Origin of the sequence: Legionella dresdenensis, assembly GCF_042649825.1 — a bacterium.
GTDB classification, from domain to species: domain Bacteria; phylum Pseudomonadota; class Gammaproteobacteria; order Legionellales; family Legionellaceae; genus Legionella_C; species Legionella_C dresdenensis.
Genome location: NZ_JBHSAB010000001.1, coordinates 57,672 through 173,014 on the forward strand (window position 1 = coordinate 57,672; position 115,343 = coordinate 173,014).

The window sequence follows — 115,343 nt, forward strand, 5'->3', positions numbered from 1 at the left end:
TCGGCAAGGCTTGTCATGCCAAGATCCGGCAGGCCATAAGAGGCATTAGCAACCCCTGCACCTGAAAGATAAATGGCCTGACAGCCGGCTCTTTCAGCCAGCATCGCACAGTAGGCATTTATTGTGCCTGTAACCTGTAGCGGCGCCTGTTGTTTTACAAGTGCGCGGAACCGTTTTCCCATGGAGTCAGACATGATTTCTCCCTTTTTCATGTGAAAAGACTTTTTAACATGCACTAGCTGGATGCGCAAGTTTATTGACCGTATATTGCTATATTTTACAGCACGATGCATACTCTGTCGTCCATCTTGTTGCATGAAGACCATTAATGCGGTTATATAAAACAATCAGCGCTTATTTTTTTCCTGCTCTATTGGTTTTATCCATCCTGGCAGGCGGTTTGGCAGGTATTTTGCTGGGACCATCGGTAAAACTGCTGAAACCATTTGGCGATATTTTTCTAAACCTGATATTTACGGCTATCGTTCCCCTGGTCTTTTTCAGTGTTTCCTCTGCAGTTGCAAAAGCAGGCAAGCTTGGCAAGCTCGGTAAAATTACCGCTGCCATGGCAATGGTAATTTTATTTACCAATACTGTAGCTGCCGGTTATGCGATTTTTGTTGTGAAAATGTTTTCCCCCGCTCCTGAAACATTTTTACCGGTTGAGCAGGTCACAAGCCTCGATTCTGCTAACATTGGCAAGCAGATTGTTTCTATTTTTACTGTGTCGGATTTTTCCAGATTATTATCGCATCAGAATATGATGGCCTTGATTCTGTTTTCAATCCTGGTAGGACTGGCAACACTTGGCATTGGAAATAAAAGTAAGGCATTTAATGATTTTCTGGAATCAGGGGAAGAAGTGTTCATGCGTCTTTTTGCCTTAATCATGTATTATGCACCGATTGGGTTTTTCTCATACTTTGCCGTACTGGTTAACGAACTGGGACCGCAATTGATTAATGGTTATGCAAAAATTGCGCTTGTTTATTATCTCTCAGGGCTTTTCTATTTTGGCGCTATCTTATCCTTTTTTTGTTATCTCGCAGGCAAAATTCCTGCTGTCAGGACATTTTGGAAACACAATTTGTTACCGATTGTGACTTCACTGGCTACCTGCAGCAGCGCAGCCTCAATTCCCGCAAATCTTGCTGCAGCCAAAAGCATGGATATCAGCCGGGAAATTGCTGAAACGGTGATTCCGTTGGGAACGGTAATTAATAAAAATGGCTCGGTTATGGGCGGCATTTTTAAAATTGTCTTTCTGTTTGGGATATACCATTTTGATTTTAGCGGTACAACTGTTCTGTTAACTGCATTAGGCGTTTCACTATTAGTCGGCACTGTCATGGGTGCCATTCCCGGCGGCGGCATGTTAGGCGAGTTACTGATTCTTCATGTTTATGGTTTTCCGTCTTCGGTATTAATTGCAGTCGCCGCAATCAGCATTATTATTGACCCCTTGGCAACTATGATTAATGTTTTGGGTAATACAGTTGCTGCGCTGATGACAGCACGGCTTGTTGACGGCAGAATTCAGCCGTCATAATTGACTCGCTCAACCTTTTTAAAATAGAATGGAAAGAAAAAAGCGCCGGTCATGAAGTTTCAAAAACTGCTTATATCTATTGTAGTGTTGATCAGTTTTCTACCCTGCTCTCAGCTATCGTCAGCCAATTCATCTCTATTAGATGATGTAAATCGAAGCTATATTCATCCTTACAAAGCAACCTATAGCAATGCCATTTTTAATCCATTTCTGGTTAATGCCGGGCTGGGCTATCAATTTACCCCAAAAGCGGACTGTGCCAATGCACAGTCGCTAATCAGAACAGCGAAACATGAAGCCCGGCTATGGCAACAGTTAATTTATGCCGCGCCTCCCAAGCCATTAACAGCAACCATGCATTCACAGCTGGAGGAGAGAAAGCGGCAAAATAGCTTATGGGGTTATCGAGTGAGGAATCGCCTGACCATATCAAAATCGGTAACCGACTCGATTTCGCTGGTAAGTTTTGATGAACTCTCGATTAATCTGAACCAGCCGAACTGGGTTATGACCAAAGTCTTTGAGCAAAATCGCCTGTTTTTGGGATTAAATCAGCAAACTTCAGATACACTGGTTGTAGGGGCGGGTTATATTTATCAGTTAATCTTTGCGAAACCGAAGCAAGGTGCTAATGTTTTGGCTTTGTCGGCCCGGTTGAATTTTATGTGAGCGTCATTCCCGCGAAGGCGGGAATCTATTTCTCAAATTGTCAGATGCCCTTTAGAAAAAGAGCGGCAATATCCTGACATTTTAACTCTGTTATCAGCTAATTCGCAGAAAATTTCGCCTTTTCTAAACGAACCTTGAATTGCTTTCATAGAGGTTTTATTAAGCCGCTCAGCCCAAAAAGGTATTAGCATGCAGTGCGCTGATCCAGTAACCGGATCTTCCGGAATAGTATGTTTGGGATAAAAGCAACGAGAATAAAAATCGGCATCCGTCGCGGCGGCAGTTAAAACTAATCCTCGTTTATCAAGCAGAACTAATTGTTTTTGATCGACATTAGCCTGGGCTACAGCGTCTTGATTATCCAGTCTTATAATATAATCCAGTTCGCTTTCAAAAATTTCGACTGCCTCTTGATCAACCAGACTTGCTATAATTTCGGGATTCTGACATGGCATATAGGAAAAAAGTGGAAAATCCAGGGTATATAGATCGCTTTTTCTTGTAACCGGCAAGATTCCGCTTTTACTGATAAAATCAATGCGATCATTTTCAAACATACCTAATTCAAACAAGACATAGCCTGCTGCCAGCGTCGCATGACCACATAGGTTTACTTCTTCTTTAGGCGTAAACCAGCGAATATGGAATCCCTGCTGATCTTCCATAACAAAGGCTGTTTCTGACAAATTGTTTTCTACTGCAATAGCTTGCAGCAATTCATCATTAAGCCAATCTGAAAGTAAACATACTGCAGCGGGGTTACCATGGAAAATTTTATCAGTAAATGCATCGATCTGAAAAATTGCAATATTCTCCACAGCTCACCTCAATAGACAAAAAATAATCAGTATGCGAAGATTAACGCTCTCAAGCCATAGATGCAAGAACTAATCTCTTATTAAAAAGGCTCCATCAGGCCTATGAGTTATTAACAGAACGTTTCCCCTTAAATAAAGCAACACAACCAACAACAGTAATTTCAACATCTGTCAAACTGGTAGCCAAGGCTTTTTCTAAAGCCTGTAACGTATCCATTGCGTTTGAAAAAATTCCTTTTCTATTATAAAGCCCGCAGAGCGCCGTACTGATTTTATTATGGAGTTCTGGATTAGCAAGAATCGTTGCGCCAAACAGTGTACCGCCCGGCTTTAACATTTTAACCGCATTCTCAATGGCTGCTGATTTAAAACTCATATCGCCAGGCAGGCAATGCAGCAGATAATTCATAGAGATTGAATCAAATTGTTCATTCAATTCTGGCTGCGGCTTAAAAATATCAGCCTGATAGGTGATTGGTGAATATTCTGCCAATGCATTTTTAGTCATTGCCAGGCAATTGGGATTTAAATCCATTAATGCGATTTTTGCATCGGCAGGCCATTTGGTGTTTTTCAGGTAATAGCCTGTTCCTACGCCTATATCCAGATGGTTTGCTGTAACCAGCTCGTTGAATTGTTGTAATTGAGGCGCTTTGGGGCAGCGCCAGATGTAACTGTTCGATATGTCCAGTACCCATAGATTATATAATCTTAGTATGAAGGGAGTATAAACAGCCTGCCCTTTCTTAATCTCATTTTCCGTTATCGACGACATAAACATCCTATTACGTGTAGGTTGGGTCGTTCCGACCCAACATTACCAACCCTAAATCACATTCAGATCTGGAGTGCTTGATAAAAAGTCTTGTTGGGTCAAAACGACCCAACCTACAAAATTGTCCGGCACAAAGACATAAGACTACTACGGTATATCCAATTAAAGCAAAATTTTGCTCTTAATGGCAAATGCAAAAAAACATAGCTGCCTAAAACACCACAGATCTATGTTGGTATACTTTTAATAATAAAACGTGCTGGCGATAAAGCCTGTAACAGACCTCTTTTAACAAAGCCTGGTTCGTTATTAATCATCGATGCAAGCAGTTCTGCACTGAGGGGTGCGGTTGTTAACCCCCGCGAGCCAAAACCAGTGCATAAATACAAACCTTGATAATATTGTCCGGTGTATGGCAACCAGCGTTTTGAATTAGTGGCCAGACCGGAAAAACGCTCAAGGAAACGCTTATGATCAGGCACTGGGCCGACTAAAGGCAGATAATCAGGGGTTGCGGCGCGAATGCCGCGCCAATGTTGTTTCACCTGATGTTTACCTTTAAACTTTGCAGACAAAGCAGCCAGTTTTTCCAGATTAAAGCGATCATCGCTGGCAGGATCATTAAATGTTTCCAGGCTTTGGTGGTAACTTGCGCCAAGAGCATGGAGATTATTTTTTAAGGGCAACACATGCCCTGCCCCGCATAAAGGAATTTTTAATTGCCGGCTAAATATACTGGGTGTAATCTGACTGATTTGACCGGGAATAGCTTTTAAAGGCAAATGACAGGTCTGCTGAAATTGTGCAGACTGATAACCATTGGCAATTATCATAATTTCAGCCTGATATTCTCCCGCCAGCCAATCATTACCGCGCTGTTCAATAGCCTCTATGTGCTGTCCGGTTTTCACTTCAATCAGTGGATGATCGGTTAACCAATGACACAAAGACTGGCAATCAAGCCAGCCGGACAGCGGTAAATACAATCCCCCCGTTTCCAATTCAAGACCACTGAGATAGCTTGCTTCCTGGGCGTCAATTAAGCGGCCAAGTTCTGGATAAGCGGTAAGCCAGCCTGCAAGTCCAGCCTGGGAAATTTGCTCGCGTTTGCTGTAAACCAGCTGGATAATACCGTTTAATTCGCCAATTTGGGTCTGTTGCAGGATTTCCTGACAGGTTTTATGCGCAAAAAGATAAGCATTAAGCATAAAAGCGGTCAGAGGCGATTCATAAGCCGACAGCTTGGGATAAAGTACCGCCTGAGTATTGCCTGAAGCGCCAGATGCAATGTTTTCACCTCGTTCAAGCATCAATACCCGATAACCGCGTTTAACAAGCGCTCGCGCTGTAAAACAACCTGCCAGGCCGGCACCGATAATAATAACTTTGCGAGGGTGACTATTATTGGACAGCATGATATGCCATGGCGTTGTCCTTCCCCTTCTTATGGGCTCTCTTGCCAGTTTAAGCCGTGCTTCATAATGGCTTTCAGTTGATGAAACAATTTCAAAACCGGCATTATCCAGCAATGAGATTAAATCAGGGGTAATATAGTTAGAAACAAGAAGCGTATGCCGGGTTGACAGTAACGCTAGCGGTTTTAAGAATGTATTAGCTACCGGGCTTGAGATAATCCAGGCATTGAAAAAGCTGGTTCGTATTTGCGGCTCCAGTGATTCATCACCGCAACACAGTAACTCCTCATAACACTTTATTCTGTCGCCTAACATCAAAATCAGTTTTACCCGCTGATTTTCAAATGTCAGATAATGGAATCCTGGAGTCAGGATGGGATAGTTGTCTAACAGTTTCTCAGCCAGATTGCTTAACGCGGGATATTGGTTGCATGTATCTGCGAGCGCATTGGAACTTAAGGGTGAATCGGTTGCGGCGTAATAGTAAAGTTCGGCATCTGGCGGCGCATACTGTAACCATTCTTGCCAGCAATTAAGAAAATTGACAGGGTTAAAACCGGTTTCACCAATGATGTATCTGGCATTTTTACCGAGCTGCTGCCATTCGCTGGTCATTGTTTGGCAATTAACAGGAGCTGTTGATTGAGGGATGGGGTCGGGGTAGATGGGAGGAAACAGGTTACTCAATACAACTCCTGGTGATAAATAAGCTCATTAAGTTAAAAAAATTCGGCACCCCCGCGAAGGCGGGGATGCCAGAGTGCTTCTACGCTACAGCCAAAGCGCTCTCTTCTGCTTCTGTACCCTGCTCCTGCCCCATCCAACGTTTCAATGCTGGCGCAATAAACAAAAGTGCAATGCCGGCGATTATAGCTAATAATCCCAAAATCAGAAATACCTGGCTATACCCCGAATTGGTCACAACCGGATCCAGAGTAGTCCTGCCAACGGTCATCCAATTTGAACTATAGCTGGATAACGTGGCGCCAACTCCAGTTGCCATCATCCACATTCCCATCATGACGCCCTGCAGGTTAGCAGGCGCCAATGCGCCTATCATTGCGTAACCAATTGGTGAAATTAAAAGCTCGCCTGCGCTTTGCAGGACAAAGCTCAGAATAATCCAGCCTGAACCGACCATCCCATAACTGTCTGCAAACAGTATTCCAACCGGTAATAATGCAAATGCTAACCCAATGAAAAGCAAAGCCAAAGCAAATTGCACCGGAATATTGACTTCTATACCGCGTGCCCGCAGTTTATGAAACAGAATGCCTAGCAGTGGACCGCCTGCGACAATACACAGGGTATTAATATTTTGGTACCACTGTGGCGGAATAACTAATCCGGAGATATTGCGTTGTACGTTATGATTAATAAAATGCGTTAATCCCATCGGGCCAATCTGGTATAAAGTCCAAAATAAGGTACCAATTACTATCAGGACTGCAAACGCGAACAATTTATGACGCGCGTTCTGAGAGGGCTGTTTTGTCGCCAGCCAATAAATTGCTCCCAGTATTATCAAACCGGTAATTAACACCAGCTTGCTGGACAAATCAGCCGAATGCAGCAGTTGGCTTAATAAAACGGGCAATGCTAGTACCATAATGATGCCATAAAAAGACCATTGCCGTTTTTGGCTGTGATTGAGCCGACTATAACTGGTTTCTTTATCAGCAAGCGCTTGCCAGTTATACAGGCAGAAAATCAATGCGAACAGATTACCGATACTGCTTAGCAAAAAAAGCTGCTGATAATTATTACTGAGCTGGAAATAACCGCTGAGTGAATAGCCGATAAAAAAACCGACATTCATACTGGCATAACTATACAAAAAAGCAGTTTCCCTGCGAGTATCTTGCGGTTGAAAGCGTTGGGTGATCATGCAATTGAGGCAAGTGACGTTCAAGCCTGATCCAGCCAGGAATGCGGCAAGACCATAATAAAGAAATTCCTGATTCACTAAAGCCAGCAATAAGCAGCCAATAATCTGCGCCGCCATGCCAATGCAGAATAAAGTGCGATTGCTGAAAAAACGTCCGCCCCAGTAACCGCCTAATAAATGAAGCGCGAAATTAAATGCAACAAATACCCCCATGATATTGTTGGCAAAAGGAATGGATAAAGCTAACGGACCTGTCATGTAGAGCACCAGCGTTGAGTATAATACGCTGAAACTTAAAGTAGAGAAAAGCTGAATATAAAACAATGCGATGATACCTTCCGGCATATTACTCAAAGCTGATTTACTGCGCTCCTTCGTCGACATAAATTGCTTCCTCCGTTAGCTTTATCTCAAACAATATGCCACGCAAAAAAATGACTGTCTATGGTATTTGTTATAAATTTGTTGGTAAATTAGTTCAATCCTGACGTAGATTGAGCTAAACGAAAGTGCAGCCCAACAATCGATGTCAGAATAATAAATGAATGTTAAGGTTTACCAGCTAACCCGGCGTAATGGTTAGAAAAATGGTATACTATTTTTCTATTTAGTGACTCCTGGAAACAAATTATGCACAAAAAAATCTACTTGACCGGAATTGAAAAGAAGCCTGGCAAGTCCTTTGTATCGCTTGGCGTTCTCGCCCAGTTAAAAGAGCTTCAGCAGCCGCTGCATTGTTTTAAACTTTTCGCTGAAAAAGACGAATCCCAAAACCCCCTGCTTGAAGTTATAAGCAACACCGAAATTACCCCGCTTATGTCAATCAATATGGCAATTAACATGATGCGCACGCAGCCAGAAGATTTGTTTGCCAGCGTGCTTGAAGTTAGCCAGAGTACCTCCTCTGAAGGTATTACCTATTTTGAAGGAACTGATTTCGAAAGCGATAATGATGTGTTTGAATATCAGTTTAACCTGACATTGGCATACCAGTTAAGTTGCGATGTAATCCTTGTGGTGTCGGCTAAGGATCGCACTCTTGAACATACCCTGAGCGTGATCAATACCGCCCTTGAAATTGGTAAAAAAAATCATGCCAGGATAACCGGCGTCATTATCAATCGTGTTCCCAGCCAGGATGAACAAAAAGCCCAGGATTTCTTTAATAAACAACTTTCCAGCCTTGGGTTTGTCAGTATTGTTCCCGAAATCGAACAATTTGCCAATCCCAGTGTCGGCGATATCGCTAATAAGCTTAAAGCGCTAGTCCTTTGCGGCGAACATGAATTATCCCGGCCAGTTAAAGAATTTACTATTGCTGCTAAAACCGTAGGAAATTTTCTGGAATCACGGCTTGAACGAAGCGGCATGTTAATTATTACACCCGATGACCGGATTGATATCCTGTTAGGTACCTTACTTGCGGATCAATCAGCCAATTATCCAAAAATAGCCGGTGTTGTACTGACCAATGGCGAAATGCCCGGGCCTATTATCCAACGAATCATTGCAGGCCTTGAAAATCCATTTCCAGTCTTACTCACCAAAAGCAAAACCTATGAAACAGCAACGATACTTTTTTCGGCCAAGTTCAGTTTAAATCAGTCAGATATGAAGAAAGTCACTGGAGCGGTTCAGGCAATGACGCCTTATCTGTCCGCACCACTGCAAAAGTTCCTGGCTCAGCGGGAAGATAAAACGCAACTAAGCCCGGCAGTTTTTCTGTATGATCTGGCGAATCGGGCACGAGTAAAGAAACGTCATATCGTGCTCCCTGAAGGCTATGATACGCGTATTCTGACTGCCGCGGATTATTTACTTAAACGGAATATAGTTAACATCACCTTACTTGGCAATCCTGAAAAAATCAATTTGCTCGCCAAACGGCTTGAACTTGAATTACCCAATGTAAACATTATAGATATTGAGAAGTCAGCACAAAAAGAACGTTATGCCGAACAATATTATCAACTCAGAAAACATAAAAACATTAATTTGCCAATAGCTAAAGAACGGATGACAGACGTTAATTATTTTGCAGCAATGATGGTCTATTGTAAGGATGCGGACGGCATGGTGTCCGGCGCTGCACATACTACAGCTGATACGGTTCGCCCAGCCCTTGAAATTATCAAGACCAAACCAGGAGTAACCAAAGTTTCCTCAATATTTATTATGTGTTTACCCGCGCGAGTATTGATATATGGCGATTGTGCGATAAACCCTGAGCCAGACAGTGATACACTGGCGGAAATTACTGCCCAGGCAGCCGATATTGCCGATAAATTGGGGATATCGCCTCGTATCGCCCTGTTATCCTATTCATCAGGCACTTCAGGTAAAGGCGAAAGCGTAGAAAAAGTTGCCAAAGCATTACCAATTATCAAAGCAAGTCATCCGCAGTTGCTGGTTGAGGGTCCTATTCAGTATGACGCTGCTGTTGATCCTGAAGTCGCCGCAACCAAACTACCAGGCTCGCAGGTTGCCGGACATGCCAATGTCCTGATTTTCCCGGATTTAAATACTGGAAATAATACTTATAAAGCTGTGCAGCGTGAGAGCGGCGCGCTGGCAATTGGTCCTGTATTATTAGGGCTTAACAAACCGGTGAATGATTTAAGCCGAGGTTGTACACCACAGGATGTTATTAATACTATCCTGGTGACTGCTGTTCAGGTTGAAGGAGATTAGTCGTGAATATTTTAACCATTAACGCTGGCAGCTCATCAATTAAGTATAAGGTTTATACGCAGGGTAAATTATTATTGTCCGGATTAATTGAGGGAATTACCGAGGTTGTCGGCCAATGGCACCATCAGTATCAGGATAAAAAAAGGATTACCCGGCAGTTTGCAGATCACCAGCAAGCCTTTAGCGTGCTGGCGGAGCAACTCTATCAGGATTTGGCTGATTATCCGATTCAAGGAGTCGGTCATCGGGTTGTTCATGGCGGTGAACAGTTTTATCAACCAACGGTCATCACCGATCATGTACTTGAGCAATTAAAAAAACTCTCCTCGCTTGCTCCGCTTCATAATCCGGTTAACATCCTGGGCATTGAATACGCCAGACAACATTTTCCGGCAGCCACTCATGTGGCAGTCTTCGATAGCGGTTTCCACCATACTATGCCCGAACATGTCAGGCGATATGCAATTAATACGGCTATTGCCGATCAATATCAGATCAGACGGTATGGTTTTCATGGCATCAATCACCAGTATGTCGCTATCCAGGCGGCAAAATTTCTGAATAAGCCACTGGAAAAATGCAATTTCATCACCTTACACCTTGGTAACGGCGCGAGCGCATGCCTTATAAAGCAAGGGCAATCACAGGACACCAGCATGGGAATGACGCCTCTGGCGGGTCTGGTTATGGGAACCCGTTGCGGAGATATTGATCCTGCTATTCCCTTATATCTGCTTGCCCAAGGCTTGCCTGGACAAGAAATCGATCAGCTATTGAATAAAAAAAGCGGGCTAAAAGGCGTGGGTAATGACAATGATATGCGTAATATTCTGAAACTGATTAGCGAGGGCAATAATGATGCCCGGCTTGCACTCAAGATGTATGTTTATGCCATTCAGAAAGTGATTGGCGCCTACTTTGCCCAGACTGATTCGCTGGATGCGCTCATATTTACCGGCGGTGTAGGCGAAAACGCAGCGGCGGTAAGACAGGAGGTTATTGCTCCGTTGCGGCATTTAAATTTTCAATTAAATGAAAAAATTAATCAGAGTCCAGCTGATGAATCATGCCAGTCTATTGCATCGGGTGCGATACCGATATTAATTATTAAAGGTGATGAGGAAATCTTTATTGCGCAGCAGGTTGAAATAATTTTACAGCCTTAATTTCTGCTTTTACATTTTTTTTACAACACAAAGCCATTTGACTACTTACTGACAAATGGCCTAATTTGATATAATAAGCACATATTGATCTTAAAGGAAACCTGATGGATTCTTTATTGCAAGATGATGACAAACTCGATCTTTATGCAAAAGCCGTAAAAAAGAACTCCTGTAATCAATGTCGGGCATTAGGTCTGGCTGTTTGTAAAGGCCATGCTGGCGGAGGGGGTAAAGGAGGCAGTCAGGGTGAAGGGAAAGAATCTGCTCCAGCACAAGCGTCATCAGCCAATGAAGAAGCATTTAGTTCTGATAATTTAAATGAATTGTTTGCGCAGAGCATGCTTTGGATGCCTGTAGATGAGGAGGGAGGAGGATTTAAATACAAAAATCCCCTGGCTGCATTTACAATCATCCTGGATCTGGATAAAGGTTTGCTTCAATTCAAAGGCTTGCAACCGCTTACTGCAGGGCAAGAAGCGTTAATGAAAGCGCTGTATGCAAGCATTGAAACAGAATTTACCGAGTTTAAACAGGAACTGGAAGAACAAGGTGTAAATATTGATCAGATGCTCTTAACGCGTGAAGGCTATAACCTGACCATAAAAATTCCTTACCCTAAATATTATGACTCATTCATCAGGCGGCTTATTGAGAAAAATTATTTGCCGTTGGAAATCAGTTTTGATGATGTGCCGAAACAGACCTTGGCAAATGATAATACAGCAGAATTGACAGAGGCTCCAGGCTGGAAACTGCCTACCCCTGCCCCATTTAATATTGTACCCAAGCCAACGCCTGAATAGAAAACTGAGTGTGTAGCTTTGATGCACACAGCGCTATTAAGGTTTCATACTACTCTGCAGCCCATCCTGAACTATTGTACATTCATTAGTTATTGTGCGTCGAACCTCAAAACGCTTACGTTCATTACACAAATCAGCAAGCTCTTCACAAAAGCCCATACCCTTGGTTTGTTTAAAAAAACCGTTAGCAAGCTGTTTTATTTTTGCCAATTCCAGATTCTCATCCAGCATCCTTTTTGTGCATTCAATAAGAATTATTTGATAATCCACATATAAATCTAATAGTTCAAAATTATCTCGTTTAAAACATTCATACAAAGCATCATACAGATATTTTTTATCAGCACTGAATGCGGGATATTCAGTGCCTGATATTCGATAAAAAATATGTTTCATCAATAAAATTTGATTATGTTGAGCCGCTTCAAGAAAAACTTTGCCAAGCAATTCACGAGTGAATTTTTCTTTTGCTCTAAAGGCATAAGTGTCCATTAAGGAAGTATTGCCAACACGTGCAGCTTTTAGCAAATTTTCTTCCGGTGTTTTATTACGTTAATCCTGCAAGCAGTCTAAGCCAAGCGCTGGTTGAAATGGCAGCATTTGCGCTTGCTCGCGGTGATGAAGTGAGAACAGCCGATCTGGCGCAGTCGCGTGAAAATTTAAGCCGGCCGGTAAGTCATGGGCTAAATCCATAACTATTCACGAACTGCCGGCGTGAAAGGTTGCGCTTTTCACGTATTGCTCAAACATCAATAGCCGTTGGAATTTCAACTTATGATCATCTACAGCAAACTGCTTCCAAATCGCAATGCTCATGGTCGACAGAAACTAGCTGCACCACGCCATGGGAAAGTTGCTTAAATAATCCACTTATAGTTAAGGGATTATTCTTTATTGTTGATACCGCTTCACGTGCTTTCATTTCACGATAAAGATCACCGTGTACATCTAACAATGCTGTTAGATAGAGAGCGTGATCTAAATTAATATCCATATGAGCCAGTTCACTGTATCTTAATTTTAATGCACTTTGCAAAGCTTCCTTGGCTGGGCTTGTTATAGAAGTTTCATCAAAGTCAACTATACGCCAATGATTATTCAAGATTAAAGAAATTGCGGTGTCGTCTAGCTGCTGGCAACCATTAATATAAATCCTTTTCAAGGCGGTATTTTTTTCTAAGGCTTCAAAAAGTCTTCGCATATTCAACACCTCAATATTGCCAATTAATAAGGAAAGGGAAGTAAGGATTTGATTATTTTCCAATGCTTCCACAATTGGTTGAATATTTATCGCCTCACCGGGGCTTTGGTTTGATCTGATGTCCTTATTTATACCAACAGTTAAATTGGTCATGGATTTATGTGTTGCTAAAATCTCTCCAAAAAAAGATACATCTTCTTGGGTGCCACAATAAATCCACAATTTTTTTAAATGGTTGTGCAGTAAAGCTTCTTTAAATGCAGCATTATTAGCAAAACATAGGTCTTTCGAAGTAAGAATTAATTCTTCCAGACTTGCATTATCAGTTAAAAATTCCGCAATCTTTGTTAAAAAAAACTCTGGCTTTACATAGTTTAACGCGCTAAAAAATATATCAAGGGAACGAATTGCACTTTGTTTTAACGCTTTTGTAAGTAAACACATGCTTTCTGAGGTAGCATGGGCATAAAATCTCAAGTGACTAAGCCCTGAGTTTTTGTTTAAGCCTTCTGCAATTTCTTTCAGTGTATCAAAGCTTTCATCGCTCTCCACCCCACCTAAATTAATGCAAAAGATATCAAATTCTTGCAGTGTTTGATTAGCTTTTAAAACTGGCCCAATTAATGCATTAAACTGCGCGGTCGATAAGAAAGTACCTGCAAATTTAAAAGAAATAAGAGTTCGATTGGCGCTTAGCGCTGTAGCTAATGCTATTGTACCGTTATAATCAACTTTATTGTAGTTTAAATTTAAATGAGTTAAATATTGATTTTCATTTAATGCAACAGCTATTGCTTGTGCGCCTGTGTAAGCAATTTTATTGGAAGACAGGTTGAGTTCTTTTAATGCTTGATTCTGGCTTAAGGCCTTCGCGAGAGGCACTATTTCGTTATCACCAAGGTTACAATTACATAAAACGAGTGTTTTCAGAGTGTTGTTTACTGCTAAATCATCTGCTAACGCTTGCATATTATTGTTTTTAAGATTAACGCCTAACTGAAAATAAATTAGGGTCTGATTGTCTCGCAAAACATTTTTAAAATTAACCGTGCAATTACCATCCTTTTTTTTGCAAATTAAGCAAAACTCAGTTAATGTTTGATTGCTTTTTAAAGCGTCTAAAATGCCTTGTAACTCGGGTTTAAAGCTATCATCAAGATGGAGTGTAAACTTATTCAATCTTTGATTGGTTGTTAGCATTTGAGCAAGTAAAATTAAACCTTCAGCAGAAATTTTACAATCATATAAACCTATCGATGTTATAGACAGGTTACTATCAAGCATCTTAATAAGTAATTTTATTGAAGTTAACTCTAAAGTCATATAGCTGATATACAAGGATTTTATAGTGGTGTTAGATTCTAACACTTTTAAAAAACCATGTATTTCATTGATCTGTAGAAAGTTTGCATTTAACTCTAAGTCAGCTTTCCCAAGTTTATCAATCTCTGTTTTTTTAAATAAAGTTAACATTATCACCCTTTTAGTTTTTAAATCCTCCTTAACTAAATTTATCCATTAAATTATTTGTGGAAAAATTATACAATAAAAAGTATAAAATGCTAGAGATTTCTATTTTTAAGGCTCTATCAAAACATACGATTTCCAAGAAAAGTGTAAAATAAACTTGTTTGTACCAGGCAACGTCTCTGAATTTTTTTGGTTTTGGCTTGATTTAAGTCAATGATGAAACTCATGTATTTATCATACTATTGAACCTGATCTTCGATATTCTTCCTGTCAGCGGGAGTAGCCATTATGAAAACCGATAGTCAACTTTATACAGAAATTATGGAAAAGCTGGAATTTGAACCAGCTATTCATCCTACACATATCACTTTAGCTGTCCGTGAAGGCATTGTTACGTTAACAGGTACGGTAGGTCATTATCCTGAAAAAAGAAAGGTTGAACGTGCGGTTAGAGGTATTGAAGGCGTAAGAGGAATCGTTAATGATTTGGCAGTTAATCTAATTGCCAGTTTACAGCGCAACGATACAGATATTGCCAAAACTATTATCTATGCGCTGGAATGGGCTATCAATGTACCTGCTGACAAAATCAAGGTCACCGTAGAAAACGGTCATGTCAAACTCACGGGCGAAGTAGAGTGGGCTTATCAGCGCCATAATGCCGAAAATGCCGTTCGCTATTTGGCGGGAATTAAAAGTATTGATAATCAAATCAAAATTAAACCTTCTATGGCTATTATCTCGCCCACCGAAGTTAAAGAAAAAATCAGCAAAGAATTTGAACGCAATGCACTGATTGATGCAGCAAGGATTCAAGTTGAATCGAGAGGCGGTGAAATCATACTCAAAGGCCATGTTCGTTCATGGCCAGAATATAGAGAAGCCGAGCGAGCCGCCTGGTCTATTCCAGGGGTTATTCAGGTCAACAATCACTTAAGCATAACCAATTAGCAGGAGGTATGACCATGTCCAAGATGATGAAAGCGGCAATCGCTCACCGATTTGGCGTACCGTTGACGATTGAGGAAATCCCTGTTCCTGAAGTCAAAGCGGGGCAAATCCTGGTAAAAATCGCTGCTTCCGGAATTTGTCATTCTGATTTACATGCGGTCAATGGAGATTGGCCAGTTAAACCTATGCTGCCTTTCATTCCAGGGCATGAAGGTGCTGGCACAGTAGCTGCTGTAGGCGCTGGAGTAACCCAGGTAAAGGAAGGAGATAGAGTGGGAGTTCCCTGGCTTCATACTGCCTGCGGCCAATGTGAATTTTGCCTCAGCAGCTGGGAAACATTATGTAAAGCGCAAAAAAATACGGGCTATTCAGTTAATGGCTGCTATGCTGAATATGTCATCGCTGATCCCCGGTATGTTGGACATCTGCCAGCCAAGCTGGACTTTGCTGCCGCCGCTTCCATTCTTTGCGCAGGCCTTACTGTTTATAAAGGGATTAAGGAAACCGATACTAAACCTGGCGATTGGTTAGTTGTGTCTGGTATCGGCGGCCTTGGCCATATGGCCATACAGTATGCCAAAGCTATGGGGCTTAACGTCATAGCCATTGATATCCACGAGCCCCAATTAGCGCTGGCGAAGCAGTTAAAGGCTGATATTATAATCAATGCAGCCCAGGAAGATCCGGTAGCAAAAATTCTCAATGAAATTCAAGGCGCCCACGGTGTTTTGGTTACAGCGGTATCTTCTGAAACTTTTTCCCAAGCTGTCAATATGCTGCGCAGGCGGGGAACAGTAGCCCTGGTTGGTTTGCCGCCCGGCGATTTCAATCTTTCCATTTTCGATATGGTGTTAAACCGCAAAACAGTCAGAGGCTCTATCGTAGGAACACGTATGGATTTGGTTGAATGTCTCGATTTTGCTGCGCAAGGAAAAGTGAGTGTGCACTATGCATTAGAGCGTTTAGACAATATCAATACTATCTTTAGCAAGATGAATGCAGGTGAGGTGCAGGGGCGGATTGTCATGGAACCTTGAGTTCAAATTTCGAGAAATTTGAATGTTATTATCGGCATAAGTGAAATATATGGCTTAATTGCGTGTACCAATCTGCTTGACCATGTCAATCATTTTAACTGTATAATAGAAATACTGGTACTGAGTCTCTAATCATTCAGAAGGAGGGTTCATGTTATCAGATAACCTGTTTTCAAGCCTTTCGCTATTTAAAGATATACAGGCGCAAACACAGCTTTTCCTTAGTCAAGCGTCTAAACTCAATTACTATAAGAAAGGTACCCTTTTTTATACGGCACAAGCTACTGAAAAATCTTATCTTTATTATATTGTCAGGGGATGGGTAAAGTTATTTACTGTATCCCTGGAAGGCACTGAAATTATCCGGGATATCTTGACTGATGCCCATCATTTTAATGAAGCGTTGCTTTTTAAAGACAAGATTGAACCTCTTTGTGCCCAGGCTATCTCTGATACTCAGGTTATCACTACGCCTATTGCAATATTAAAACAAGGACTGATGCAAGATGCGCAACTGGCGGTTAATTTATTAAGAAATACCATACAAAAGCAATGTGAGTTAATCTACACGGTAGAACACCTTTCCATCCAAAATGCGGCGCAACGGATTGGCTGCTTTTTATTGCGGTTATGCCCTGTGGAAAAGACGCAGGCAATTACAATACATCTGCCCTACGATAAAGCGTTGGTTGCCGCACGATTAGGCATGTGTCCGGAAACTTTTTCCAGGGCGTTAATGAAACTTCGAAAACTCTGCCGGATTAAAGTCATGGGAGAAATTATCCATATTCCAGAGATTAACTTCCTGACCCAATATATATGCAGCCAATGTTCATTGAATTATCCTTGTCAAGCAGCCTTACTTTCATCATCAACCTACTGATGTTTCGGTAAACAGTTCGCCCAATAGCGCTTTATCCGGTACCCGTCGTATAATATCTCCCAGCGATAAAATGCCGCTCAGTCTATTAGTTTTATCTTTAATCAGTACCCTACACATAATGTTGGGTCAAACGTCCAAACCTATTTGTCATTATGGAAAAAAACCTTTATTATTAAGCGCTTTTTTGATTTTTTAATTTATAGGGATTTACTCATGAACAAGCTTAACATTATTACCGCTTCTCTGGCTTTAGGCCTTTCTTCCACAGTAACTGCAGGCACAATGGGTCCAGTAGCTCCTCAAACTTCTGACTGGTATTTTACAGGCGGCGCTGGTTATTCTGCCAGCCGTAATGCAGATATCCGTGTTTTCTCAGGCGTATGGGACAATGCCGCTCAGGGTTATAACAATGATCTCGGCTCTACTGCACTGCTGTTTGCCGGTGTCGGTTATTACATCACTGACTACCTGAGCATTGATGCCCGTTATGAACACCGCGGCGACTACAGGTACAAGCAATATCAGACTGGCGCTAATACCGGAACCAGTGGTTTTACCGGTTCAGCTCGTACCCGCTTTTTTGATGTTTCCAGTGACGCGGCCATGTTTAGCGCCTGGTTAGATCTGGGTAATTTATCCCCGCAATTACAGTGGGCGGCAAATGGTATTACCATAACGCCTTTTGTTGGTGCAGGTCTTGGTGTTGACTATCTCGATGTCAGTAATTTCCGCACTGTAGGCAATTCATTTGTTGATGGCAATCAGGTGTTACGTTCTGAAGTATCTTCTATTAATCAGACAACAACTGACAGTGCCTTTGCCTGGCATGTTGGTGCAGGTTTAGCCGCGCAGCTGACTCCAAAAACAAGTCTGGCTGTTGGTTATAACTACTTCGATGGCGGTAAATTGCCCTTCCCTAATTACATTACTTCATCAACCACGTCTCCAAACGCAGCCTTGGGTCGAAATGGAGTCACAGTTCCAGCCTGGGATGGCCGTTTGACTGCTAATGAAGTCTATGCGGAATTGCGAGTCAGATTCTAAAGTTTGTTGCTATCCGGAGGATGTAAATGGATACAATTGAAGCGATACGTACACGGCGCGCGGTCAAACACTTTGACCCGACGCACCGTTTGACGTCAGAAGAAGAGGCAAGCCTGATCGATTTGGCAGCTCAGGCGCCCTCTTCTTTTAATATTCAACACTGGCGTCTGGTGAAAGTCACAGATCAGCAGCTAAGAAAACAAATTCGTGCAGCTGCTGTTGATCAGGCGCAAGTTACTGATGCTTCTTTATTGTTTGTGATTACAACTGATATTAAAGCATGGGCTAAAGATCCTCACCGTTACTGGCATAACGCGCCACAGGAAGTTCAGGATATTATTCTGCCCTGGATTCCAAATTTCTATGGCGGCAAGGAGCAATTGCAACGTGATGAAGCAATGCGTTCTGTCGGTTTTATCGCTCAGACACTGATGTTGGCTGCCAGAGCAATGGGATATGATTCATGCCCGATGATCGGTTTCGATGCTGAAAAAGTTGCGCAGATTATTAACCTGCCTGCTGATCATGCAATTGGAATGATGCTGGTTATTGGAAAATCAACTAAACCAAGTTGGCCAAAGCCTGGTTATATCAGTAAAGAAGAAATGGTTGTTGAAAACCGCTTTAAATAACCTGTAGTAACGTCATCCCTCTCTATCTCTGGGATGACGTTTTCATTTGAAAGGATATCTGACCACCCCGCTCAAGGATAGCAATTTTAACCTGGTTAATACTATTGACTCCGTACTGAAGCCGTAATGCCTGCAATACGTCATTAGTGGTAAGCCGTGTACACTGAAGATTTTTTTTAATATATTTTCCATTTCGTATAATAGTAATTTTTTGACCTTTAATGTATTTTCCAATGCGATGACTTTTATAGGTTAAATAAATTAATGCCCGGTACATTAGGACTATAATTGTACAGACAATCATTGATGGTAATAATGGAATATTATTTACAATTGCTTCGCCTAATATCGCTCCAAGAATAATATAAATAATAAAATCCAAAGCAGAATGATTGCCATAAAGACGGGATGGATTAATTCTAAAAATAATGACCGCATAGAGGGTAATACATACCCCTCTGAGATAAAGTCCATAATCGAGAATTTCGTTTAATCCTAAAAATTTTTCCATTTTATTCTCAGCTAACCGTTGTAACCGACCAAATCGGCAATTTGAATGGTATATTGAAAATTGCTGCAAGCGCTGTCAGCTGACATATTCCAATTAAACAAACCCGCTGTGCCGGCATATGGCGGTATAACCGGAGTACAGTTTTCAGTATCTATACCATTTGCGATCCGCGTTGCGGGATAACCAATCATAATCAGGCTGTCAAAAAAGTTTTCGCCAAAATCCGGATCGCCATTATAGTAAGTCTGGATATTGATTAAATCAAAGCTGTTAGCATTTTGCCTGTCAACCTGCGTATCCTGTAAACCTCCAAATACCGAGTTATTGCCAGCCGGGCTGATTGTCAGGTAGTACGGTTTGCCGTCTTGTAACGCTGCATAATTTAATGCGTTACGCAAATTGGCTATGACGCCATCAAAATTTTCCTGTGAAATAAAACCCGTACTGCCTCCAATTCCCTCATCATCAATATCCAGGCCATCAAGATGATTGTCACGGATAAATTGAATAACGCTTGGAACAAAAAGATTGGCATGATTAACATAATCATTATTAATATAGGTCCAATCGTTCTTGTCCCAGCCCAATGAGATTAGCAGTTTTATGCCAGGGTTAACACTGCGGGCAACATGCAATAAGCGAGCAATACGGCCAGGCTGATCCGGCTGTCCCGCCTCATAAGTAAAAATTGCACCCAACCCTGCTGGATAGGTATGCGCAAATGCTATAAAAATTGCGCTGACACGCTCAAACGGCATGTTGATATCGGGTTCAATCCATTGCCCTACCCCAGCAAAGTAGATAGGGTAAAATGTTCCCGCATAAGGCGTAGGAAAAGTACTGCCCGGTACATTTGAACTGGCAATAACCGAGACGCGATTAGCTGATACAGGGATTGAGCAGGCTGTACCATTATAAGCGCAGACTCTGGGCGTCAAAGTTATTGCGGCATTTTGAGCAGGCGCCTGGATGGCGACAATAAAATTACAGCTCGCACCTGGCGCTATGGCGGTGCAATAATTACTGCTCAAAAATGGTACTAGTATGTTGTTGGCATTGCCGTAAGCGGGATCAATGGATAATGCACTTAATGTTTGTCTGGTATTATTTTTGACACTATAAGTCAAATAGGTCTGGCTGTTTGAAGAAATGGCTATAGGGTTGCTGCTGCTGGGAATAACATCCATAATCGCTGCAGCAGACACGCTCGCAGTGGCGAAAAACAAACTGGTTCCCAATAAGAGAGATAATTTTTTCATACTATTTCATCCTGAAATTAAGCCGTCTTTACGAGAGTTAGCGAATTAGTTAAATGCCGCATTCAGCGTAAAAACAATACCTTGAGTATACATATTTCTGACCTGCAGGCGAGTTGCAGACGTTTGTACAGGAAGCGCTCCCAACACTGCGCTGCCAAGATTAAAATAACGATATCCGACAGAGCCGCTATAATTGATTTTTCGGCTCTTATCCTCATACAAACTATGCTGTACGCCAAAGCCTAATTCATAGGCCAGGTTATGTCTTGTATTATCAGCAAAGCCAGGAACTTGTGGTACAGCACTTCCAGTGATAGAAGCAGGCGCCTCCTGATAACCTTTCAGACGATTAGCCGTATCACCTACACCAGCCAGAATAAATGGCTGCCAGTTATATGCCTGATATAATAAGCGGGTTTCAGCTAATATTACATTGCTGGTTGCCTGAAAGCGGTAAGTTAGCGGATCAAAAAGACCGACGTTAATAAAGGGATATTCAATCCCTCGTACTTTCCCTAACCGTAAGGAATAACCAGCGATGCCGAGGGAAAATTCTGTTTGCGGCGTAAGTGCAGTAAATGCATGGCTAATGCCTACCCCCCAAAAACCTTGCCAGTCATTTTTTTTAACCGTTTGATAGCTATTGGTAACAAAGCTGTTCAGTGCAACGTAAGGTTCATTATCAAGCCGGGAGACATTAAGCCCTCCCGCAATAAATGCCGTGAATAGATCCGCATGGAGCAGCGAGGGAAATAGAGAAAGACCTAAAACCAGTTTTTTCAAAGTTAAATCCATTTAAAAATATAATAAAGAACAAATAGATATATCATGGTTAGTTTTAAAATCAAGAGCTATTGCTTTTACCCAACCATCTTTTGTTGGATCAAACGAACCAACCTACTTTGTGATATAAATATAGGGATGTTGGGTTTTATCCAGCCAATGGAGAATCGCTATCAGCTGGCTTTCTTCAAATGCAATACAACCATATGTTCCTGTGTCTGCGTTTTTCCATATATGCATAAAAATAGCACTGCCTTTTCCCGGTATGATTGGCGTCATGTTATAACCGACTATAGCGCCGCGTTTATAAATCGGGATATCCATAATTTCAAAACTTTTCGCCTTAGTTGCTCCGGTAACCCAGGTGTTGTAAGCAGGGCTTTCAGGATCATCAATAAACTTATCTTCTCTGGTAATAAATTTATAATCCATTCTGAGCGGCATAGGCTCTGTGCCAAAGGCTGCAACCAGAGGATATAAACCTTCTGGTGTTTTTTTATCACCCTCGATCTTTTGATTGGCAGAAATGATCCCCTGTTGGCCAACTACCGCCGGAAACGGCGATGACAACACCCGGTGCCAGGAACCACTTCTCTTCTGGCATGCCGTTGCCTGCGCTTTCAATCCACTCAGTGATTTAATTATAAGAACCTGGCTGCTATCAGGAGGAAGTATAGATTTATCCAGGGCATCTATCAGTTGACAACTATCCTGTGTGGCTAAAATGGATTTATAAATCATGATAATTGGAATTAATGCAATTAAAACTGCAGCTACTACATAGTATTTAATTTTCATAGTCATCCTTACAGAGCATTAATTTCACACAATCAAAGCTGCATTTCTGATTTTTTACTGTAGTTCTTATTAACCATTAATAAAATCTTATCTTCCAAATCCCGGGCAACGGATAATGGCTTATTGATGCTGTTAATCACAATGGAAAATACAACAGGATCTTCCCCGGGACGTAGTAAATACCCTGATAAAGATGAAACATCATGCATCGATCCAGTCTTTGCGTAAACCAGACCAGCAAGCTCAGTATTTCTCATCCGCGTCGATAAAGTGCCTGATATACCTGATTGCGGCAAAGCAGTTAAAAACATGCCCTGCATATCGGGTTGGCTATAAATGGTGGTTAGCAGGCTCACTAGCTGGCCGGGTGTTGCCAGATTGTAGCGGGTTCCCATACCATCAGAGAGCTGAAGTTGAGTAAAATCGAGCTGGGTATAATGCTGCAACACTTGCTTGATTGCATAAATCCCCTGCTTGTAGTTTCCCTGACCAGTCAATTTATAGGCCACCTGCTTAAATAAACTGTCAGCATAAATATTATCCGACTCTTTCAGCATAACGCTAACCAGCTTAATCAGCGGTTCCGATTCAATACGTGCAATCTCTTTAACTTCAACAGGCGCTTTACCCGCCATTATTTTACCGTTTAAACGAATACCGTGCTGCTTTAAGCCTTTTTGCACTAACTGCCGTATTACCAACTCAACATCCGGTACAGCCAGTTTGTATTCGACCGGGTTTTCACTTGCTGCCATGCAACCATAAAGCCTGAGTGTGTTGGCATTTTTGGTTTCTATATTCAGGTTACAATGTTCTTTTTCATTCTCTTTGGAGGCAGTGACTACCTGATTAATCAGCGTCAGCCGCGGATTGACCGTTTTCGCTTTAAATTTTACGGGTAGACCTGGCTGCTTTGCAGGCGTTACCTGATAAGTTTCAGCATTTTCATCAATAATTGCTGCACCAGTAGGCGCTGCGTAATACCAGCCCAAATCATCGTAAGAATTACCCCCAGCATAATCCGGCGGCTGGTATCGCGTGGTATCGATAATAATATTGCCGTTAATTGTTTTACTGCTTTTATTAGCCCAATCTGTTATTAATTTTCCAAGATCGGCACTGGATAATGAAGGCGAACCGGTAAAAATTAAATAAATATTGTTTTTATGGCTGGCAATGCGGGTAATAAAGCGGAATGCCGGTTTCAATTCGTAAAGAGCCGCGGCAGCGGTAAAAAGTTTGGTACAACTTGCCGGAGTAAATAATTTATTCGCATTTTTACTATAAATAACATCTCCCGTAGCCAAATTTTTAATTAAAACACCCACTACTGCGTTAGGCAGCTGTTGCTCAATAAGGGTATCTATTTTTTGTGGCAATGAAGAGGAATTGAATGCAAATGAAGGAAAAGCAACGATTAAAAAATTTAATAAGCTGAAAATGAATTTCACCATAAAACACCTGTTTGAAGATCCATATGTTTTTTTATTTCCTTTTAGTATTTTATCAAGTTTTGGGGATAAAGTTAACTCTAAGGAATGTTGGCTTTACAGCCCAACCTTTGTACGAAACACTTTTATGTTACATGTAGGTTGGGTCGTTTTGACCCAACATTACCAATTTTCAATAGTTTTTCAGGCTTAGCGTAGTTGATAAAAAAATTTGTTGGGTCGAAACGACCCCACCTAAACTGATTTGATTTACCTCACTTGCAGATGAAATTATTTTGTCATATAATTTTATATGAAACCACTACGGAGCAATATTATGAAAACAGTATCATTAAGCTCTAATAACGAAGCCGTAGTTCTTACTAAAGCGATATGTAATTTAGCAAAAAATTACGCTTTAAGTGGGAAGGATCTGCATAATATTACCGGATTCAGTGAGTCCAGCATTACCAGAATGCGTCAGGGCCAAAAACTCATCTCGCCTGATAGCAAAGAAGGAGAAATTGCTCTGCTTTTAATAAGGGTTTATAGAAGTTTAAATGCCATGGTTGGCAACAACCACGAAAAGGCTATCGCCTGGCTACGCTCCAAAAACCGGAATTTTGCAAAAACACCTTTGGAAGAACTGCAAAAGCTTCCCGGTCTGATTTCAGTGCTTAATTATTTAGATGCCATGCGCGGTAAAATATGACTATTTGGGAGGATTGCAAGGGAATTGAGCAAATCACTGCCATTAGTGAAAAACCGTGGCGGGTAGTAGAAGCTCAACATATTTCCAGCTCGCGGGATTTGGTTGATGACATTGAAGAGCATGAGCTATTGGAACAATTGCTGGAAGATACTAAACCTGATATTGATAAACAATATAATTACCTCATTTTTACGCCATTTCGTTATCCTCCGCTGGAATATGGATCGCGTTTTGGACAAAAACATGAAAAGTCTTTATGGTATGGCTCACTAGACTTGCCTACCGCCATGGCAGAAGTCGCTTATTACCGGTTAAAATTTTTCGCTGATACCCAGGCTGATCTGGGTTATATTGAGCTCCCTCTGACTGCTTTTAGCGTACTGCTGCAGACAAAAAAAGGAATCGATCTCACTACCCTGCCCTTTAACCGGTTCAGCGACTCCATTTCGCATAAAAACTCCTATCTTGACAGCCAGACTTTAGGCAGCGATATGCGGAATGCTGAAATTGAAGCCTTTATTTTCTTTTCAGCCAGAACCTCGGAAATGAAGAAAAATATTGCGGCTTTTACACCGAATGTCTTTTGTAAAACCAATTCAGGGTACATTAACGAACAGCAAAACTGGCGATGCCATGCCTCGAAAGAGGCTGTGGAATTTTCACGCCAAAATCTGTTTTGTAATGAAAAAATGGTATTTCAGAAAGTTGATTTTTAGAGTGGCCTGTTGGTTAAAGGAGTGTTGGGCTGTATAGCCCATAGCCGTCAAGCTAAGCCAGGTACATAGGAAATTAGAATAGTAAATGTACAAAATTCCTTAACTGACTGCTATGTGTTTTACAGTCCATATTCGTTCGGCCTGAGGAAAATGCGGAGCATTTGTCTCGAAGGCGTGGCACTGTACCACAGGCTTCGAGACAGCGCTAACGCGCTTCCTCAGCCCGAACGATATTGTGAAATATAGAAATTTAATTCCTTAGCTTGACGGCTATGGGCTGTATAGCCCAACACTCTTTATTTCAATATAGTAGCTGTAAATTTGCTTCGCAGATAAAAACCACGAGGTAACGTTAAAATTTTGCTTCCCTGGCTATCATAGCCATAACAAAGCGATTTCGCATTCGCTGCCTTGGGTCTGATTTGCAGATATTCTCCCATATTGGAGTCAATTTCTTCCAGCTGACCGGTAATAATCATAGTGGTTAACTCGTGCCAGTCTCCAGCCAGAATAGTTTCTTCTTCATGGGTTGGCGACCATAAAAAGGCTTTGCCAATACGTCGGTATTCAAACGGTATTTCTTTTATGCCTTCTACCGGTACCCACAATACCCTTTTTAGTTTCTGATAGCATTGCGACGTGCGCCATTGTTGCTGGGCAATGGTTAATAATGGGACTGAAGTGACAAACGTTGATTCAGCAGGCATTCCGTGGTGATTTAATGGGATAGTCTTAAGCTCAATCCCTAGATAATTAAAATCAGGTTCGGGTTTTGTTCCTGCTGTGGTTCCCAAAGCCGCCTCAATTGCAGCGCCAGCCCAACCCTTTCTTTTCGGTGGTTGGGCCGGTATTGAGTATTGCATCAATTCTGATAATTGGGCAAACGTCAGGCCTTCAATTATCCTGCATCGCTCCAGCAACTCCTGCTCAGTTTGGGGCGGTAAGGCTGGCAGGCGCGCTTTCATTTTTAGCTTCTTTTTTAGTCTCTTTCTTACTCTCGTTTATCTCAACGCTAAATGGCGGTATCGGGGGTTTGATACCAGCCATTTTAAACTGTTCATAAATAGCAAACAGTACTTTTGAGCGTACTTCAAAGCGGGTATGAATCTGGACATCTATAAAGTAACGTACTTCAAACTCAATCAGTGCGTCATCAATCTGCTTTAGAAATACCTGAGCTGGCGGCTCGTTAACAATTTCAGACGTGGTAGCCAATACATCAAAAATCAGTTGTTGCACAATCGCCGGATCATCGGCGCGGCTGACTTTGATTGGAAAAACAGTGCGTACAATACCATCCTGATGGGTCCAGTTAGTAAAGGGTTTATTCAATGTTTCCGCGTTTGGAATCAATACTTCCATATTATCCCAGGATGAAACCCGCATGGAACGTATGCCAATATGAGACACCTTGCCTTCAAAACCACCTAGACTAATTAAATCTCCTTCGCGTACCGGGCGCTCAATCAATAACATCAGCCCGCCAATGATATTACTGGCAAAATCACGCAAACCAAATCCCATACCGACAGCCAAACCGCCCACAACCATCGACATCCCGCTAAAATCAAGCCCCAAAACCCGTAACGCAACAAATCCCCCAATAAGAATAATGGCGTATTGGGTAAATACCGATAGACTGTTTCTGATGCCGGCATCTCTGGCATCGCTATATAACCAACGATAGCAGAATTCACGAGTCCAGCGGGAAATCCAGATAAATAATGACGCAACAATCACAAACTCAAGAATGCTGACAGCGGTAATATGAATGCCTGAAATATTAATCAGCGGATATTCGCCAAACTGATACAGGCTGGTAACTACCAGCGAATCGGAATGCCAGCCAAATAATTGGAATAACATATAAAATGACAGAACAAACAGACAAAGCCTTAATATCCGGTCAATTGGTTTAAGAAAAACCTCAATCCATAACCAGCCATTTTTCAGCGAAGAAATCATCCATTCGGAAATCAGCTCCAACGCATCAAATAACAAACCGCGCATTAACACATAACCGGAAATAATTAATAAAATCTGAACCTGGTATAAACTCATCGTCCAGGCTAGATTAATGTAACCAATCAGACCGATTATTGCAGTGGTGAACAGTGTAACCGGCGTTAAAACAACCAGCAGCATAACGGCATTTCTCAGATAACCCTTTTTATTTTGCAGCACCGGGTACAGAAGATGGTTAATCACCTCGCGGCTCTTCCAGGCTACGCAAGACACGGCAACCAGAAACAACATAAACAAGCGGTTAAAAATATCCTGTAGAATTATAGGCAACGGCAGCAAATGAGCAAAAACCATCAGCGCTGTAGTCCAGCCGCCGGCAAGTAATAACCATTTAATTCGATAATACAGCCTGACATCTTTTCCTGATGAATCACTGATGCGCTCCATTAACATCAGTCGGGCAATTAATATCATGCTGCGGAAAGTTAACCAGACCACAATCAGGTTAAATAATAATTGATAGTTCACAAACGGTACCTGATTCAGGTACAAAGCAACAAGAAGCAGCGAGGTAATAGTCAGATGCGGCATGTTTCGGTTCAACAGGCTTAATGCGCCATCGTATAAATGGCCTGATAATCTGGAACGCTCCTTATCCAGTGTCAGCCGTTTGATTAACAGCTTATGCAGACTGAGCATGATGCCCAGACAGACAGCCAGTGCAAACCAGACCAGCATAGCTGGCAAGTTATCCTGCCATAGATAATTGTCGATTGTTTTAAGCGTCAGTGATTTGACATAGGAGTAAAACTGAAAAGGCATGCGCGAAAACTGTTGTAAAATTGATGGCCAGCTATCAAGCTTATATTCTGCCAGGCTTTGCCGGGTTGATAATTGCTTTTTCAGCTCGTGCTGATGATTTTCCAAATCCTCTTGTAAGGTTTGCTCCTGAATACCAATTCCGGCAATCCTGGCATTTACTATCCTGACTAAAGAAGCGAATTGCTGCTTGATGTTGTTATCAGTCAAATGAGGCTGCTCGTTTTTAAGCATCTGCAGCATTTTTTTCAGCGCCTGCTCCATATCGGATAACTGACTTATTGAATCTTTATATATATCTGCAACAGTCTGCAATGTCCTGATATCCGGTTTTTTCAACAGCATATAATCGGCTTTGGCCAGTTTACGTTGCAAGTTAAGCTCGGCCATTTTATATTGGGTTAAACTGATAATCTGATTATTAAGCAGCAAACGGGCTTCGATCGTGTAGCTTGATTTAAACTCGCCGCCCGCCTTGATTTCCTGTTGCAGCTTCAGACTGTTTTCAAACAGTTTTTTTAACGAAGCGCTCAGGCGATCTTCCTGCTCATGCAGGGAAGTAAGCTGTTTGAGCATTTCAGCGCGTGACCGCCATAGTTCCAACACGTGACTTTGCTGAACTAAAAGATCCTGGTATCGCAGGGCCAGACCTAAGTTTTCATTTATCAAATCAATCGTTTTTTTAGTGATCTCATTCAAGTTAGCGACTTTTTCTATTTTTTCCTGCGCGCTTTCCTGAAGCGGGGATGAAATCGTTGATTGTTGCAAGCGTTTCAGTTTTTGACTGTAATCCTGTTGCACTTTTTTCTGGTTTACCAAAAAACTCTCAAAACTGGCAATTTTTGCTCGGTTTAAAGCAAGCATGGCATCATTTTGCTGCAGCTTTTTGTGGTAATCAGCCTGATCAACCGGTGCCTGATCGATATTCATTTCACTGATAGCCAGTGTCAGGTTAGATTTTTCCTGAGTCAGATACTCAAGCAACTTTCCTGAGTTGTCTTCAAATTGCGCGTACAGTGAACCTGCACTTATGAAAAGTACTACAAATAAAACCAAAGTGTTAAGCCAGCTTTTCTGCAAAGCAAAAAAACTGGCCAGTCTGTTATTTCGTTTGTAAATTTGCTGCAAGGCGAATTCCCAACTCTGTAAGCTGCGCGCTTCCAACCGCTGTAGGCGCATTAGTTAATAAACAAGATGCTGATTGGGTTTTTGGAAACGCAATCACATCACGAATTGACGTTGAGCCAGTCAGTAACATTGCCAGACGATCAACACCAAGCGCAATCCCGCCATGTGGGGGGCAGCCATATTGCAGCGCTTCGAGCAGGAAGCCGAATTTTTCTTTTGCTTCTTCTTCCCCTATGCCTATCAAATCAAACACTGCCTGTTGCAGCTGTGGCTGGTGAATACGGATTGAGCCGCCGCCAATTTCATAACCGTTAATGACAATGTCATAGGCTCTGGCAAGTGTTTTTGTCGGTTGAGCACGCAATTTTTCGCTATCGAGTTCTTGCGGTGAAGTAAATGGATGGTGCATTGGCTGCAGGTTTCCTGTTTTAGCATCAATCTCAAACATTGGCCAATCAACAACCCATAGTAAACGCCATCCCGCCTCAACCAGACCGCGATCGTGGCCAAGTTTTACTCTGAGTGCACCCATTGATTCATTGACCAGTGTTTCTTTACCTGCACCAAAGAAGACAACATCGCCAGTTTGGGCATTTACTCTCTGCAGAATTGCTTCTACTGCGTCTTCTGATAAAAACTTGATAATAGGCGATTGTAAGCCTTGATGACCCTGACTGCGATCATTCACTTTAATATAGGCTAACCCTTTTGCCCCATAAATTCCAACGAAATCACCATAACCATCAAGCTCTTTGCGGGTAAGCTCGCAACCATTGGGCAGTTTCAGCGCCACAACCCGGCCTTCCGGATCGGAAGCGGCGGAAGCGAATACATTAAATTGACAATCTTTAACCAGATCAGCAACATCGACAAATTCCAGCGGTATTCTCAGATCAGGTTTATCGCTGCCAAAGCGGCGCATTGCTTCAGCAAAAGTCATTCGCGGCAGTGTGTCGGGCAGTTCAACGTTTAATACTTCTTTAAATATCTTTTTGAGCATGCCCTCAATCAAACTCTGGATGACCGTTTCATCAATAAATGACATTTCAATATCAAGCTGAGTAAATTCAGGCTGTCTGTCGGCACGTAAATCTTCATCACGGAAACAGCGCACTACTTGATAATAACGATCAAAGCCAGACATCATCAACAACTGCTTGAATAACTGGGGTGATTGCGGCAGAGCGTAAAACTCGCCTGGATGAACGCGTGATGGAACCAGATAATCCCGCGCACCCTCTGGTGTTGCTTTGGTCAGCATCGGCGTTTCGATATCGGTAAAATGCTGGGCATTTAAATACTCGCGCATGCACCGAATCATATGATGACGAATTGTTAAATTTTCCTGCATTGCATTACGGCGTAAGTCAAGATAACGATAACGGTAACGCATGTCTTCACTAACCTGCTGGTGATCATCTGGCAGGAACGGAGGAGTCTGCGACTGATTCAGAATTGTTAACGCATTGCCTACGATTTCAATTTTACCAGTAGGCATTTTATCATTAATCATACCTTCGGGGCGTGGACGGACTTTCCCTGTAACCTGAACAACAAATTCAAGGCGCAGTTTTTCTGCAACGGCAAATACATCGGTTAACTCAGGTTCATAAACAACCTGAACCAGACCCGTGCGATCCCTGATATCAAGAAAAATCACCCCGCCATGATCACGGCGATTATGCACCCAACCGCAGACGGTTACTGTTTCATTGTTCAGATTTTCATTTACTTTTGCACAGTAGTGGGATCGCATAATGGGTTCACCTATTTATATTGTTTTGTATTATTGTTTCTTCTGATTGCACAACGCCAAGCGAGATAATCAGTTTTAATGCTTCGTCGGTTGTCATGTCTAATTCAATCGCATCCTGTTTTGGCACTACGATCAGAAATCCTGAAGTCGGATTCGGTGTTGTAGGGATAAAAACCGTCAGCATTTCCTGACCAGTCTGGCTTGCAATACTTCCCTGAGCCTTTCCAGTTAAAAAAGCGATACTCCATAGCCCTTTGCGTGGGTATTCTATGAGCATCACTTTACGAAATGCCTGGCTGTTAGTAGCAAAAACCGCTTGAATGACCTGCTTGGCAGCGTTATAGATCGAGCGAACAAGTGGAATTTTACTCAGAACAATCTCGCCCCACTCTACCAGACGCTGACCGAGTATGTTGGTTGCAATAATACCGGTTATTACCAGGATTGCGAGTGATAAAAAAACGCCAAGTCCAGGTACTCTGAATCCCAGCAATTGCTCAGGTTGATAGCCGGTCGGCAATAAAGCAATCGTACTATCGAGCATGTCTACAATAAACCGTAACACGACAAATGTAACGACTATAGGCAGCCAGACAGCGAGTCCAGTTAAGATAAAGCTTTTAAACGACCGGCTTTTCAATCTACATCACCCTCATTAATCGCTGGAATCAGTTGTCGTAGTTGAAGTACCTGCTTCTTTCCCGCTCGAGGCAGATGAGGCTGTTTTGTTTTTAAAATCAGTGACATACCAACCGCTGCCTTTTAATTGAAAGCCACTCGCAGACACAAGCCTGACCGCTGTGTCATTTAAACATTGCGGGCATTTTTTTGCGGGCTGGTCACTGATTTTTTGCATCAAATCAAAGTGATGATGGCAACTTGTACACTCATACTCATAAATTGGCATCAACAAATCTCCGTAACACTGAAAAATTAATTAAAAAAAGTTCAATTATTATATACTTACTGCAACGCTGCAGGCAAGGTGGAATTTGATTTAAACATAGGTGGGTAGTTTGAATTAAATTTCTCCATTTAACTATATCGTTCGGGCTGAGGAAGCGCTTTAGCGCTGTCTCGAAGCCTGTGGTTCAGTGCCACGCCTTCGAGACCAATGCTCCGCATTTTCCACAGGCCGAACGGGTATGGGGTTTACAACCCAATCTATATCTTGATTATACGGAACCGTTGCTAACAAGGGACTATCGAGCTTTTCTTTCAACGTTGCAATGTTTTCTTCAAGCATTAACATATTACTATCAAGGCAATTAGCTATCCAGCCGGTAATTGCCGCTTTTTGCTGTTTAAGTACGGCTTCGGTCAATAAAGCTTGGTTTATACAGCCTAATCGTATGCCGACGACTATAATAACCGGGATAGACAGGCATTCAATGAAGTCAAGCCAGGTTTCCTGTTCATTCAGCGGAACCATCAGCCCGCCCGCTCCTTCGATTAACAGGTAATCAAATTGGTTATAACGCGACTCATTACAAAAGGCGGCCAGTTCTGCCGCTGTCAAGGACTGGTTTTCATGCCTGGCAGCCAAATGGGGCGAAACCGGTGTTTTAAACGACCAGCGATTAACCGGTGTTATTGGGTCAGCATTAAAATGCTGTAAGCGGATAATATCGTCATTTATCCCATTACTCCCGCTCGCAACTGGCTTCAAAGCTTGTGCTGCGTAATTGTTGTTATTGAAATACTTAAGCAACAGACAAGTCACATGGGTTTTACCACAATCCGTGTCTGTGCCGGTAATGAAATAACGTTTCATGCAGTAAAACGCTCGATATGCTCAATAAACTCATTCTGATGCGACAGAAATGGCAAATGGGCCGCCCGCCTGAATAAAGCATAATCAAATGAAGGAAATAACTTTTTCATAGCCAACATGGTTGCTCTGGGCGTGATGGAATCGAGACGGCCAAACACATAACTTACCGGTTTCTGATAATGTTTCAGCAAATCCCGTAAATCCCACTCGGCCAATGCCTTCAAGCCATTTTTTAAAGCCTCTGATGAGGGTAAAAAATGCACTGTATTCTGGTAAATCTGATTTTGGAGCTGCAGGTTTACAAATTCAACTGCTGCAGCTTCTGGATTACTAACCAGATTGGCATAAAAATTCTCAAACATTCGCCGCTCAACACCAGGCCAATCATCATTTTTCAGAAAACAGGGTGAAGAAGCCACATTGATTAGATGTGAAACCCTCTCACTTTCCTCTAAGGCAAAACGTGTCGCATATAAGCCGCCCATTGACCAACCTACAAGGGAAAATTTCTCAGGCAAGCGATCAAGCAACATCGTTTTAAAATCGCCCCACTCCATCGTCGAACTTTGTCCAAATCCCGGCAAGTCAACCAGATAGACCGAAAACTTATCTTTAATTGCCTCAGCTAAAGGCAACCAGATTGAATGATCAAACCCCCACCCATGAAAAAAAACCAATGGTTTTCCGTTGCCTAATGTTTTAATGGACAGATTCATATATCGCCTCTAAGTGCCACAGTAAATTATCAATATGCTCAGGCTCATGATGCGCATTCAAGACAATACGCAACCCTGTACTTTTACGGGAAACCGTTGGCTCGCGCATGGCACGGCAACTGATTCCCTGAGCTTTAAGCGCTTCAGAGAATTTAACCGCCTTATAAGGGCAACCTAATCGTAACTGTTGAATTTGAGTCTGAGAATTACTCCAGATCATGTCAGTATTTACGATTTTTTGCCTGAAATAAGCGATCAAATTAAATAACTTTTCGCGCTTTTCATGAGCATCATACACAACTGTTAGACATTCGAGAAGAGCATATGCTAATGCCGGGCTAAAAGCAGTTGAATAAATTAACGATCGCGCACATTGAAATAAGGCATCAATCCATTCAGCCCTCCCTGCAACCAACGCACCTTGAAAACCAAGCGCTTTACCAAAAGTAATAATTCTAAGCGGAATGTCGTCCTGAGTCAGACCAGCCTCAAGAACGCCGCCCATACCGTTTTTTCCCATAATACCGAAAGAATGCGCTTCGTCCACAATGCAAGATGGACTCATTTCAACAATCCTCTTCAAATCAGCCTTCCGGCCGCTCATGCTGAAAATTGACTCTGTGATCACCGTATACTGCCCGGTTACAGTTTTTAGTTTTCTGGCCAGATCATTTAAATCAGTATGCAGGAAACGCGAATACCTGACCCTGGATAATTGAATACCATCATAAATTGAGGCATGGATATCTTTATCAATCAGGATATGATAATCAAGGCGGCCAAGCAGGCTTGCTATGGCCAGATTAGCAGCATAGCCAGATGAAAAAACCAGGGCGTCATCAACGCCCAGGCGTTCGGCAAATGCTTTTTCCAATTGTTTATGAATGGGATGATAACCACAAACAGCCATGGAAGCTCCAGAGCCTGCAGGATAATGCTCAAACCCACGCTTATACGCCTCCTTGATGCGGGGATCATTACGCAAAGACAAATAGTCGTTGCTGCAAAAATTGTGCGAATCAGCAATATCCGTAAAACACTCCCGCTGGCGATATAACCCCTGCTGCTTCAATTGTTCAATCAATATATGCGCGTTCATGCCGGTAATGCATTCAGCCCAAGCTTGGTAAACAAGACATCGTCTTTTTCTTTCTGGTTGATCGAGTCGCAAGTCAACATTTTATCAGCGGTAAATACTGAATTAGCGCCAGCAAAAAAGCATAATGCCTGCAATTCTTCCGACATATCTATCCGCCCGGCTGTGAGACGTATAAAGCTTTGCGGTAGCAGAATACGGGCTGTTGCAATTGTCCGGACGATCTCAAAATTGTCTATCCTCTCTTTGTGAGCCAGCGGCGTTCCTTCAAAACGTACCAATTGATTAATTGGAACACTTAATGGCTGGGGTTCCATATTGGCTAAAGTCATAACAAACTCCACTCTGTCATTTTGAGTTTCACCCAACCCCAATATTCCACCACAACAGACTTGCATACCGGCCTCACTGACCTTTTTGATAGTATCCAGCCGGTCGTCAAATGTTCGGGTTGTAACAACTTTATTATAATAGGAAGGCGACGTATCAATATTGTGATTATAATAATCAAGACCGGCATCTTTTAGTTCATGTGCCTGCTCGCCGGTTAACATGCCAAGCGTCATACAGGTTTCAAGACCCAGCGCTTTTACTTCATGAATCATTTGTTTCAATTTCGGCATTTCCTTTTCAGGAGGATTACGCCAGGCGGCACCCATACAAAACCGTTTGGCGCCGTTTGCTTTTGCCTGCCGGGCATGCTCCAGGACTGTATCTACATCCATCAGCTTATGTTTTTCAATAATGGTATTATGATGACCGCTTTGCGAGCAATAGCCGCAATCCTCTGGACAGGCGCCGGTTTTGATGCTTAATAACTGAGCGATTTTAATGGTATTTGCCGGATGATTTGCTTTATGAACGGTATGTGCTTCATAGAGTAAATCATGCAATGGTTGTGTATAAATTTTGTTTACTTCAGAAAATTGCCAATATTTTTTTGCTGTTTCCATTTTGGCTACCTTGGTTTTAAGAAGGTTACATGATAAGGTTCGCCATCTTATTGTCAACTTATTTTTAATTTATGGTTAACATGACAGAATTAAGCGCGCGCGACCTGAAACATATCTGGCATCCCTGTATGCAAATGAAAGATTTTGAGACTCAGCCTTTATTGGAAATCAGGTCTGCCAAAGGGTGCTATCTCTATACAAATCACGGTCGATTGATCGATGGAATCGCCAGTTGGTGGTGTAAATCATTAGGACATAGCCATCCTGCAGTCATTCACGCAATCAGCGAGCAATTGGTAAAATTTGAACATGTTATCTCAGCCAATACAACTCACCCGTTAATGGTTGAACTGGCAGAGAAACTGGCTGAAATTACCGGCAAACAACGCATTTTTTTTGCCAGCGACGGTTCCAGTGCCGTTGAAATTGCGATGAAACTGTCTCTCCATGCGAACCAGATTAAAGGCAATAACCAGCGAACCGAGTTCGCAGCATTAAAAAACAGTTATCATGGCGAAACATTAGCAGCTTTAAGCGTTAGTGATTTGGGAGTATATAGCAAACCCTATCAAGGGATGGGCACAAAATGCCATTTTATTGAGCACATACCTTATTTTAACGCCGATGAACCGCACGATAATGATTATGTCCAACAATGCTGGAACCAAACCGTTGTTTTTCTTGAACCAATCAAACATGCATTATCAGCCATTCTGGTTGAACCTTTAGTTCAGGGTAGCGGTGGCATGTTGTGTTATAGCCCGGCCTATCTGCATTTGCTTGCTAATTGGGCGAAGGAAAATGATATCTATCTTATTGCTGATGAAATCATGACCGGGATTGGCCGCACCGGCAGTTGGCTGGCATGCAGTCAGGCTGATGTCAGCCCCGATCTGATTTGCCTGTCTAAAGGCTTGACCGGAGGAACTATCCCTTTTAGCTGCGTTATGATCAATGAAGAAATTTATCAGCTTTTTTATGATGATTATCATAAAGGGAAATCCTTTCTACACTCGCATACCCACAGTGGAAATGCGCTGGCGATTGCGGCAGCGCTGGCGACTTTAAACACAATTGAACAGGACGGCTTACTGGAAAAAGCTAGTTCACTAGGTGTTTTCATGCGTGAACAGCTTAATCAGATAGCGGAAGAGACCGGGTACTTGAAAAATGTCCGTGGTATAGGCGCTATTGCCGCCGCTGATATGCCCTTTCCACTGGAAATGCGGCTCGGGAAGCAATTAGAACAGGAGGCATTAAGCCGCGGCGCGCTATTACGCCCGCTTGGTCATACTGTATATTGGCTGCCGCCATTGAATATTGAACAGGAAACTATTGTTAAATTGGGTGAAATCACCCTAAACTCTATTATGGCAGTGTGCAGTTAACCGCGCACAGGACAATTTTTGTAGGTTGGGTCGTTTTGACCCAACAAGTTAAATTCACAGTACACGATACTTTAATAAACTAAAGGCAGGAGCAATAATGAGCAAATGGATTATGTCTTTCCTGTTAGCATTTTTATGTAACGGATTACTGGCAACATCAACTGATTCCTGGAACTGTACGGCCTATGACCAAGGCAGCGGTCAGTGGACGGCCAGTAGTGATTATGAGCGGTCCGCTATAAACAAAGCCATGGAATTATGTAAAAAATCCAGCCAATATCCGACAACCTGTAAAATATCAAAAAATGATTGCGATTATCTGGCAAATGGTCAATCGACCAGACCTATGTGGCAATGCAAAGCATTAGATCAAATGGCTAAAATATGGCCAAGCAGTTATTATACGCAGCGTGATGATGCCGCCATTGCAGCCAGGTCGTTTTGTGAAGAAAAAAGCGCTTTTCCTGATACATGCTATGTCAATTTAATAACGTGTAAAAATGTGAATCAAGTGGAGTATTAATGCTTTGTATCGGTTTAACAGGTAATATCGCCAGCGGTAAATCAACGGCTCTTAACCATTTTCAGACACTCGGAGCCTGTATTATTAATGCTGATCATGTGGCGAGAGAATTAACGCAGGCAAACCAGCCTGCGCTGACCGAAATTGCACAGCATTTTGGTCAACACATTATCCTGGCTAATGGCGAGCTGGATCGCCGTCAGTTACGGGAAATTATTTTTGCTGATGTGAAGCAGCGGATTTGGCTTGAACAGTTACTTCATCCACTTATTAAACATGCGATTCAGCACAGGCTGTCCCGATGCAGCAATGCCCCCTACTCTGTTATTGAAATTCCGCTTTTAAAAAGCAAACAAGACTACCCTTATCTTGATCGCGTACTTGTTTTGCTGGCGCCAACCCACATTCAAGTACGCCGGGTTATGGAGCGCGACAATTGCGATGAGCAGCAGGCACTGTCAATTCTGGCCAGCCAACCGGATGATGCATCACGGCGAAGTCTGGCAGATGATTTGATAATTAATGATGGTTCTGCAAATAATTTGTTAAAAACTATCAATCAATTACACGAAAAGTATTTACAATTGGCTGCTAAAAAGTCATCATAGTGTAATTGCCCATATGCTAGTGAAGTTGCACCTTCAAGTTATGGTTTTAAATTTGTAAATGGCTAAGGACAGCATCTTTTATGTTTTCAGATACTATCACTTTTCAGTTAGCTACCCATTTCCTGCCCAGGGTGGCCTTGCGGGTGGAATGTCTTTACCAAACAATTAATCAGGCGTGCGAAGAAACACATCCGGTTATTCACCATTACGCGCTGAAAAATACAATCGAAATTATCCAGCTTATTGAAAAACCCGAGTTAAAAAGCCGTTTTCTTAAAGAGCTAATGCGAATAGAACATACGTTAATCCGCTATAACAATAGTTTTGACCGGGAGTTGCAGGAGAGCCTGCACGATCAGATTCATAATCTGAACCAGACGGTAGGCAGATTTGGCGATAAGATTCATACAATTCCGTTTTTACAATCAATCCGGGTAAGCCAATCACTACACAATCAGGATTGCGAAATTCATTCGCCGCAATTGTTATTATGGCTAGAATCTGATCCCATAATCAGACAACGGGATTTGATGCTGTGGTTAAGTTACATACAACCATTAACCACAGCGGTTAATCTGTATCTGAAATTATTACGCAGTACTGCTGAATTTGATCAGATTGAGTTGGTAAATGGTTTTTATCAAAGGCCAATTCCATCAAAAACATCTTGCCATCTGATATTATTGCGCATGAATAAATCCAGCGGGATAGTTCCGCGTATGCAACTTGGTCATCATGGTTTCAGTTTACGTTTGTGTGAGGCTAATAGTATGCATGAAATCCGACAAGCCAAGGCTTCTGTTGATTTGGCGATCTGCCAGATTTGATTAATTTGCCAATCACAACCTGTTTTTGCCAAATATTTTAAGTTAAACTATTAGAGTATTTTAGCGAAGCATCGATAAGGATTGCTCCGCTAACGCTCGCAAGATGGGCTTTTTTGCTATAGATAAAAAAGGAATTTATATATGATGCCTAATTTGGATATTATTCATGCAATTTTCCCTTTTCTTGGTTTAGTGCTATTGATTGCAGGTTTAAAAACCAGCCATAAAAACCTGATTGTTATTTCGCTCTGGCTGAGCTTGATTGCCATCCTGATTCATTATCGCCTGTCGGGCGGAGAAATATTGGGAAGTTATTTTGGTTATCTGCATACATTAGTTTATTCAATCAACCTGCTGGTATTGCTTATCGCCATTATTTATTTGCTGGTACATTTTGCCAAAGAGGCCGGTTCGGGCTTTATCCGTTATACCACAGGCTTAATTGCAGCGATTTCCATTACCAGTATTGTCATTTTACTTGGCAACCTCTGGACGAATGCTTATTTTATTGAACATCGATACCCGGGAACTCCCGTATTGCAGGTAGCTACTTTTACTCAACTGGACTATTGCAGTTATAGCCATGTTTTCTATAAAGTTGACAGCTATGGCAAGATTGGGTATTTGTGCCCTAATCATTATGGCTTACTGCCCTCAATCGGATATCTGGATACAGCCCCAGGCTATGTTATCAAGCAACTTCCTGCTGTGCTGCAAACCAAATTTCAAAAGGGAAGCTAAGAATTGTTGAAAATTTGTTCTATTGATTGTTTTTTGATAATATGCGGGAATTTTTATTGATAGTGAACATGATGCGCCGACTGATTATAATTTATTTAATAGGTTTCTGCACAATAAGTTTTGCAATGGCGCCAAAATTAAATTGGGAGCAAGCAGTTGATAACGCGATTGCCAAATATGGCTTGCGTACAGAACCTGAGCTGATTCGTTTTTTTAACAGCGCCCATGTTTCCTATCCGCCTAAAGATATTGCTCTTCTTGCATTCAAGAAAGAGAGGTATATTGAATTATGGGCCAAAGATGAAAAGCAGGCCTGGCAGCATATCCACAATTATCCTTTAACTGCTTTCAGTGGCCGTTTGGGGCCTAAATTAAAAGAGCGTGATGGCCAGATACCTGAAGGGGTCTACCGCCTTGTTACCTTCAACCCATTCAGCAGCATGCATCTTTCAATGATGATTGACTATCCTAACAGTTTTGATCGTCTGCAAGCCAGCAAAGATGGCCGCAAACAATTGGGCAATAATATATTCCTGCATGGTAAGTCATTGTCAGTAGGTTGTCTGGCTATTGGCGACAGAGCGATTGACCAGTTATTTTTACTGGCGCATCGGGTCGGACTGAGCCGGATAAAAGTAATTATTGCGCCAAATGACTTACGGGTCGGCAAACCTGCTACCTCAAACTTTGCGCAACCCAGGTGGCTGCCAGAATTGTATAAGCAGATCAGTGTTGCATTAAATCAGTTTCCGGTAAGCAGGAAGCTTGCAAGGACATGAATGCCCCTCTCCTGTATTGAGAAGAGGGAAATCTTTTACTCGTGTTCGGGAGCTACTACAAATATTCCTGGCGCATTGCGCAGGTATTCGTTGTAATCCATGCCATAACCGAAGATATAATGATCATCAACTTCCAGGCCCACAAAGTCGGCTTTATCCAGACCATCTGGAACACGTTTATGATGCTTGTCAACTAAAACAGCGCTATAAACGCTATCAGCGCCCATAGCTTTAATTTCTTTGATAATCGCCGCTAAAGTCAGACCGCCATCCAGAATGTCATCCATAATTAAAACAGTTCTGCCAGTCAAATCAATAGATGGTTTAACTTTCCACTGCAGTTCGCCGCCATGAATTTCACCGGCATAGCGAGTTGCATGAACATAATCGACTTCCAAAGGGAAATTCAGACGGGGCAGCAAATTACCCATTGGAACAAGTCCGCCAATCATAACACAGAGCACAACCGGGTTTTTATCATGCAGTTGCTGATGAATGTGGATAGCCATTTTATCCAGTGCGGCTTCAATTTCCTCAATAGTGAATAAAAGCGTTGCTTTTTCATAAACTTCTTTAATTTTTTGTGGCGTTGACATGAGTAAAATCCTGAGAATATAAAAAAATTTTGAAACCGTTACTTACGTTTATCGGGTACGGGAAACATGCTGATTTTACTATCATCCCTGGTTTTATCAATAACCTTGCCTGTACCCTGCCTGGTTACCTCATCAATTCGGTATACTGCCTGCAGGGGGATAAAAGTTCTTTTAACCGAACTGAACTCGGCTTTTAAACGTTCTTCAGAGGGATCAACAACTAAAGAAGTATTTTCACCGAAAACAAACTCTTCAACCTCAAGAAATCCAAACATTTCACTTTCACACACTTTACGCGCGTAAATTTCATAAGTAGAGTCCTGATTGGCGAATGTTATCCTGAATATCGATTTTTTAGACATGAAGCAGAACCAGAAATATAAATCCGGCATAGTATAGCGAAAATATAGTGATATCGAAAGTAATTTAAGGGTCGGACTAATGTGATCAGACAATTTTTTTGTATTTCGTGTAGGTTGAGTCGAAACGACCGAACCTACATATATTGCCTGTATAAAGCTCACCAATACGGCGAGAATCCTTATACCAAGCCCGGTACTGGCCTTGAATTTTTCTCTTGAAGAGCCTGAATGAAACCGCTCACTGTAGCCACTTCTTTTCCAACCAGAGCATTACCGGCGCCTGACTTAACAAACGCTCGCAGGTCTTTACCCAGATTGCCATTTCTATAAGTAGACAAGTGTGCGCTTAAATCAACATTCTCTCCCTTTAACGCTGATTTTAAATCAGTAACAGCATCTCGTTTTTGTTTGAAACTCTTTTGAAAGCCAGAAAAAAAGCTGCCATAAAAATACTCTTTTGTTTGCCCGGAGGAGTCAACGACAGCGCTTCGTTTTTTCAGGTAGCTATCCAGCAAGTAGTTGATATGTTTTTCATGATTGCCTGCCTGGGCATAGCCATAAACAATAGCATCAACCTCTGCGCCCTGTTGTCTGCAGGCCTCTACTTTGTCATCGTAGCCTGCAAGCGCATAACCATAAGCAATCTCACTAACGTCTGCACCAAGCCGTCTGCAGGCTTCTACTTTTTCATGATTGCCTGCCACTGCATAGCCCCGAGCAATAGCATTAATGCCTGCGCCGTGTTGTGTGCGATAGGCCTCTACTTTGTCATGATATCCTGCCAGTGCATAACCATAAGCAATCTCACTAACGTCTACACCAAGCCGTCTGTAGGCTTCTACTTTTTCATGATTGCCTGCGATTAAATAGCCTTGAGTAATAGCATTAACGTCTGCGCCGTGTACTCTGCGGTAGATTTCTACCTTGTCATGATAGCCTGCCCGTGCATAGCCAACAACAATCGCGCTAACGTTTGCGCCGAGATGTCTGCAATTCTCTACTTTGTCATGCTTACCGGCCGATGCATAGCCACTAGCAATAGTATGAATGTCTGCACTGTGTTGTGTGCGATAGAACTCTACTTTGCTATCATAACCTGCCATTGCATAGCCATAAGCAATAGTATCAACCTTTGCACCCTGTTGTTTGCAGGCTTCTACTTTGTCATGGTAGCCTGCCACTGCATAACCACAAGCAATAGCATTAATGTCTGCACCACCTTGCCTGTAAGTTTCTACTTTGTCATGATTACCTGCCAGTGCATAGCCCAAAGCAATATTATCAATGGTTGCGCCCTGTTGTTTACAGGCCTCTACTTTGTCATGATTGCCTATCCGGGCATAACCCTGAGCAATCTTATTAACACCTGCTCCGTCTCGCCAGCAGGCCTCTACTCTGTCATGATCACCTGCCAATACATAGCCATAAACAATAGCATCAATGGTTGCGCCCTGTTGTTTACAGGCCTCTACTTTGTCATGATTGCCTGCCACTGCATAGCCAAAAGCAATATTATTAATGTTTGCGCCAAAAAATATATATTTTTCCACTTTTTGATGGTTGCCTGCCTGAGCATAGCCACAAGCAATCGCACTAACGTTCGCACCGAGTTGTCTATAGACCTCTACTTTGTCATGATTGCCTGCCACTGCATAACCATAAGCAATAGTATTAACGTTTGCGCCGAGCTGCCGCATCCACTCTACTTTATCGTGTCTGTCTTCCCTGGCTAATTGCGCTCCAGCTGTAACCCAAAATCCATCCTTTACACTTACCGCATCAATATGAAGTTCTTTTAACTTGCTTTTTAATTCTTCAAAATCATTGGTTTCTATCGCAATTTTATAAACCGTTTCAAACATAATTAATCACCAAGCAAACAATTTGCCAACATTTTACCAAAAACCATCTGTAATGACAAAAAATTACCACAATTACAGGACGATTGCCGTTATAAGAACTTACGTGCGATATTTATCCATTCACAGGCGATAAGGTATAGATTACATAAGAGGAATTGCCCTCACTCAATTTTGTACTGGACAATTTTTTATATTATGCGCAGGTTGTAAAGCCCAACATTCATTCATTACTCGGGCATCGATTGTTGGGCTGCACTTCGTTTAGCCCAATCTACAATATTGCCCTGTATAAAGCCCGCCAATGCGGCGAGAGCCTTTATACCAGGTTCTGTACTGGCCTTGAATTTTTCTCTTGAAGAGCCTGAATGAAACCGCTCACGGTAGTTACTTTTTGTCCAACCAGAGCATCTCCGATGCCTGACTTAACAAATGCCCGCAGGTCTTTACCCAGATTACCATTTCTTAAAGTTGACAAGTGTGCGCTTAAATCAACACTCTCTCCCCTTAACGCTGATTTTAAAGCAGTAATAGCTTCACTTTTTTGTTTGAAACTCTTTTGAAAGGCAGAAAAAAAGCTGCCATGAAAATACTCTTTTGTTTTCCCGGCAGAATCAACTACAGCGCTTCTTTCTTTCAGGTAGCTATCCAGCAAGTAATTGATATCGTATTTTTTTCGTTTGTCATGATTGCCTGCTACTGCATAGCCATTAGCAATAGCATTAATGTCTGCGCCGTGTTGTTTGTAGACCTCAACTTTCTCATGATAGCCTGCTATTGCATAGCCATTAGCAATAGCATTAATGTCCGCGCCGTGCTGTTTGTATACCTCAACTTTCTCATGATTACCTGCTAATGCATAGCCGTGAGCAATTGCATTGACGTTTGCACCGTGTTGTTTATAAACCTCAACTTTCTCATGATTGCCTGCTACTGCATAGCCATTAGCAATATCATTAATGTCTGCGCCGTGGTGTTTGTAGACCTCAACCTTCTCATGATAGCCTGCTATTGCATAGCCATTAGCAATAGCATTAATGTCCGCGCCGTGCTGTTTGTATACCTCAACTTTCTCATGATTGCCTGCTAATGCATAGCCGTGAGCAATTGCATTGGCGTTTGCACCGTGTTGTTTATAGACCTCAACTTTCTCATGATTGCCTGCTACTGCATAGCCATTAGCAATATCATTAATGTCTGCGCCGTGGTGCGTACGGTAGAACTCTACTTTGTTATGATTGCCTGCTACTGCATAGCCACGAGCAATTACATTAACGCTTGCACCGCGCTGTTTGTAGACCTCAACATACTCATGATTGCCTGCAAGTGCATAACTATAAGCAATAGTATTAATATCAGCACGGTGCACTTTGCGGTAAGCTTCTACTTTGACATGATTGCCTGCCAGCGCATAGCCACAAGCAATCTCACTAACATCTGCACCGAGATGTCTGTAGACCTTTACTTTGTGATGATTGCCTGCCTGCGCATAGCCACGAGCAATCTCATTAATGTCTGCACCGTGTTGTTTGTAGACCTCTACTTTGTCATGATTGCCTGCTACTGCATAGCCACGAGCAATTACACTAACGTTTGCACCGAGCAGTCGCATCCACTCTACTTTATCGTGTTTGCCTTCTCTGGCTAATTGAGATCCTACCGTAACCCGAAATCCATTCTTTACACTTACCGCATCAATATGGAAATCTTTTAACTTGCTTTTTAACTCTTCAAAATCATTAGTTTCTATTACAATTTTGTATACTACATCAAACATACTAGACACCCAAAGAACTATTTGTATATATTTTAACACCAGTTATCAGAAATGACAAAAATATCACAATTGAAGAGCCATTGCCCTAAAAACTTACATGCGGTATTTATCCATTCACAGACAATAGGGCTATAGATTACTTAAGAGATCATTTATAGGGGGAGCATTAGTTCTCGCTTCTACAAAATGATTGCGGGCATGCCTTTGCAGGCGTAAAAAGTGTTTCTGTTACTGGAGCAACCAGTGTCGGTTGAGATTCGTGTTTTTGCATAACCAGGCAATAAAAGCCTGCCGGCATTGGTGATAGCATTTTGCCAACCTGATTAAATACCGCCAGACGGTTTATCCAGGATAGCTTACTAACTGGCGGGATATAGTAGAAATTGGATAAATGGCATTGGATATATCCCCTGTGCATCATGGCTAGCTTCACTGACAGCATTGATTTGGATGATTTACTGCGTCTGCCAAAACAGTTTTTCCTGGAAAAACGTAACCAGAAACCCCATAAACTGGCAGGATTTATGCCGATAAATACGATATAACCGGATGGCTTAAGCACCCTATCTATTTCATCAATGGGATTTTTTTCAGGGAAAGCTTCCCAGATGAGGGGGGCAACAATGCAATCGACACTGTTTCGATCCAGCGGCAGTTGATTCAGGTTGGTTAATAGTGTTGTTTGTGGTTCAGGAGTCACCGACGCTAGCCAGTAATGCTGATATCTGAACTGCATGGAAAATGGCGTATCGCCGCTGCTGCCTAATTGCAGGATAATATCGCCATGCAATAATTGTTTAAGATAGGCAAGCTCCGCATTAATCGCCTCATAGACCTTACAACCAGCTTCCGATTTATACCATTGGTCCAATGCACGAAACCTGTTTTGTTGATCGATCAATGACAAAGCCCCTGCTCCAATGCTGATTCAATAAAATATTATGTACCATATTTACGGTATTTGCAGCAAGTGTAGCCTGATGCAGCGTGGTGTAATCAAGGGTTTCTTTTTTTGCCCTCTCCCCAGCCCTCTCCCGGTACGGGAGAGGGGGCGTTTGATTATTCAAAGGCTGGAGCCGAAGCTGTACGGATGTTAGCATTATAGATATTGTTCTCCCAGACGCTCTTAATCATCTTAAGAAACTCGGGCTTTTTTTCTTCAAGAAATGAATATATCCGACCCTCAGTAAAACCGTGACCTTTACTTCGTAAACTATCTATTATTTTCGGATGAGTAGCGTGTGTTGAACTGACTGCTGATGTTGTTAGCACAGCCCAGGCCTCGATATAACTATCTTTTATTGCTTGATCGATAGCGATAGAAAACTCAGCTACGCCAGGATCAGCAACTGTTTCCCAGCCAAGAAAGGCCTTAAATGAATTTGGCTTTTGCTTATAAGCACTTTCAATATCAGTAATTAAAACTACCTCTGCAATCTGAATAGGAAAACCAGGGTTAGTAATTAACTCTTTAACCATAGCAGGGGGAAGCTCAAGAGTAGAAAAATCAAAAAATCTGACTGCTCGACGCACCCCTGGACGATTATCAGAATAATTAATTAACGGCATTGTTTTTGTATAGACAAAAATCTCGCCCACAAAAGTCGATTGGGGCGTAATAGTATCTACTGCTCCGTCACAGAACTCATTAATCACCTTTTTCCCGCAAACCTTTGATGCTTTACTTGAAAAGACAATTATATCAAGCATTTGTTTCACCCCTTAGTAATCAATTTGATTGACCTCAATCAGTATAACAACAATTATTCACAAGCCAAATTGTGCTGTTTGCTGCTATAACGCATTTTTTATGCTCAGCAAATCACTTTAAAGCCCGATTATAGTGCACTATCGTTATTTTTTGGCTATATTAAAGCTAGAAGTCTAAATTATTAATGGAATTATGGCACTCATAGCAGAAGAACAACGCTTGCAGGGGATCGCGCAATTAATGGTGCATGAGAATCTCCTGGATAAGGCAAAAGCACTTGAGTATCAGTCGCTTGCTCAGGCAAACAAGCAAACTTTGCTGCAATATCTGGTTGCAAACAATATTTTGCAGGCTGAAAAAATTGCATTAATTATTGCCCAGAATTTTGGCGTTCCACTTATTGACCTTGATGCCATTGATCAGGACATAATGCCGACCTCGCTGGTAAATGAAAAACTAATCAGCAGACATTGTATTGTTCCTTTATATACCCGCGGCAACCATCTCTATCTGGCGACAGACGATCCCAGTAAACAGACTTCACTTAAAGAAATCCAGTTTCATACTGGACTGCACACGAACGCAGTTGTCGTCGAAGCGGACAAGCTGGCTCGCTTGATTGACAAGTTGCTCCATGACAGGGATTCACAGGGATTAAGCGAATATATTGAAGACTCAAGCGGACTGGAAGGTCTGGAAATAAGCAGTGAAGAGGATGAACCGGAAGCTGATAATACTGCAACCAATGAAGATGCGCCTGTTGTCAAATTTGTAAATAAAATTTTATTAGAAGCGATAAAAAAAGGCGTTTCGGATATTCACTTTGAGCCCTATGAACGCGAATACCGCATTCGCTATCGTCTGGACGGCATTCTTACCGAAGTTGCAGCGCCGCCAGTCAGTCTTTCCTCCCGTATAACAGCGCGGATTAAGATTATGTCTAACCTCGATATCTCTGAACGGCGTATCCCGCAAGACGGCCGGTTCAAAATGAAACTATCCCGCGCCAGGGCTATTGATTTCAGGGTAAGCACCTGCCCGACTGTCGGCGGTGAAAAAGTGGTCATGCGTATTCTTGATCCTGGCTCAACCAAACTGGGAATTGAAGCGCTAGGCTTTAGCGATTTTCAGCGCGACCACTTTTTACGATGCATCCAGAAACCCCAAGGTATGATCCTGGTTACGGGGCCGACAGGAAGCGGTAAAACGGTTTCGTTGTATACTGCACTGAATATTTTAAATACTATTGAAAATAATATTTCTACGGCAGAGGACCCGGTTGAAATCAAGGTGCCGGGCATTAATCAGGTGAATATTAATCCTAAAGCAGGTTTAACATTCTCTGAGGTCTTACGCTCTTTCCTGCGTCAAGACCCTGACATTATCATGGTGGGCGAGATCCGGGATTTGGAAACCGCTGAAATTGCGATCAAGGCCGCGCAAACCGGACATTTGGTATTATCAACCCTGCATACTAACAGCGCCGCCGAAACATTAACCCGGTTGGTCAATATGGGGGTTCCCTCTTTCAATATCGCCAGTTCAGTAAGCCTGATTATCGCACAACGTCTGGCCAGACGGCTGTGCGAGCATTGCAAAATTATCCGTGATGATATTACCCCGCAAAGCATGGTTGAACTGGGTTTTTCCGAGGAAGAAGCCAAAACAGTCAAACCGTACAGTGCTGTTGGCTGCAGCAATTGCACCAATGGTTATCGGGGGCGTATTGGTTTATTTGAAGTACTGCCCATGTCAAAAGCTATTGGCCAGCTCATTATGTCCGGCGGTAATTCAATTGATATTTTAAAGCAGGGGCAAGCCGATGGCATGTTGACAATTTATCAGTCCGGGCTGGTTAAAATCAGGGAAGGTGTTACTACAATTGAGGAGGTCAACCGGGTAACGGTTGATTAATTGTTATGGAAAAAACCGGCAGCAATACAAATAAAGAAATTGTCAGCTACCAATGGGAAGGCGTTAATCGCGCCGGTGAAAAGGTTAATGGCATTATTGAATCCAAAAGCATTGCGATTGCAAAGGCAGATTTGCGTAAGCAAGGTATCTTAATCAAAAAAGTAGTAAAAAAGCGTAAGCCCTTTTTTGATAAAAAAAATAAAAAGATCAAGCAGGCTGATATTACCGTATTCAGCCGCCAGATGGCGACCATGATTCAGGCAGGTATTCCGTTGATTCAATCTTTTGACATTGTCAGCAAAGGCCAAAGCAATCAACGGATGAAAAACCTTATCGACGCCATAAAAAAAGACGTTGAAACCGGTTTGACTCTGGCTGAAGCATTGCACAAACATCCTGCTTATTTTAACGAATTGTTTTGTAATCTGGTTGATGCCGGTGAAAAGTCGGGATCGTTAGAGATTATGCTGGATAAAGTGGCGACTTATAAAGAAAAAATGGAAACGATTAAGAAAAAGATTAAAAAAGCGCTGACCTATCCAATGGCTGTTTTAGTAGTTGCCTTTATTGTGACTGCTGCCCTGCTGATTTTCGTCGTTCCGCAGTTTGAATCGCTGTTCAAAGGCTTTGGTGCGGATTTACCTGCCCTGACACGTGGAGTTGTGCGCTTATCCGAGATTTTTCAGTCCTGGTGGTATATCATTTTTGGTACGCTGGGCGCTGCAATCTATGCATTTATTTATGCCAAAAGCCATTCGCCTGAATTTGCTCAAAATATCGATCGCTTGTTATTGAAATTTCCAATTGTAGGCAGCATCCTTGAAAAAGCGGCCATTGCCCGGTTTTCCCGAACCTTGTCGATTACCTTCGCTGCCGGGATGCCATTGGTAGAAGCCTTGAAGTCAGTATCAGGCGCAACCGGTAATATTTTATATGCCAAGGCAACCAATAAAATCCGAGAGGAAGTCTCAACCGGCCAGCAAATGCAAGTTGCAATGGAAAACACTCATCTATTCCCTAATATGGTGGTACAAATGGTTGCTATCGGCGAAGAGTCCGGCGCTTTAGAGCAAATGCTCTCCAAGGTTGCTGACTTTTATGAAGAAGAGGTCGACAATGCCGTTGATTCATTAAGTAGTTTGCTGGAGCCGTTAATTATGTCAATATTGGGTATTCTGGTAGGTGGCCTGGTTGTTGCAATGTACTTGCCCATCTTTAAACTCGGTTCTGTGGTATAGGCAAATAATGGATACACAATTATTGGAAATGAATTCCACTCTGCTTTATTGTCTGGTCGCTGTTTTTTCGTTAACTATAGGCAGTTTGCTCAATGTGGTGATTTATCGCCTGCCGCAAATGCTGAAAAATGAATGGGTTAATGAATGCCGCAGCCTTTCCGGCCTGCCTGCCGTTGACATTAAACCCGTTAATTTATTCTTCCCACGCTCCTTTTGCCCCCAATGCAATACTCAGATAAAAGCTATCCATAATATACCTGTTTTAAGTTATCTGTTTTTACGCGGCAAATGCGCAAACTGTCAACAACCGGTTTCTATGCGCTATCCACTGGTTGAGTTGCTGACCTGCCTGTTAAGCACTTTTGCAGCCTGGCATTTCGGCTTTAATTTAACGCTGGTATACGCACTGTTATTTATCTGGCTCACTATTCCTATGCTGTTTATTGATCTCGATGAGCAACTCTTGCCTGATTGTCTGACGTTGGGATTATTGTGGCTGGGTTTGATTGCGAACACACAATCGCTATTTACAACGCTGCCAAATGCCGTAATCAGTGCTGCAATCGCTTATCTTGCCCTTTGGTTTTTTATTAAGCTTTACTATTTGCTAACTGGAAAAATCGGCATGGGTAATGGCGATTTCAAATTATTTGCTGCTTTTGGCGCCTGGTTCGGCTGGACACAACTGCCGTTAATACTGCTGTTGTCATCGATAACAGGGGCAATTGGCGGTTTAATGTATTTAAAACTGAGCGCCAAATCCAATGATACCCCTATCGCTTTCGGGCCTTTTCTTTGCGTCAGCGGGTTGATTGCTCTATTCTGGGGTAAAGCTATTATTAACGCTTATCTGCATTTTGCAGGGCTGTAGGTTGGGTCGTTTGACCCAACCTACATGTACACTCTTAATACGGTTGAGAAACACCTGTAATCGTTAATGCACCGGTTAAGTCAGCTACTAAAAATCTGAATGCAGCATAATCCGCATTACCCGGTACCGCATCGAATGTCAAAGTCAATGGCGCTGTGATGATGGTATCCGTTCTATACAAATTCCATCCGCCATTGTCTGCATAAGTCTTGACATAAAACTGGTCGCCATCCGCGATATCCACTACCTTGCCGACTGTATTCGCACTTCCAGCTTTTTCCTGGAATCCTGCGATTTCATATTCGTTGTTACTGTTACGAATAATACTCAGATAACCTTCTCCAGCAGTAAGAGATGTTACAGGTACCAGAAAGGTATTTTCATCAGGAACTGAAGGATCGGTATCGTTTGGGATAAATAATACCGGAACCCCGTTTAATTGCGGCCAGTTATTCACTGTTGCTGGTCCGTTAGTGAACGTGATTGTTCCAGCAATGCCTGTGCTATTGGGGTTCTGAATCGTTCGGTAACAAGGAACAGGTCCCAGGTTATTGTCATTGCTGTCATAAACATCTGTGCAGGTATCACTGCCTACTGCCGCATAGATCTCATCATAATCATTAGTCACATCAACGGAATAAGTATCAATATTATCATAGGTAAAATTATTCAGTTGCGCGATCAGGCTTGCAGAATTGGCTGTATAAAAACCAGCATAAGCGCTCACCAGATTGATATAAGCCTGAGAAAAAAACTGACTGCCATTTAATTGAGTAACTGTAGTATAACCAGGCGAATACTCGGCCATAATCGAGGGATAATACAGCGTTAAGCCATAAGATGCCTGACGATTAGGGCTATTCTGGACATATTTCACCGCATTAGTGACTGCGTCGGCCAGATTATTCGCCGCCAGAATCAGAGTCGGATCACCCGAAAAATAGGACGACTGGCTAATTGCTCTGGCAAACTCTACGATATCTACCAGGTCAAGGCTGTCGTTATCCCACACTGAAGTATAATAATCAGGCGCTCTGAAACGGCTTTTGGCAATTGCCAGCCAGTCTGCAGCTGTGTTACTGGCATAAGGCGCCAATGCGTTGGCGAAATTATCCACTGCGGTTATCAGGGCCGGCATTTCAGAAGCAGCCGTTACTGATAAGGTAGTTGAATCACCTGCATTTTGCTCGGTATAACCATTTACTATTTGTTCGCCGACAGCCAGTCCGTCAGAGCCTGGGTTGTTGTTAATATAAGCTAAAAACGTATTATATTGCCATCCGCCGCCCGGCTCTAAATCCTCAGAACCGATTAAATAATTGGTATACTGATATAAACCGGAATACGTTTCTGCACTACCTAACAAACAGGCATCGAAACCAATAATCTCGAACTGCTTTCCAGTTGTGTTATATGCGCCTATTGTTGCTGCTGATAATTGATTAATAGGCGTTGCTTGCGGCGGTGGTACATTACGATCGCCTCCGAAACCACCATTAGGGCCGCCGCCATGATCCCAATAAATAACCGCATAATGATTTGCCGGAAAAGTTGTGACCCCCCACTCCAGAAAATCCTGAATAGTACTGGTTGCCGCCATACTAACACTACCCAGATCCGTGATGAGTTGCATTGATCCCGGTAAAACCAGTTTACGTTGAACGGTTAACCAGCCTGGCTTCTGGGCGCCGCCGGTTTCCAACACAATATTCAGATTTTTTGAAGAACCCACTTGCAACATCTGGTTAATATTGTCTGTTGCCAGATTATTATTCGATTCAAGATCAGAACCCACCATATAGACCAGGACAGTATAATCGGCAATTGTTGAGGCAATTGTCAACGGACTGGTTAAAGGCGCCCGTGATTTGTAATCGATTTTCAAATAACGATTATATTGACCGGCAACTGTGCTTTGTAAGCTGACAGAGATGCCGCATGATGCATTAGGAGCAAGTACCTGGCCGCAAGTCGTTGACAATAACGACGCATCTGCCGGCAGATTATCGCCATTATTTACAATGCTGATAGTTAATGGAAAAGTTACATTACGGGTATTGTTACGAATAACATATGACAGGTTTTGTTGTTGTCCAATAGCCATATCAGTAGCGACAGGCTGTACAGTGAAGGAAAGGGGTAATACGGCAGCCCAGAGAAATTTGGATAAAAGACATAAAACAAAAACGTACAGCGAATTCGATTTACGCATGTTTCTGACCTTGTTTTTATTATTTTTTGTAGGTTGGGTCGTTTTGACCCAACAGCAGTGTCTAATGAAAGATTGTAATTGTTGGGTCAAACGACCCAACCTACAGGATGCTACAATGCCTCAAAAATAGCTGCGGCGCCCATTCCAGTACCAATACACATGGTTACCATACCATAACGGCCTTTAGTACGGCGCAGGCCATGTAACAAAGTAGCCGTTCTGATAGTGCCGGTTGCGCCTAATGGATGTCCGAGAGCAATTGCACCGCCGAGTGGGTTGACCTTCTCTTTTGGCAGATTCAGTGTTTTAATCACTGCTAGCGCCTGAGCTGCAAAAGCTTCATTCAGCTCGATCCAGTCCAGTTGCTCCATAGTAATGCCTGCCTGTTTCAACGCAAGCGGGATAGCGTTGATTGGGCCTATACCCATGACTTCAGGCGCAACCCCGGCAACTGCATACCCTAACAGGCGTCCCATAGGCTGCAAATCAAACTCTTTAAGCCCTTGCTCAGTCGCCAATAACGCTATTCCTGCACCATCACTGGTCTGTGAACTGTTACCTGCTGTTACCGTGCCTTTGAGAGAAAAAACCGGCTTTAATTTTGCAATTACGTCATAAGAGGTATCTCCACGCGGGCCTTCATCCTTGGAAATTAAACGCTTGCTGGTTATTAATTTATCTGTCACCAGATCAGGGCGGCGCTCGATAATTTCAATCGGCGTAATTTCAGCATCGAAATCACCGCGAGCCTGTGCTGCGACTGCTTTGGCATGGCTTTCAGCAGCAAATTCATCTTGCTGTTCACGTGTAATATCCCACTGTCTGGCGACATTTTCAGCCGTGATTCCCATACCATAGGCAATTGCGACATGCTCGTTATCAAAATACGCTGGATTGGCAGTATATTTATTGCCGCCGAGCGGTACTTTGGACATGCTTTCAACACCGCCAGCCAAAGCCAGTTTCATCCCATCCTGCACCATAGAAGCGGCAGCAGTGGCAATACTTTGTACGCCTGATGAACAAAAGCGGTTAATGGTCATTGCAGGAACTGATTGCGGCATGCCTGCGAGTAACGAGGCAATTCTGGCCACATTCATGCCCTGCTCGGCCTCCGGCATGGCGCATCCAACCACAACATCGCCTATAGCTTGCCAGTCAACAGTTGAATTACGCTGAATAAGCGTCCTTATCGTATGAGCCAATAGATCATCCGGCAACGTGTTTTTAAATACACCGCGCGGCGCTTTGCCAACAGGGGTGCGCAATACGTCAACCACATAAATATTAGTCATGAGTGTTCTCCCTGTTAATTGCGTAACGGTTTACCAGTTTCTAACAAACTGGCAATCCTGGCCTGAGTTAATGGGGTTGCTGCAAGCGTCATAAACGCTTCTTTTTCCAGTGCCAGCAACCAGTTTTCATCAACCAGCTCGCCTTGATACACATCACCGCCGCACATGACATTTGCCAATTGATTAGCCAGGAAATAATCGTGTTGTGAAATAAAACCGCCTTCCAGCCAGTTAACCAATCCAGCCTGAAATCTGGCATGACCTTCTCGACCAGCAACTTTAAAGCGCTGATTTTTCAGAGGCGCCTGGAAATTAGCCGCATTCATTGCTTTGATTTTTGCCAATGCCGCATACAGTACTTCATTCGCATTCATCACCCAATAATCAGTGCTGCGCAGAAATCGGCGCTGTTGCGCTTCCGGCGCGCTACCGGCTACAGTTGCCGTTGCAACCTGTTGGAAGCAAGGTTGCAGGAAAGCCATTAAATCGGCATCGCCAGCGCTATCTGCTGCCCTTAATGCCATTTCTTTACAACCGCCGCCAGCTGGAATAAGACCAACACCCGCCTCAACCAGTCCGGGATACGATTCAAAAGCGGCTACAACCGCATTACAATGCATCATCAACTCACAACCACCGCCCAACGCTCTGCCGCGTAATGCTGCGACTGTCGGGATCGCTGCATATTTCAGCTGTAAGGCAGCCTGTTGGAACTGAGCAATCATCTGCTCCAGGGCAGCCATTTTATTCGCCTGAATCAGCCCGGCTACACCGCGTAAATCGGCGCCTGAACTAAAATTTCCGGCATCATGCTGGTAAATTACCAATCCCTGACATTGACGTTCAGCAACGCTGATTGCTTCTTGCAGGCCGTCAAGTACGCTTTGACCAATGGTATTGGATTTGCTCTTCAGCGAAAGAACGGCAATATCATCTTTGAACGCGTTCATTACTACGCCTTCATTTTCATAAACGACTTTTTTACCGTTAGCCAGAGCTTGATACTGGCGCTGATACACTGGCAATTTGCTTGGCGGTACCATGCGTTTTGCAGTAGGTGAAAAAGCGCCATCTTCACTGTAAAAATTCACTGAACCAGTCAGCCAGCCGGGTAAATTTGCAGTTACAATTGTCTGGTTAGCCGCGATTGCCTTCTGGATAGTTTCCAGCATGGATTGAACGCCAACCTGCTGCCATGTTTCAAATGGCCCTTGCCGCCAGCCGAAGCCCCATTGCATAGCCTGATCCACATCACGTACGGTGTCAGCAATTTCAGCCAGATGAAAAGCACAATAATGCATCAGATCACGATAGCAAGCCGCCAGGAATTTGGCTTGTCTGTCATTGGAGTTTTGCAATTCCTGCATGCGTTTTGCCGGATCTTTATTGTCAAAAATTGTTTTAACTTCAGCGCTGACTTTACCATCCGCAACACGATAGTTACCAGTTGCCAGATCATAGACTTCAATTGTCTTGCCTGCTTTGCGATAGATGCCTTGGCCGGTTTTCTGTCCCAAATGACCAGCGTCAATCAAACCGTTAAGCCAGTCGGGTAGTTTATATAGACTATGCCAGGGATCACCTTTTAACTGTTCATCCATTGTATGGACAACGTGTTTCATTGTATCCAGACCAACGACATCCATAGTTCTAAAGGTTGCAGATTTGGGTCTGCCCACTAATGGACCAGTCAAGGCATCAACTTCATCCAGTCCAATACCCATTTCCTCGGCATGACGCAGAGTCACTAATAATGAAAAGACGCCAATTCGGTTGGCTATAAAGTTAGGTGTATCTTTTGCCCTGATAACCCCTTTACCCAATTTACTGGTCAACCAGCTCTCAAGGTTATCCAGCAATTCCGGTTTAGTTGTGGCAGCCGGTATCAATTCAGCCAGATACATATAACGGGGCGGATTAAAGAAATGAATGCCGCAAAACTGATCTTTCAGGCTTGCAGGCAATACGCTGCCCAGCGTGTTAATACTCAAGCCGGAGGTATTACTGGCTAAAATCGCTTTTTTGTTAATATGAGGCGCAATGCGCTTGTATAAATCTTCTTTCCAGTCCAGACGCTCGGCAATCGCTTCAATAATCAGGTCGCAATCAGCAAGCAAAGTAAGGTTATCCTGATAATTACAGGCCTGAATAAGCCCTGCGATTTGCGGTGTTGCTAATGGAGCAGGCTTTAGCTTGGTCAGGTTTGCAATCGCCTTGTCGACCAGGGCATTGCTCTTGCCATCCTTACTTGCCAAATCAAATAACAAAGTTTCAATACCGGCATTGACGCAATGGGCAGCAATCTGCGCCCCCATTACTCCAGCGCCCAATACTGCCACTTTTTTAATAAAAAATGGTTCTTGCATGATTGCTTTCCTTATTAGATATTAAACTGGATTCCCTGTGCCAGCGGTAAGGCGTCACCCCAGTTAATGGTATTAGTCTGTCTGCGCATATAAGCTTTCCAGGAATCGGAACCGGCCTCACGGCCGCCGCCAGTTTCCTTTTCACCGCCGAATGCACCGCCAATTTCAGCGCCTGAAGTACCAATATTAATATTGGCAATACCGCAATCACTGCCGCAAGCGCTTAAGAATCGCTCCGCGCTTTTGAGGTCATGGGTAAATAAAGCAGACGACAACCCTTGGGGAACGCCATTCTGTAATGTAATGGCTTCTTCAAGCGTTGAATAAGGCATCACATAAAGAATAGGCGCAAAAGTTTCTTCCTGCACGACATCCCATTCATTTTTAACCCCGGTAACCAAGGTAGGTTGCACGTATGAGCCTTTACCGGCAATTGCTTCGCCGCCATAAACAATCTGGCCGCCGGCTGCCTTGATGCGGGAAATTGCCTGCTCAAACTGGTTGACGGCATCCTGATCAATCAATGGCCCCATCAGGTTTTTGGTATCAAGCGGATCACCGATAGTCACCTGCTCATAAGCATGCTGCAGGCGTTTTAACACGTCTTTATAAATCGATTGCTGAACAAATAGCCGTCTGGTTGTTGTACAACGCTGACCGGCTGTACCTACTGCACCAAAGACGATGCCCGGGATTGCCAAAGCCAAATCGGCAGTTTCGTCAAGAATAATGGCGTTATTACCGCCTAGCTCAAGAATTGTCTTGCCAAGTCTGGCCGCAACTTTGGCGGCAACTTGTTTGCCTACAGCTGTTGAACCGGTGAATGAAATCAGCGGAATCCGGCTATCATTGACCATAGCCTCTACGACGCCATGATTTTCCGGGATAATCAGGCTGAAAATTTCGGGGCAATTATTCTGCGCCAGGACTTTATTGCATATTGTATGAACAGCAACTGCGCACAGCGGCGTTTTGGCAGATGGCTTCCAGATGGTGACGTTACCGCAAATTGCTGCAATAAACGAATTCCATGACCAGACAGCGACCGGGAAGTTAAATGCCGAAATAACGCCTATGATCCCGTAGGGATGCCATTGTTCATACATTCGGTGATTGGGACGTTCGGAATGCATGGTATTACCATACAACATCCGGGATTGTCCGACAGCAAAATCGGCGATATCAATCATTTCCTGAACTTCGCCATCGCCTTCCTGCTTGGATTTACCCATTTCCAGCGACACCAGGCTGCCCAGCCAGTCTTTATTTTCACGTAACGCCTGACCAATCTGGCGAATAATCTCCCCGCGCTTGGGCGCAGGATATTGACGCCAGGCCAGCGCGGCCTGTTCGGCACGCGCCATAATGTGCTCATAATCTGCCATTGAGCAGGTGGCAATTTCGCCCAGCTTTTCACCCGTTGCAGGTGAATAGGAAGCCAGACGAGCCGTATCGATTTCACTTTGCCAACCGTGGCCGCTGAAGGCTCCGGGATTGACATTCTGAATGCCCAGTTTTTTTAAAAATTCCATAGTACAACCTCCTAAGCGTAATATTTGCCAAAACGGTTAGCGAGTACGTCAGCAAGACGGAATTTTTCCTGCAATACCAGGCCATGGTATTCATTAGCCTGTCCCAGCACCAAATCAACAACAGCACAGACTCCTGAAGCGGTACTGATTTGAATTGCAGACCACTCCAGACCGCGGATAGTTAGCGGATATATCTTTTTGACATAACTCTTTTCTGTCAGTTCGCCTTTCTTAATCCCTTCGACAGTCACATAAACAATGACGATATCCTGATAGGTTTTAGGAATTGCATTTTCCAGAATTCGTTTTAGCGTTCCGCGATCATCGTTTAATTTCAAATCATTCATTAACAGACGCATTTTTTCGCAGTGTCCGGGATAACGCATTGTTTTATAATTTAATGTCTTGATTTTACCTTCATATAATTCCGCCAGACTTCCCAAGCCGCCGGAAGTATTGAACGCTTCGTATTCACAACCGTCAATCTGAATAGACTCTCTGCCCTCCAGTGGTTTCATCACCGCCGGTTTGCCGTTCTCGATGCCATAACACAGATTACCGTATTCATTGATTACGCCATCAGTTGACCAGGTAAGGGAATAATGCAGTGCATTATTAGCACGTTGCGGTAACGCGCCTACCCGTAATTTGGCATGGTAGCAGTGTTCAAATTCCTGCATCAGGCTATTCGCTGCAATACTGATAAAACCCGGAGCAAGACCACATTGGGGTACAAACGCAGTCTGAGCGTCTTTGGCAATCTTTTTTACCGCGTCGGTAACTGAGGTATCCTCGGTTAAATCAAAATAATGGGCTTTTGCTGCTTTCGCCGCTTTAGCGACATGGGTATTTAAGAAGTACGGCAGACTGGATACTACGGCAACGATGCCATTTTTCTGAATATAATCCTGAGTCGCCTGCTCATCCGTCACATTGAGTGCGACGGTCTTGATTTGAGGTATCGCTTCAAGCAAACGCGCTACATCCGTGCCTGAAAACTCCAGATCAGCGAGATGAATCTGGTAATCACCGCTGTCTGCCAGTAAACACGCGATCAAACTCCCGATTTTACCGGCACCTGTTATCATAACATTATACATGGAATCCTTCTCCCTAAGTAAACGACGACGACCATCGTACACCAATCGTCGGCAATTGCCTACCCTCTAAATGGAGAAGTCGAAGTGAATGATTAGATTGATTTTTTAACTCTTGGGGTGTAGGTTGATTTGTTGGGTCAAACGACCCAACCTACAATGTTTTAGGCCTAATCGTTGATTCTTCGGCTGCGCTCGGTTCTTTCAGCTCGTGTAATGACTTTTTAATATCCTTAATTTTATTTACTGAACGAGTATTGACCTCAGCAGTAAATTTCTTCCCCATGTCTTTACTTGCTGTATCCACCAGAACTTTAATCGCTGCAAGAATGCTAGCAATAGCCTTTTTAAAGCCTCTATGCTCTTTTACCTCTTTATTGCCCTCATATTTTTCAAGAGTAGTGGCGCACCTTTTTTTAAATTCGTGCAGTTCAATCTTATTGTGAAGATATTTTGCTAGTTCTGTATTGATTTCATGATGCAACTCTCTCGCAAATGTCTTATTATTATTCATCGACAGTAACTTATCTACTTCTTTCTTAAAAGGTTTTACCTGCTGTATCTTAACAATCTGGTTCTTTGATTTCTCGTTAATATCTTGTCGTATACGCTCTATCTCCTGATCAATTTTATCTTTAGCCAGAGGGCTGCTTTGTTGAGCGATTTCTTTATACTTCTTGCTTCCCACATAACTGCTTATTTGCCTTTCGCAAGCTTCTATCCGTGATTTAACCACATCGACACTCACGTATGGGCTAAAATCACTATTAATATTCGCTCGCATCTCAGCAATAAATTTCTCCTCATCAGTCTGCGGCACCGGCTGTTGCGCCCACTGATCCAGTTTTTTTTCCTGCATGGAATAAAGGCACTTCAACATATTATCAACAATCACATTCCACTCTTTATCATTTTTTAAAGTATACTCCTTTTGATACTTATTAATGATTTCGGTCGTTGCGCGTATAAACGACTCCGAGCTACGGAAACCATTATGGTATTCGTTTAAGACTATGGTAATTTCCAGGCGCATATCACGGGCATATATCACGCTATGTTGTATGGTCTTTAACCCTTCCAGCGCTTTCTCAAAAGGCCCAATCTGATTCAATTTGGTTATTTTGCTTTCAGATTTCTCGATAATATCTTGCCGTATACCCGCTATCCACACATCAACTAACTCTTTAAGCTGTGTATTACTTTGTTGAGCAATTTCGTTATACACCTTGCTTTCCACATAACTGTTTAATTGCTTTTCTCTAGCTTGCGCCTGTATATTAACCGCATCAACAGTTAAACAGGAGCTAAAATCGCTGCTAATTAAATCAGCTTTCTCCATTAATTGACGTGCCTTATGAAAAATTGCCTGCTCATTATGAGGTTGCTTTGCTACAAATTCTGCCCATTTTTCCGGATTAATATCCCGCCTCATAGCTTTCCCCAAATTTGGTAAAGTTACTGCTTAAATAAAGTATTGTTGATTAATTCGTTTTTTTCCATTTCTGAGCTTCCTTCAAGACGCCGAAAACGCCTCCTCAGCCCGAATGTTTGCTTATTTCTTGGAGAGTTCTTCCTTTCTTATTAATATTGACCTTTAACGCCCAGTATTTTATTGTTATGGGATTTGGCAAACGCTAATTTCATGGAACAGCTTTCTATAGCAGACAACCGGCGATATTCCGCAACTCAAAGTAAGCGGCGAGGCGCTTTTCTGGAATGCCTGTGCTATGGCTTTTTGCTGCCGCTGGGTTTCGCTCCGTTTCATTTTCCAGGTCTTGCCATTCTCGGCCTTGCGCTTTTTTATCATCGCCTGTCAGGCCGACATCCTTATTCTCCTTTTCTATCAGGGTTGGCATTTGGACTTGGATTTTTTGGTCTGGGAGTATCCTGGTTATATATCAGTATTCATGACTATGGGCACTTAAACAGTATCGTATCCGGTTTGGTTACCCTGCTTTTTATTTTGTATCTCGCTTTGTTCCCCGCCTTGACAGCTGTGCTGTTCAGCCGATTAAAAACACAATCCTGTACCATCAGCTCAGCGTTACTGTTCAGTGTCTTATGGACATTAACTGAATTTGCCAGATCAACGTTTCTGACTGGATTTCCATGGTTACTTATTGGATTTGGACAATTTGATTCCCCCGGCAAGTTCCTGTTACCAATAATCGGTACGTTTGGGTTAAGTCTGGCAAGTTGTTTTGCAGCCGCATTGCTCAGTAACAGCATGGCCGACCGATCAACGAAACGCTACCTGGCGCTACTGTCTTTTCTGGGCATTATTATGTTGCCATCCCTGCTGAGCAATATTAAATGGTCTGAAATGCAAAATAAGGCGGTAACCATTGGAGTCATTCAGGCTAATTTGTCCATGCGCGATAAATGGGATGAAAACCTGTTCTGGCAATTGCTGGCGCGTTATCAAGACGAGACTGAAAAGCTGCTGGGCACTGATTTGATTGTCATGCCGGAGTCGGCCATACCTCTCCCGCCCAATTATCTGACCGATTATCTGGCCAGTATGGATTTACAGGCCAGACAGGCCGGCAGCGCTATCCTGATTGGGATACCGCAGCCGACAACTCTTGATGAAAGTAATTATTACAACTCTATGATTAGCCTCGGCAAGGCTAAAGGCGCTTATTCCAAACAACATCTGGTTCCTTTTGGCGAATACGTCCCTTCGCTCTTACAGCGCCTGTTTACCTGGCTTGAAATTCCAGATGCCAATATGCAACCTGGAAAAACAAGCCAGCCGGCAATCAGAGTACACAAACATCCCATTGCCAGCCTAATCTGTTATGAACTGGCTTACGGCAATTTACTTCGCGCCCAGTTGCCTGAGGCCGAGTGGATTGTTTCAATCAGTGACGATGGCTGGTTCGGACACTCGCTCGCGCTCTATCAACAATTGCAGATTGCCCAGGTACTGTCGCTTGAAACTGCACGTTATCAAGTGGTATCTAATAATGATGGCTTGTCTTCTCTAATAGATACGCAAGGGCAAGTTGTTGATTCACTTCCCGCTTTTTCTTCCGGTCTGTTGAAAGCAAAACTTTACCCTGCCCATGGCACTACCCCCTGGATTCGCTTCGGAGATTGGCCAGTCCTGATTTTCTGCCTGTTTATTGCTGCCTTTTTCCTGATTAAAAAGCTATTGATTGCGAAAGAAGGGCAGCAAACGCTTGCTGCAAAGCACAAGAGAAGTTATCCTTACCAACTTGACTAATATTATTGATTTACTATGGATATCAGCTATAAACCACGTGAAGTTGAAGAACAGGCCCAACAATTCTGGGTTAAAAAGCAGAGTTTCAATGTAACTGAAGACTTAAACAAAGAAAAATTTTACTGCTTATCCATGTTTCCGTACCCAAGCGGAACATTGCATATGGGGCATGTGCGCAATTATACCCTTGGAGACGTCATTTCCCGTTATCAACGCGCTTTAGGTAAAAATGTTCTGCAACCTATCGGTTGGGATGCTTTTGGTTTACCCGCTGAAAATGCAGCGATCAAACATGGCATCCACCCTGCCGAGTGGACCAAACAAAATATTGCCTCAATGAAAGAACAATTCCTGCGCCTGGGCAATGCCTATGACTGGCGGCGTGAGCTCGCTACCTGCGATGCAGAATATTATCGCTGGGAGCAATGGTTCTTTATCCGTCTGTATGAAAAAGGCCTGGTATACAAAAAAAATGCAGTGGTTAACTGGGACCCGGTTGATCAGACTGTACTTGCTAATGAACAGGTTGTCGATGGCCGCGGCTGGCGTTCAGGCGCATTGGTTGAACGGCGTGAAATTTCACAATGGTTCCTTAAAATTACAGCCTACGCGGATGAATTATTAGCAGACCTGGATAACCTGCCTCAATGGCCGGCTCAGGTAAAACAAATGCAACGAAACTGGATAGGCCGCTCTGAAGGTTGCGAAATTTCCTTTCAGGTTGAAGGCTTTCCCAAACGCTTAAAAATTTATACTACTCGTCCTGATACCTTAATGGGGGTAACTTACCTGGCGGTAGCCACTGATCATCCCCTTGCCAAAGAGGCAGCGAACCACAACCCTGCTGTTGCAGAATTTATCAATAGCTGTCAGGGCATTCGGATGGCGGAAGCTGATATTGCAACCATGGAGAAACGTGGTATTGATACCGGTTATAAAGCTGCGCACCCTATTACCGGTGAAACAGTGCCGGTATGGATAGCCAATTTCGTCCTGATGCAATATGGTTCTGGCGCAGTGATGGCTGTTCCAGCTCACGATCAGCGTGATTGGGAGTTTGCCCATAAATATAACCTGCCGATTAAACAGGTCATCAAACCGGCGGAAGGCACGCATGATCTCAGCCAGTCCGCTTACACTGCCGAAGGCATACTGGTTGACTCTGGCGAATTTAGCGGCCAACCCTCAGCTGAAGCAATTAAAACCATAGCCCAATACATTGAACAACACGAACTGGGTAAAGTAACCGTTAATTACCGCCTGCGTGACTGGGGGGTTTCAAGACAGCGCTACTGGGGAACACCCATCCCAATGATCCACTGTGACGATTGCGGTATTGTTCCAGTTCCAGAGCAGGATTTACCAGTTACCCTGCCGGAAAATATTCAATTAACCGGTAGTGGTTCGCCTCTGGCGCAGTGTGACGAATTCATCCATGTCCAATGCCCGAAATGCGGTCAGGACGCTCAGCGCGAAACAGATACCTTTGATACATTTATGGAATCATCCTGGTATTATGCCCGATTTGCGTGCCGTAATCAGGATAGTGCAATGTTGGATGATCGGGCTAAATACTGGACGCCGGTTGATCAATATATCGGCGGTATTGAGCATGCGGTCATGCATTTGCTTTATGCCCGCTTTTTCCATAAATTAATGCGGGATGAAGGACTGGTTAATTCGGATGAACCGTTTAAAGCATTGTTAACTCAGGGCATGGTACTTAAAGACGGTCACAAAATGTCGAAATCCCTGGGCAATATTGTTGATCCAAATCAATTGATTGACACCTATGGCGCAGATACTGCCCGGCTGTTTGTTATGTTTGCCGCCCCGCCAGAGCAGTCGCTGGAGTGGTCAGATGCCGGTGTCGAAGGTGCCCATCGCTTCTTAAAAAGATTGTGGTCCTTTACCTATCAGCACTTACAGACTTTACAAGACGTCAATGATTCAATAGCCAGCGGCAATGGTCATATTGACTGGCAGCAGGCGGAGTCGCGGTTAAAAAAATCATGGTTCACTGTCAATCAGATCCTGGCACAAGCGATTACCGACTATGAACGCCAACAGTTTAATACGGTTGTATCAAGTTGTATGAAACTGTTTAATGAGCTATCCGCGTACCAGGTTGAAACCGAAGCAGATAAAACATTCCTGAATTCAGCGATGAGTATTCTGTTTCGCCTGCTGGCTCCGATTACACCCCATATTTGCCACCACCTCTGGTCAGCGGCAGGTTATGAGCGCATTATTATTGATGCTCCCTGGCCTAAAGTAGACAAACATGCTCTTAAAAGCGATGAGCTTGATTTTGTTATCCAGGTTAACGGAAAGCTGCGAGCGCAATTTACAACAGCACATGATACGCCGGAAGATCAATTGATTGCTCTGGCCAAAGAGCATGCTGCGTCTTTCCTCGAAGGCAAGACCGTTGTGAAAGCGATTGTAGTTGCCCATCGGCAGTTAATTAATCTGGTTATTAAATAATGCTTAAGCGTCTGGCGCTGTTTGCCGCAATTGCTATACTGTTGGCGAGTTGCGGCTTCAAGTTGCGCGGCATGGTTGATATGCCGCCCTGGTTGAAAAATGTTGCCATTGTTGTACAGGATGCGCACAAAGATCTGGAACCGATTATTAAAAAACAACTGCAAGCGTATAATATTCGTGTTGCCGCATCGCCTGTTCAATCAGATTATATTCTGATTCTTGAAAAAGATTCGCTCCAGCAGCAAATTACCGGCGTTGGTGCTAGCACAACACCAAGGCAATACCTCCTCGTTTATACTTTGCAGTTTTCTTTATTGAAAAACAAAGAAAAACCAGTGATTTCTTCCAATGTAATTACTATAACCAGACAATTAACTGTAAATAATGATAGAATCCTTGGATCGGATTTTGAAGAATCAACTATCAATCGTGAAATGCGAAAGGACGCTGCCATGCAACTAATGGGGCGATTAAGCAGAGGCTAACTTTAATCATGCTGATTCGACAGGCAAATCTTAATTTCAGCATAGGCAATAAACTGCCTGCAGTCCTTTTTCTCACTGGTCAGCAACCTTACCAGCTTAATCGCTATGCTGATATGGTAAAAACGCAATGGTTTACCTTGCATCCCGGCGAAGCGGAATCGAAAACAATTTATCTGAATAATGCAAGCGACTGGCTTGAACTGGCTGACGAAGCCAATAGTTACTCCCTGTTTGCAAGCCGATTATTGCTTGACGTCCGTTATGACAAAAAAACACTTGAAGCAGCGGGTAAAACATTTTTGGACAAGTATTTATCGCAGATCAATCCTGACTGCCTGCTTCTATTCAGAGCGCCTGAACTGCCAGCCAAAGCGATGCAAGCGTTTGCCAATCATAACGCCGTGCATGTCGTTACCTTTAGCGCTCCGGATAAAAATACCGTCATCAGATGGCTGGATGCACAACTGAAACAGCATTATCCGGCTTTTGATCAGGCGATCCCGGCCCTTATTTATCAATATAATGAAGGAAATTTATTAGGTTGCGCCCAGATTATTGAGAAACTGGCCTTGATTATTGAGCCTGGGCAGCCGTTAACCAGCGCGCAGGTTACAGAGCATTTGATTTTGCAATGCGATTATTTACCATTTGAGTTAGCAGATGCCTGTCTCGAGGGTAATACGCAAAAAACCATTCAGTTAATTCGTCATGCTCAGGCGAATAAGACTGAGGCGACCTTGATCCTGTGGATTTTAACACAAGAGGTTCGCCAGCTTATACAATTGCAGCATCTTGCCAAGTCCGGTTCGTTCCGGGAGGCGGCAAGCCAGCTCAAAATCTGGGCACAAAAAATTGGCGCATATCAGAATGCTGCCTCGCGTCTTAACCAAAACCTGCTTGTTGATTTGCTGCGTTTTTGTAATACGATCGATGGCCGAATTAAAACCAGTCAGAACAAACCAATCTGGCCGGCACTTGAGTTAATCGGCTTGACTCTGTGTATTGGAAAACAGGTGGGCTGCCTTGCATAACCTAATCATCTTCGGCGGAACATTTGACCCCATCCATAACGGTCACCTCAATACTGCCATCAACATTCAACAGCAATTTCAATTTGAACGTTTTATTTTTTTGCCCTGTAAGACACCAGTCTTAAAGAACAATGCCCAGGCTACGCCGGAGCAACGGCTCGCAATGCTATCCCTGGCGATTGCAGATAAGGCTGATAATTATCATTTTGAAATTGATAACCGTGAAATTAAACGCGAATCCCCTTCTTATATGGTCACTACGCTTGAGGATTATCGCCGCCAGCTTGGCAATGATATTGCAATTACTCTGCTGGTTGGAGCGGATAGTTTTTTACAATTGCCCAAATGGCATCACTGGCAGGAGCTTATCAAATTAGCCCATATTATGGTAATGGACAGACCGCATAGCGTGTTGACTTCTTTGCAAGAACCATTGGATTCTTTTTTCAATCAGCATGTTACTGATTTGCCGCATGAGTTGAAAACCAGGTCTTACGGCTTTATTTATCGATATAATGCGGGTTCATATGATATTTCTTCGACGGCTGTTCGTGAGGAATTGAGGGGTAGACGGGAAAGTGTATCGGTGCCGGCGGGAGTTGTGGAGTATATCAGGCGGCATCAGCTGTATTTTCCCTCTCCCTAACCCTCTCCCGATACGGGAGAGGGGATCTAATACGGTGCTTAACCCCCTCTCCCGTGCCGGGAGAGTTGGGGAGAGGGTAATATAACACTTAACCCCCTCTCCCGTACCGGGAGAGGGTTAGGGAGAGGGTAATATACCTATACCACTTAACCCCCTCTCCCGTACCGGGAGAGGGTTGGGGAGAGGGTAATATAACACTTACCCCCTCTCCCGTACCAAGAGAGAATTAGGGAGAGGGTAATATAACACTTAACCCCCTCTCCCGTACCGGGAGAGGGTTGGGGAGAGGGAAACACTTACACTTGAGAGGATAATAATTTATGTACACAGGTATCACCAAAGGACTCTACGAAGTCGTTAAATTAATCAAAGCCCCTGGTTTGATAACCTACGCCGTCAATCTATCACCTGAGCTTTGCATTAACTTAAATCCCGGTGATAGCGTAGCAGTTGACGGGGTTTGCCAGACCCTGGTAAAACTCGAAGGTACTCATGCCACATTTCAAGCCATACAAGAAACACTGGAAAAAACAACATTAGATGAATTACAACAAGGCAGATATGTCAGCATCGAACGCAGCCTGCGTATGGGCGACGAAATCGGCGGACATGAAATGTCCGGGCATGTTTTCGGAACCGGGATCATTCAACAACAGATAAGGGATGAGAACAATCTGACATTAGTTATCAAATGTAATCCTGACTGGATGAAATATATTTTGCCAAAAGGATTTATTGCTGTTGACGGCTCCAGTTTAACCGTGGGCGAAACCAATCCAGAACAGGGATTATTTTATCTGCATTTGATTCCTGAAACCTTAAGACTTACTAATTTTGCCAATAAACAAATCAACGACAGGGTTAATATTGAACTTGACCATAAAACCAAAACGATAGTTGATACGGTTGAGCGGGTACTTGCGGATAAAGATAAAGCTTAATTAAACCACGTAGGTTGGGCTGTAAAGCCCAACACTCCTCTGAGTAATAAAAACAGATATTTTACCGCTATTTTATTTTTGCCAAAATCGCTTCATACCCCTGATATGGCTCATCTTTGAGGAATCTGGCTACCCTGCCGATTGTTGTCAGGCTTGCCCCTGTTCGGGCGTGAATCTCCCGATATGACAGATCGCCTTTTTTCAGCATTTGGCAGACGCGCCAGCGTTCGGTTAACGCATTTATTTCCTGAGGCGTGCATAAATCTTTAATAAAATTAAATGCCTCTTCGCGGTTTTCCAGCAGTAATAATGCATCGTAAAGATCAATCATATCTGACTGATTGTTTTCCATAAATTCCTCAGTGTTTAAATAACCGAACATCAGTAAAAAACATACTGATACCCAAATTGTTGCAAGCCTCGATCACTTCCTGATCGCGAATTGAGCCGCCGGGCTGGATAATGGTTTTAATACCGGCGCGGGCAATTAGTTCAATACTGTCAGCAAAAGGAAAAAAACCATCTGAAGCCAGAACGGCATTTGCCAATAACTGACCTGATAACTTGTTAAGGGCGATCGCTACTGCATCAACCCGGCTGGTCTGGCCAGCACAGATTGCAATGCTTTGCTCCTGGCCTGCAACAACAATTGCGTTCGATTTTACATGCTTTACTAATTGAAAGGCAAAGATTAAATCAGGTAAATGTACGGAGTTTACGTTATTCTGAGTGACTCGCCTCAAATTCTTTTCACCCATTATAAAATTATTCCGCTCCTGAATAACAAAACCATTCAACACACTTTTTATTTCAGTACCTGAATTATTGTTTTTGGCATAACAAACCAGACGCAGTTTTTTCCTTGCCGAAAGAATCGCAATGGCATCGTGACTGAATTGAGGTGCGGCAATCACTTCAATGAAGTAATTTGCCAGAAAATCAGCAACCGCAGAATCAACAGGCTGATTTAAAACAACAACTCCGCCAAAAGCGCTTTTTGGATCAGCACGCCATGCCTTTTCGATTGCCTCATAGCTGGAGCTGCCCAAAGCTGCGCCACAAGGAATGTTATGTTTTATGACTGCCGCTGCTGATGTAGTAAATTCACTGACAATATTAACGCCGGCATCAATATCCAGAATATTATTATAAGTCAGGGCCTGACCATGGATTTGGTTTATCGCCGGTATCTGTCCCATGTAATTATAAAAGCCGCCTTGTTGATGAGGATTTTCACCATACTGAAAAGCGAGAGTACGATTCAGTGGTAACGTGGTTACAGGATCAGACAGCCAACCGCTGATTGCCTGATCGTAAACGCTGGTTCTGGCAAAGGCTTTGGCGGCGCAGGTTTTTCTGAATTTTAAAGTAGTTTTGCCATTTTCAGTTTTTAGCTCGCCAGCCAGCGCAGCATAATCCTGAGTATCGCAGATTACTGTACAAAACTGATAGTTTTTGGCTGCGGCACGGATTAAGGAAACACCGCCTATATCAATGTTTTCAATGCCAGCCTTTTTTTCAAAGGGATATAAATCAATAACAACAAACTCAATCGCTTTAATCTGATAATTTAATAAATCATTTTGATGATCTTGCCTGGCCATATCAGCGAGAATACCGCCATATAATTTGGGATGAAGCGTTTTAACCCGGCCATCCAGTATCGGTTCAAAATCAAGATAGTCGCTGATTGCGATCACCGGAAGCTGATGTGCAGTTAGAAAAGCTGCCGTACCATCCGAAGCTAGCAGGTCAATACCGCAAGCAATTAATTGCCTCGCCATTGCCAGAAAACTATCCGACTTATCGCTAACGGATAATAGCGCTTGTTTCATAAACAACTCCTTTGCCGGATAACTTCCGCCACTGCCTGAAAATTTATATTTTTCGCGTTTAATAACACCAAAACGTGATATAACAAATCAACTGTTTCCGCCGCCAGCTCGTCATTATCGCCCGCAACGGCAGCCAACCCCACTTCAACGCCCTCTTCGCCCACCTTCTGCGCAATGCGTTTAATACCCTGTGCAAGCAGCCTGGATGTATAGCTGTCCTGTTCGCAACAGTTACTGCGTTGAGCAATAATTTCCAGCAAATAACCAAACCAATATATGGGCGGCTGAGTTAAATTACTGAAACAGCTCGCCGTTCCCTGATGACAAACAGGGCCTGTTCTTTGTGCGGTTATCAATAAACCATCGTTATCACAGTCAGTATCAATGCAAATGAGTTTTAAAAAATTACTGCTGCTTTCACCTTTAACCCATAATCGGTTTTTGCTGCGGCTGAAAAAAGTCACCAAACCGGTTTCCAGAGTTTGGTTGAGCGCTGCCTGATTCATATAACCAATCATTAATACCTGCATGGTTTGATAATCCTGTACACAAACCGGAACCAATCCATTTGCTTTGTCAAAATCTATGTTCATAACCGCACCTCGATGGCATAACTGGCAAGATATTGTTTTAGTCCAGCAATTTTCATCAATTTCTGATGAAACACACTGGCTGCAAGCGCCCCCGAAACTCTGGTTTCTGTGAACAGATTTTTAAAATCAGCCATGCAGCCAGCGCCTCCGGATGCAATGAGTGGAACTGTCAGCGTTGCAGCCATAACTGCAAGTTTGGCAATATCATATCCCTGCCTTACACCATCATTATTCATGCAGTTTATGACCAGTTCTCCAGCTCCGCGCTCAATCGCTTCCTTTGCCCAGGCCAGTGTACTACGGCCGGTATTACACATTTTTTTCTCATTACCTGTGAACTGGTAGACATAACCTTCATCCGCAACCTGATAACTATCAATTCCGACAACAACAGCCTGACTGCCAAAACGGTCTGCTAACTGGCAAATTAAATCGGGGTTGGCCAGTGCCGGGGAATTAATTGAAATTTTATCTGCGCCGCTCTCAAGTATCTGAGCTGCATCAGCAACGGTTTTAATTCCGCCGGCGACGCAAAATGGAATATTAATCTGACGGGCAATATCCTTGACCCAGGTTTTGGCAACCAGCTGGTCAGTACAACTTGCAGCAATATCGTAAAATACCAGTTCATCAGCACCTTGCTCACAATAGCGGGCAGCCAGCTCAATAATGTTGCCGACAATTTGGTGTTGTTTAAATTGCACTCCTTTAACCACTTTGCCATCTTTGACATCAAGACAGGGAATAATGCGTTTTTTCAACATATTGCCACCTCCGGCAACTTGAGTGTACCTTCAAATAACGCTTTGCCGATAATACACCCGGCTACTCCGCTGTCTTTTAACTCATGAATATCTTTTAGTGAAGAAACACCGCCTGAGGCCTGAAATTTAACTGCCGGAAAACGGCTGGCTGCCTGGCGGTAAAACTCAAGGTTAGGCCCGTTGCCCATACCGTCTTTGCTGATATCAGTGCACAAGACATGCTCAATGCCTGTAAACAATTCAAGCTGTTGCCATAAATTAACCGCGGTCGCTGTCTGCCAACCGTTAATTGCCAAAAACGGCATATCTTTTTCTAGCCAGAAATCCAGAGCAATAACAATTCTTTCAGCACTATAACTTTGCAACCATTGTCTGACCCGATTAACATCCATTACCGCACTGGTACCAATTACTACCCGCGTTACGCCGCAAGTAAACAACGCCTCAATATCCTGCCTGGTACGTACTCCTCCGCCAACTTGAATATCGCCTTTAAAAGCACTGGCAATTGCAGCAATCAACTCCAGTTGCACAGGCTTTTTTTGTTCGGCGCCATCCAGATCAACAATGTGCAGGCAAGAAATATCCATCTGATTATATTGTTGAGCAACACTGACCGGATCAAGCGGATAAATAGTTAGTTGCTTAAAGTCGCCTTGTTTAAGACGGACGCACTGACCGTTTTTAAGATCAATACTGGGTATAATGTTCATTTTATCTCCTTTAAACATAGGTTCACTGCCCTTAAGTTAAGGGTTCTGTCATTCCCGCGAAGGCGGGAATCCATCTCTCAAGCAGGCACTTTACCTTGTTTGATGGGTGGATCCCCGCCTTCGCGGGGATGACAAGTGGACTACAAACTCGACCTGCCGGAACCTAAAAAACTGGCTAATAAACGCGCTCCACTTTGTCCTGATTTTTCAGGATGAAATTGCACGCCATAAAAATTGCGGTACCTGATACAGGCAGCAAACATTTCACCATGACTGGCGGTTGCAAGCGTATACCGAGCTTCTGCCTGCACAGCATAACTGTGGACAAAATAAAAATTGTCGCCGGTTGTGATCGCGGACAATATGCTTTCCGATGCTGACTCCGTTAGCAATAACGTATTCCATCCCATGTGCGGAACGAAAGGCGCTTGTTGGATTTTTTTAACTTGTAGCGGAATAATGCCCAGACAGTCCGTATTCCCTTCTTCAGAATGAGCGCACAGTAACTGCATGCCCAGACAAATACCAAGAACTGGCTGTCGTAACTCAGGAATTAATACCGTTAACTTTTTTTCAGCAAGCCGCTGCATAGCAAATCCTGCCGCTCCGACACCTGGTAAAATCACTTGGCCGGCATTCATAATTGTATCCCGGTCGTCGGTCACAATGGCTGCGGCGCCCAGGCGCTCGATAGCCATAATTAATGACGTTAAATTCGCACCGCCACTATCAATAATTGCTATATAACTACTCATAATACCCCTTTAGTGCTAGCCAATTCTCTGCCTTCTTCGGTAATTGCCTGCCGCAAAGCTCTGGCAAATCCTTTATATATGCTCTCAACCAGATGATGGTTATTGTCGCCGCTTGCAGAGATATGAATGGCGGCTTTCATATTTTCAGCCAACGTATTGAAAAAATGCTTAACCATTTCCAAGGGCATATCGCCTAATTGCGTCACCGAAAAATCAGCATTAAACACGCAGCATCCCCGGCCGCCAAGATCCAGACTGACTATTGCCTGCGCTTCATCCATGGGAAGTACAAACCCATAACGATTTATACCAAGCTTTTCGCCCAGCATCTGTCTAATTGCCTCTCCCAGAACAATTGCCACGTCTTCTATCGTGTGATGAGCATCAACATGCAAATCCCCCTGTACGGCTATTGCCATGCTTAAACCACTGTGGCGGGCAACCTGCTCCAGCATGTGGTTAAAGAAGTTAATTCCGGTATCGATTTCCGCTTCGCCCAGACAATCCTGACTTATCACCACCATAATTTCGGTTTCTTCCGTTTTACGGAATCGGGTACATTGACGATTAAACTTGTCAGGCAACGTACTCAGCCCCAACGCACTTAACAACACCTTATTTTCTTCTTCAGTACCTATGGTGATACGAAGCGTATCCGGAATGTCCTGCCCACGATTTCGAATAATGATTCCCTGCCGCCTAAGCCTGGCATATAGCTTGTCTGCATCCCTGACTTTAATCAGAATGAAATTTGCTGCACTGGGGTAAACAGCAATTAAATCCGGTAATGCAGAGAGCTTGTCGCTTAATAACTGCCGCTGTTGCCGAATTCTGGCTATTTGTTTTGCTGTATAAGCCAGGCCAACAGGCGACAGGCTTTTTAAAGCAGCATCTATTGCCGGAGTTGGTAATGGATAAGGCGGGATAATTTTTTTAAGCAGAACAATAATTTCCGGAGCAGCAATTACACAACCTATACGTGCGCCTGCAAGGCCATAAGCTTTTGATAAGGTACGCATTACAATCAGGTTTTTACAGGTTGCAAGCAGGGCAACTGCAGACTGGGTTGCGGCAAATTCAATATAGGCTTCATCCACAACCACCAGAGTACTCTCCCCATAAGTACGGCATAATGCTTCGATTTTTTCAAGCGCGATGACATTGCCGGTCGGGTTATTCGGTGAGCATAAAAATATCAGTTTGCAGCCTGTAGCCTTACTTAACGCCTCCCAATCCGGTTCGAACTGCCCAGTAAGCGGTATTTTAGTGACCGATACGCCATTAATGGCAGCAGCGACTTCATAATAGCCAAATGTCGGCGGTGTAATAATAAGGCTGTCGCTGAGCGGACGGCAGAATGTTCGAAGTAATAAATCAATACCTTCATCCATTCCCCGCGTCAGTAATAGTTGCTCAGGGCAAACCTCATAAATCTGGGCGAGACGGTTACGCAGATTCTCTGGTTGCGGTTCTGGATATCGATTCAGCGTCAGCGTATTTTGGCCATAAGCCAAATAAGGGTTTTCATTGGCATCCAGACGAATAGCCTGCTCGCCATTATATTCAGTCCGTGCCGAGCTGTAAGGTTTCAGGGCCAGAATTTCCGGCCGGACAAGCTTATTAATCCACATTACGCATCCCCTTTTCAAGATAAACCCGACGTAATAAAACCGAATTTTTATGACCATCCAGTCCTTCAAGTTCGGCCAGAGTTTCAACGCAGGAAGCAAGTTCCAGTAATCCCTCGGGTTTTGCCTGTTGAAAAGTAATACTTTTCATAAAGCTTTCTACTCCCAGTCCACTGTATGCTCGCGCATAGCCATAGGTAGGCAGGACATGGTTAGCGCCGCTGGCATAATCACCTAATGCCTCAGGGGTCCAGGCGCCAATAAATACCGAACCGGCGTTACTTATTTCTGCGCTTAATAATTCAGCATTCAAAGTATTTATAATCAAATGTTCAGGAGCATACTCATTAGCAAGCTGAATGCAGCCGGCAATATCACGGCAGATAAGTATCCGGCATGATTTCAGCGCGTTAAGCAGGATTGTTTTGCGCGACAGCTGCCTGCTTTGTATATCCAGTTGTAGACTAACCCGTTCTGCCAGTGCCTGTGATGTTGTAACCAACATACACTGGGCCAGCGAATCGTGTTCAGCTTGCGCCAGCAAATCGGCAGCGACAAATTCAGGATTGGCATTCTCATCCGCAATGATCATCACTTCAGAAGGTCCAGCGGGCATATCAAGCGCTGCACCTGCCGGATCACTGGCGACAATTTTTTTCGCCTCAGTGACATATTGGTTACCCGGGCCAAATATCTTGGCTACTCGTTGTATTGACTCGGTACCATAAGCAAGCGCTGCAATAGCTTGTGCACCGCCGACCTTATACACCTCACTAATGCCGCATATCCTGGCTGCAAACAGGATGGCCGGATTTACCTGGCCTGCACTCGGCGGCGTCACGACAACAACCCGCTTGCAACCGGCAATCCGGGCCGGAATTGCCAGCATTAACAACGTCGAAACCAACGGTGCAGTGCCAGCGGGAATATACAATCCCACCGACTCAATAGCGCGAAACTCTTTCCTTAAAATTATGCCATTATTATTAGAAATTACTGGTTGTGGATATTGCGCCTGATGAAAGCGCAGAATGTTGCCGTATGCCTTGCGGATGGCAAGCTGGTATTTTTCGGCTAAATCCTCACTGACACCCCACTCCTGTTCACTGACTTGTAAATCGGTCAGAATAACCTGGTCAAATTGTAAAGTGTATTCTCTTAGCGCCTGATCGCCGCATTGACGAACCGTATTAATAATGCGGTTAACGCCTTCTGTAAGATTTGTATTGCCGTTGCTAAAACGTTCCATTATTTGTTTTTTCATTGCAGGACTACAATCCTGCCAGTCAATTATCTGCATGGCTAAATCACTCAATCATTTTTTCAATCGGCAGCACCAGAATAGAGCTGGCGCCAATGGCCTTTAACTTTTCCATTGTTTCCCAAAAGACGTTTTCATGACTGACAATATGTACGGCCACTTTATCTGCCATACCCTGTAATTCCATAATCGTTGGTGATTCACTACCCGGCAGCATTGCTGATAAAGCAGGCAATTTTTTACGTTCGATGTGGAGCATAAAATACTTGCTTTGCTGCGCATTTAAAGCGCCATTCATTCTCAACAGCAACCGATCAAGTACTGCCTGCTTGTCAGCGGTTAATTTTTTATCATTACTAACCAATACGGCTTCGCTTTCAAAAATCGGCAATAATTCCTGCAAACCATTCTCGCGTAGCGTAGCTCCGCTTGACACTAAATCACAAATCAGATCAGCAATACCGATTTTAGGAGCCAGCTCAACTGAGCCGTGCATTGTTACGATATTGGCTGAAATACCGTTAGCAACAAGAAAATTTTTTAACAACCTCGGATAGGACGTTGCGATTGTTTTGCCTTCAATGCCAGCAAGATTGTTTATTTGCCGGGTATCAGACACTGCCAGACTTAACCGGCATTTGGAAAAGCCAAGCGGCAATAGAATATTAAGGGCTGGCGATTCGTTTTCAGCTAATAAATTTAGCCCTACTATCCCCAGATCGCATACGCCATTCAGCAGTAATCCTGGAATATCGTCGTCTCTGGCAAAAATAAAGCTAATGCCAAACACTTCATCTTGTACAAATAATTGATTTTTATCCGGGCACGCTTTTATTCCGCAGCGTGCTAATAATTCCTGACAACCATTTGCCAGCCGGCCGCTTTTCTGTAACGCTATGGTAAGTTTTTGGGGTGCACTCATTTTTTAATCCTTGACATCTCATAACACTGTAATATCATATTAATACAGTAAAACAATGTCAATGGTTTATTATGAAATCCTTTAATCAGCTGGCAGCTTTTGCAGAGTTACTGGCAAAAACCGGCGGCGAAATTGCTATGGCCGGTTTCCGAAAACCAATAACAATCACTTTAAAAGACAATGGGTCTGCTGTCACAGAAATTGATTTGGCAATTGAATCCGCGCTAAAAGAATTAATAACAACTCATTACCCTGAGCATGGCATTTGGGGTGAGGAATTTGGCAGAACAACCGGCAATGCTGACTATCAATGGGTGATCGATCCTATAGACGGCACTGCAGCATTCAGTTGCGGAAAACCGGGTTTTTGCCTGCTAATCGCCCTGCTCTTTCACAACAAACCTGTGCTGGGTGTGATTTATCAACCGTTTAGCGGTGAACAATGGATTGGTTATCACAGTGAAGCCGCTTATCTGAATCAACAGCGCTGTTACAGCAATCGGTTTGTTAATCCTGAGCGTATCCGATTAAGCTGTACAACACCTGCCATGTTCGCCAGTTCGGAACTCCAGGAAAAATTTAATGCTGTTGCCCGGAAAGCCGCCGTAGTTTCTTATGGTGGAGATGCCTATAGTTACGGACTACTTGCTTCGGGATATATCGATATTATTCTGGAAGCGGATTTACAATATTATGATGTTGCGGCGTTAATTCCGATTGTTGAAGGCGCTGGCGGAGTAATTACAGATTGGGAGGGAAAGGCTATTGAGCCTGAGACGTTTGATGGTCGTTGTATTGCGGCGGCGAATGAGGAATTGTTGGAGATGGTAGTGGAGAGCATGAGAGGTGCTGCATCAACACCGCTTGAGGTTGGGCGGTAAAGCCCAACCTATGCCAATTATGCGGTATGAATCACTTCTGGAACATCAACCAGCGTACGGTCTTTATCCAACTCATTGGCTTTTTTAATAAACTCGGGCATCAGGCCATACATCCAGCTCACAACGGGATCAAATCGGGCGTACAGTTTCGATTCTCTGGCGTATTCCTCATGCGGCAATGAAGTCATCTTTACAATCACCATGATAAGCGAAACAATAAAAACACCACGGACAAAACCAAATACCATTCCCAAGGTTCGATCAGTGCCGCCCATGCCAGAGCGTTTGAGAATAAATCCCAGCATGGCATTAAAAATCCCGCCAATCACAATAACGCTAACCAGAATAATAACAAAGCCCGCGACGCCGCATACTGTTTTGTCCTGGATATACTGGCTAAGCCATGGCTCCAGTGCCTGAGAGTAATTATAAGCCAGCCAAATGCCTGCTCCCCACACAAATAACGCGATCAGCTCCTTGAGGAAACCTCTGACAATACCCGTAATCACAGACAGTGCGATTACGCCGATGATCGCCAAATCAACCCAATACCATTGCATAATTAACTTATCCTTGTTGGTACCACGAACCCTTGAATTTGCATTACGCTAGCGAGCTTTTGTTGCAGCGCTTTCGCTTTTTCCCGTTGAATTTCCTGACCAACCACTACTTTATAGACTGTACCAGTTTTGGTTGTCACCGTATTTACAGCCACTTTAAAGCCCTTGCTTTTTAGTTTATTCACCAGAGCGTTTGCATTGTTGCGCTGCGAAAATGTTGCCAGTTGTACAGCATAGCCATTCTGGGCAACTGGTTTAGCCGCAGGTTTAACGGGTAGCTTAATAGCAACGGGTTTTTCCGGTTTCTGGGCAACCTTAATCGCCGGTTTTGTTTTCTGTAAAGCTAAAACAGGCTGTTCTGCCGGAATAATTTTTAACGGCTCCGGGTTCGCAATCTGCCTGGCCGTTGTTGTATTCATTGGTGTTAATGGCTCAGCTTTGGCAATGACTGAAGGCAATTCTTCCTGAACTTTCTGAATGTTCACATGCGCGACCTTGACCGCTTTAAACATTTTTTCTTCATCAGGCATTGCAACTTTTGGTAATTCAGGTTTTGGCGGCAGCTTGATTGATACCGTCATATGCTCCATCCGTTGACTGGATTTTTTCATAATGACCGGCGCAAAAATCGCTCCAATAGACAAAATAACAGCAAGACCCACCAGACGGTGTTTAATACGTTCATCCATTACCAGTTTCATACTTTTCCCCCTTTAGGCTGGACAATACAGAACCTACCATAATAAAAGACCCGTAAACTATGATTAAATCACCCGGGGCTGCCTGCTGGCAAGCAGCTTGATAGGCTAAAAGCGGATCATTATAACACAATGTTCCCCATACTCCATTAGCCTCTAATGCACAAAGCAGCTGCTCTTTGTTTGCGGCTCGCCTGGATGCCATTAATGCCGGGTACCAACAATCCGCAATTTCTACCATAGGCTTAATGGTTCCGCTGATATCTTTATCCTCAAACGCTGAAAAAACCACATGGATTTTCCGGTCAGGATAATTTTTAGCAACAGTAGCCGCCAGATTGCCGGCTGCCTGCGGATTATGGGCAACATCGAGCAAGGTAGTGCAATGACCTTCAATTATTTGCATCCGACCCTGCAATTGAATATCGGCTATCCCGTCTCTGAAAGCCTGTTCGCTTACCGGCAATCCAGGCTGAAGTAAAATACACGCAACCACGGCTGCTGTTACCGAGTTAGGGTGATATTTCGGTAATGGCAAAGCATAATCTTTATCAGCAAATGTCAACTGTAATTTATCATTGGCAACCTCAAATACATAATCGCCGCCATTAATTAAAAGTTTCGCCTTGATGGCATTAGCATATTCCGTAATGCTTTGAGGAGGATTTCTGTCAGCATAAACACAAGGTTTACTGGTGCGCATTATACCGGCTTTCTCCCGGCCAATCTGCTCCAGCGTATCGCCCAGAAACATCTGGTGGTCATAATCTATAGTGGTAATAATCGCCAAATCACTATTAATAATGTTTGTTGCATCCAGTCGCCCTCCCAGACCGACCTCCAGAATAATGACATCCAGAGGCTGCTGTTTGAAATACCATAACGCAGCCAAAGTAGTTGTTTCAAAATAGGTAAGCGCTACTTCTTCGCGTGCCTGCTCAATAACTTCAAAAGCTTCAATCAGAGCTGCATCGCTGATGGATTGCCGGTTAATGCTAATTCGTTCATTGAAGGCAACAAGATGGGGAGATGTATAACTGGCAATCTGATACCCTGCTGCCATATAAATCGATTCAAGGCTTGCTACTGCCGAACCTTTACCGTTTGTGCCGGCTACAGCAATAACCCATGGTTCCGGGTTAAGCAGATTCAGCCGGCCGGCTACCTGAGCTACGCGCTCCAGCCCGAGCTGTATTTCCTGGCTGTGGCGCGTTTCAAGCTCTTTAAGCCATTGAATCAGGGTTTTACTCAAGCAAAACTCCGATGACTCAGTTTGGCAACCAGTTCAGCAACCGTTTGCCGCAACTTGCTGCGTTCAACAATCATATCAATATGGCCATGCTCTAGCAGAAATTCGCTGCGCTGGAACCCTTCTGGCAGGGTTTGTCTTACTGTCTGTTCAATAACGCGCGGTCCCGCGAAGCCAATCAGGGCATTAGGTTCAGCCAGAATAATGTCGCCAAGGCTGGCAAAACTAGCTGATACGCCTCCCATAGTCGGATCAGTTAATACCACTATAAAAGGCAATCCTGTTTCAGAAAATTTTGCCAGAGCGGCTGATGTCTTCGCCATTTGCATCAACGAGAACAACCCTTCCTGCATCCGCGCACCGCCGCTGGCAGTAAAACAGATATAAGGTCTTTTCTCCTGAGCTGCCAGTTCAACTGCTCTGACAAATTTTTCTCCAACCGTAGCTCCCATGGAGCCGCCCATGAAACTGAATTCAAACGCGCTGACGACAACAGGCTGATGCTGGAGCGTACCTTTTACTACTATTAATGCTTCTTTCTCGCCAGTTGCTTTCTGTGCCTGGGAGATTCGGTCTTTATATTTTTTTGAATCCTTGAATTTCAGACGGTCAACCGGTTCCAGAGCCGCTGCAATCTCTTCCACGCTGTCAGAATCCAGAAACTGGCTTATTCTTTCTCTTGCGTTGACACGATGGTGGTGATTGCAATTGGGACATACAGAAAGATTTTTAACAAGCTCAGAACTATACAGTACTGAGTTGCAGCCCTGACATTTAACCCAAAGCCCTTCCGGTACTTTCTTTTGAGCGGTATCAGTTTTGATAATTGACGGTAATAGTTTCTTTAGCCAACTCATATATTAAATTCCTGACAAAAAACAGAGTATACCCTGAAATTTGTTTTTGGGCTAAATAATCTGTTTTTATGGTATGGAGTGTTGGGCTTTACAGTCCAACCTACGCTTGTTTTAATATTTTTTCTAATTTCGCACACGGATAACTATTTAATTTTAAATGATTATTTATTTTTATTGGAAATTTTCGCAAGAAAGTGCTAGCAAAACCTAAAGTTTATTTTACGGCCTCCGATAACTAGTGTGGGTACGGTAAATTCAACAACAACAATAAAGGATTTGCCGAAAATAACGTAGATCCCACGCAGGGATTCAGTTGAGGAGATTTAATCATGCCTTCAGTGATTAACACCAACGTGATGTCGCTCAATGCTCAACGCAATTTGAACGGTTCACAAAAAGTAATGTTGACCGCGATTCAGCGTCTTTCTTCCGGTCTGCGCATTAACAGTGCGAAAGACGACGCAGCGGGTTTATCAATTTCCGAGCGTATGACTGCGCAGATTCGTGGTATGAACCAGGCTATCCGTAATGCTAATGACGGTATCTCTCTGGCGCAAACTGCTGAAGGTGCGATGCAGGAAACTACTAATATTCTGCAACGTATGCGTGAGTTATCAATCCAATCTGCAAACTCAACCAATAACTCTGGCGACCGTCAGGCCCTCCAGGAAGAGGTTGCTCAGTTGAAGCAAGAGTTGGATCGTATCGCAAACAACACTGAGTTTAACGGTCAGCGCGTTCTGGACGGTTCATTCACCAATGCCAGCTTCCAGGTCGGCGCTAATGCTAACCAAACCATTAACTTCTCTGTTGGTAGCGTAAAATCCTCTGCTATCGGTAATATCGCTCAACAAACCGGTACCGAAGTAGCCGCTGCCGCTGCTGCTGACATTACCATTTCTCTGGGCGGCGCTGCTGCAACAAGCATTAACTCAAGCGCTAACTACACTGGTAACGCTTATCAGGATGCAACTTCTGCCTATGCTAAAGCTGCCGCAATCAATGATGCCGGTATCAGCGGTCTGTCAGTTCAAGCCAGCACTGTAGGTACTCAAACTGTAGGCGCTATCGGTGGTACTGCTGCGGATACTTACAACCTGACAATTAATGGCGTGGCCGTATTCACTAACCAGGACGTTGCAACAGCCTTAACTAACGCTCAGTTGCGTGACGCAATTAACGGTGTTAGCGACCAGACAGGTATAACTGCAAGCTTGAACGGCGGTGACTTGACCTTGACTGCTAATGATGGCCGTAACATCGACATTTCTGAAAGTGGTACTGGCTTCATTGCAGGTACAGACGGTCTGACCGTAACTGGCGGTGACTTTGATGGCGTGTTACGCGGTAACCTGGATATCAGTGCGATTGATACTATAGCAATCGGTGGTACTGTAGCCAACTTGGGTCTGAGCGCTGCAATCGCTAAAGACGCTGTGGGTGTGGACACTATCGACATTAGTACTGCCGCTGGCGCTCAATCTGCAATCCTGCGTCTGGACTCAGCATTAAGCGCTGTTAACTCAAACCGGGCTGCAATGGGTGCTCTGCAAAACCGCTTTGACTCAACCATCTCTAACCTTGCAAACGTAGCAGAAAGCTTATCAGCTGCAAGAAGCCGTATCCAGGATACCGACTTCGCAGCAGAAACAGCTAACCTGACTAAAGCTCAGATTCTGCAACAGGCTGGTACTGCGATGCTTGCTCAAGCTAACAGTGTACCTCAATCAGTTCTCAAACTGTTGGGATAAGATGATAGCGGTAATTTTGGTAACTCTCTCATGCAGGGCAACCTGCATGAGATATTTGCGTATAATTGATAGTTGGAGGTTGTTATGAATATCGACCCTGCCAATATAGTGAATCCACAGCTCGCTAGTACCGCCAGCAATACTGCTAAAGTAGATACGACTGCAAATCTTCCCAGCAAAGATATAGTCGTTCAACTCTCCACCGATCAAAAACAAAAAGTAGAAGAAGAACAACAGCCGCCGCACATTGCGGTTAACCAGCTTTCATTCGAATTAAATAAAGACACGGGTGTTTTACAAACGGTCGTCACAGAAAGTATAGATAATTCCGAGGTTGTTCGTAAAATGCCTACTGATGAATACCTAAAGTTATTATCATTACTTGACGATATAATTGATAATACGATAGATAAACAGGTATAGACATTAATTTTTAGGGAAGGACTTATCGTGGCAAGTTCAATTACAGGTACAGGTTCTCTTGATGTTAAAAGCATTGTTGCTGCTTTAGTCAATGCTGATATTACGCCGGCTAAAAATCGCCTTGACAAGCAAGAAGCCGCTTATACATCTAAGCTATCTGCTGTTGGCCAGATTAAAGCTGCTTTGTCAAAATTACAGTCTGCGATGGCTAAATTATCCGATGTAAACTCATTTTACGGTTTAACCACCAATGTAAGCGATCCGACTGCGCTGATTGCAAGCCCCGATACTGGAGCTACACCAGGCAGCTACCAGCTTGACATTCAGCAATTGGCAAGCAAACAAAGTCTTGCTTCCACTGCGTTTGCCAATTCATCCACAACAGTTGGTTCAGGTACAATCAAAATCGAATTTGGTACTTATGCCGCTGATCTGAGTGGATTTACGGTAAATCCTGACAAAGCTGCCGTAGACATCACGATTGCCCCAGGTCAGGACAGCCTTACCTCTATCCGTGATGCGATTAACAACAGTAACTCTGGTGTTCAGGCCAGTATTGTTAAAGATGATCAGGGATCTAAATTAACAATCACCAGTTCAGCTACTGGTAAATCCTATGCGATGAAAATTTCTGTTACTGATAGTGACGGTAACAATACTGATGGTACAGGCCTTTCCGCCCTCGCCTACGATCCGACAGCAGGTGTTGGTTCGATGGCCGAAACTGTAGCCGCTGCAAACAGCAAGGTTAAAATTAACGGCTTGTTACTGGAACAAAGTAACAATCAATTAAAAGATGCGATTGAAGGTATGACTCTGGATTTGAAAAAAGCCCAGCCAGGTACGACTATTTTTCTCAATGTAACCAATAATACGACTCAAATGAGTGATATGGTTAATGCGTTTGTCAAACAGTATAACGACACCATGACTACGCTTATCAATCTGACCGGTTATAATCCTGACACCAAGCAAGGAGGGATTTTCCAGTCTGATGCCGGCGTGCGCGGGCTTAAAAACAGCCTGAGCCGAATGATTAGCGAACAGGTTAATTCGACTGGCTCAATACGGACTCTGGCCGACGTTGGTATCAAAACCAATGCTCAGGGCTTACTGGATATCGATGCCGCCAAACTAAGTAAGGCGATTGCCGATAATTATGATCAGGTAGGTTCTCTGTTTGCCAAAACAGCGACTGCCAGCGACAGCGGCGTCAACATCAGAAATGTGGGTACCACAGCCAAAGCTGGAACCTATAACCTGGTACTCAGTACGTTTAACCCGGGCGTTGACATAGCTGGTACCATTGGCGGCTACAGCACAACCTCCGCTAACGGTTTAACCCTGACTGGAACAGGCGTATTAAAAGATCTGGCAGTTGATGTGTTTAGCGGTGCGGCAGGCGCTCGCGGAACTATTACCATTCAAGACGGCCTGGCAGTCAAATTTAATGATTTGCTGAATCAGTTTTTAGGTAATGACGGCCTTGTTTCCGAGCGTACCGATCAAATTACTAAAAATCTTAAGGATATTGCTGATAAAAGAACGGCTCTGTCTACCTATAGTGATACATTGACGACCCGTTATACCAAACAGTATTCTGCTCTTGATACTTTGTTGACGCAATTGCAAAGCACAAGCGCTTTTCTGTCGCAGCAATTGGAAAATCTGCCTAAGATAACAACTTCTAAATAGGACGGTGTATTATGAAAAACCCCTATCAACAGGCAGTCAGCCAGTACAAAGCGATTGAGCTCGAGACTCAGGTTGAAAATGCATCGCCTCATCAGTTGGTGAATATGCTATTTCAGGGAGCTCGTACTAATATTGCCGCTGCTCAGGGGTTTATTTCACATCAACGTATCCAGGAAAAATGCGAAAGCATTACCAAAGCAATCAATATCATCGATGGCTTGCGCACCAGCCTTGACCATGAGCAAGGCGGTGAAATTGCGGGCAATCTGGATCGGCTATATGAATACATTCAGGAAATTCTGCTAAAGGCCAACTTGCATAACGATAGCGCACTACTTGATGAAGCCAATGCCCTGATAGCAGAAATTCACCAGGCCTGGCAACAAATACAAGTGTAGTTTCAACCCGACATCCTTGTTGGGTCAAACGACCCATAACCGTCAAGCTAAGCCCCGATTCCTACGTGCCGAGGCTTGTCCGCGGCATCCATTGGATACAAAATCGCACTCTGTATCATGGATACCGCGGACAAGCCGCGGTACGTAGGAAATTAGAATAGTAAATGTACAAAATTCCTTTGATTACAGCTGCATTATTACAAAAAAATAAACATTCTTTCCTTTTATTTTTCAATAACCTTTGCTATTACTTAAAGTAAGAACAAAAATTGTCGTTAGTGTTAACCACCACATAACGAGGTCATCATGAAACGATTAGCAATAATAATGACAATGATGATAGCTATCCTGCAACCAGCCTATGCGGAATCCCGGTTCGGCGAATCCTTATGCCGCCTGTCTGATTATTTCTGCATCAAGATAAAAATGGGTGAAAGCTGGAGCAATTTATTTCCCAACCCTGAGGCACGCGATATCGTCAGACGCATTAACCGCATGAACATCAGACTGAAACCAGGCATGGTTATCGCTATCCCCAAAAACCTCGACCGCTTGACTATTTACGATGTCTCCCCCTTTCCGCGCTATATCGAAGCAGATGGCGAAAAAACCATATATGTCAGCCAAAAAGCCCTCGCCTGGGGCGCTTATGATGAAGACGGCGAACTGTTATGGTGGGGTCCTATTTCCTCTGGCGTGGGAAAATGCAATGTAATGGGCGGCTGTGGAACGCCCTCTGGCGCATTCAGAATTATCCGTAAACAAGATGTTGATTGCATCTCAACCGCTTTTCCAAGGCGTTCTGACGGCAATAACGGCGGCGCAGAAATGCCCTTCTGCATGCACTTCTTCCGCGGTTACGCCTTACATGGCAGCAGCGATGTGCCCGGTTATCGGGCAAGCCATGGCTGTGTACGGATGTTTACTGAAGACGCCCGCTGGTTAAATGAAGAATTTATTGATATTCCCGGCGGCGGTTTGCGAGGAACCAGGGTGATTATTGATGATCCGTAGATTGGGTCGAAAGGACCCAGTCTACTATATCATTACCGGCCGTGCCGCATCATTATTGCAACATAGTAAACGCACCCTGTATTCCATTGGAAGCCAGTACTTCCTTCAAACGGTTAGTGGCATTACGGTCGCCAAAAGGCCCTACTTTGACAATATAACGTTGTTGGTGATTTTCGATAACAACTGACGCAGTAGTCATTTTTGATAATTTTGATTGCAGAAGATTAGCGAGATCCTTTGAGCTGTAAGCTCCGGCCTGAATATAATATTGGGCAACATGCTCTTTTCCATTAACGCTTAGCGCTTCAATTTCAACCGGCGCAGTACCCTGCGGCAAAATACCCAGCTTGGTAGCCGCTGCATAAGATAAATCAATGATACGATCAGAGTGGAATGGACCCCGGTCATTGACTTTCACGACCGCCTCACGGCCATTGTTGAGGTTTTTTATCCGGACATAGCAAGGGATTGGTAACGTTTTATGAGCAGCAGTCATTGCATACATGTCGTAATCATCCCCGCTTGAAGTTCGCTGGCTATGGAATTTTGTTCCATACCAGGAAGCCAGACCCCGCTCTTTATACCCCTTTACTGCCCGCAATACCTGGTACTTTTTACCGTCAACGGCATAAGACTCTGGATTACCATAACGGCTGAAAGGCTCATCAACCGGCTTAACTTTCTGAAAAACAGTCGGCAGCGGTCCTTTAGGCGCGCTATCATGCTCAATGGCGTAACGCCTTTGCCCCTTGTTTGCAGACTGGCTTTTTGCCGGCCGGCCAGATTTTTCATTAACAACAGCGTTATGACATCCACTCACCAATAACAGAGTCATTAATAAGAAAGACCAGCGCATAATTTTCCAATGAATTAGTAATATTTAGCATTACTATAAACTAATTAATAAACTTTATATAGCGTAGGCAAATGACTCTACATTACCGCTGGAGCGTTGTTCAAGCCTGTGTTAACATTGCGATTTTTGTAATCAAGGTATAATAAAAATGAAGTCTTATTGCTTGCCCTGGAAATATGCTCTAATCGGCTCGCTGATCCTGAGCTCGACGCTGCTCAACGCGGAACAACCCACACTGTCATCACTGAATGTTCCAACCCAACCGGTAATCAGTAAACCCTTAATTACTCCGTCCGCTCCGGTATTGAATGCCAAGGCTTATATCCTGATTGATGTTAATAGCGGTAAAATCATTGCTGAAAAAAACAGTGAAGAAAAGCTGCCGCCAGCAAGCCTGACTAAAATGATGACGCTCTATGTTATTTCAAACGCTTTACGCAATGAACAGATTCATCTGACTGATACAGTCCATATCAGCCGTGATGCCTGGCGTACTGGCGGCTCAAGAATGTTTGTCAAGGAAGGTCAGGATGTTGCGGTAGAAGATCTTCTGAAAGGAATTATTGTAGACTCAGGTAACGATGCCTGTGTTGCCATAGCAGAGCATCTGGGCGGCAGTGAGCCAGGTTTCGCTGAAATCATGAACCAACAGGCACAAAATCTGGGCATGGTAAACAGCCATTTTACTGAGAGCACCGGTCTGCCTGATGAGCAGCATTATACAACAGCGAAAGATCTGGCAATACTCGGACGTGCTCTGATTAATGATTTTCCACAGTATTATCATTGGTATAAACAAAAATGGTACACTTACAATGGAATCCGTCAACCGAATCGAAACAGACTATTGTGGCGCAACAGCCAGGTAGACGGCGTTAAAACCGGCCATACCAATGAAGCGGGTTTCTGCCTGGTATCTTCAGCATTACGCGACAACATGCGTTTACTGGCAGTTGTAATGGGCGCCCCCTCTGATTCAATCCGGGCTGATGACAGTGAACGCCTGCTAAACTACGGTTTCCGTTTTTTTGAAACTCACCAACTCTACAAAGCAGGCCAGACTATTAATGAGCCAACCGTTTATAAAGGCGCCAGCAGCAAGGTCAACGCCGGTTTAGTGCAAAATCAGTTCATCACTGTTCCAACCGGTCAATATCAGCATTTAAGTATTGAAGCCAATATGCCGCAAACACTGGAAGCGCCAATAAACAAAGGCGATAAAATTGGTGAAGTTATTGTTAAATTTGACGATAAGGTTCTTGAAACCTATCCGCTCTATGCATTGAATGACGTACCGCGCGGCGGCATATTCACTCGTGCAAAGGATTCCGTACGATTAATGTTTAAACAATGGTTTGGTTAATCCTATGAACGATAAAACAACTTATATGGAATTTCCCTGTAATTTCCCTATTAAAATAATAGGAATAAAAACAGATACGTTTGTCGAAGACATTAGCGCGCTTGTCAGGAAATATTTTCCTGACACATTAAACGAAGCGATTACTTTTAAAGACAGTGATGCTGGTAATTATACCTCAATCACTGCTACAGTATTGGCACATGATCAATTAACGCTGGATGCGCTGTACGGTGAGCTGACCAAGTATCCAGGCATTAAAATGGTGCTATGATGATTGTATTCCGCGATTTGGGTACCGAAGATTACCTTGACGTTTGGGATAAAATGAAACGCTTTACAGCCAATCGCAATGAGGACACTGTTGATGAATGTTGGCTTTTGCAACATCCATCGGTATATACTCAAGGCCAGGCAGGTAAGGCGGAGCATGTCTTAAACCCCAAGGCTATTCCCATAGTACAATCCGATCGCGGTGGGCAAGTTACCTACCATGGCCCGGGTCAGCTGGTTGTCTATACCCTGTTTGATCTTCAACGAAGGAAAATGGGAATCAGGACTCTGGTTACTAAATTGGAGCAACTATTGATCGCTTTGCTGGCTAGTTATCAAATACAAGCAGAAATCCGCTGCGGAGCCCCTGGGGTATATGTTGATAATAAAAAAATTGCTTCTATTGGTTTACGGGTAAAAAACGGATGTACCTATCATGGTATCGCATTAAACGTGGACATGGATTTGTCGCCTTTCAACGGAATTAATCCATGCGGGTTTACCAAACTGGAAATGACCCAGATTAAGCATTATAAATCGGATATTTCCCTCGCTGATGTCAGCGCCAGTCTGGTAAAAGAATTTTCAAAGCAATTTGAAGATTGAGCAGTATGAACTTATTCTCTGATTATATACAGCCGGTCACTTTATGGTTAGAAAGCCACCCCCACTGGGCTTTATTTCTGACTTTTCTGATTGCATTTGCCGAATCGCTTGCCGTGATAGGCAGCATTGTCCCTGGCACAGTCACTATGACCGCAATCGGTATTCTGGCGGGCTCTGGTGTCATGCGCGTTGATTTAACGCTTATAGCAGCCATTTTGGGTGCTGTTGCGGGTGATGGCGGCAGCTATCTGTTAGGCTATGTTTATCGCGAAAAACTTCACGCCATGTGGCCTTTCAGCCGCTATCCAAACTGGTTAATCTATGGCAAAAGTTATTTTGATCGCCATGGCGGCAAAAGTGTTTTAATTGGCCGGTTTGTTGGCCCTTTACGCTCTATTATCCCGGTAATAGCGGGAATGCTGCAAATGAATCACTGGCGTTTTTTTATCGCCAACGTCATATCTGGTATTGGCTGGGCTTGTCTGTATGTCCTGCCAGGCGTACTGATAGGCGCCGCCAGTAATGACCTGTCGCCCGAAAGCGCAACGCGGTTGTTTGTTTTTGTTTTAGTTGCCGTAGGCGCAATCTGGCTGCTGAGTATTTGCCTGAAGATATTATTTATTAAATTAAATCAGTTTTTGCGTGTTCATTTACATGATTTCTGGACCTGGTCAGGTAAACACCCGCATCTTGCGACTATCATTCGAAAATTAACGCCGCCGGGTGAAAATCATCATTACCAGACAACAATGCTTTGCTTATGCTTTATTCTTTCCACGCTTTTTTTCCTCATAATCAGTGGATTAACCCTGCAGCATAGCTGGCTCGCAAAAATTAATGAACCTGTACATCTCTTTTTGCAAAGCCTTCATACCTATTGGCTTGATGTGTTTTTTATCGCTCTTGATGAGGTCAACAGTACGCTTTCGATTATTTCACTCGCTATTCTGATCATCCTGATTGCCATTTATCACAAAGACTCGCGCAGTTTGTCTTATTGGCTAAGTCTGTTGGTATCATGCAGTATTATCGTTTATTTGAGTCATTCCCTGATACAAAACCCTCGCCCAGAAGGATTGATTGAAGTTCGCTCGACCTTTTCTTATCCTGCCATGCGGCTGACTTTTGCCACAGCGCTGTTGTCGCTGTTATTGTTTTATCTTAACCGTTATCACAAATGCCGATATACGCAGTTGTTAAATTTCCTGCTGCCAATAATTCTTATACTTTGCGGCCTGGCTCCCTTGTATCTTGGCGATCACTGGCTGAGCGATGTTATCGGAGCTTATTTTGCCGGCCTGAGTATAGCGCTGGTGCATTGGCTGCTTTATCGCCGTCAGGAAATGCCGTCCAGCTATCAACCGTGTCTTGCTCCGGCATTGCTAGCAATCCTGGTTCTGGCTTCCTCTTTTTCTTTTTGGATGAGATTTGAGCAGTCCTACCGTTCACATCAACCCTTTCTTGCACAATACGTGTTTACCGATCACCGATGGTGGCAGCAGCAAAGGCCTATTTTACCAATCCATCGTACTAACCGTATTGGTAAGAATATCAGTGTATTCAATATACAATATGCAGGTAAATTAAGTGATTTTGAAAATAACCTGTTGGCGCAAGGTTGGCAACCGCGTAATGAGTCATTTTTCAACCTGTTATTAAAACGTTTCAGCGGTAAACCTGACTATAAAAATACGCCGCTTATGGCACAACTCTATTTAAACCGCAAACCGGTATTAATTATGACCTATCAGCCCGCCAATGGCGGACCAGCCCAGATTTTAAGGTTATGGCGCTCCAATTATCATCTCCAGCACTTACGCCAGCCAATCTGGCTTGGCACAATAGCTGAACTTGTTCCAAGCAAACCTCAAAATATCAAATACCGGCTTAACGATAAGGATTTGTTTTTACCGATTAGCTCTGCATTAACGGACTTCAAGCAGCGTACCTTGTTAGTTTATCCGGCAGCATCCAATCAAAGCATTAATTTGTTGCTGATTAAACAGCCTCACGGTGAAAAATAGAGAAAATGGAGTGTTGGGCTGTAAAGCCCAACACTCTTTTAGCAGATACTATACAGCCGTTAACAAAAGCTTATTAACCCTGCTCACAAAATCAGCCGGATTATCAAGCTGACCGCCCTCGGCAAGCACTGCCTGCTCAAACAGCATAGTCACCCATTCATTAAAGCGTGCGTCATCCTGAATGTCATGCAGATGCTTGATTAAAGCATGTTGTGGATTAATTTCAAATATTGGCTTTGATAAAGGCATTTCCTGGCCGGCAGCCTGTAAGATGCGCTGCATTTCAAGTCCCATATCGTTTTCATCCGCAACTATGCAGGCAGGAGAATCAGTCAAACGATGAGTTGTTACAACATCTTTTACTTTATCGCCCAGAACATCTTTAATCTGGCTCAGCATAGGCGTAACTGATTCTTCTTCTTTCTTAGCCTCTTCATCCAGCTGTTCATCGCCAAAGTCAATTTTACCCTTGCTGATTGATTGCAGTTTTTTGCCTTCAAACTCGGACAGGTAACCAACCAGCCATTCGTCAATCCGATCGCTTAACAATAATACTTCTATGCCTTTCTTCTTAAATATTTCAAGATGCGGGCTATTTTTCGCGGCATTATAGCTGGCTGCTGTCACGTAATAAATTTTGTCTTGCCCTTCTTTCATCCGGGAAACGTAATCCGTCAGAGAGACATTTTGTTCTTCAGAATTACTAGAGGTCGTTGAAAAACGCAGTAATTTTGCAATTGCTTCACGGTTGGCAAAGTCTTCTACCGGACCTTCCTTCAGTACTTGGCCAAATTCTTTCCAGAAACCTTTGTACTTTTCAGGATCCTGAGTACTCATCTTTTCAAGCATGCTCAGTACTCGCTTGGTTGAAGCCGCTCGAATTGATTCAACTTGTTTATTATCCTGCAAAATTTCACGGGAGACATTTAGCGGTAAATCACTTGCATCAATAATCCCTTTGACGAAACGCAGGTAACGAGGCAAAAACTGGGTTGCGTCGTCCAAAATAAATACGCGCTTCACATACAGTTTCAAGCCATGCTTTGCTTCATGCTGCCACAGGTCAAAAGGTGCACGGGCAGGAATATATAACAAACTGATATAATCCTGTTTCCCCTCAACATGGTTGTGCGACCAGGCTAATGGCGGTTCATAATCATGAGAAATATGCTGATACAGTGTTTTATAGTCGTCATCGCTGATTTCAGACTTCTGAAGAGTCCATAGCGCTGTCGCTTTGTTGACGGTCTCAAACTCTTCCTGCTTGCTCTCCTCGCCCTCTTGCTGCGCTTTTTTCATTACGATAGGCCAGCAGATGTGATCAGAATATTTGGTAACGATGCTACGGATACGCCAATCACTAAGAAAATCACCGGCATCTTCTTTTAAATGCAGGGTTATTTCAGTGCCTCTGGCATTGCGGGTTTCCGTTGCGATTGTAAATTCGCCATCCCCATTGGACTCCCAGACAATCCCTTCCTCAGGACTTAAGCCAGCACGACGGCTTTTTACAGTCACTTTATCAGCCACAATAAAGGCAGAATAGAAACCGACTCCAAACTGGCCGATCAGATGCGAGTCTTTGGCCGCCTCACCCGTTAAATGGCTTAAAAATTCTTTAGTTCCTGATTTGGCAATGGTGCCCAGATTTTCTACCGCTTCATCCCAACTCATCCCAATTCCATTATCCGTAATGGTAATCGTTTTTAATTTGTCATTGTGAGCGATAGTAATGCGTAAATCAGAATCGTTTTCATAGAGCGCTGAATTGGACAACGCTAAAAACCGCAATTTATCCAGGGCGTCAGACGCGTTTGAGATCAACTCTCGTAAAAAAATTTCTTTATTGCTGTAAAGAGAATGGATAACCAAATGTAGCATTTGCTTGACTTCAGTTTGAAAACCCATTGTTTGCTGCTTATTCGCCATGTAAATCTCCAGTTAGGCAATGGTCTGATAATTACTGTAAAGCGCTATATTGGGATGGAAATTTCAATTTCAAGGGCAATTGATAATGTGTATTGAGTTTTTATCGAGGCCGTGTACCTGGTACCATACCGACCCTTGGCCTATGCATAAAAATAGTGATTGACTCACTGGTTTGAATAACCTCGCCCTGCCCGTCAATGACCTGAACCGCAATTGTATGGCTACCGCGTTTGACATCGTTTAATTGAAATACCGGCGTTGATTGGGGAGCGCCTATTGTTTCACCGTCATATAGCAGTTGCAGTTTGTCATTCGGCTTGAGCTCAGGTTCTATCGCAATCACCACGGGTACATAGCCCTGATTATTGCGAATAGTCGATTCATTAGCCGGTTGGCTGATCATAAGGCTGTTATAGCCCCTGTCATTCTCTTTCCCGGCTGATTCCTCAGCAGGCTGATCCGTTGGGGCGGGCGCAGCGGCCGGCGCATTACTTTGAGCTTGCGGAAGCTCAATTTCCTTGGCGCCGGGATGCGGCCTGTCACTGAAATGAACTACACCGCCGCTATCTGTCCATTGGTATATCTGGCCAAATACCGGCTGACATAAGAACAGCGGTACAGTAAATAATATTACTGCCCGCTTTAATAACAAAGCTGAACTGGCCGCATGCATCTCTGTATCCTTATAAGCTGTAATAAAGTTCAAACTCAATTGGATGAATCAAACTTCTTACTCTGGCGATTTCCTCTTTTTTCAACTTAATAAAACTTGCGATAAAGTCTTTACTGAATACGTCGCCTTGCAGCAGAAAGTCGTGATTATGAGCCAGATGCTCAATAGCCTCATCCAGCGAGCCGCAAACAGTCGGAACATCAACGAGCTCTTCTGGCGGCAGATCATAAAGATCCTTATCAATTGGCTGGCCTGGATGAATTTTTTTCTGGATACCATCCAGCCCCGCCATCATCATTGCAGAAAAGGCAAGGTAAGGATTCGCCATAGGATCAGGGAAGCGTACTTCAATACGTCGTGCTTTGGGGTTTCCGACATGCGGAATGCGGATAGCCGCTGAACGGTTACGGGCAGAATAAGCCAGCAACACTGGCGCTTCAAATCCAGGAACAAGCCGTTTGTAACTGTTAGTAGCAGGATTGGTAAATGCATTCAGCGCACGGGCGTGCTTGATAATACCGCCGATATAATAGATAGCCATCTCAGACAGTCCGGCATATTGCTCGCCACTAAACAGGTTTACACCATCTTTAGCCAGCGATTGATGGCAGTGCATGCCATTGCCATTATCGCCAACCAATGGTTTTGGCATAAATGTCGCTGTTTTACCGTAATTGTGCGCCACGTTATGAATGACATATTTGAGGATCTGCAGCTCATCCGCTTTTTTCAGCAATCCATTAAAACGGGTTGCAACCTCACACTGGTTACCAGTTGCCACTTCATGATGATGCGCTTCAACTGCCATGCCCAGTTCTTCCAGCGTGAGACAGATTGCAGAACGAATATCTTGTGACGAATCGACTGGCGGAACAGGGAAGTAACCGCCCTTAACGCCGGGTCTGTGACCTATATTGCCGCCTTCAAAGGTTTTGCCGGAATTCCAGTGCGCCTCATCAGAATCGATTTTATAAAAGGCGCCATTAATTCCATATTCAAAACGCACATCGTCAAACATGAAAAATTCAGGTTCTGGTCCAAAGTACGCAGTATCAGCAATTCCTGTCGATTTTAAATACGCTTCCGCCCGTTGAGCAATTGAACGAGGATCGCGGTCATAACCCAGCATGGTTTGCGGATCAACAACATTACAACGAACAATCAGTGTCGGATCCTGATAGAATGGATCGAGTAATATGCTGTCAAAATCAGGTACCAGAGCAAGATCGGATTGATGTATTTTTTGCCAGCCCTGGATGGAAGAACCATCTATCATTTTGCCATTTTCAATAAAATCATCATCGATCGCAGAAACCGGAAGTGTAATATGTTGTTCTTTTCCTTTGGTATCAGTAAAGCGAAGATCAATAAATTTTGCACCATGTTTATTTATTGAATCCGTTATCGCTTTTTTGCTCATTTTAAATCTCCAAAATTATAATTTTGCCCAGTTTAACTCAAGTGACTTATTAAACCCAATAGATTAAACTACTTTATCTGGTTAAATTATTTAAAGATTTTATGGGTGCTTACCACTATCAGGCCTTAACAAAATCCGGCAGCAACAGCAAAGGTGTGATTGAGGCAGATACTGAGCGTCATGCCCGGCAGTTATTGCGTGATCAAGGGTTAATTCCTGTAAATATTCATCTGGTCAACAGACGGCAAACCCGCGTTAAGGACAAGTTATCAGCCCAGGATCTCTCACTCATGACCCGACAGTTGGCAACTCTGCTTGCCGCAGCAATTCCAGTGGAGGAATCATTGCGCGGCGTCAGCGAGCAAACTGAAAGGGATAAAGTACGGGAACTGATCATAGGCGTGCGTGCCAAGGTACTGGAGGGCTATTCGCTTGCCCAGGCTATGGGAGAATTTCCCAATGCGTTTCCAGAGTTATATCGAGCAACGGTTGGCGCTGGTGAGCAGACGGGCCGTCTGGATATGGTGCTGGAAAAACTGGCTGATTATACGGAAAATCAACAGGCGACCCGTCAGAAAGTGCAACAGGCGCTGATATATCCATCATTGATGATTATTGTGTCGACAGCCATTATCAGTTTTCTGCTGGCATTTGTCGTGCCCAAAATCATTGAAGTATTTACCAGCAGCGGACAATCGCTGCCTGAAATGACTAAAGTACTGATAACAATCAGTTCTTTTATTAAATCATATGGATTATATTTTCTCATCCTGCTGATAGCCGCTTTAATCGGATTTAAGAAGAGCCTGAGCAATATCCGTATAAGGTACGGCTGGCATAAAATTTTGCTTAAATTGCCAGTCATCTCTTATCTGGTAAAATCCACTAATGTCGCCCGTTATATTCATACTTTTGGTATTCTGTTTGCAGCCGGCGTCAGTGTTCTGGAAACAATGCGGGTATCAGCGAGCCTGATTAATAATCTGGTTATGCGTGAAGCCTTTGATTTGGCTGCTGTGCGGGTCAGAGAAGGCGTCAACATCAGCACCGCATTAAAGGAAACCGGATATTTAAGTCCAATGTCGGTTCATTTAATCGCCAGCGGAGAAAAAAGCGGCCAGGTTGCCGCTATGATGGAGCGGGCAGCTGATCATATGGATAATGAGGTAAAACGTCTGGTTGATACTGCCCTGACACTGCTGGAACCTCTGGTTATTCTATTTATGGGTGCGGTAGTATTATTTATTGTGCTGGCCACCTTATTGCCTATATTCTCTATGGAGCAATTGGTTAGTTAGGTTTTGTTGGCCGGGCACCAACCTGTTTGTCATTCCCGCGAAGGCGGGAATCTATTCATCAATTTGGCATTGTGCTTAAATTAGGGATGGATCCCCGCCTTCGCGGGGATGACTGCTTTGTTGAGTAAATCATTTGGGATAGTTGAGTGTATGTAAAATAATTAAACTGATTATTTGTCGCCCCCGTGAAGGCGAGGATGACCGGAAAACTGGGTTTTTCAATAAATTGGAGTTGTTATGAAGTTACAGAAAGGTTTTTCATTAATTGAAATTATGGTTGTGGTGGTAATTTTGGGTATCCTGGCATCCATTGTTGTGCCCAAAATCATCAGCCGCCCGGATGAGGCACGTGCAGTCAAAGCCAAACAGGATGTACTTGCAATCCAGAATGCGCTTGATTTATATAAGCTGGATAATGGTTTTTATCCATCAACCGATCAAGGATTAATGGCGCTGGTTGAAAAACCGGACAGCACTCCAACACCTCATAACTGGAAACAGTATCTTAAATCACTGCCTAAAGATCCATGGGGAAGGGATTACTTATATTTAAACCCGGGCGAACATGGTGAAACCGATGTATTTACTCTGGGTGCGGACGGTCAGACAGGCGGTAACGGCATTGATGCTGAAATCGGTAATTGGGATGCGCGTTAGCCGCTGTCATCAACAAGGGTTTACCCTGATTGAAATTCTGGTAGTACTGTTGATAATCGGGATTGTCAGCAGTGCTGCCCTGCTTGCTTTTGGGGATTTTGGCGCCCGGCGTAAAGCTATCGTTTCAGCGGAGCAATTTGCCGCTTATATCAAATTAGTCCAGCAAAAGGCAATTCTGGAAATGAATACCTTGGGAATCAAAATTGAAAGCCAGGGCTATCAGGCATTCCGTTTTGAGGATGGCAGTAACTGGAAAGCCATTAATTCAAACAACCTGTTTCGCTGGCATGCGTTCCCTCGCAACATTATCGTTAAACTGTCCAACGCAGCAAAAAGCAAAAATCACCCTGATATTATTATCAATCCATCAGGCGATATGAGTGACTTCGCGCTTGATTTTGGTACTGATAGTGAAGCTGGCATTGCAATATTATATGGCCGGCAAGATGGCAGATTGACTCTGCAGACGGGAGTTAAATGAACAAAAAACACGTCTCTGATCGCGGATTCACCTTAATTGAAGTGCTACTGGCGCTGGTGATTATTGCAATTGCCCTGACTGCATTAATGAAAGCAACAACAGAGGATGTGGCTCTGACCCAACGTTTAAAGGAAAAAACCTTAAGCCATTGGGTTGCGGCTCAGGGTGTTTCGATGATCCAGCTCGGATTATTGCCTATGGCCGCCAATCAGGAAGCGTCGCAAGTCACGCGTATTGCCGGCCAGCGCTGGTACTGGCGCGCAAAGATTTCAACGACTGCTCTGGCACATGTTGATCAGATTACAATTACTGTCAGTAAAAATGAAACCGGCCCTTTTATTGACCCGCTTATTGCTTATAAGTTTCGCCATGAATAGAAAAAATGGATTTACACTAATTGAAATTTTGATTGCGCTGGCAGTATTTGCCATTTTGGCGACCATAACTTCTTCTGCGATGTATTATGCTTTTTCGACCCGATCACGACTTAATACCCATGCCGATAAGCTGACTGAACTGCAAATCGCACTCACACTGATTGCACGTGATGCCGAACAAGTCGTGAATCGACCTGTTCATAAGGGTGAGTCAATCCTGTTACCGGCTTTTATCGGAAAATCGAATTATGTGGAATTAACCCGTAATGGCATTGCTAATCCGGGGGCGGTAGAACAAAGAAGCACATTAAAACGCGTTGCTTTGATATGTAGTGGAAAACAGCTCATCCGACGCAGCTGGACAATCCTTGATGCAAACGGGCATAAGCAATACCAGGATAAAGTATTGCTTGACGATTTAACCAAATGCCGGATCTCTTACTTATCAGCAACACTGCAGATTCTACAGGAGTGGCACGAAACCGTTTCGTCTCGACGTGAGCCACTACCGAAGGCGATTCAGCTTGATATTACCCTTAAAAACTGGGGTAATATGAATTTTTTATTTATCATTCCCAAGGCGGTTTATGGCAGGATGCAAATTTAAAGGCAGCGCACTAATCTCAGCGCTATTTATTATGACTATGGTCGCCATTGCCGCCACTGCCATGAGTATGCGCCTGCAGCTTGATATTTACCGTACTCATATGACTATATTGGCAGATAAAGTCTATCTGGCATCACAATACGGCACTTTTTGGGCAATGGATATGCTGGCCGGCAGTAAAAATAAAATCATTCGGACAGATGGTAACGGACTAGCGTTTTCTCTGCCGGCAAGTATGCAATCGGTCTATCCAAATATGCAAATTGTCAGTGAAGTATATGATTTACAAGGTCGCTTTAATGTCAATAATCTTTCTGATGAACGCTATTATCTTGCTTTTTTACGGTTACTGAAAAAAGTACTGCCTGAAACCAATGACGGCGAACAGAAAAAAATTGCCCAGGCGTTGCGTGAATGGGTCAGCGCTTATATACCTGGCAATCGTAACAGTTTTTCAGGCTATTATCTTGGGCAGAAACCCTCCTATTTACCTGCCCATTTGCCGCTGCAAAGCATATCAGAACTGCGCCTGGTTTATGGCATTACGCCCAATGTTTATAATAAACTCAAAAATTATGTTACCGCCCTTCCAGAGCCGACAGCAATTAATATTAACAGCGCCCCTCAACCAGTTTTATATTCCCTCGCGCATGGGTTAAATCAGACACGAATCGAGGAATTAACAGCGGCTCGGGGTAAAAAAGGATTTAAAAATCAGAAAAAAATGGAACCGGTTTTGAAAAAACTCAATATCAATAATAACCTGCTTACTTTGGAAAGCAGTTACTTTCTAAGCATAACCACAGTGAAGGCAGAGGATATCAAACTTACCAACTTTTCAATCATCAAGCGGGTTAGAAATAATAAGAATAAAACAATGATTAGCCTGGTATCGGAAAGTTTAAATGCAATGTAAAATTTGTCATCCCCGCGAAGGCGGGGATCCATCCATCAGACAAGGCAAAGAGTCAACTTGAGAGATGGATTCCCGCCTTCGCGGGAATGACAGAATCCTTAATTTAAGGGCAGTGTGACTGAACGGCCCTATAAATCAGGTTACTCTTCCATACTGCTATCCTCAATAACCGGTTTTTTATCTTTCAATTCATTAAACAATTGCTCACCCTCTTTCAGCTGCTGTTGAGTCAACATAGGCAGAAGCCGGTTTAATTCGCGCTCGGCCTGTTCATTTTTATTGGTGGCAGACAACTTCAACCAGGCATACGCTTTGACATTGTCTTTGGTCACGCCTAAACCCGCAAGATACAGGTAGCCTAACTTTCCTTGCGCCACGACATTGCCTTGCGCAGCTGAGCGTCCAAACCAATAGGCGGCCTTTTGGTAATCTTTATCAAGCCCCAGACCGGCCAATAGCATTTGTCCATATTCAACTTGAGCTTCATCATCACCCGCTTCAGCCGCACTATGATACCAATAAGCCGCTTTTTCGGGATTTCTTTCTGTTCCCAGGCCATTCATATATTGATAAGCCAGATAAACCTGTGCGCTGCGATGACCTTGATTCGCTGCTCGTGAAAACCAATAAGTCGCGGCACGATCATCACGCTCAATGCCATACTCGCCGCTGTATAGCAAACCAAGACTGTATTCCCCTTTAGCGTCGCCCTGTTGCGCAGCTTTCTCATACCAGTAACGAGCCTTTTCAACATCTTTGTCTACGCCTTCGCCGGTCATATATTGATACCCAAGGTTAACCTGCGCTTTGGCATATCCCTGTTCTGATGATTTTTTAAACCATTCAAATGCGTTTTTATCGTTTTTTATAACCCCATCGCCAGTTGCATACATGAGCCCAAGATTACGCTGGGCAATTGCATTGCCCTGTTGGGCTGATTTCAGGTACCACTTAAAGGCTTCCTGATAATTCTGTTCAAAACCGTTACCGCTATCGTATAAAAAGCCAAGACTTAACTGAGCAAGAGGATTATCTTTTTCGGCGGCCTTTCGGTACCACTCACCTGCTTTGACGGCGTCCTGATTAACACCATAACCATATTGATACATACGGCCAATTAAATACATTGCTTCGGCGTTTCCACTATTGGCAGCCTGAATCAAGTGAGGGTATGCAGTATTATAATCACCGTTTTCATAAGCAGAAAAACCTATAATTTCATCGGCAAAGGCTACATTTGCAGCAAGGCATAAACTCAAAATATGGACTCGCATTGTTATTCCTTTTTATCTCCTATACTACAAAGATTAGGATATTCAGCGCGTAAATCAACCTTAAGAGATTTTTTCTTACCTGTTATTGGCTACAATAGGCTAGTTAAACTATACCTGATAAGCATGAAAATGCTCTTTTTATTAAAGGGAGTCGACATGAACAACCTGAATAATAAAATTATTCTGATTACCGGCGCCTCAAGCGGCATCGGACAAGCCTGCGCTAATCTACTCGCTGCCAATGGTGCGCATCTGATATTAACTGCGAGGAGGGTTGACCGATTAACGGCACTCGCTGATCAGTTATCTGAATCCTGTAATATCCGCTGCCTGCCTTTACAGCTTGATATCCGGGATCGGGAAGCTGTCGAGAAGCTGATTAATTCATTACCTTCCGATTGGCAATCAATTTACGGCCTTATTAATAATGCCGGTCTGGCATTGACAACTGATCCCATACAACAAGGCAATACAGAGAACTGGGATACCATGATCGACACCAATCTGAAAGGATTACTTTACATCAGCCGCAGTATTTTACCCGGGATGCTTGCGCGTAATGCCGGTCATATCGTCAATATCGGCTCTATTGCCGGGCAAGATTGCTATGTTAACGGGAATGTTTATAGCGCTACCAAACATGCGGTACGGTCCATTACCAAGTCAATGCGGCTGGATTTGGCCGGCAGCCCGGTTCGAGTCACTGAAATAGCGCCTGGCGCGGTTGAAACTGAATTTAGCATTGTCCGCTGGAACGATAAACAAAGAGCTGATGAATTTTACCAGGACTTCAACCCGTTACTGCCGCACGATATTGCCGATGCAGTATTATACTGCCTGACTCGCCCTGCGCATGTCGATATTGCTGAAATGACTATTATGGCTACGGATCAAGCCGGGTGTAGTGTGATTAGCAGGAAAGGACGGAAATCTGTATAAAGCCGGTTGGAGCTTTACACTCCTATAGCGAAGTGAAATGTTGGGCTTTACAGCCCAACACTCCTTATAATAAAAGCCTGCAATTATGCAAACGCTATTTATTTAGATGCGAATCATGACTGCCTTTCGCACCAGTAAGCGGTCTTGTGCTCTTTAAGTCTTCCCTGTCCAGCTCAACAATGGATGCAATACGTTTTTTCAAGTTCTGGTGTTTAAGGTGTTTATCATTTCTGAACCATGCGCTGAAAAACATAAAGACCTCCATTTCTTTAGCTTATTTAATTTAACCATAGTTCAGAATTGAAATTTTGCAATTATCTGTTATCCCGCAACGCCGACAATACTTTCTCTGCCGCCAGCTGAGTTGCCTTAATTTCACTATCGCCATGGGCAGTGGAAACAAAACCGGCCTCATACATGGAAGGAGCCAGATAAATTCCCTGCTTTAACATCCCATGATAAAACTTTTTGAATAATGCCTCATCAGAAGCGGCGACATCATTATAATCTTCAACCTGTGCTTTTTCGTTAAAACAAAAACCGAACATACCCCCAAGTGATGCGCTGCAAAAAGGAATCGCCAGAGATTCTGCAACATCGGCAAGCCCTTTTATCAAGGAAAGAGTAACCGTGCTTAACTGCTGGTAAAACCCCGGTTTTTCCAGCTCGGTTAATGTTGCAATACCTGCCGCCATTGCCAGAGGATTACCCGACAATGTACCCGCCTGATAAACGCTGCCTTCCGGCGCCAGATGGGCCATAATGTCTGCTCGTCCGCCTATAGCGCCAACAGGCATACCGCCGCCGATGACTTTTCCAAGTGTAGTCAGATCAGGGGTAATGCCATACACCGCCTGAGCGCCTCCCAGGGCAACCCGGAAACCGGTCATCACTTCATCAAATATCAGCACGGAATTGTATTGATCGCATAGCTTGCGTAAACCAGCGAGAAAATCAGGCCTGGGCATTACAAATCCCATATTACCGGCAACAGGTTCAAGGATAATCCCGGCAATATCCTCTGGAAACTGCTCAAACAACGCTTTCACTTGCTCAAGGCTGTTAAAATCCGCTGTCAGAGTATGTTCAGTGATACTTTTCGGTATACCCGGAGTAGAAGGGATACCCAAAGTCAACAATCCTGATCCGGCCTTAACCAGCAAGCCGTCGCTATGCCCATGATAGCAACCGTTAAACTTAATGATTTTATTCTTGCTGGTATAACCGCGCGCAAGCCGAATTGCAGTCATTGTCGCCTCAGTACCTGAATTAACCATACGGACTTTTTCAATTGACGGCATCAGCGTAATTATCTTTTTGGCCAAAATAACTTCTAATTCTGTCGGCGCGCCAAAACTCATACCGCTATGTAAAACAGAACTTACTGCTTCCACAACCTGTGGATGGCAATGACCAAGAATTAACGGTCCCCAGGATCCGACATAATCGATATATCGGTTATCGTCTGCATCGGTTAAATAGGCCCCCTCGCCTTTTTTAAAAAACAGCGGATTTCCGCCAACTCCTTTAAATGCTCTTACCGGGGAATTAACACCGCCAGGGATTACTGCCTGCGCTTGCTGAAATAAGAATTCGGAGTTGCTCATTAAATCTCTCCATTAGGTCGAAACCCTGGATTCTAACAACGTTTGCCCAAATGAAAAAGAAAAACCTCTGCAATTCCCTCTTTGCATTCTTACCCTGAATAGGCTAAATTACCGATTTTGAATTAAAGGCGTGTTATGCAAGAGTACAAACGTTATATCTGTGTGATTTGTGGTTTTATTTATGATGAAGCCGAAGGTTGGCCTGAAGACGGTATCGAACCAGGAACTCGCTGGGAAGATGTGCCGGAAAACTGGTTTTGCCCTGATTGCGGCGCAGGTAAAGAAGATTTTGAGATGGTTGAAATGGATGAATAAAGCCGTAATCAAAACGGCTTTACCACTACCAGGATTACAATCCCGATCAGGAATATAATCGGAACTTCATTATATATACGAAAAAACAGCCCGCTGTGACGGTTTTCATTGCGGGCAAAGCGCTTCAGATAATGACCATTCAGTAAATGATAGCCCCACAGGCAAATAACCAGACTTAGCTTGCCATGCATCCAGCCTGCCTTAAGATAATAGGACAAATTGTAGCTAAGCAGCCATAAGCCTAAAACGGTAGTTAATACCGCTGCCGGCCAGGTAATACCATAGTGCAACCGGCGCTCCATAACTTTGAACCGTTCGATTCCAGCAGCATCTGTTGTCTGGGAATGGTAAACAAACAACCGTGGCAGATAGAACAAACCCGCAAACCAGGCAACCATTGCAACGATATGAAACGCCTTGACATACAGCATGAATTTACCTGCCTTTCTTTCGCGAGCTCTTGATTAAATTCAGTGTTTCTACTCCCAATGAAAATCCCATTGCAAAATAAACATAGGCACGAGGAATATGGAATGAGAAACCGTCTGCTACCAAAACCATACCGATCAATATCAGAAAGCTCAACGCCAGCATTTTAATTGTTGGATGACGGTCGATAAATTTGCTGACAGGCTCACTGGCATAAATCATTACCAGAATCGCACAGGTAATAGCCAGTGCCATAACCCAAAACCGGTTTGTCAGCCCAATAGCGGTCAGCACGCTATCCAGGGAGAAAATAATATCCATTAGAGCAACCTGGGCTACAACACTGGTAAAGGTGGCCGAGCGGGCATTGACTGCTTTCCCCTCATTGGAGTCTTCTCCCATTTCACGGTGAATTTCCTGTGTTGCCTTGACAATCAGAAAGGCTCCGCCAGCCAATAAAAATAAATCACGCGCAGAAAAGGAAAAGGTATCCCAGGTGAACAGCGGTGTTGTCAGTTTGGCAAGCCAGACCGCAGAAGCCAGTAGACATAGCCGTGATACCCAGGCAAAAGTAAGCCCCCAACGCCGAGCGCTGCGCCGTTGTTCGGCTGGCAGTTTTTCAGTCAGAATTGAAAGCAGCACCAGATTGTCAATTCCAAGGACTATTTCAAGAATAGTCAAAGCTGACAGACTTAATAAAATATCTATAATTTCCATTGTTATCCTGGTTAGTAAATCTGTTTTGTTGGGTCAAACGACCCAACCTACTCTAATTTACCCTAACGTAGGTTGGGCTGTGAAGCCCAACATTCGATCTTGAATCAGCTATAGTTGTTGGGCTTTACAGCCCAAACCTACATAAATCAAGGTCCGAATGCCCTTGAATTTCTACCTTAAATCGCTCTTAGGCTGTAATATTTAAATTCAGCTATTTTACTTAGTTTACATCTTAGTTATAATAGGCAGCGTTATACAACTAAATGTGAGTACTGGCAATAATTAAATTATTCAAAAAGCTGTTACGCCGCTCCCGGGCGAAGCATGAGCCGCAGAAGGCAAATTATATCATTCCGCGTAATCAGCATAAATTATCAAAAACAGATATCAGCAATAATGCTCTGAAGGTGCTTAACCGCCTCAATAGTGCCGGTTTTCAAGCTTACCTCGTCGGCGGCAGCGTGCGTGATTTACTTTTGGGTAAAGTTCCCAAGGACTTTGATGTTGCAACCAATGCAACACCCAACCAAATCCGCAGCCTGTTCCGAAACGCACGTATTATTGGCCGCAGGTTCAAGCTGGTTCATATTATTTTTCATCGTGACATTATCGAAGTCGCTACGTTCAGAGGCAATGAAACAGTGGCTGAGGATCAGCAAACAAACGATAAAGGCATGCTGGTGCGGGATAATGTTTACGGGACGCTGGATGAAGATGCCTGGCGGCGCGATTTCACTATCAACTCGCTGTATTATAATATTGATGACGCATCTATTGTAGATTTTACCGGCGGTGTTGCCGATGTTCACAATCGTCTGCTCAGGATTATCGGCGATGCAGATGTACGTTACCAGGAAGATCCGGTCAGAATGCTGCGTGCTGTTCGATTCAGCGCCAAATTGCACTTTAGCATTTCGCCTGAAACTGCAGAACCCATCAAGCGTCTAAGTCATTTAATCCGGCATGTTTCAAGCTCACGCCTTTTTGACGAGATGACTAAACTCTATCAGTGCGGTGCAGCTGGCGCTGTACAACAACTACTGGAAGAACATGGTTTATTCAGGCAATTATTTCCTTTAACCCATGACTTATTGGACAGCCAATATCCAACCAGGGCTTTATTGAAAATTGCTCTGGAAAATACTGACACTCGCATCCATGATGACAAACCGGTTACGCCTGCGTTTTTATATGCCGTCCTGCTCTGGTTCCCCTTAAAGCAAAAAGCACGCGAATTACAGGCTGAGGAGCATTTACCGCCGTTACCTGCGCTGGAAATGGCAATGTCAAGTGTTATTAATGAACAAAACCAGATCATTACTATTCCCAAACGCTTCAGCCAGATTATTCGTGAAATGTGGTTGCTGCAGTTCCGTTTTCCAAAGCGTTTTGGTAACAAGGCATTCACCCTGCTGCAACATCCCCGTTTCCGTGCAGCCTATGATTTCCTTGCGCTTAGAGCACTGGTTGGCGATGAGTCAATCGAGCTGGCTGAGTGGTGGACAACATTTCAGGATGCCTCGGAAACCGAACAGCAAACGATGGTAACTACACTTAACTCTGCAGGCAGCAGCAAAAAGCCTCGCCGCAAACGAAAACGAGTAAAGGCTGTACAATAATGACGCTGTGTTATCTCGCGTTAGGCAGTAATTTGAAAACATCTGAGCGCCAGATTCGTCTGGCCATAGCACGGCTAAGAACTCTGCCATCGACCCGTGTGCTGGAAGTTGCCGAGCTTTACAAAAACAAAGCATGGGGGCGGAGAACACAGCCCAATTTTTGTAATACCGTTGTTTCCATCCGTACCAACCTGACACCTGAACAACTTTTAGCTCAATGCAAAAAAGTAGAAAACAGGCAGGGCCGCTACCGTCGGGTAAAATACGGAGCGCGTACTCTGGATGTCGATATTCTGTTTTACGGCAATCGCAAAATTAATAAACCGGATTTAATCATTCCGCACCCCCGTTTACACGAGCGGGACTTTGTATTAATTCCCCTGCAACAACTTCTAAGGCCTGCTAAACACCGCTGGACTCCGCAGATAAAGCAGCGAACGTAGAGGTCCTGCTAACCTTGAACTATAATAAAAATACCGAATTTATCCAAGGGTTATTAATAATGAAAAAAATACTATTATGCTTTTTAATCCTGAGCATGGCTACTACCCTCACAGGATGCTGGACAAACAAATCCGGAAAAAAATCCGGGGTTATAGTAAAAGTAGCAAAAGAGGGCCGTTATTGGGGCACGTACGAAGGCGAGCTAATCCGTGGCGGCCTTGAAAATGCCAGTGGTGTAACTGGCCGTGCGTTCCTGTTTACGTTAGGTCAATTTAAATCAGACCTGGTTGATAAAGCTCAAAGCGCGATGGAAAGCAATAAGCACGTCATCATTACCTACCATTGTGAAGAGTTCGTCTTCCCATGGCGAGGTGAAACCAACTGCTTTGCAGATGATATAAAAATACTTGACAATAAACCCTGATTTGCCAGCTTCATTGCCCTATCAGATGGTTTCGTTTACACTGAAGATATATTGAGCATTGGCAGGGAGAGAATCATGTTTAAGACAATATTGCACGCGACTGATCTGAGCGAAAGCCACTTTAATCTCTGCCAACAGGCTGCACGTTTGGCAGAAGATACCGGAGCAACTTTGTATTTACTGCATGTGATAGAAACGCCTGCCTCGCTCCAGATTGCCCAGACTTTAGGATTTGCGGAACTGGCTAATCCAGCTAAAGAAGATGCCGAAACGGTGATGAATGTCGTTGGCGAAGCATTAAATATCCCCAGTGAGCGTCTTTTTGTAGAAATTGGTTCTGCATATAAACATATTCTGAATAAAATTAAAGAATTAAATTGCGATTTGGTTGTGCTGGGAACGCAGGCAGTTAATCATTTGCCAGCGTTTTTAGGAAGTACGGCAAATGCAGTGATTCATCAGGCGCCTTGTTCAGTGCTTACCTTGAAGATTTCCTAATTTTGAGATAAGGGAGTGTTGGGCTTTACAGCCCAACACTCCTTACTCCTACATTTCTATTTTTTCTTCTTTTTAATATGCTTCATTAAACGCTTTTTCTTATTAACCTGACGCTCGGATAATTTATTTTTCTTATGTTTAAATGGATTGGCCCCACCCTTGAACTCTACCTTGAGCGGTGTTCCAGTCAACTTCAAATGATTGATGAAAGCATTAGATAAATAACGCTTGTAGCTATCAGGCAAAGCATCCAACTGATTACCGTGAATAACAATCAGCGGCGGATTATGGCCGCCCATGTGGGCGTAGCGTAATTTAATTCTGCGTCCATTGACTGTCGGAGGATTGTGTTGGCTGACTAAATCCTGAAGCAAACGTGTCAGCATCGGGGTTGAGAATTTTTGAATTGCACTGGCATATGCCTGATCAATATCATTAAATAATAGACCGACACCACTGCCATGAAGCGCTGAAATATAGCGAATTTTTGCAAAATTGGTAAAATGCAGACGGCGCGCGAGCTCGGCTTTGACATGCTCTTTATGATCATTATCCAGCCCATCCCACTTATTTACAGCAATAACCAACCCCTTACCCGCCTCAATAATGAAGCTAAGTAAATGCATATCCTGATCAGTTAAACCCTCTTTAGCGTCCAGTAACATCAGACAAACATGCGATTCCTTGATCGATTGCAATGTTTTAATAATAGAAAATTTTTCAATTTTCAGATCAACTCGGGCTTTTCGCCTTACTCCTGCAGTATCAATCAGGGTATAGCTTTTCTCATCACGCTCAAATGGGATAGCAATACTGTCACGGGTTGTGCCGGGCATATCATACACTACGACCCGCTCTTCACCCAGAACCCGATTGATTAGAGTAGATTTACCAACATTAGGTCTTCCAACGAATGCAATTTTAACTGACTCTTTCTCATCAGTTGCTATTTCAGGTTCAGCAAAATCAGCAGTCAGATCCCTTAATAACAGGCTCATTCCCTGCCCGTGCGATGCTGATACCGGATGAACATTGGCAAAGCCAAGCCGTTGGAAGTCTGAACAAGCGACTTCATCCTGTATTCCTTCAGCTTTATTCACTACCAGAAATACAGGTTTGTTAATCTTTCTTAACTGACCGGCAATTGTCTCATCAATACCAGTCAAACCGGCGCGCGCGTCAACCATGAAAAGGACAACATCAGCCTCTTCCAGCGCCTGCGCAGACTGTCTGGACATGAGTTCATCTACAGCGATGTCATCAACGCCGATACCACCCGTATCCACAACAATAAACGGTTTATCTTCAAATTTGGCTTCTCCGTACTGTCTATCCCTGGTAAGTCCCGGAAAATCAGCGACCAGCGCATCCTGCGTACGCGTCATACGATTAAACATAGTGGATTTGCCTACATTAGGCCGACCCACTAAAGCTACAACTGGAATCATGAATTAGCTCACAGAAATTCGATTTAATCTGCCATTGGCAGTCATCACATAGACATTATTGTTGTCTACTGTCGGGGCGATTATAATGGCTCCTGACAATTGCGTTCTTGCCAGAAACTCGCCATTTTGTGTTGACAACACGTGCAACATACCGGTTTTATCGCCGATTATCAGACGATTACCTGATAGTACAGGCTCAGTCAGCCCACGGGCTTTCAACCCTACCTGTTTCCAACTGACCTTGCCGGTTTTTTTGCTGAGCGCCCATACAACATCATCACTGTCTGTCATATAGAGCGTATCACCGCCGATAACAATATTTTTATAGGTAGACGCCGGTTTGCGCCAGACAAATTCGCCATTGGCAAGAGATAAAGCGCCGACATAGCCCTGATAGCTTGCCAGATAAGCGGTATCACCTTGTACTATGGGATCTGCATCGATATCAACCAGCCGCTCCACATCACTTGAGCCGCTGGCATAAGCGATGCTTCGTTGCCATAAGACTTCACCTGACTCAATATCGACAGCATCGAGTTTGCCATCGGAATACCCCACCAGTATCAGGCGGTTATCGACAACTATCGGAGATGAGCTGGCTTTCAATATCAGGCTGGGCGAACCATGGTCCGTAAGCCATAACTGTTTACCAGAATTTAAATCAAACGCATACAGGTTACCGTCGATCGTTTTAGCGATTACCTTATTATGAGCAATAACAGGCTTGGACAGAACATCGCTTGATACTCGAGTCTGCCAGGCTTCTTCGCCGTTTGACTCTTTTAAGATAACAATTTTGGCATCATCTGTACCAACAGCAATATGGCCTGCGGCGACAGTCGGGCCACTGACTATGTTGGAACTGATTTTCTTATTCCAGACTAAATTGCCATTTTGCTTATTAATGGCATTAATTATACCACTGGCATCAGCCGTATAGATAATATTTCCAACAGTGACTGGTTTCAGCTTTAAAAACGTGGTGCTTTTAAGCGTTGAACCCGCAACAACATCCCACTTTGTTTTTAATTTCTGTTTGGCAGTTATTGGCTCAAGCGCTGACGGTGCTGGCGTGTTATCTTTACCCAACATATAATCATCTACTGTTGAGCATGACGTCAAGCCTGCCAATAATGCAAGAGACAGTACAGTTTTTTTCATTAACAACCCCTTTTATTATCAGGCAGAACGCGGTGCGCTAGCGCCAACGTTCATTGATTGCGTCAAGGTAGCCAGTTCATTAGTTTTCATTTCAAGGTATTGATTACCAATACCATTGGTCCTGGCTTCACTAATCGCATCTTTATATGCAACCGCTGCCTGCTGATAATTACCAGTAGCAGTATAAATATCGCCTTTCAGCTCATTGATTAGCGGCATATAGGAATCATCATCAACAGTAGCCAATTCGCCGATAGCCTTATCATATGCCTTCTGCGCAGCCATTATCCTTGCGATCCGCAAACGGGCTACCTGCCGTAATGCTTTCAGCCTGGAATGAGAAGCAACATATTCCAACGGTTCCAGTGCTTTATCCAGCTTGTCTCGCGAGACATACAATTTTGCAAGCGTCATTCGTGCTGCATCGGCATAGACAGTATCACTAAATTGCTGAGTTAACTGGTTAGCATAGGCTTTAATCGCCTTGTTATCATGATTGGAAAACGCAACCATTAAATGCTCATAAGCGTTAGAAGCCTGGGTGTTAACTTTATTTTCGTGCCACTGCCAGTACCTATATCCCGATGCCGCAAGCAAAATAACCGATAAAATAATAGTAATTGGCGTACTATAGCGGCGCCACCATTTTTTAATTGCTTCAATTTGCTCTTCTTCTGTCATATAAGTAGACATTTTTCTCTCCTGACCATCATCCAAAATGGCTTTTCAAATACTCGATGATCTTGTTCTGATCAACCGTCACCTGTTCTGCCTGCACCCGCAGATTTTTAACACTAACCTGCCCGTTTCTCAACTCATCTTCACCAATTATTATCGCTAAATCAGCACTACTTTTATCTGCGCGTTTAAACTGGCTTTTGAAACCGCCGCCAGCCGTGTTAGTTATTACCTGAACAGCCGGGTAACACTCTCTGACTTGCTCGGCAACAACCAGTAACTTTTGCATGGCGTCATCATTAACAGCAATTAAGAATAACCCTTGTTGTTTGTTCTGCTCGCAAGCAACACCCAATGTTTCCATTAACAGTAACAACCTTTCAGCTCCCATGGCAAAACCTACTGCAGGAACAGAATTACCGCCTAATTGCTCAACAAGCGCGTCATATCGGCCGCCAGCACAAATCGTTGCCTGGCTGCCGAGTTTGTCGGTTACCCACTCAAAAACGGTATGGCCATAGTAGTCAAGACCACGAACCAAAAATGGATTAACTTCGAAAGGAATAGCTAATTGCTCAAGACCTGCACATAAATTATCGAACTTCATTCTGCTGTCTTCGCCCAAACTATCGATAAGCTTTGGCGCTTCAGCTAGCAAAGCCTGAACCTGAGGGTTTTTACTGTCCAGAATGCGTAATGGATTTTTATCGAGACGACGCTTGCTATCTTCATCCAGTTGTTCAAAATTCCGGTTGAAAAACTCAACCAGTTTTTCTTTATAAGCCTGTCTTTCGCTTAATTCGCCAAGGGAATTAATCTGCAGTGCTGTTGCCTGCTGAATACCGAGTCTTTGCCACAAACGCCAACACATGGCTATCAATTCCAGCTCAACTGCTGTACCTGCTATTCCCAGTGCTTCAACACCAAACTGGTGGAATTGACGATAGCGCCCTTTCTGGGGTTTTTCATGGCGAAACATAGCGCCGAAATACCAAAGCTTCTGCTGTTGATTATGTAACAGGCCATGCTCAAGACAGGCACGCAAACAGCTGGCAGTTCCCTCAGGCCGGAGGGTCAGGCTGTCGCCGTTTAAATCAGTGAACGTGTACATTTCCTTTTCGACTATATCGGTAATCTCACCGATACTGCGTTTGAACAGTTGCGTACTTTCAACTAAAGGGAAGCGGATTTCCTGATAACCATATTGATCCAGGCAGTGTTTAAATACTGACTCCAGATATTGCCAGGCGGAAATTTGTCCGGGCAAAACATCATTCATCCCTTTTACAGCCTGAATTCTCTCAACCACTGTGTGTCTCCGAGCTATCATCGCTTTCTACTGCAAACATTGATTGCATGCGGGATAAATCCGTCAGTTTTTGCTCCTGTTCAGATTTGCTGGCAACAGTCTGAGTTGCGGGAGCCGCGGTTTGTGCTTCTTTAATAGCAAAAAACGGTTGCGCGTCTTTGTTAGTATGCCACCAGATACCTACGGCAATAACGGCAGCCAGTACGACCAGAACCGTAAACCAGCGTACCATGCGCTCACCGAAATTTGACTCCCGCTTACTTTGCCAAAGCGCTTTCTCGACTTTACGCTCTGATGCATAACGATTGTTAAACGTTTCCAGTAAAGGATCAGGTGAAACTCCCAGCAGCTTGGCATACGCACGCAAATAGCCTTTAATGAATACTGGTTCAGGCATACTCTGGTAATCATCTGCTTCGAGCAACTCAATAATTTTAATGCGTAAATGCAGTTTCCCTGCGACATATTCCTGTGAAATGCCTTTCTTCTCTCTAAGGTGAGCCAGAAATGAGCCGGGATTTTCGTTATGGTTATTATTTATTTCATCCGCTGCCAAGGTCATACTCATATTTAACTCCGCTCTGATCTATTGGGTCAGTTAACTGACCATAGTATTCAATAAATTATCTATTTTTTGTTTATATTCAACTTCAAGCTCTGGTTTACCCGCTTTACGTGCTACTTCCAGCGCTAATTCAAGCAACGCTTTATCTTTTTGCACTATACTCTCATATTTTTTCAGGTTTAATAGAGCGCTGTTCAATTCATTCTCTTTTAATTCAACTGATATTAACTCATGCAGCGACTGCCTTCGTCTTGGGTCCTGATCCAGGGCCTTGATAAAGTAATTTTCAGCCTTGCGATAGTCAGGCACCGCTTCGGCACAAAGTCCTGCATTTTCATACGCGCCTGCAGTATGAACATAAGTTACATCATTAACCGCTTTTATAAAATACTTTTCAGCTTCTTTAAAATCACCCTGGCGGCAAAGGAAGGTACCATAATTGTTTAACTGCGCTCCGTTTTGGGGAGACAGCGACAATGCTTTTAAATAATATTTTTTTGCTTCCTCAATATTTCCTGTTTTTTCAAGATAATAAGCCATAGCTCCATTAGCCGATGGCGAGTCAGGCGCAAGATCCAGGGCAATCAGCAATTTTCTTTTAGCACGCGGCCGGTCTCCTTGCTTTAAATACGCAATACCCAATTGGGTATTGTAGGAAGCTGCATCATTGCGCTTCTGCCGCTTCTCTGCTTTTTCGGCAGCCTGCTCACTATTATGCTCACATGCTTGTAACAAGAGAAAAGGCATAATTAGTAAAAAACGTAATGATAATGGCAAAATTTAAACACCAATTAAGAAAATGTGGGGTTATTATACTCTAAATCGTTTAAAATGCGAGATATGGATTTGGTTTTGGCTAAGCAGAGAAATCATTACTGCATTTGTGCGGTGATTTCTTTGTCTTTTGGCATAAAGTGTAGTTTTTGCCAGCGTTGTGATCGACTGGTTCGGTCTTTTACTTTACCGGCAAGCTGACCGCAGGCTGCGTCAATATCGTCGCCACGGGTTTTACGGGTAATGGTATTAATGCCCTTTGCTATCAACATATCTCTGAATGCGTCAATACTCTGCTGTGGCGAACGCTCATACTGCGTCAGAGGGAAAGGATTAAACGGAATTAAATTGACTTTTGCAGGCACGTTTTTTAATAGTTTAATTAATTGCCGGGCATGTTCAGGCTGATCATTAACCCCTTTAAGCATAACGTATTCAAACGTCACTTTTCGTTTGGGTTCATCTTTAAAGTAACGCCGGCAGAGATCCATAAGTTCTGCAAGAGGATACTTTTTGTTGATCGGAACCAGTACATCACGTAATTCATCATTGGGTGCATGCAATGAAACAGCGAGCGAAACCGGGCTAACCTCCCGCAGTCTTTCAAGATCAGGCAGAACGCCGGAAGTGCTTAATGTTACCCGTTTCTTTGACAGGCCATAAGCAAAGTCGTCCATCATAATATCCATGGCGGCAACAACATTATCAAAATTAAGCAGGGGTTCACCCATCCCCATCATGACAACATTGGTAATGCGTTTATCATGGGCGCCGTCTTTTTGCGACAATTCCCTGACTGCCAGCCAAATCTGGCCAATAATTTCGGCAGTAGTCAGATTGCGGTTAAAACCCTGTTTGGCAGTAGAACAAAAACTGCAGTTAAGGGCGCAACCGACCTGAGATGACACACAGAGCGTACCTCGGGTCGCTTCCGGAATAAAGACAGTTTCAATACTGTTTCCGCAATCCAGTTTAAGCAACCACTTACAGGTACCATCCTGTGATTTTTGGCAGGCAATAATTTCGGGCAACCGAATTTCAGCGCTTTGCGCAAGTTTCTCTCGCAAAGCTTTTCCCAAATTACTCATTTGGGAAAAATCACTATAACCAGCCTGATGTATCCACTGCATCACCTGCTGCGCGCGAAAGGGTTTTTCGCCAATGGCGGTAAAAAACTCTCGCATCTGCGGGTAGTTAAAATTCAAAAGGTTGGTTTTTTCGCTCATTGCCTGCCTCAATACAACTTTAAAAATTATCGCTCACAAATTTCGTGTGGCTCAAAGAAAAACGCAATTTCAGTTGCAGCATTTTCAGCGCTGTCAGAACCATGGACTGCATTAGCATCAATGCTATCAGCAAAATCAGCACGGATAGTGCCAGGAGCCGCTTCTTTAGGATTGGTAGCGCCCATCAGTTCACGGTTTTTGGCAATTGCGTTTTCGCCTTGCAGGACTTGAATCATAACAGGACCTGAAATCATAAAAGTAACCAGATCGTTGAAAAACGGACGAGCTTTGTGAACAGCGTAGAAGCCTTCAGCTTGTTCACGAGTTAAATGAGCCATTTTAGCTGCAACGATTTTTAATCCGGCATTTTCAAAGCGGGCAGAAATCTGACCAATTACTGATTTTGCAACCGCATCAGGTTTAACAATAGATAAAGTTTTTTCAACAGCCATTTTATTGCTCCAGTTGATACAATTAAAGGGCATTATTATACATGATCATTGATTGGGATGATAGAAA

Annotated in this window: 113 protein-coding genes (1 of these 113 only partly in view); 50 read left to right on the forward strand and 63 right to left on the reverse strand. The window is 43.6% G+C overall.

The genetic code is table 11. The features are described 5' to 3' along the window. Nucleotides 1–194: the 5' end (the start) of a methylisocitrate lyase gene (gene prpB / locus ACFORL_RS00285; RefSeq protein WP_382339944.1), read on the reverse strand. The gene continues 688 nt to the left of window position 1, outside the view; only the first 194 of its 882 coding nucleotides appear in the window; the start codon lies at nucleotides 192–194; the stop codon falls past the left edge of the window. Nucleotides 195–328: 134 nt separating this feature from the next. Between prpB and ACFORL_RS00290 the strand changes: the two genes are divergently transcribed. Then, complete coding sequence (locus ACFORL_RS00290) at nucleotides 329–1,549, forward strand: dicarboxylate/amino acid:cation symporter (protein ID WP_382339946.1); 1,221 nt, start codon at nucleotides 329–331, stop codon at nucleotides 1,547–1,549. Nucleotides 1,550–1,600: 51 nt separating this feature from the next. After that, entirely contained in the window at nucleotides 1,601–2,218 is a 618-nt protein-coding gene (locus tag ACFORL_RS00295; RefSeq protein WP_382339948.1) for a DUF2490 domain-containing protein, read from the forward strand. Nucleotides 2,219–2,250: 32 nt separating this feature from the next. On the opposite strand, the gene ACFORL_RS00300 is transcribed toward ACFORL_RS00295, so the two are convergent. The 4 genes from ACFORL_RS00300 to ACFORL_RS00315 all read right to left on the reverse strand — a co-directional run bounded on the left by ACFORL_RS00300 (nucleotide 2,251) and on the right by ACFORL_RS00315 (nucleotide 7,498). After that, nucleotides 2,251–3,036, reverse strand: coding sequence for a PhzF family phenazine biosynthesis protein (locus tag ACFORL_RS00300; RefSeq protein WP_382339950.1), 786 nt, complete (start codon nucleotides 3,034–3,036; stop codon nucleotides 2,251–2,253). 100 nt (nucleotides 3,037–3,136) lie between these two features. Beyond that, a complete protein-coding gene (locus tag ACFORL_RS00305; protein WP_382339952.1) occupies nucleotides 3,137–3,811 on the reverse strand; it encodes a class I SAM-dependent methyltransferase in 675 nt (224 codons plus the stop codon). A 227-nt stretch (nucleotides 3,812–4,038) separates the two neighbouring features. Next, complete coding sequence (gene mnmC / locus ACFORL_RS00310; RefSeq protein ID WP_382339954.1) at nucleotides 4,039–5,913, reverse strand: FAD-dependent 5-carboxymethylaminomethyl-2-thiouridine(34) oxidoreductase MnmC; 1,875 nt, start codon at nucleotides 5,911–5,913, stop codon at nucleotides 4,039–4,041. A 79-nt stretch (nucleotides 5,914–5,992) separates the two neighbouring features. Continuing rightward, nucleotides 5,993–7,498, reverse strand: a complete 1,506-nt coding sequence (locus ACFORL_RS00315; RefSeq protein WP_382339956.1) for a peptide MFS transporter — start codon at nucleotides 7,496–7,498, stop codon at nucleotides 5,993–5,995. Between the two features lie 246 nt (nucleotides 7,499–7,744). On the opposite strand from ACFORL_RS00315, the gene pta reads away from it, so the two are divergent. The 3 genes from pta to ACFORL_RS00330 all read left to right on the forward strand — a co-directional run bounded on the left by pta (nucleotide 7,745) and on the right by ACFORL_RS00330 (nucleotide 11,774). Further along, nucleotides 7,745–9,805, forward strand: coding sequence for a phosphate acetyltransferase (gene pta, locus ACFORL_RS00320; RefSeq protein WP_382339958.1), 2,061 nt, complete (start codon nucleotides 7,745–7,747; stop codon nucleotides 9,803–9,805). 2 nt (nucleotides 9,806–9,807) lie between these two features. Next, a complete protein-coding gene (locus ACFORL_RS00325) occupies nucleotides 9,808–10,971 on the forward strand; it encodes an acetate/propionate family kinase (RefSeq protein WP_382339960.1) in 1,164 nt (387 codons plus the stop codon). A gap of 104 nt (nucleotides 10,972–11,075) precedes the next feature. Further along, nucleotides 11,076–11,774: a hypothetical protein gene (locus ACFORL_RS00330; protein ID WP_382339962.1), complete on the forward strand. Its 699-nt coding sequence runs from the start codon at nucleotides 11,076–11,078 to the stop codon at nucleotides 11,772–11,774. A 36-nt stretch (nucleotides 11,775–11,810) separates the two neighbouring features. Here ACFORL_RS00330 and ACFORL_RS00335 read toward each other — a convergent pair whose 3' ends face one another. Next, nucleotides 11,811–12,302 (reverse strand): hypothetical protein, encoded by a 492-nt coding sequence (locus tag ACFORL_RS00335; protein WP_382339964.1) that lies wholly within the window; start codon nucleotides 12,300–12,302, stop codon nucleotides 11,811–11,813. On the opposite strand from ACFORL_RS00335, the gene ACFORL_RS00340 reads away from it, so the two are divergent. Further along, nucleotides 12,287–12,469, forward strand: a complete 183-nt coding sequence (locus ACFORL_RS00340; protein ID WP_382339966.1) for a hypothetical protein — start codon at nucleotides 12,287–12,289, stop codon at nucleotides 12,467–12,469. The genes ACFORL_RS00335 and ACFORL_RS00340 overlap by 16 nt on opposite strands. Before the next feature lie 83 nt (nucleotides 12,470–12,552). Here the strand turns inward: ACFORL_RS00340 and ACFORL_RS00345 are convergent, their stop codons facing one another. Further along, nucleotides 12,553–14,448 (reverse strand): hypothetical protein, encoded by a 1,896-nt coding sequence (locus ACFORL_RS00345; protein ID WP_382339968.1) that lies wholly within the window; start codon nucleotides 14,446–14,448, stop codon nucleotides 12,553–12,555. A 285-nt stretch (nucleotides 14,449–14,733) separates the two neighbouring features. On the opposite strand from ACFORL_RS00345, the gene ACFORL_RS00350 reads away from it, so the two are divergent. From ACFORL_RS00350 to ACFORL_RS00370, 5 genes are all read left to right on the forward strand, one after another. Beyond that, nucleotides 14,734–15,396, forward strand: coding sequence for a BON domain-containing protein (locus tag ACFORL_RS00350; protein WP_382339970.1), 663 nt, complete (start codon nucleotides 14,734–14,736; stop codon nucleotides 15,394–15,396). A 14-nt stretch (nucleotides 15,397–15,410) separates the two neighbouring features. Then, nucleotides 15,411–16,433 (forward strand): alcohol dehydrogenase AdhP, encoded by a 1,023-nt coding sequence (adhP, locus tag ACFORL_RS00355; protein WP_382339973.1) that lies wholly within the window; start codon nucleotides 15,411–15,413, stop codon nucleotides 16,431–16,433. Between the two features lie 151 nt (nucleotides 16,434–16,584). Further along, on the forward strand, nucleotides 16,585–17,316 hold the full coding sequence (locus ACFORL_RS00360; RefSeq protein ID WP_382339974.1) for a Crp/Fnr family transcriptional regulator: 732 nt from the start codon (nucleotides 16,585–16,587) through the stop codon (nucleotides 17,314–17,316). 213 nt (nucleotides 17,317–17,529) lie between these two features. Then, nucleotides 17,530–18,360: an outer membrane protein gene (locus tag ACFORL_RS00365; RefSeq protein ID WP_382339976.1), complete on the forward strand. Its 831-nt coding sequence runs from the start codon at nucleotides 17,530–17,532 to the stop codon at nucleotides 18,358–18,360. Nucleotides 18,361–18,386: 26 nt separating this feature from the next. Then, complete coding sequence (locus tag ACFORL_RS00370; RefSeq protein ID WP_382339978.1) at nucleotides 18,387–18,992, forward strand: nitroreductase family protein; 606 nt, start codon at nucleotides 18,387–18,389, stop codon at nucleotides 18,990–18,992. A 22-nt stretch (nucleotides 18,993–19,014) separates the two neighbouring features. Here the strand turns inward: ACFORL_RS00370 and ACFORL_RS00375 are convergent, their stop codons facing one another. The 5 genes from ACFORL_RS00375 to dacB form a co-directional block, all read right to left on the reverse strand. Beyond that, nucleotides 19,015–19,503, reverse strand: a complete 489-nt coding sequence (locus tag ACFORL_RS00375; protein ID WP_382339980.1) for a DUF421 domain-containing protein — start codon at nucleotides 19,501–19,503, stop codon at nucleotides 19,015–19,017. 11 nt (nucleotides 19,504–19,514) lie between these two features. Then, a complete protein-coding gene (locus ACFORL_RS00380) occupies nucleotides 19,515–20,762 on the reverse strand; it encodes a glycosyl hydrolase family 18 protein (protein WP_382339982.1) in 1,248 nt (415 codons plus the stop codon). Between the two features lie 45 nt (nucleotides 20,763–20,807). Then, nucleotides 20,808–21,545 (reverse strand): hypothetical protein, encoded by a 738-nt coding sequence (locus tag ACFORL_RS00385; RefSeq protein ID WP_382339985.1) that lies wholly within the window; start codon nucleotides 21,543–21,545, stop codon nucleotides 20,808–20,810. A 114-nt stretch (nucleotides 21,546–21,659) separates the two neighbouring features. Next, nucleotides 21,660–22,343 carry a L,D-transpeptidase family protein gene (locus tag ACFORL_RS00390; protein ID WP_382339988.1) on the reverse strand — a complete coding sequence of 228 codons (684 nt, stop codon included), beginning with the start codon at nucleotides 22,341–22,343 and terminating at the stop codon, nucleotides 21,660–21,662. Between the two features lie 32 nt (nucleotides 22,344–22,375). After that, entirely contained in the window at nucleotides 22,376–23,797 is a 1,422-nt protein-coding gene (gene dacB, locus ACFORL_RS00395) for a D-alanyl-D-alanine carboxypeptidase/D-alanyl-D-alanine endopeptidase (protein WP_382339990.1), read from the reverse strand. 313 nt (nucleotides 23,798–24,110) lie between these two features. Here dacB and ACFORL_RS00400 point away from each other — a divergent pair, with 313 nt between their 5' ends. Together ACFORL_RS00400 and ACFORL_RS00405 are read left to right on the forward strand one after the other, a co-directional pair. Beyond that, nucleotides 24,111–24,485 carry an antitoxin Xre/MbcA/ParS toxin-binding domain-containing protein gene (locus ACFORL_RS00400; RefSeq protein WP_382339992.1) on the forward strand — a complete coding sequence of 125 codons (375 nt, stop codon included), beginning with the start codon at nucleotides 24,111–24,113 and terminating at the stop codon, nucleotides 24,483–24,485. Then, entirely contained in the window at nucleotides 24,482–25,201 is a 720-nt protein-coding gene (locus ACFORL_RS00405) for an RES family NAD+ phosphorylase (protein ID WP_382339994.1), read from the forward strand. Before ACFORL_RS00400 ends, ACFORL_RS00405 begins: the two co-directional genes overlap by 4 nt. A gap of 296 nt (nucleotides 25,202–25,497) precedes the next feature. Here ACFORL_RS00405 and mutH read toward each other — a convergent pair whose 3' ends face one another. The 9 genes from mutH to bioB form a co-directional block, all read right to left on the reverse strand. Then, complete coding sequence (gene mutH / locus ACFORL_RS00410; RefSeq protein ID WP_382339996.1) at nucleotides 25,498–26,166, reverse strand: DNA mismatch repair endonuclease MutH; 669 nt, start codon at nucleotides 26,164–26,166, stop codon at nucleotides 25,498–25,500. Continuing rightward, nucleotides 26,129–29,113 (reverse strand): mechanosensitive ion channel domain-containing protein, encoded by a 2,985-nt coding sequence (locus ACFORL_RS00415; RefSeq protein WP_382339998.1) that lies wholly within the window; start codon nucleotides 29,111–29,113, stop codon nucleotides 26,129–26,131. Before ACFORL_RS00415 ends, mutH begins: the two co-directional genes overlap by 38 nt. Continuing rightward, nucleotides 29,088–30,869: an aspartate--tRNA ligase gene (aspS, locus tag ACFORL_RS00420; RefSeq protein ID WP_382340000.1), complete on the reverse strand. Its 1,782-nt coding sequence runs from the start codon at nucleotides 30,867–30,869 to the stop codon at nucleotides 29,088–29,090. The genes ACFORL_RS00415 and aspS overlap by 26 nt, the downstream gene beginning before the upstream one ends. Before the next feature lie 7 nt (nucleotides 30,870–30,876). After that, on the reverse strand, nucleotides 30,877–31,509 hold the full coding sequence (locus tag ACFORL_RS00425; RefSeq protein WP_382340002.1) for a DUF502 domain-containing protein: 633 nt from the start codon (nucleotides 31,507–31,509) through the stop codon (nucleotides 30,877–30,879). 15 nt (nucleotides 31,510–31,524) lie between these two features. Beyond that, nucleotides 31,525–31,776, reverse strand: a complete 252-nt coding sequence (locus tag ACFORL_RS00430) for an FmdB family zinc ribbon protein (RefSeq protein WP_382340004.1) — start codon at nucleotides 31,774–31,776, stop codon at nucleotides 31,525–31,527. A 159-nt stretch (nucleotides 31,777–31,935) separates the two neighbouring features. Next, nucleotides 31,936–32,643: a dethiobiotin synthase gene (gene bioD, locus ACFORL_RS00435; protein ID WP_382340006.1), complete on the reverse strand. Its 708-nt coding sequence runs from the start codon at nucleotides 32,641–32,643 to the stop codon at nucleotides 31,936–31,938. Beyond that, nucleotides 32,640–33,359: an alpha/beta fold hydrolase gene (locus ACFORL_RS00440; protein WP_382340008.1), complete on the reverse strand. Its 720-nt coding sequence runs from the start codon at nucleotides 33,357–33,359 to the stop codon at nucleotides 32,640–32,642. The genes bioD and ACFORL_RS00440 overlap by 4 nt, the downstream gene beginning before the upstream one ends. Beyond that, the gene (locus tag ACFORL_RS00445) at nucleotides 33,343–34,458 is read right to left on the reverse strand and encodes an aminotransferase class I/II-fold pyridoxal phosphate-dependent enzyme (RefSeq protein WP_382340010.1); all 1,116 of its coding nucleotides are present in this window, start codon (nucleotides 34,456–34,458) and stop codon (nucleotides 33,343–33,345) included. The genes ACFORL_RS00440 and ACFORL_RS00445 overlap by 17 nt, the downstream gene beginning before the upstream one ends. Next, complete coding sequence (gene bioB, locus ACFORL_RS00450) at nucleotides 34,455–35,408, reverse strand: biotin synthase BioB (RefSeq protein ID WP_382340012.1); 954 nt, start codon at nucleotides 35,406–35,408, stop codon at nucleotides 34,455–34,457. Before bioB ends, ACFORL_RS00445 begins: the two co-directional genes overlap by 4 nt. Before the next feature lie 71 nt (nucleotides 35,409–35,479). Here bioB and bioA point away from each other — a divergent pair, with 71 nt between their 5' ends. The 6 genes from bioA (at nucleotide 35,480) to ACFORL_RS00480 (ending at nucleotide 40,274) form a co-directional block, all read left to right on the forward strand. Beyond that, on the forward strand, nucleotides 35,480–36,796 hold the full coding sequence (bioA, locus tag ACFORL_RS00455) for an adenosylmethionine--8-amino-7-oxononanoate transaminase (protein WP_382340014.1): 1,317 nt from the start codon (nucleotides 35,480–35,482) through the stop codon (nucleotides 36,794–36,796). A gap of 97 nt (nucleotides 36,797–36,893) precedes the next feature. Beyond that, nucleotides 36,894–37,319, forward strand: coding sequence for a hypothetical protein (locus tag ACFORL_RS00460; protein ID WP_382340016.1), 426 nt, complete (start codon nucleotides 36,894–36,896; stop codon nucleotides 37,317–37,319). Next, nucleotides 37,319–37,927 carry a dephospho-CoA kinase gene (coaE, locus tag ACFORL_RS00465; RefSeq protein ID WP_382340018.1) on the forward strand — a complete coding sequence of 203 codons (609 nt, stop codon included), beginning with the start codon at nucleotides 37,319–37,321 and terminating at the stop codon, nucleotides 37,925–37,927. Before ACFORL_RS00460 ends, coaE begins: the two co-directional genes overlap by 1 nt. Before the next feature lie 80 nt (nucleotides 37,928–38,007). After that, nucleotides 38,008–38,754: a cell division protein ZapD gene (zapD, locus tag ACFORL_RS00470; protein ID WP_382340020.1), complete on the forward strand. Its 747-nt coding sequence runs from the start codon at nucleotides 38,008–38,010 to the stop codon at nucleotides 38,752–38,754. 141 nt (nucleotides 38,755–38,895) lie between these two features. Continuing rightward, nucleotides 38,896–39,495, forward strand: a complete 600-nt coding sequence (locus tag ACFORL_RS00475; protein ID WP_382340022.1) for a type I secretion system protein LssZ — start codon at nucleotides 38,896–38,898, stop codon at nucleotides 39,493–39,495. Between the two features lie 125 nt (nucleotides 39,496–39,620). After that, nucleotides 39,621–40,274 carry a L,D-transpeptidase family protein gene (locus ACFORL_RS00480; RefSeq protein WP_382340024.1) on the forward strand — a complete coding sequence of 218 codons (654 nt, stop codon included), beginning with the start codon at nucleotides 39,621–39,623 and terminating at the stop codon, nucleotides 40,272–40,274. Between the two features lie 35 nt (nucleotides 40,275–40,309). On the opposite strand, the gene ACFORL_RS00485 is transcribed toward ACFORL_RS00480, so the two are convergent. The 6 genes from ACFORL_RS00485 to ACFORL_RS00510 form a co-directional block, all read right to left on the reverse strand. Continuing rightward, on the reverse strand, nucleotides 40,310–40,870 hold the full coding sequence (locus ACFORL_RS00485; protein WP_382340026.1) for a hypoxanthine-guanine phosphoribosyltransferase: 561 nt from the start codon (nucleotides 40,868–40,870) through the stop codon (nucleotides 40,310–40,312). 38 nt (nucleotides 40,871–40,908) lie between these two features. Further along, on the reverse strand, nucleotides 40,909–41,232 hold the full coding sequence (locus ACFORL_RS00490) for a DUF1820 family protein (RefSeq protein WP_382340028.1): 324 nt from the start codon (nucleotides 41,230–41,232) through the stop codon (nucleotides 40,909–40,911). Nucleotides 41,233–41,411: 179 nt separating this feature from the next. Beyond that, a complete protein-coding gene (locus ACFORL_RS00495) occupies nucleotides 41,412–43,094 on the reverse strand; it encodes a hypothetical protein (protein ID WP_382340030.1) in 1,683 nt (560 codons plus the stop codon). A 316-nt stretch (nucleotides 43,095–43,410) separates the two neighbouring features. Next, nucleotides 43,411–44,868 (reverse strand): hypothetical protein, encoded by a 1,458-nt coding sequence (locus ACFORL_RS00500; protein ID WP_382340032.1) that lies wholly within the window; start codon nucleotides 44,866–44,868, stop codon nucleotides 43,411–43,413. A 166-nt stretch (nucleotides 44,869–45,034) separates the two neighbouring features. Further along, nucleotides 45,035–45,775, reverse strand: a complete 741-nt coding sequence (locus ACFORL_RS00505) for a class I SAM-dependent methyltransferase (protein ID WP_382340035.1) — start codon at nucleotides 45,773–45,775, stop codon at nucleotides 45,035–45,037. Between the two features lie 152 nt (nucleotides 45,776–45,927). Beyond that, nucleotides 45,928–46,578 (reverse strand): hypothetical protein, encoded by a 651-nt coding sequence (locus ACFORL_RS00510; protein WP_382340037.1) that lies wholly within the window; start codon nucleotides 46,576–46,578, stop codon nucleotides 45,928–45,930. Nucleotides 46,579–46,771: 193 nt separating this feature from the next. Here ACFORL_RS00510 and pilB point away from each other — a divergent pair, with 193 nt between their 5' ends. From pilB to ACFORL_RS00525, 3 genes are read left to right on the forward strand one after another with little or no spacing between them, the layout of a single operon-like run. Continuing rightward, on the forward strand, nucleotides 46,772–48,493 hold the full coding sequence (gene pilB, locus ACFORL_RS00515) for a type IV-A pilus assembly ATPase PilB (protein ID WP_382340039.1): 1,722 nt from the start codon (nucleotides 46,772–46,774) through the stop codon (nucleotides 48,491–48,493). A 5-nt stretch (nucleotides 48,494–48,498) separates the two neighbouring features. Next, nucleotides 48,499–49,731, forward strand: coding sequence for a type II secretion system F family protein (locus ACFORL_RS00520; RefSeq protein WP_382340041.1), 1,233 nt, complete (start codon nucleotides 48,499–48,501; stop codon nucleotides 49,729–49,731). A gap of 7 nt (nucleotides 49,732–49,738) precedes the next feature. After that, on the forward strand, nucleotides 49,739–50,602 hold the full coding sequence (locus ACFORL_RS00525) for a prepilin peptidase (protein ID WP_382340043.1): 864 nt from the start codon (nucleotides 49,739–49,741) through the stop codon (nucleotides 50,600–50,602). A 34-nt stretch (nucleotides 50,603–50,636) separates the two neighbouring features. Here the strand turns inward: ACFORL_RS00525 and ACFORL_RS00530 are convergent, their stop codons facing one another. The 6 genes from ACFORL_RS00530 to ACFORL_RS00555 all read right to left on the reverse strand — a co-directional run bounded on the left by ACFORL_RS00530 (nucleotide 50,637) and on the right by ACFORL_RS00555 (nucleotide 60,536). Further along, the gene (locus ACFORL_RS00530) at nucleotides 50,637–52,814 is read right to left on the reverse strand and encodes a clostripain-related cysteine peptidase (RefSeq protein ID WP_382340045.1); all 2,178 of its coding nucleotides are present in this window, start codon (nucleotides 52,812–52,814) and stop codon (nucleotides 50,637–50,639) included. Between the two features lie 110 nt (nucleotides 52,815–52,924). Then, entirely contained in the window at nucleotides 52,925–54,109 is a 1,185-nt protein-coding gene (locus ACFORL_RS00535; protein WP_382340047.1) for an acetyl-CoA C-acyltransferase, read from the reverse strand. A gap of 14 nt (nucleotides 54,110–54,123) precedes the next feature. Beyond that, a complete protein-coding gene (locus tag ACFORL_RS00540; protein WP_382340049.1) occupies nucleotides 54,124–56,475 on the reverse strand; it encodes a 3-hydroxyacyl-CoA dehydrogenase/enoyl-CoA hydratase family protein in 2,352 nt (783 codons plus the stop codon). A gap of 14 nt (nucleotides 56,476–56,489) precedes the next feature. After that, a complete protein-coding gene (gene amaB, locus ACFORL_RS00545) occupies nucleotides 56,490–58,007 on the reverse strand; it encodes an L-piperidine-6-carboxylate dehydrogenase (protein ID WP_382340050.1) in 1,518 nt (505 codons plus the stop codon). An 11-nt stretch (nucleotides 58,008–58,018) separates the two neighbouring features. Next, a complete protein-coding gene (locus tag ACFORL_RS00550) occupies nucleotides 58,019–59,107 on the reverse strand; it encodes a saccharopine dehydrogenase family protein (RefSeq protein WP_382340052.1) in 1,089 nt (362 codons plus the stop codon). Between the two features lie 151 nt (nucleotides 59,108–59,258). Next, the gene (locus tag ACFORL_RS00555; protein WP_382340054.1) at nucleotides 59,259–60,536 is read right to left on the reverse strand and encodes a hypothetical protein; all 1,278 of its coding nucleotides are present in this window, start codon (nucleotides 60,534–60,536) and stop codon (nucleotides 59,259–59,261) included. A gap of 210 nt (nucleotides 60,537–60,746) precedes the next feature. On the opposite strand from ACFORL_RS00555, the gene lnt reads away from it, so the two are divergent. The 6 genes from lnt to ACFORL_RS00585 all read left to right on the forward strand — a co-directional run bounded on the left by lnt (nucleotide 60,747) and on the right by ACFORL_RS00585 (nucleotide 67,923). Next, nucleotides 60,747–62,333, forward strand: coding sequence for an apolipoprotein N-acyltransferase (gene lnt, locus ACFORL_RS00560; RefSeq protein ID WP_382340056.1), 1,587 nt, complete (start codon nucleotides 60,747–60,749; stop codon nucleotides 62,331–62,333). 15 nt (nucleotides 62,334–62,348) lie between these two features. Continuing rightward, the gene (leuS, locus tag ACFORL_RS00565) at nucleotides 62,349–64,820 is read left to right on the forward strand and encodes a leucine--tRNA ligase (protein WP_382340058.1); all 2,472 of its coding nucleotides are present in this window, start codon (nucleotides 62,349–62,351) and stop codon (nucleotides 64,818–64,820) included. Then, complete coding sequence (locus ACFORL_RS00570) at nucleotides 64,820–65,305, forward strand: LPS-assembly lipoprotein LptE (RefSeq protein WP_382340060.1); 486 nt, start codon at nucleotides 64,820–64,822, stop codon at nucleotides 65,303–65,305. Before leuS ends, ACFORL_RS00570 begins: the two co-directional genes overlap by 1 nt. Nucleotides 65,306–65,313: 8 nt before the next feature. Then, nucleotides 65,314–66,336 carry a DNA polymerase III subunit delta gene (gene holA / locus ACFORL_RS00575; RefSeq protein ID WP_382340062.1) on the forward strand — a complete coding sequence of 341 codons (1,023 nt, stop codon included), beginning with the start codon at nucleotides 65,314–65,316 and terminating at the stop codon, nucleotides 66,334–66,336. Further along, nucleotides 66,329–66,982 carry a nicotinate-nucleotide adenylyltransferase gene (gene nadD / locus ACFORL_RS00580; protein WP_382340064.1) on the forward strand — a complete coding sequence of 218 codons (654 nt, stop codon included), beginning with the start codon at nucleotides 66,329–66,331 and terminating at the stop codon, nucleotides 66,980–66,982. Before holA ends, nadD begins: the two co-directional genes overlap by 8 nt. 320 nt (nucleotides 66,983–67,302) lie before the next feature. Further along, on the forward strand, nucleotides 67,303–67,923 hold the full coding sequence (locus ACFORL_RS00585; protein WP_382340066.1) for a riboflavin synthase subunit alpha: 621 nt from the start codon (nucleotides 67,303–67,305) through the stop codon (nucleotides 67,921–67,923). A 67-nt stretch (nucleotides 67,924–67,990) separates the two neighbouring features. Here ACFORL_RS00585 and ACFORL_RS00590 read toward each other — a convergent pair whose 3' ends face one another. From ACFORL_RS00590 to hisG, 9 genes are all read right to left on the reverse strand, one after another. Continuing rightward, nucleotides 67,991–68,275 (reverse strand): YerC/YecD family TrpR-related protein, encoded by a 285-nt coding sequence (locus ACFORL_RS00590; protein WP_382340068.1) that lies wholly within the window; start codon nucleotides 68,273–68,275, stop codon nucleotides 67,991–67,993. Nucleotides 68,276–68,282: 7 nt separating this feature from the next. Further along, entirely contained in the window at nucleotides 68,283–69,758 is a 1,476-nt protein-coding gene (gene purH, locus ACFORL_RS00595; RefSeq protein ID WP_382340069.1) for a bifunctional phosphoribosylaminoimidazolecarboxamide formyltransferase/IMP cyclohydrolase, read from the reverse strand. Continuing rightward, nucleotides 69,755–70,351, reverse strand: a complete 597-nt coding sequence (gene hisIE, locus ACFORL_RS00600) for a bifunctional phosphoribosyl-AMP cyclohydrolase/phosphoribosyl-ATP diphosphatase HisIE (protein ID WP_382340071.1) — start codon at nucleotides 70,349–70,351, stop codon at nucleotides 69,755–69,757. Before hisIE ends, purH begins: the two co-directional genes overlap by 4 nt. Continuing rightward, nucleotides 70,348–71,115 carry an imidazole glycerol phosphate synthase subunit HisF gene (hisF, locus tag ACFORL_RS00605; protein WP_382340073.1) on the reverse strand — a complete coding sequence of 256 codons (768 nt, stop codon included), beginning with the start codon at nucleotides 71,113–71,115 and terminating at the stop codon, nucleotides 70,348–70,350. The genes hisIE and hisF overlap by 4 nt, the downstream gene beginning before the upstream one ends. After that, complete coding sequence (gene hisA, locus ACFORL_RS00610) at nucleotides 71,109–71,828, reverse strand: 1-(5-phosphoribosyl)-5-[(5-phosphoribosylamino)methylideneamino]imidazole-4-carboxamide isomerase (protein ID WP_382340075.1); 720 nt, start codon at nucleotides 71,826–71,828, stop codon at nucleotides 71,109–71,111. The genes hisF and hisA overlap by 7 nt, the downstream gene beginning before the upstream one ends. Nucleotides 71,829–71,968: 140 nt before the next feature. After that, complete coding sequence (hisH, locus tag ACFORL_RS00615; protein WP_382340077.1) at nucleotides 71,969–72,583, reverse strand: imidazole glycerol phosphate synthase subunit HisH; 615 nt, start codon at nucleotides 72,581–72,583, stop codon at nucleotides 71,969–71,971. Continuing rightward, nucleotides 72,580–74,214 (reverse strand): histidinol-phosphate transaminase, encoded by a 1,635-nt coding sequence (gene hisC, locus ACFORL_RS00620; protein ID WP_382340079.1) that lies wholly within the window; start codon nucleotides 74,212–74,214, stop codon nucleotides 72,580–72,582. The genes hisH and hisC overlap by 4 nt, the downstream gene beginning before the upstream one ends. Next, complete coding sequence (hisD, locus tag ACFORL_RS00625; protein WP_382340081.1) at nucleotides 74,204–75,475, reverse strand: histidinol dehydrogenase; 1,272 nt, start codon at nucleotides 75,473–75,475, stop codon at nucleotides 74,204–74,206. The genes hisC and hisD overlap by 11 nt, the downstream gene beginning before the upstream one ends. 43 nt (nucleotides 75,476–75,518) lie before the next feature. Next, the gene (gene hisG, locus ACFORL_RS00630; RefSeq protein ID WP_382340083.1) at nucleotides 75,519–76,394 is read right to left on the reverse strand and encodes an ATP phosphoribosyltransferase; all 876 of its coding nucleotides are present in this window, start codon (nucleotides 76,392–76,394) and stop codon (nucleotides 75,519–75,521) included. Nucleotides 76,395–76,465: 71 nt separating this feature from the next. Here hisG and ACFORL_RS00635 point away from each other — a divergent pair, with 71 nt between their 5' ends. Further along, entirely contained in the window at nucleotides 76,466–77,275 is an 810-nt protein-coding gene (locus ACFORL_RS00635; protein ID WP_382340085.1) for an inositol monophosphatase family protein, read from the forward strand. Between the two features lie 17 nt (nucleotides 77,276–77,292). Here ACFORL_RS00635 and ACFORL_RS00640 read toward each other — a convergent pair whose 3' ends face one another. Genes ACFORL_RS00640 through accD form a run of 4 tightly spaced genes read right to left on the reverse strand, consistent with a single transcriptional unit; the run spans nucleotide 77,293 to nucleotide 80,639 of the window. After that, nucleotides 77,293–77,835 (reverse strand): CvpA family protein, encoded by a 543-nt coding sequence (locus ACFORL_RS00640; protein ID WP_382340087.1) that lies wholly within the window; start codon nucleotides 77,833–77,835, stop codon nucleotides 77,293–77,295. Nucleotides 77,836–77,837: 2 nt separating this feature from the next. Continuing rightward, complete coding sequence (locus ACFORL_RS00645; protein WP_382340089.1) at nucleotides 77,838–78,536, reverse strand: SPOR domain-containing protein; 699 nt, start codon at nucleotides 78,534–78,536, stop codon at nucleotides 77,838–77,840. Continuing rightward, a complete protein-coding gene (gene folC / locus ACFORL_RS00650; RefSeq protein ID WP_382340091.1) occupies nucleotides 78,517–79,785 on the reverse strand; it encodes a bifunctional tetrahydrofolate synthase/dihydrofolate synthase in 1,269 nt (422 codons plus the stop codon). The genes ACFORL_RS00645 and folC overlap by 20 nt, the downstream gene beginning before the upstream one ends. Beyond that, nucleotides 79,782–80,639 (reverse strand): acetyl-CoA carboxylase, carboxyltransferase subunit beta, encoded by an 858-nt coding sequence (gene accD, locus ACFORL_RS00655; RefSeq protein ID WP_382340092.1) that lies wholly within the window; start codon nucleotides 80,637–80,639, stop codon nucleotides 79,782–79,784. The genes folC and accD overlap by 4 nt, the downstream gene beginning before the upstream one ends. A gap of 329 nt (nucleotides 80,640–80,968) precedes the next feature. Between accD and ACFORL_RS00660 the strand changes: the two genes are divergently transcribed. From ACFORL_RS00660 to ACFORL_RS00680, 5 genes are all read left to right on the forward strand, one after another. Next, the gene (locus ACFORL_RS00660; protein WP_382340094.1) at nucleotides 80,969–82,390 is read left to right on the forward strand and encodes a flagellin N-terminal helical domain-containing protein; all 1,422 of its coding nucleotides are present in this window, start codon (nucleotides 80,969–80,971) and stop codon (nucleotides 82,388–82,390) included. A gap of 84 nt (nucleotides 82,391–82,474) precedes the next feature. Further along, nucleotides 82,475–82,813: a hypothetical protein gene (locus ACFORL_RS00665; protein ID WP_382340096.1), complete on the forward strand. Its 339-nt coding sequence runs from the start codon at nucleotides 82,475–82,477 to the stop codon at nucleotides 82,811–82,813. A gap of 27 nt (nucleotides 82,814–82,840) precedes the next feature. Next, complete coding sequence (gene fliD, locus ACFORL_RS00670; RefSeq protein ID WP_382340098.1) at nucleotides 82,841–84,508, forward strand: flagellar filament capping protein FliD; 1,668 nt, start codon at nucleotides 82,841–82,843, stop codon at nucleotides 84,506–84,508. A gap of 11 nt (nucleotides 84,509–84,519) precedes the next feature. Then, entirely contained in the window at nucleotides 84,520–84,906 is a 387-nt protein-coding gene (fliS, locus tag ACFORL_RS00675; protein WP_382340100.1) for a flagellar export chaperone FliS, read from the forward strand. Nucleotides 84,907–85,212: 306 nt separating this feature from the next. Further along, nucleotides 85,213–85,920 (forward strand): L,D-transpeptidase, encoded by a 708-nt coding sequence (locus tag ACFORL_RS00680; protein WP_382340101.1) that lies wholly within the window; start codon nucleotides 85,213–85,215, stop codon nucleotides 85,918–85,920. Between the two features lie 52 nt (nucleotides 85,921–85,972). On the opposite strand, the gene ACFORL_RS00685 is transcribed toward ACFORL_RS00680, so the two are convergent. Then, entirely contained in the window at nucleotides 85,973–86,776 is an 804-nt protein-coding gene (locus ACFORL_RS00685; protein ID WP_382340103.1) for a septal ring lytic transglycosylase RlpA family protein, read from the reverse strand. A 148-nt stretch (nucleotides 86,777–86,924) separates the two neighbouring features. Between ACFORL_RS00685 and ACFORL_RS00690 the strand changes: the two genes are divergently transcribed. From ACFORL_RS00690 to ACFORL_RS00705, 4 genes are read left to right on the forward strand one after another with little or no spacing between them, the layout of a single operon-like run. Next, on the forward strand, nucleotides 86,925–88,139 hold the full coding sequence (locus ACFORL_RS00690; protein WP_382340105.1) for a D-alanyl-D-alanine carboxypeptidase family protein: 1,215 nt from the start codon (nucleotides 86,925–86,927) through the stop codon (nucleotides 88,137–88,139). Between the two features lie 4 nt (nucleotides 88,140–88,143). Then, nucleotides 88,144–88,410, forward strand: coding sequence for a YbeD family protein (locus tag ACFORL_RS00695; RefSeq protein WP_382340106.1), 267 nt, complete (start codon nucleotides 88,144–88,146; stop codon nucleotides 88,408–88,410). A 2-nt stretch (nucleotides 88,411–88,412) separates the two neighbouring features. Continuing rightward, the gene (gene lipB / locus ACFORL_RS00700) at nucleotides 88,413–89,015 is read left to right on the forward strand and encodes a lipoyl(octanoyl) transferase LipB (RefSeq protein ID WP_382340838.1); all 603 of its coding nucleotides are present in this window, start codon (nucleotides 88,413–88,415) and stop codon (nucleotides 89,013–89,015) included. 5 nt (nucleotides 89,016–89,020) lie between these two features. Beyond that, the gene (locus tag ACFORL_RS00705; RefSeq protein WP_382340108.1) at nucleotides 89,021–91,039 is read left to right on the forward strand and encodes a VTT domain-containing protein; all 2,019 of its coding nucleotides are present in this window, start codon (nucleotides 89,021–89,023) and stop codon (nucleotides 91,037–91,039) included. Nucleotides 91,040–91,087: 48 nt separating this feature from the next. On the opposite strand, the gene htpG is transcribed toward ACFORL_RS00705, so the two are convergent. The 3 genes from htpG to glnA form a co-directional block, all read right to left on the reverse strand. After that, nucleotides 91,088–92,968, reverse strand: coding sequence for a molecular chaperone HtpG (gene htpG / locus ACFORL_RS00710; RefSeq protein ID WP_382340110.1), 1,881 nt, complete (start codon nucleotides 92,966–92,968; stop codon nucleotides 91,088–91,090). 100 nt (nucleotides 92,969–93,068) lie between these two features. Continuing rightward, complete coding sequence (locus tag ACFORL_RS00715; RefSeq protein ID WP_382340112.1) at nucleotides 93,069–93,641, reverse strand: DUF4124 domain-containing protein; 573 nt, start codon at nucleotides 93,639–93,641, stop codon at nucleotides 93,069–93,071. A 10-nt stretch (nucleotides 93,642–93,651) separates the two neighbouring features. Next, entirely contained in the window at nucleotides 93,652–95,061 is a 1,410-nt protein-coding gene (gene glnA, locus ACFORL_RS00720) for a type I glutamate--ammonia ligase (protein WP_382340114.1), read from the reverse strand. 101 nt (nucleotides 95,062–95,162) lie between these two features. Between glnA and lspF the strand changes: the two genes are divergently transcribed. The 6 genes from lspF (at nucleotide 95,163) to gspK (ending at nucleotide 99,397) form a co-directional block, all read left to right on the forward strand. Then, nucleotides 95,163–96,359 carry a GspF family T2SS innner membrane protein variant LspF gene (gene lspF, locus ACFORL_RS00725; RefSeq protein WP_382340115.1) on the forward strand — a complete coding sequence of 399 codons (1,197 nt, stop codon included), beginning with the start codon at nucleotides 95,163–95,165 and terminating at the stop codon, nucleotides 96,357–96,359. A gap of 237 nt (nucleotides 96,360–96,596) precedes the next feature. After that, complete coding sequence (gene lspG, locus ACFORL_RS00730; RefSeq protein ID WP_382340117.1) at nucleotides 96,597–97,016, forward strand: GspG family T2SS major pseudopilin variant LspG; 420 nt, start codon at nucleotides 96,597–96,599, stop codon at nucleotides 97,014–97,016. Beyond that, on the forward strand, nucleotides 96,937–97,497 hold the full coding sequence (gene gspH, locus ACFORL_RS00735; RefSeq protein WP_382340119.1) for a type II secretion system minor pseudopilin GspH: 561 nt from the start codon (nucleotides 96,937–96,939) through the stop codon (nucleotides 97,495–97,497). Before lspG ends, gspH begins: the two co-directional genes overlap by 80 nt. Next, entirely contained in the window at nucleotides 97,494–97,874 is a 381-nt protein-coding gene (gspI, locus tag ACFORL_RS00740) for a type II secretion system minor pseudopilin GspI (RefSeq protein WP_382340120.1), read from the forward strand. Before gspH ends, gspI begins: the two co-directional genes overlap by 4 nt. Continuing rightward, the gene (lspJ, locus tag ACFORL_RS00745) at nucleotides 97,867–98,481 is read left to right on the forward strand and encodes a GspJ family T2SS minor pseudopilin variant LspJ (RefSeq protein ID WP_382340122.1); all 615 of its coding nucleotides are present in this window, start codon (nucleotides 97,867–97,869) and stop codon (nucleotides 98,479–98,481) included. The genes gspI and lspJ overlap by 8 nt, the downstream gene beginning before the upstream one ends. Then, nucleotides 98,462–99,397 (forward strand): type II secretion system minor pseudopilin GspK, encoded by a 936-nt coding sequence (gene gspK / locus ACFORL_RS00750; protein WP_382340124.1) that lies wholly within the window; start codon nucleotides 98,462–98,464, stop codon nucleotides 99,395–99,397. The genes lspJ and gspK overlap by 20 nt, the downstream gene beginning before the upstream one ends. Before the next feature lie 140 nt (nucleotides 99,398–99,537). On the opposite strand, the gene ACFORL_RS00755 is transcribed toward gspK, so the two are convergent. Then, complete coding sequence (locus ACFORL_RS00755; RefSeq protein ID WP_382340126.1) at nucleotides 99,538–100,671, reverse strand: SEL1-like repeat protein; 1,134 nt, start codon at nucleotides 100,669–100,671, stop codon at nucleotides 99,538–99,540. 156 nt (nucleotides 100,672–100,827) lie between these two features. Here ACFORL_RS00755 and ACFORL_RS00760 point away from each other — a divergent pair, with 156 nt between their 5' ends. Next, a complete protein-coding gene (locus tag ACFORL_RS00760; protein WP_382340128.1) occupies nucleotides 100,828–101,610 on the forward strand; it encodes an SDR family NAD(P)-dependent oxidoreductase in 783 nt (260 codons plus the stop codon). A 94-nt stretch (nucleotides 101,611–101,704) separates the two neighbouring features. On the opposite strand, the gene ACFORL_RS00765 is transcribed toward ACFORL_RS00760, so the two are convergent. Together ACFORL_RS00765 and hemL are read right to left on the reverse strand one after the other, a co-directional pair. After that, nucleotides 101,705–101,863, reverse strand: a complete 159-nt coding sequence (locus ACFORL_RS00765; protein ID WP_382340129.1) for a hypothetical protein — start codon at nucleotides 101,861–101,863, stop codon at nucleotides 101,705–101,707. Between the two features lie 61 nt (nucleotides 101,864–101,924). Continuing rightward, nucleotides 101,925–103,217, reverse strand: coding sequence for a glutamate-1-semialdehyde 2,1-aminomutase (gene hemL, locus ACFORL_RS00770; RefSeq protein ID WP_382340131.1), 1,293 nt, complete (start codon nucleotides 103,215–103,217; stop codon nucleotides 101,925–101,927). A gap of 135 nt (nucleotides 103,218–103,352) precedes the next feature. Between hemL and ACFORL_RS00775 the strand changes: the two genes are divergently transcribed. Beyond that, entirely contained in the window at nucleotides 103,353–103,532 is a 180-nt protein-coding gene (locus ACFORL_RS00775) for a rubredoxin (protein ID WP_382340132.1), read from the forward strand. Nucleotides 103,533–103,540: 8 nt separating this feature from the next. Here the strand turns inward: ACFORL_RS00775 and ACFORL_RS00780 are convergent, their stop codons facing one another. Beyond that, entirely contained in the window at nucleotides 103,541–103,963 is a 423-nt protein-coding gene (locus ACFORL_RS00780; protein WP_382340134.1) for a CopD family protein, read from the reverse strand. 4 nt (nucleotides 103,964–103,967) lie between these two features. Then, on the reverse strand, nucleotides 103,968–104,678 hold the full coding sequence (locus tag ACFORL_RS00785; RefSeq protein ID WP_382340136.1) for a TerC family protein: 711 nt from the start codon (nucleotides 104,676–104,678) through the stop codon (nucleotides 103,968–103,970). Between the two features lie 299 nt (nucleotides 104,679–104,977). Between ACFORL_RS00785 and pcnB the strand changes: the two genes are divergently transcribed. From pcnB to ACFORL_RS00805, 4 genes are all read left to right on the forward strand, one after another. Then, on the forward strand, nucleotides 104,978–106,297 hold the full coding sequence (gene pcnB / locus ACFORL_RS00790; protein WP_382340840.1) for a polynucleotide adenylyltransferase PcnB: 1,320 nt from the start codon (nucleotides 104,978–104,980) through the stop codon (nucleotides 106,295–106,297). Beyond that, on the forward strand, nucleotides 106,297–106,740 hold the full coding sequence (folK, locus tag ACFORL_RS00795) for a 2-amino-4-hydroxy-6-hydroxymethyldihydropteridine diphosphokinase (protein ID WP_382340137.1): 444 nt from the start codon (nucleotides 106,297–106,299) through the stop codon (nucleotides 106,738–106,740). Before pcnB ends, folK begins: the two co-directional genes overlap by 1 nt. Nucleotides 106,741–106,799: 59 nt before the next feature. Continuing rightward, the gene (locus tag ACFORL_RS00800) at nucleotides 106,800–107,165 is read left to right on the forward strand and encodes a hypothetical protein (protein WP_382340139.1); all 366 of its coding nucleotides are present in this window, start codon (nucleotides 106,800–106,802) and stop codon (nucleotides 107,163–107,165) included. Nucleotides 107,166–107,240: 75 nt separating this feature from the next. Next, complete coding sequence (locus tag ACFORL_RS00805; RefSeq protein ID WP_382340141.1) at nucleotides 107,241–107,663, forward strand: universal stress protein; 423 nt, start codon at nucleotides 107,241–107,243, stop codon at nucleotides 107,661–107,663. A 56-nt stretch (nucleotides 107,664–107,719) separates the two neighbouring features. Here ACFORL_RS00805 and der read toward each other — a convergent pair whose 3' ends face one another. The 8 genes from der to ndk form a co-directional block, all read right to left on the reverse strand. Beyond that, nucleotides 107,720–109,111, reverse strand: a complete 1,392-nt coding sequence (gene der / locus ACFORL_RS00810; RefSeq protein ID WP_382340143.1) for a ribosome biogenesis GTPase Der — start codon at nucleotides 109,109–109,111, stop codon at nucleotides 107,720–107,722. Nucleotides 109,112–109,114: 3 nt separating this feature from the next. After that, nucleotides 109,115–110,272, reverse strand: coding sequence for an outer membrane protein assembly factor BamB (gene bamB, locus ACFORL_RS00815; protein WP_382340145.1), 1,158 nt, complete (start codon nucleotides 110,270–110,272; stop codon nucleotides 109,115–109,117). A gap of 18 nt (nucleotides 110,273–110,290) precedes the next feature. Beyond that, a complete protein-coding gene (locus ACFORL_RS00820) occupies nucleotides 110,291–110,965 on the reverse strand; it encodes a YfgM family protein (RefSeq protein WP_382340147.1) in 675 nt (224 codons plus the stop codon). 16 nt (nucleotides 110,966–110,981) lie between these two features. After that, a complete protein-coding gene (gene hisS, locus ACFORL_RS00825; protein WP_382340148.1) occupies nucleotides 110,982–112,259 on the reverse strand; it encodes a histidine--tRNA ligase in 1,278 nt (425 codons plus the stop codon). After that, nucleotides 112,252–112,827, reverse strand: a complete 576-nt coding sequence (locus tag ACFORL_RS00830) for a helix-turn-helix domain-containing protein (protein ID WP_382340150.1) — start codon at nucleotides 112,825–112,827, stop codon at nucleotides 112,252–112,254. The genes hisS and ACFORL_RS00830 overlap by 8 nt, the downstream gene beginning before the upstream one ends. A gap of 30 nt (nucleotides 112,828–112,857) precedes the next feature. Next, nucleotides 112,858–113,601: a type IV pilus biogenesis/stability protein PilW gene (gene pilW, locus ACFORL_RS00835; protein WP_382340152.1), complete on the reverse strand. Its 744-nt coding sequence runs from the start codon at nucleotides 113,599–113,601 to the stop codon at nucleotides 112,858–112,860. A gap of 95 nt (nucleotides 113,602–113,696) precedes the next feature. Continuing rightward, on the reverse strand, nucleotides 113,697–114,824 hold the full coding sequence (rlmN, locus tag ACFORL_RS00840; protein WP_382340154.1) for a 23S rRNA (adenine(2503)-C(2))-methyltransferase RlmN: 1,128 nt from the start codon (nucleotides 114,822–114,824) through the stop codon (nucleotides 113,697–113,699). 26 nt (nucleotides 114,825–114,850) lie between these two features. Continuing rightward, the gene (ndk, locus tag ACFORL_RS00845; RefSeq protein ID WP_382340155.1) at nucleotides 114,851–115,276 is read right to left on the reverse strand and encodes a nucleoside-diphosphate kinase; all 426 of its coding nucleotides are present in this window, start codon (nucleotides 115,274–115,276) and stop codon (nucleotides 114,851–114,853) included. Between the last annotated feature and the right edge of the window lie 67 nt (nucleotides 115,277–115,343).

What these genes read in the sequence shown, in the direction of transcription:
- ACFORL_RS00290 (WP_382339946.1), top strand. Translation starts at nt 329, where the DNA reads ATGCGGTTATATAAAACAATCAGCGCTTATTTTTTTCCTGCTCTATTG.
- ACFORL_RS00295 (WP_382339948.1), top strand. Translation starts at nt 1,601, where the DNA reads ATGAAGTTTCAAAAACTGCTTATATCTATTGTAGTGTTGATCAGTTTT.
- ACFORL_RS00305 (WP_382339952.1), bottom strand. Translation starts at nt 3,811, where the DNA reads ATGTCGTCGATAACGGAAAATGAGATTAAGAAAGGGCAGGCTGTTTAT.
- ACFORL_RS00315 (WP_382339956.1), bottom strand. Translation starts at nt 7,498, where the DNA reads ATGTCGACGAAGGAGCGCAGTAAATCAGCTTTGAGTAATATGCCGGAA.
- pta (WP_382339958.1), top strand. Translation starts at nt 7,745, where the DNA reads ATGCACAAAAAAATCTACTTGACCGGAATTGAAAAGAAGCCTGGCAAG.
- ACFORL_RS00330 (WP_382339962.1), top strand. Translation starts at nt 11,076, where the DNA reads ATGGATTCTTTATTGCAAGATGATGACAAACTCGATCTTTATGCAAAA.
- ACFORL_RS00345 (WP_382339968.1), bottom strand. Translation starts at nt 14,448, where the DNA reads ATGTTAACTTTATTTAAAAAAACAGAGATTGATAAACTTGGGAAAGCT.
- ACFORL_RS00350 (WP_382339970.1), top strand. Translation starts at nt 14,734, where the DNA reads ATGAAAACCGATAGTCAACTTTATACAGAAATTATGGAAAAGCTGGAA.
- adhP (WP_382339973.1), top strand. Translation starts at nt 15,411, where the DNA reads ATGTCCAAGATGATGAAAGCGGCAATCGCTCACCGATTTGGCGTACCG.
- ACFORL_RS00360 (WP_382339974.1), top strand. Translation starts at nt 16,585, where the DNA reads ATGTTATCAGATAACCTGTTTTCAAGCCTTTCGCTATTTAAAGATATA.
- ACFORL_RS00365 (WP_382339976.1), top strand. Translation starts at nt 17,530, where the DNA reads ATGAACAAGCTTAACATTATTACCGCTTCTCTGGCTTTAGGCCTTTCT.
- ACFORL_RS00370 (WP_382339978.1), top strand. Translation starts at nt 18,387, where the DNA reads ATGGATACAATTGAAGCGATACGTACACGGCGCGCGGTCAAACACTTT.
- ACFORL_RS00375 (WP_382339980.1), bottom strand. Translation starts at nt 19,503, where the DNA reads ATGGAAAAATTTTTAGGATTAAACGAAATTCTCGATTATGGACTTTAT.
- ACFORL_RS00380 (WP_382339982.1), bottom strand. Translation starts at nt 20,762, where the DNA reads ATGAAAAAATTATCTCTCTTATTGGGAACCAGTTTGTTTTTCGCCACT.
- ACFORL_RS00390 (WP_382339988.1), bottom strand. Translation starts at nt 22,343, where the DNA reads ATGAAAATTAAATACTATGTAGTAGCTGCAGTTTTAATTGCATTAATT.
- dacB (WP_382339990.1), bottom strand. Translation starts at nt 23,797, where the DNA reads ATGGTGAAATTCATTTTCAGCTTATTAAATTTTTTAATCGTTGCTTTT.
- ACFORL_RS00400 (WP_382339992.1), top strand. Translation starts at nt 24,111, where the DNA reads ATGAAAACAGTATCATTAAGCTCTAATAACGAAGCCGTAGTTCTTACT.
- ACFORL_RS00405 (WP_382339994.1), top strand. Translation starts at nt 24,482, where the DNA reads ATGACTATTTGGGAGGATTGCAAGGGAATTGAGCAAATCACTGCCATT.
- mutH (WP_382339996.1), bottom strand. Translation starts at nt 26,166, where the DNA reads ATGAAAGCGCGCCTGCCAGCCTTACCGCCCCAAACTGAGCAGGAGTTG.
- aspS (WP_382340000.1), bottom strand. Translation starts at nt 30,869, where the DNA reads ATGCGATCCCACTACTGTGCAAAAGTAAATGAAAATCTGAACAATGAA.
- ACFORL_RS00430 (WP_382340004.1), bottom strand. Translation starts at nt 31,776, where the DNA reads ATGCCAATTTATGAGTATGAGTGTACAAGTTGCCATCATCACTTTGAT.
- bioD (WP_382340006.1), bottom strand. Translation starts at nt 32,643, where the DNA reads ATGAAACGTTATTTCATTACCGGCACAGACACGGATTGTGGTAAAACC.
- ACFORL_RS00440 (WP_382340008.1), bottom strand. Translation starts at nt 33,359, where the DNA reads ATGAATCTGTCCATTAAAACATTAGGCAACGGAAAACCATTGGTTTTT.
- ACFORL_RS00445 (WP_382340010.1), bottom strand. Translation starts at nt 34,458, where the DNA reads ATGAACGCGCATATATTGATTGAACAATTGAAGCAGCAGGGGTTATAT.
- bioB (WP_382340012.1), bottom strand. Translation starts at nt 35,408, where the DNA reads ATGGAAACAGCAAAAAAATATTGGCAATTTTCTGAAGTAAACAAAATT.
- bioA (WP_382340014.1), top strand. Translation starts at nt 35,480, where the DNA reads ATGGTTAACATGACAGAATTAAGCGCGCGCGACCTGAAACATATCTGG.
- ACFORL_RS00460 (WP_382340016.1), top strand. Translation starts at nt 36,894, where the DNA reads ATGAGCAAATGGATTATGTCTTTCCTGTTAGCATTTTTATGTAACGGA.
- coaE (WP_382340018.1), top strand. Translation starts at nt 37,319, where the DNA reads ATGCTTTGTATCGGTTTAACAGGTAATATCGCCAGCGGTAAATCAACG.
- zapD (WP_382340020.1), top strand. Translation starts at nt 38,008, where the DNA reads ATGTTTTCAGATACTATCACTTTTCAGTTAGCTACCCATTTCCTGCCC.
- ACFORL_RS00475 (WP_382340022.1), top strand. Translation starts at nt 38,896, where the DNA reads ATGATGCCTAATTTGGATATTATTCATGCAATTTTCCCTTTTCTTGGT.
- ACFORL_RS00480 (WP_382340024.1), top strand. Translation starts at nt 39,621, where the DNA reads ATGGCGCCAAAATTAAATTGGGAGCAAGCAGTTGATAACGCGATTGCC.
- ACFORL_RS00485 (WP_382340026.1), bottom strand. Translation starts at nt 40,870, where the DNA reads ATGTCAACGCCACAAAAAATTAAAGAAGTTTATGAAAAAGCAACGCTT.
- ACFORL_RS00490 (WP_382340028.1), bottom strand. Translation starts at nt 41,232, where the DNA reads ATGTCTAAAAAATCGATATTCAGGATAACATTCGCCAATCAGGACTCT.
- ACFORL_RS00495 (WP_382340030.1), bottom strand. Translation starts at nt 43,094, where the DNA reads ATGTTTGAAACGGTTTATAAAATTGCGATAGAAACCAATGATTTTGAA.
- ACFORL_RS00500 (WP_382340032.1), bottom strand. Translation starts at nt 44,868, where the DNA reads ATGTTTGATGTAGTATACAAAATTGTAATAGAAACTAATGATTTTGAA.
- ACFORL_RS00510 (WP_382340037.1), bottom strand. Translation starts at nt 46,578, where the DNA reads ATGCTTGATATAATTGTCTTTTCAAGTAAAGCATCAAAGGTTTGCGGG.
- pilB (WP_382340039.1), top strand. Translation starts at nt 46,772, where the DNA reads ATGGCACTCATAGCAGAAGAACAACGCTTGCAGGGGATCGCGCAATTA.
- ACFORL_RS00520 (WP_382340041.1), top strand. Translation starts at nt 48,499, where the DNA reads ATGGAAAAAACCGGCAGCAATACAAATAAAGAAATTGTCAGCTACCAA.
- ACFORL_RS00525 (WP_382340043.1), top strand. Translation starts at nt 49,739, where the DNA reads ATGGATACACAATTATTGGAAATGAATTCCACTCTGCTTTATTGTCTG.
- ACFORL_RS00530 (WP_382340045.1), bottom strand. Translation starts at nt 52,814, where the DNA reads ATGCGTAAATCGAATTCGCTGTACGTTTTTGTTTTATGTCTTTTATCC.
- ACFORL_RS00535 (WP_382340047.1), bottom strand. Translation starts at nt 54,109, where the DNA reads ATGACTAATATTTATGTGGTTGACGTATTGCGCACCCCTGTTGGCAAA.
- ACFORL_RS00540 (WP_382340049.1), bottom strand. Translation starts at nt 56,475, where the DNA reads ATGCAAGAACCATTTTTTATTAAAAAAGTGGCAGTATTGGGCGCTGGA.
- amaB (WP_382340050.1), bottom strand. Translation starts at nt 58,007, where the DNA reads ATGGAATTTTTAAAAAAACTGGGCATTCAGAATGTCAATCCCGGAGCC.
- ACFORL_RS00550 (WP_382340052.1), bottom strand. Translation starts at nt 59,107, where the DNA reads ATGTATAATGTTATGATAACAGGTGCCGGTAAAATCGGGAGTTTGATC.
- ACFORL_RS00555 (WP_382340054.1), bottom strand. Translation starts at nt 60,536, where the DNA reads ATGAGGCGGGATATTAATCCGGAAAAATGGGCAGAATTTGTAGCAAAG.
- lnt (WP_382340056.1), top strand. Translation starts at nt 60,747, where the DNA reads ATGGAACAGCTTTCTATAGCAGACAACCGGCGATATTCCGCAACTCAA.
- leuS (WP_382340058.1), top strand. Translation starts at nt 62,349, where the DNA reads ATGGATATCAGCTATAAACCACGTGAAGTTGAAGAACAGGCCCAACAA.
- ACFORL_RS00570 (WP_382340060.1), top strand. Translation starts at nt 64,820, where the DNA reads ATGCTTAAGCGTCTGGCGCTGTTTGCCGCAATTGCTATACTGTTGGCG.
- holA (WP_382340062.1), top strand. Translation starts at nt 65,314, where the DNA reads ATGCTGATTCGACAGGCAAATCTTAATTTCAGCATAGGCAATAAACTG.
- ACFORL_RS00585 (WP_382340066.1), top strand. Translation starts at nt 67,303, where the DNA reads ATGTACACAGGTATCACCAAAGGACTCTACGAAGTCGTTAAATTAATC.
- ACFORL_RS00590 (WP_382340068.1), bottom strand. Translation starts at nt 68,275, where the DNA reads ATGGAAAACAATCAGTCAGATATGATTGATCTTTACGATGCATTATTA.
- purH (WP_382340069.1), bottom strand. Translation starts at nt 69,758, where the DNA reads ATGAAACAAGCGCTATTATCCGTTAGCGATAAGTCGGATAGTTTTCTG.
- hisIE (WP_382340071.1), bottom strand. Translation starts at nt 70,351, where the DNA reads ATGAACATAGATTTTGACAAAGCAAATGGATTGGTTCCGGTTTGTGTA.
- hisF (WP_382340073.1), bottom strand. Translation starts at nt 71,115, where the DNA reads ATGTTGAAAAAACGCATTATTCCCTGTCTTGATGTCAAAGATGGCAAA.
- hisA (WP_382340075.1), bottom strand. Translation starts at nt 71,828, where the DNA reads ATGAACATTATACCCAGTATTGATCTTAAAAACGGTCAGTGCGTCCGT.
- hisH (WP_382340077.1), bottom strand. Translation starts at nt 72,583, where the DNA reads ATGAGTAGTTATATAGCAATTATTGATAGTGGCGGTGCGAATTTAACG.
- hisC (WP_382340079.1), bottom strand. Translation starts at nt 74,214, where the DNA reads ATGTGGATTAATAAGCTTGTCCGGCCGGAAATTCTGGCCCTGAAACCT.
- hisD (WP_382340081.1), bottom strand. Translation starts at nt 75,475, where the DNA reads ATGAAAAAACAAATAATGGAACGTTTTAGCAACGGCAATACAAATCTT.
- hisG (WP_382340083.1), bottom strand. Translation starts at nt 76,394, where the DNA reads ATGAGTGCACCCCAAAAACTTACCATAGCGTTACAGAAAAGCGGCCGG.
- ACFORL_RS00635 (WP_382340085.1), top strand. Translation starts at nt 76,466, where the DNA reads ATGAAATCCTTTAATCAGCTGGCAGCTTTTGCAGAGTTACTGGCAAAA.
- ACFORL_RS00640 (WP_382340087.1), bottom strand. Translation starts at nt 77,835, where the DNA reads ATGCAATGGTATTGGGTTGATTTGGCGATCATCGGCGTAATCGCACTG.
- ACFORL_RS00645 (WP_382340089.1), bottom strand. Translation starts at nt 78,536, where the DNA reads ATGAAACTGGTAATGGATGAACGTATTAAACACCGTCTGGTGGGTCTT.
- accD (WP_382340092.1), bottom strand. Translation starts at nt 80,639, where the DNA reads ATGAGTTGGCTAAAGAAACTATTACCGTCAATTATCAAAACTGATACC.
- ACFORL_RS00660 (WP_382340094.1), top strand. Translation starts at nt 80,969, where the DNA reads ATGCCTTCAGTGATTAACACCAACGTGATGTCGCTCAATGCTCAACGC.
- ACFORL_RS00665 (WP_382340096.1), top strand. Translation starts at nt 82,475, where the DNA reads ATGAATATCGACCCTGCCAATATAGTGAATCCACAGCTCGCTAGTACC.
- fliS (WP_382340100.1), top strand. Translation starts at nt 84,520, where the DNA reads ATGAAAAACCCCTATCAACAGGCAGTCAGCCAGTACAAAGCGATTGAG.
- ACFORL_RS00680 (WP_382340101.1), top strand. Translation starts at nt 85,213, where the DNA reads ATGAAACGATTAGCAATAATAATGACAATGATGATAGCTATCCTGCAA.
- ACFORL_RS00685 (WP_382340103.1), bottom strand. Translation starts at nt 86,776, where the DNA reads ATGCGCTGGTCTTTCTTATTAATGACTCTGTTATTGGTGAGTGGATGT.
- ACFORL_RS00690 (WP_382340105.1), top strand. Translation starts at nt 86,925, where the DNA reads ATGAAGTCTTATTGCTTGCCCTGGAAATATGCTCTAATCGGCTCGCTG.
- ACFORL_RS00695 (WP_382340106.1), top strand. Translation starts at nt 88,144, where the DNA reads ATGAACGATAAAACAACTTATATGGAATTTCCCTGTAATTTCCCTATT.
- ACFORL_RS00705 (WP_382340108.1), top strand. Translation starts at nt 89,021, where the DNA reads ATGAACTTATTCTCTGATTATATACAGCCGGTCACTTTATGGTTAGAA.
- htpG (WP_382340110.1), bottom strand. Translation starts at nt 92,968, where the DNA reads ATGGCGAATAAGCAGCAAACAATGGGTTTTCAAACTGAAGTCAAGCAA.
- ACFORL_RS00715 (WP_382340112.1), bottom strand. Translation starts at nt 93,641, where the DNA reads ATGCATGCGGCCAGTTCAGCTTTGTTATTAAAGCGGGCAGTAATATTA.
- glnA (WP_382340114.1), bottom strand. Translation starts at nt 95,061, where the DNA reads ATGAGCAAAAAAGCGATAACGGATTCAATAAATAAACATGGTGCAAAA.
- lspF (WP_382340115.1), top strand. Translation starts at nt 95,163, where the DNA reads ATGGGTGCTTACCACTATCAGGCCTTAACAAAATCCGGCAGCAACAGC.
- lspG (WP_382340117.1), top strand. Translation starts at nt 96,597, where the DNA reads ATGAAGTTACAGAAAGGTTTTTCATTAATTGAAATTATGGTTGTGGTG.
- gspH (WP_382340119.1), top strand. Translation starts at nt 96,937, where the DNA reads ATGTATTTACTCTGGGTGCGGACGGTCAGACAGGCGGTAACGGCATTG.
- gspI (WP_382340120.1), top strand. Translation starts at nt 97,494, where the DNA reads ATGAACAAAAAACACGTCTCTGATCGCGGATTCACCTTAATTGAAGTG.
- lspJ (WP_382340122.1), top strand. Translation starts at nt 97,867, where the DNA reads ATGAATAGAAAAAATGGATTTACACTAATTGAAATTTTGATTGCGCTG.
- gspK (WP_382340124.1), top strand. Translation starts at nt 98,462, where the DNA reads ATGGCAGGATGCAAATTTAAAGGCAGCGCACTAATCTCAGCGCTATTT.
- ACFORL_RS00755 (WP_382340126.1), bottom strand. Translation starts at nt 100,671, where the DNA reads ATGCGAGTCCATATTTTGAGTTTATGCCTTGCTGCAAATGTAGCCTTT.
- ACFORL_RS00760 (WP_382340128.1), top strand. Translation starts at nt 100,828, where the DNA reads ATGAACAACCTGAATAATAAAATTATTCTGATTACCGGCGCCTCAAGC.
- ACFORL_RS00765 (WP_382340129.1), bottom strand. Translation starts at nt 101,863, where the DNA reads ATGTTTTTCAGCGCATGGTTCAGAAATGATAAACACCTTAAACACCAG.
- hemL (WP_382340131.1), bottom strand. Translation starts at nt 103,217, where the DNA reads ATGAGCAACTCCGAATTCTTATTTCAGCAAGCGCAGGCAGTAATCCCT.
- ACFORL_RS00775 (WP_382340132.1), top strand. Translation starts at nt 103,353, where the DNA reads ATGCAAGAGTACAAACGTTATATCTGTGTGATTTGTGGTTTTATTTAT.
- ACFORL_RS00780 (WP_382340134.1), bottom strand. Translation starts at nt 103,963, where the DNA reads ATGCTGTATGTCAAGGCGTTTCATATCGTTGCAATGGTTGCCTGGTTT.
- ACFORL_RS00785 (WP_382340136.1), bottom strand. Translation starts at nt 104,678, where the DNA reads ATGGAAATTATAGATATTTTATTAAGTCTGTCAGCTTTGACTATTCTT.
- folK (WP_382340137.1), top strand. Translation starts at nt 106,297, where the DNA reads ATGACGCTGTGTTATCTCGCGTTAGGCAGTAATTTGAAAACATCTGAG.
- ACFORL_RS00800 (WP_382340139.1), top strand. Translation starts at nt 106,800, where the DNA reads ATGAAAAAAATACTATTATGCTTTTTAATCCTGAGCATGGCTACTACC.
- ACFORL_RS00805 (WP_382340141.1), top strand. Translation starts at nt 107,241, where the DNA reads ATGTTTAAGACAATATTGCACGCGACTGATCTGAGCGAAAGCCACTTT.
- der (WP_382340143.1), bottom strand. Translation starts at nt 109,111, where the DNA reads ATGATTCCAGTTGTAGCTTTAGTGGGTCGGCCTAATGTAGGCAAATCC.
- bamB (WP_382340145.1), bottom strand. Translation starts at nt 110,272, where the DNA reads ATGAAAAAAACTGTACTGTCTCTTGCATTATTGGCAGGCTTGACGTCA.
- ACFORL_RS00820 (WP_382340147.1), bottom strand. Translation starts at nt 110,965, where the DNA reads ATGTCTACTTATATGACAGAAGAAGAGCAAATTGAAGCAATTAAAAAA.
- ACFORL_RS00830 (WP_382340150.1), bottom strand. Translation starts at nt 112,827, where the DNA reads ATGAGTATGACCTTGGCAGCGGATGAAATAAATAATAACCATAACGAA.
- rlmN (WP_382340154.1), bottom strand. Translation starts at nt 114,824, where the DNA reads ATGAGCGAAAAAACCAACCTTTTGAATTTTAACTACCCGCAGATGCGA.
- ndk (WP_382340155.1), bottom strand. Translation starts at nt 115,276, where the DNA reads ATGGCTGTTGAAAAAACTTTATCTATTGTTAAACCTGATGCGGTTGCA.